At 52.6% G+C, this 115,343-nt stretch carries 93 protein-coding genes (2 of these 93 cut by a window edge); 38 read left to right on the top strand and 55 right to left on the bottom strand.

The window, feature by feature from the left end; genetic code table 11:
* A protein-coding gene (locus tag FH871_RS23620) for a carbohydrate-binding protein (protein WP_138993893.1) crosses the window boundary here: on the top strand, positions 1-2,017 show its 3' portion. It extends 1,805 nt beyond the left edge of the window; 2,017 of the gene's 3,822 nt are visible here — the last part of the coding sequence; the start codon falls outside the window, past its left edge; its stop codon occupies positions 2,015-2,017.
* A gap of 107 nt (positions 2,018-2,124) precedes the next feature.
* Here FH871_RS23620 and FH871_RS23615 read toward each other — a convergent pair whose 3' ends face one another.
* The 10 genes from FH871_RS23615 to FH871_RS23570 form a co-directional block, all read right to left on the bottom strand.
* Entirely contained in the window at positions 2,125-3,249 is a 1,125-nt protein-coding gene (locus tag FH871_RS23615) for a hypothetical protein (RefSeq protein ID WP_138993892.1), read from the bottom strand.
* 131 nt (positions 3,250-3,380) lie between these two features.
* Positions 3,381-4,157, bottom strand: coding sequence for a glycosyltransferase (locus FH871_RS23610; RefSeq protein ID WP_138993891.1), 777 nt, complete (start codon positions 4,155-4,157; stop codon positions 3,381-3,383).
* A gap of 50 nt (positions 4,158-4,207) precedes the next feature.
* Positions 4,208-4,993, bottom strand: coding sequence for a glycosyltransferase (locus tag FH871_RS23605; RefSeq protein WP_138993890.1), 786 nt, complete (start codon positions 4,991-4,993; stop codon positions 4,208-4,210).
* A gap of 50 nt (positions 4,994-5,043) precedes the next feature.
* Positions 5,044-6,351 carry a gliding motility-associated C-terminal domain-containing protein gene (locus FH871_RS23600; RefSeq protein ID WP_138993889.1) on the bottom strand — a complete coding sequence of 436 codons (1,308 nt, stop codon included), beginning with the start codon at positions 6,349-6,351 and terminating at the stop codon, positions 5,044-5,046.
* A 15-nt stretch (positions 6,352-6,366) separates the two neighbouring features.
* The gene (locus tag FH871_RS23595; RefSeq protein WP_138993888.1) at positions 6,367-7,272 is read right to left on the bottom strand and encodes a glycosyltransferase family 2 protein; all 906 of its coding nucleotides are present in this window, start codon (positions 7,270-7,272) and stop codon (positions 6,367-6,369) included.
* A 24-nt stretch (positions 7,273-7,296) separates the two neighbouring features.
* Positions 7,297-8,133, bottom strand: coding sequence for a PKD domain-containing protein (locus FH871_RS23590; protein WP_138993887.1), 837 nt, complete (start codon positions 8,131-8,133; stop codon positions 7,297-7,299).
* Between the two features lie 41 nt (positions 8,134-8,174).
* Positions 8,175-9,299 (bottom strand): acyltransferase, encoded by a 1,125-nt coding sequence (locus FH871_RS23585; protein WP_138993886.1) that lies wholly within the window; start codon positions 9,297-9,299, stop codon positions 8,175-8,177.
* A 19-nt stretch (positions 9,300-9,318) separates the two neighbouring features.
* Positions 9,319-10,755, bottom strand: a complete 1,437-nt coding sequence (locus FH871_RS23580; protein WP_138993885.1) for an MOP flippase family protein — start codon at positions 10,753-10,755, stop codon at positions 9,319-9,321.
* A gap of 17 nt (positions 10,756-10,772) precedes the next feature.
* A complete protein-coding gene (locus tag FH871_RS23575) occupies positions 10,773-13,001 on the bottom strand; it encodes a lipopolysaccharide biosynthesis protein (RefSeq protein ID WP_138993884.1) in 2,229 nt (742 codons plus the stop codon).
* A gap of 14 nt (positions 13,002-13,015) precedes the next feature.
* Positions 13,016-13,747: a TolC family protein gene (locus tag FH871_RS23570; RefSeq protein ID WP_229317526.1), complete on the bottom strand. Its 732-nt coding sequence runs from the start codon at positions 13,745-13,747 to the stop codon at positions 13,016-13,018.
* Positions 13,748-14,213: 466 nt separating this feature from the next.
* Between FH871_RS23570 and FH871_RS23565 the strand changes: the two genes are divergently transcribed.
* Positions 14,214-15,437 carry a glycosyltransferase gene (locus tag FH871_RS23565; protein WP_138993882.1) on the top strand — a complete coding sequence of 408 codons (1,224 nt, stop codon included), beginning with the start codon at positions 14,214-14,216 and terminating at the stop codon, positions 15,435-15,437.
* An 18-nt stretch (positions 15,438-15,455) separates the two neighbouring features.
* Positions 15,456-16,076 carry a DapH/DapD/GlmU-related protein gene (locus tag FH871_RS23560; protein ID WP_138993881.1) on the top strand — a complete coding sequence of 207 codons (621 nt, stop codon included), beginning with the start codon at positions 15,456-15,458 and terminating at the stop codon, positions 16,074-16,076.
* Positions 16,077-16,081: 5 nt separating this feature from the next.
* On the opposite strand, the gene FH871_RS23555 is transcribed toward FH871_RS23560, so the two are convergent.
* The 5 genes from FH871_RS23555 to FH871_RS23535 form a co-directional block, all read right to left on the bottom strand.
* On the bottom strand, positions 16,082-16,948 hold the full coding sequence (locus tag FH871_RS23555) for a beta-1,6-N-acetylglucosaminyltransferase (RefSeq protein ID WP_229317524.1): 867 nt from the start codon (positions 16,946-16,948) through the stop codon (positions 16,082-16,084).
* The gene (locus tag FH871_RS23550) at positions 16,949-18,664 is read right to left on the bottom strand and encodes a GMC oxidoreductase (protein ID WP_138993880.1); all 1,716 of its coding nucleotides are present in this window, start codon (positions 18,662-18,664) and stop codon (positions 16,949-16,951) included.
* A 13-nt stretch (positions 18,665-18,677) separates the two neighbouring features.
* The gene (locus tag FH871_RS23545) at positions 18,678-19,250 is read right to left on the bottom strand and encodes a gluconate 2-dehydrogenase subunit 3 family protein (RefSeq protein WP_138993879.1); all 573 of its coding nucleotides are present in this window, start codon (positions 19,248-19,250) and stop codon (positions 18,678-18,680) included.
* A 159-nt stretch (positions 19,251-19,409) separates the two neighbouring features.
* Positions 19,410-20,843, bottom strand: coding sequence for an O-antigen ligase (locus FH871_RS23540; RefSeq protein WP_138993878.1), 1,434 nt, complete (start codon positions 20,841-20,843; stop codon positions 19,410-19,412).
* A 41-nt stretch (positions 20,844-20,884) separates the two neighbouring features.
* On the bottom strand, positions 20,885-22,063 hold the full coding sequence (locus tag FH871_RS23535) for an acyltransferase (protein WP_138993877.1): 1,179 nt from the start codon (positions 22,061-22,063) through the stop codon (positions 20,885-20,887).
* 536 nt (positions 22,064-22,599) lie between these two features.
* On the opposite strand from FH871_RS23535, the gene FH871_RS23530 reads away from it, so the two are divergent.
* A complete protein-coding gene (locus FH871_RS23530; RefSeq protein WP_138993876.1) occupies positions 22,600-23,049 on the top strand; it encodes a response regulator transcription factor in 450 nt (149 codons plus the stop codon).
* 274 nt (positions 23,050-23,323) lie between these two features.
* Positions 23,324-24,511, top strand: a complete 1,188-nt coding sequence (locus tag FH871_RS23525; protein ID WP_138993875.1) for a glycosyltransferase family 2 protein — start codon at positions 23,324-23,326, stop codon at positions 24,509-24,511.
* A gap of 109 nt (positions 24,512-24,620) precedes the next feature.
* On the opposite strand, the gene FH871_RS23520 is transcribed toward FH871_RS23525, so the two are convergent.
* From FH871_RS23520 to FH871_RS23510, 3 genes are all read right to left on the bottom strand, one after another.
* Positions 24,621-26,333 (bottom strand): GMC oxidoreductase, encoded by a 1,713-nt coding sequence (locus FH871_RS23520; RefSeq protein ID WP_138993874.1) that lies wholly within the window; start codon positions 26,331-26,333, stop codon positions 24,621-24,623.
* Positions 26,334-26,346: 13 nt separating this feature from the next.
* Positions 26,347-26,901, bottom strand: a complete 555-nt coding sequence (locus FH871_RS23515) for a gluconate 2-dehydrogenase subunit 3 family protein (protein WP_306439250.1) — start codon at positions 26,899-26,901, stop codon at positions 26,347-26,349.
* Positions 26,902-27,072: 171 nt separating this feature from the next.
* Positions 27,073-27,945, bottom strand: a complete 873-nt coding sequence (locus FH871_RS23510) for an AraC family transcriptional regulator (protein ID WP_138993873.1) — start codon at positions 27,943-27,945, stop codon at positions 27,073-27,075.
* Positions 27,946-28,213: 268 nt separating this feature from the next.
* On the opposite strand from FH871_RS23510, the gene FH871_RS23505 reads away from it, so the two are divergent.
* The 13 genes from FH871_RS23505 to FH871_RS23445 all read left to right on the top strand — a co-directional run bounded on the left by FH871_RS23505 (position 28,214) and on the right by FH871_RS23445 (position 49,107).
* The gene (locus FH871_RS23505) at positions 28,214-30,091 is read left to right on the top strand and encodes a sodium:solute symporter family protein (RefSeq protein ID WP_138993872.1); all 1,878 of its coding nucleotides are present in this window, start codon (positions 28,214-28,216) and stop codon (positions 30,089-30,091) included.
* A gap of 345 nt (positions 30,092-30,436) precedes the next feature.
* Complete coding sequence (locus FH871_RS23500; RefSeq protein ID WP_138993871.1) at positions 30,437-31,657, top strand: glycosidase; 1,221 nt, start codon at positions 30,437-30,439, stop codon at positions 31,655-31,657.
* Positions 31,658-31,833: 176 nt separating this feature from the next.
* Positions 31,834-34,902: a SusC/RagA family TonB-linked outer membrane protein gene (locus tag FH871_RS23495; protein ID WP_138993870.1), complete on the top strand. Its 3,069-nt coding sequence runs from the start codon at positions 31,834-31,836 to the stop codon at positions 34,900-34,902.
* 33 nt (positions 34,903-34,935) lie between these two features.
* Positions 34,936-36,459, top strand: coding sequence for a SusD/RagB family nutrient-binding outer membrane lipoprotein (locus tag FH871_RS23490; RefSeq protein WP_138993869.1), 1,524 nt, complete (start codon positions 34,936-34,938; stop codon positions 36,457-36,459).
* A 211-nt stretch (positions 36,460-36,670) separates the two neighbouring features.
* Positions 36,671-36,883, top strand: a complete 213-nt coding sequence (locus FH871_RS23485) for a DUF2892 domain-containing protein (RefSeq protein WP_138993868.1) — start codon at positions 36,671-36,673, stop codon at positions 36,881-36,883.
* A gap of 49 nt (positions 36,884-36,932) precedes the next feature.
* Positions 36,933-37,568, top strand: coding sequence for a Crp/Fnr family transcriptional regulator (locus FH871_RS23480; RefSeq protein WP_138993867.1), 636 nt, complete (start codon positions 36,933-36,935; stop codon positions 37,566-37,568).
* A 71-nt stretch (positions 37,569-37,639) separates the two neighbouring features.
* The gene (locus tag FH871_RS23475) at positions 37,640-38,437 is read left to right on the top strand and encodes a sulfite exporter TauE/SafE family protein (RefSeq protein ID WP_138993866.1); all 798 of its coding nucleotides are present in this window, start codon (positions 37,640-37,642) and stop codon (positions 38,435-38,437) included.
* Positions 38,438-38,555: 118 nt separating this feature from the next.
* Positions 38,556-39,974 carry a rhodanese-like domain-containing protein gene (locus tag FH871_RS23470; RefSeq protein ID WP_138993865.1) on the top strand — a complete coding sequence of 473 codons (1,419 nt, stop codon included), beginning with the start codon at positions 38,556-38,558 and terminating at the stop codon, positions 39,972-39,974.
* 43 nt (positions 39,975-40,017) lie between these two features.
* Positions 40,018-40,590 (top strand): YeeE/YedE family protein, encoded by a 573-nt coding sequence (locus FH871_RS23465; RefSeq protein WP_138993864.1) that lies wholly within the window; start codon positions 40,018-40,020, stop codon positions 40,588-40,590.
* Between the two features lie 17 nt (positions 40,591-40,607).
* Positions 40,608-41,087, top strand: a complete 480-nt coding sequence (locus FH871_RS23460) for a YeeE/YedE family protein (RefSeq protein ID WP_138993863.1) — start codon at positions 40,608-40,610, stop codon at positions 41,085-41,087.
* A 300-nt stretch (positions 41,088-41,387) separates the two neighbouring features.
* Entirely contained in the window at positions 41,388-43,814 is a 2,427-nt protein-coding gene (locus FH871_RS23455) for a glycoside hydrolase family 2 TIM barrel-domain containing protein (protein WP_138993862.1), read from the top strand.
* Positions 43,815-44,359: 545 nt separating this feature from the next.
* Positions 44,360-47,410 carry a TonB-dependent receptor gene (locus FH871_RS23450; protein WP_229317522.1) on the top strand — a complete coding sequence of 1,017 codons (3,051 nt, stop codon included), beginning with the start codon at positions 44,360-44,362 and terminating at the stop codon, positions 47,408-47,410.
* 11 nt (positions 47,411-47,421) lie between these two features.
* A complete protein-coding gene (locus tag FH871_RS23445; RefSeq protein ID WP_138993861.1) occupies positions 47,422-49,107 on the top strand; it encodes a RagB/SusD family nutrient uptake outer membrane protein in 1,686 nt (561 codons plus the stop codon).
* Positions 49,108-49,341: 234 nt separating this feature from the next.
* Here FH871_RS23445 and FH871_RS23440 read toward each other — a convergent pair whose 3' ends face one another.
* The 8 genes from FH871_RS23440 to FH871_RS23405 all read right to left on the bottom strand — a co-directional run bounded on the left by FH871_RS23440 (position 49,342) and on the right by FH871_RS23405 (position 59,182).
* Positions 49,342-50,346 carry a cytochrome c gene (locus tag FH871_RS23440; protein ID WP_138993860.1) on the bottom strand — a complete coding sequence of 335 codons (1,005 nt, stop codon included), beginning with the start codon at positions 50,344-50,346 and terminating at the stop codon, positions 49,342-49,344.
* A gap of 36 nt (positions 50,347-50,382) precedes the next feature.
* Positions 50,383-51,450: a PLP-dependent cysteine synthase family protein gene (locus tag FH871_RS23435; RefSeq protein WP_138993859.1), complete on the bottom strand. Its 1,068-nt coding sequence runs from the start codon at positions 51,448-51,450 to the stop codon at positions 50,383-50,385.
* Positions 51,451-51,497: 47 nt separating this feature from the next.
* Positions 51,498-51,749: a hypothetical protein gene (locus FH871_RS23430; RefSeq protein ID WP_138993858.1), complete on the bottom strand. Its 252-nt coding sequence runs from the start codon at positions 51,747-51,749 to the stop codon at positions 51,498-51,500.
* Positions 51,750-51,913: 164 nt separating this feature from the next.
* On the bottom strand, positions 51,914-55,870 hold the full coding sequence (locus FH871_RS23425; RefSeq protein ID WP_369008806.1) for an ATP-binding protein: 3,957 nt from the start codon (positions 55,868-55,870) through the stop codon (positions 51,914-51,916).
* Between the two features lie 358 nt (positions 55,871-56,228).
* A complete protein-coding gene (gene frr, locus FH871_RS23420; protein ID WP_114405972.1) occupies positions 56,229-56,789 on the bottom strand; it encodes a ribosome recycling factor in 561 nt (186 codons plus the stop codon).
* A 101-nt stretch (positions 56,790-56,890) separates the two neighbouring features.
* A complete protein-coding gene (gene pyrH / locus FH871_RS23415; protein ID WP_138993856.1) occupies positions 56,891-57,607 on the bottom strand; it encodes a UMP kinase in 717 nt (238 codons plus the stop codon).
* Between the two features lie 119 nt (positions 57,608-57,726).
* Positions 57,727-58,227 (bottom strand): acetyl-CoA carboxylase biotin carboxyl carrier protein subunit, encoded by a 501-nt coding sequence (locus tag FH871_RS23410; protein ID WP_138993855.1) that lies wholly within the window; start codon positions 58,225-58,227, stop codon positions 57,727-57,729.
* A 31-nt stretch (positions 58,228-58,258) separates the two neighbouring features.
* Complete coding sequence (locus tag FH871_RS23405) at positions 58,259-59,182, bottom strand: DMT family transporter (protein ID WP_138993854.1); 924 nt, start codon at positions 59,180-59,182, stop codon at positions 58,259-58,261.
* 266 nt (positions 59,183-59,448) lie between these two features.
* Here FH871_RS23405 and FH871_RS23400 point away from each other — a divergent pair, with 266 nt between their 5' ends.
* Together FH871_RS23400 and FH871_RS23395 are read left to right on the top strand one after the other, a co-directional pair.
* Positions 59,449-60,411, top strand: coding sequence for a glycosyltransferase (locus FH871_RS23400; protein WP_138993853.1), 963 nt, complete (start codon positions 59,449-59,451; stop codon positions 60,409-60,411).
* Positions 60,408-61,229, top strand: a complete 822-nt coding sequence (locus FH871_RS23395) for a glycosyltransferase family 2 protein (RefSeq protein ID WP_138993852.1) — start codon at positions 60,408-60,410, stop codon at positions 61,227-61,229. The genes FH871_RS23400 and FH871_RS23395 overlap by 4 nt, the downstream gene beginning before the upstream one ends.
* 12 nt (positions 61,230-61,241) lie before the next feature.
* Here the strand turns inward: FH871_RS23395 and dusB are convergent, their stop codons facing one another.
* The gene (gene dusB / locus FH871_RS23390) at positions 61,242-62,231 is read right to left on the bottom strand and encodes a tRNA dihydrouridine synthase DusB (protein ID WP_138993851.1); all 990 of its coding nucleotides are present in this window, start codon (positions 62,229-62,231) and stop codon (positions 61,242-61,244) included.
* A 138-nt stretch (positions 62,232-62,369) separates the two neighbouring features.
* On the opposite strand from dusB, the gene FH871_RS23385 reads away from it, so the two are divergent.
* Positions 62,370-63,326 (top strand): CPBP family intramembrane glutamic endopeptidase, encoded by a 957-nt coding sequence (locus tag FH871_RS23385; RefSeq protein ID WP_138993850.1) that lies wholly within the window; start codon positions 62,370-62,372, stop codon positions 63,324-63,326.
* Complete coding sequence (locus FH871_RS23380; protein ID WP_114405964.1) at positions 63,319-63,528, top strand: DUF2007 domain-containing protein; 210 nt, start codon at positions 63,319-63,321, stop codon at positions 63,526-63,528. The genes FH871_RS23385 and FH871_RS23380 overlap by 8 nt, the downstream gene beginning before the upstream one ends.
* A gap of 53 nt (positions 63,529-63,581) precedes the next feature.
* Here FH871_RS23380 and FH871_RS23375 read toward each other — a convergent pair whose 3' ends face one another.
* Positions 63,582-64,112, bottom strand: coding sequence for a hypothetical protein (locus FH871_RS23375; RefSeq protein WP_138993849.1), 531 nt, complete (start codon positions 64,110-64,112; stop codon positions 63,582-63,584).
* Positions 64,113-64,279: 167 nt separating this feature from the next.
* Between FH871_RS23375 and FH871_RS23370 the strand changes: the two genes are divergently transcribed.
* Positions 64,280-65,113 (top strand): phosphatidate cytidylyltransferase, encoded by an 834-nt coding sequence (locus FH871_RS23370; RefSeq protein WP_114405962.1) that lies wholly within the window; start codon positions 64,280-64,282, stop codon positions 65,111-65,113.
* Positions 65,114-65,203: 90 nt separating this feature from the next.
* On the top strand, positions 65,204-65,935 hold the full coding sequence (locus FH871_RS23365; protein ID WP_138993848.1) for a carboxypeptidase-like regulatory domain-containing protein: 732 nt from the start codon (positions 65,204-65,206) through the stop codon (positions 65,933-65,935).
* Between the two features lie 120 nt (positions 65,936-66,055).
* On the opposite strand, the gene FH871_RS23360 is transcribed toward FH871_RS23365, so the two are convergent.
* Positions 66,056-66,835, bottom strand: coding sequence for a UDP-2,3-diacylglucosamine diphosphatase (locus tag FH871_RS23360; protein WP_138993847.1), 780 nt, complete (start codon positions 66,833-66,835; stop codon positions 66,056-66,058).
* Positions 66,836-66,947: 112 nt separating this feature from the next.
* Here FH871_RS23360 and FH871_RS23355 point away from each other — a divergent pair, with 112 nt between their 5' ends.
* Positions 66,948-67,724, top strand: a complete 777-nt coding sequence (locus tag FH871_RS23355; RefSeq protein WP_138993846.1) for a hypothetical protein — start codon at positions 66,948-66,950, stop codon at positions 67,722-67,724.
* 11 nt (positions 67,725-67,735) lie between these two features.
* On the opposite strand, the gene FH871_RS23350 is transcribed toward FH871_RS23355, so the two are convergent.
* From FH871_RS23350 to rsfS, 3 genes are all read right to left on the bottom strand, one after another.
* On the bottom strand, positions 67,736-68,677 hold the full coding sequence (locus FH871_RS23350; RefSeq protein WP_255516961.1) for an acetylxylan esterase: 942 nt from the start codon (positions 68,675-68,677) through the stop codon (positions 67,736-67,738).
* Positions 68,678-68,922: 245 nt separating this feature from the next.
* On the bottom strand, positions 68,923-70,953 hold the full coding sequence (gene ftsH, locus FH871_RS23345; RefSeq protein WP_138993844.1) for an ATP-dependent zinc metalloprotease FtsH: 2,031 nt from the start codon (positions 70,951-70,953) through the stop codon (positions 68,923-68,925).
* Positions 70,954-71,120: 167 nt separating this feature from the next.
* On the bottom strand, positions 71,121-71,504 hold the full coding sequence (gene rsfS, locus FH871_RS23340) for a ribosome silencing factor (protein WP_138993843.1): 384 nt from the start codon (positions 71,502-71,504) through the stop codon (positions 71,121-71,123).
* 58 nt (positions 71,505-71,562) lie between these two features.
* On the opposite strand from rsfS, the gene FH871_RS23335 reads away from it, so the two are divergent.
* Positions 71,563-72,381, top strand: coding sequence for a biotin--[acetyl-CoA-carboxylase] ligase (locus FH871_RS23335; RefSeq protein WP_306439249.1), 819 nt, complete (start codon positions 71,563-71,565; stop codon positions 72,379-72,381).
* 43 nt (positions 72,382-72,424) lie between these two features.
* On the opposite strand, the gene FH871_RS23330 is transcribed toward FH871_RS23335, so the two are convergent.
* Together FH871_RS23330 and pgeF are read right to left on the bottom strand one after the other, a co-directional pair.
* The gene (locus FH871_RS23330) at positions 72,425-72,682 is read right to left on the bottom strand and encodes a GlsB/YeaQ/YmgE family stress response membrane protein (RefSeq protein WP_114406033.1); all 258 of its coding nucleotides are present in this window, start codon (positions 72,680-72,682) and stop codon (positions 72,425-72,427) included.
* Between the two features lie 80 nt (positions 72,683-72,762).
* On the bottom strand, positions 72,763-73,500 hold the full coding sequence (gene pgeF / locus FH871_RS23325; RefSeq protein ID WP_229317519.1) for a peptidoglycan editing factor PgeF: 738 nt from the start codon (positions 73,498-73,500) through the stop codon (positions 72,763-72,765).
* Between the two features lie 345 nt (positions 73,501-73,845).
* Here pgeF and FH871_RS23320 point away from each other — a divergent pair, with 345 nt between their 5' ends.
* Positions 73,846-74,232: a T9SS type A sorting domain-containing protein gene (locus FH871_RS23320; RefSeq protein WP_138993840.1), complete on the top strand. Its 387-nt coding sequence runs from the start codon at positions 73,846-73,848 to the stop codon at positions 74,230-74,232.
* A gap of 60 nt (positions 74,233-74,292) precedes the next feature.
* On the opposite strand, the gene FH871_RS23315 is transcribed toward FH871_RS23320, so the two are convergent.
* The 3 genes from FH871_RS23315 to radA all read right to left on the bottom strand — a co-directional run bounded on the left by FH871_RS23315 (position 74,293) and on the right by radA (position 77,635).
* A complete protein-coding gene (locus tag FH871_RS23315; protein WP_138993839.1) occupies positions 74,293-75,141 on the bottom strand; it encodes a sugar phosphate isomerase/epimerase in 849 nt (282 codons plus the stop codon).
* Between the two features lie 164 nt (positions 75,142-75,305).
* The gene (locus FH871_RS23310) at positions 75,306-76,256 is read right to left on the bottom strand and encodes a tryptophan 2,3-dioxygenase family protein (RefSeq protein WP_229317517.1); all 951 of its coding nucleotides are present in this window, start codon (positions 76,254-76,256) and stop codon (positions 75,306-75,308) included.
* Positions 76,257-76,261: 5 nt separating this feature from the next.
* Complete coding sequence (radA, locus tag FH871_RS23305; protein WP_138993838.1) at positions 76,262-77,635, bottom strand: DNA repair protein RadA; 1,374 nt, start codon at positions 77,633-77,635, stop codon at positions 76,262-76,264.
* Positions 77,636-77,832: 197 nt separating this feature from the next.
* On the opposite strand from radA, the gene FH871_RS23300 reads away from it, so the two are divergent.
* Positions 77,833-78,525: a porin family protein gene (locus tag FH871_RS23300; RefSeq protein WP_138993837.1), complete on the top strand. Its 693-nt coding sequence runs from the start codon at positions 77,833-77,835 to the stop codon at positions 78,523-78,525.
* Positions 78,526-78,773: 248 nt separating this feature from the next.
* Here FH871_RS23300 and FH871_RS23295 read toward each other — a convergent pair whose 3' ends face one another.
* Both FH871_RS23295 and FH871_RS23290 read right to left on the bottom strand, forming a co-directional pair.
* The gene (locus FH871_RS23295) at positions 78,774-79,187 is read right to left on the bottom strand and encodes a LytTR family DNA-binding domain-containing protein (RefSeq protein WP_170315687.1); all 414 of its coding nucleotides are present in this window, start codon (positions 79,185-79,187) and stop codon (positions 78,774-78,776) included.
* 255 nt (positions 79,188-79,442) lie between these two features.
* The gene (locus tag FH871_RS23290; RefSeq protein ID WP_138993836.1) at positions 79,443-79,874 is read right to left on the bottom strand and encodes a LytTR family DNA-binding domain-containing protein; all 432 of its coding nucleotides are present in this window, start codon (positions 79,872-79,874) and stop codon (positions 79,443-79,445) included.
* Between the two features lie 216 nt (positions 79,875-80,090).
* Here FH871_RS23290 and pheS point away from each other — a divergent pair, with 216 nt between their 5' ends.
* From pheS to FH871_RS23275, 3 genes are all read left to right on the top strand, one after another.
* Positions 80,091-81,143: a phenylalanine--tRNA ligase subunit alpha gene (gene pheS, locus FH871_RS23285; RefSeq protein WP_138993835.1), complete on the top strand. Its 1,053-nt coding sequence runs from the start codon at positions 80,091-80,093 to the stop codon at positions 81,141-81,143.
* A 269-nt stretch (positions 81,144-81,412) separates the two neighbouring features.
* Positions 81,413-82,690 (top strand): DUF937 domain-containing protein, encoded by a 1,278-nt coding sequence (locus FH871_RS23280; RefSeq protein WP_138993834.1) that lies wholly within the window; start codon positions 81,413-81,415, stop codon positions 82,688-82,690.
* A gap of 110 nt (positions 82,691-82,800) precedes the next feature.
* On the top strand, positions 82,801-83,718 hold the full coding sequence (locus tag FH871_RS23275; protein ID WP_138993833.1) for a tryptophan-rich sensory protein: 918 nt from the start codon (positions 82,801-82,803) through the stop codon (positions 83,716-83,718).
* 85 nt (positions 83,719-83,803) lie between these two features.
* On the opposite strand, the gene FH871_RS23270 is transcribed toward FH871_RS23275, so the two are convergent.
* On the bottom strand, positions 83,804-85,678 hold the full coding sequence (locus tag FH871_RS23270; protein WP_138993832.1) for a heparinase II/III family protein: 1,875 nt from the start codon (positions 85,676-85,678) through the stop codon (positions 83,804-83,806).
* Positions 85,679-85,879: 201 nt separating this feature from the next.
* Between FH871_RS23270 and FH871_RS23265 the strand changes: the two genes are divergently transcribed.
* The gene (locus FH871_RS23265) at positions 85,880-87,250 is read left to right on the top strand and encodes a Gfo/Idh/MocA family protein (protein WP_138993831.1); all 1,371 of its coding nucleotides are present in this window, start codon (positions 85,880-85,882) and stop codon (positions 87,248-87,250) included.
* Complete coding sequence (locus FH871_RS23260; RefSeq protein WP_138993830.1) at positions 87,251-88,966, top strand: hypothetical protein; 1,716 nt, start codon at positions 87,251-87,253, stop codon at positions 88,964-88,966. It begins immediately after the preceding gene.
* A gap of 39 nt (positions 88,967-89,005) precedes the next feature.
* Here the strand turns inward: FH871_RS23260 and FH871_RS23255 are convergent, their stop codons facing one another.
* On the bottom strand, positions 89,006-89,644 hold the full coding sequence (locus tag FH871_RS23255; protein WP_138993829.1) for a DUF1080 domain-containing protein: 639 nt from the start codon (positions 89,642-89,644) through the stop codon (positions 89,006-89,008).
* 143 nt (positions 89,645-89,787) lie between these two features.
* Entirely contained in the window at positions 89,788-90,720 is a 933-nt protein-coding gene (locus tag FH871_RS23250; protein WP_138993828.1) for a ThuA domain-containing protein, read from the bottom strand.
* 222 nt (positions 90,721-90,942) lie between these two features.
* Between FH871_RS23250 and FH871_RS23245 the strand changes: the two genes are divergently transcribed.
* Positions 90,943-91,314: a response regulator gene (locus tag FH871_RS23245; protein ID WP_138993827.1), complete on the top strand. Its 372-nt coding sequence runs from the start codon at positions 90,943-90,945 to the stop codon at positions 91,312-91,314.
* A 262-nt stretch (positions 91,315-91,576) separates the two neighbouring features.
* On the opposite strand, the gene FH871_RS23240 is transcribed toward FH871_RS23245, so the two are convergent.
* On the bottom strand, positions 91,577-91,765 hold the full coding sequence (locus FH871_RS23240) for a hypothetical protein (RefSeq protein ID WP_133299806.1): 189 nt from the start codon (positions 91,763-91,765) through the stop codon (positions 91,577-91,579).
* Positions 91,766-91,894: 129 nt separating this feature from the next.
* On the opposite strand from FH871_RS23240, the gene FH871_RS23235 reads away from it, so the two are divergent.
* From FH871_RS23235 to galU, 3 genes are all read left to right on the top strand, one after another.
* The gene (locus FH871_RS23235) at positions 91,895-94,477 is read left to right on the top strand and encodes a GH116 family glycosyl-hydrolase (RefSeq protein ID WP_138993826.1); all 2,583 of its coding nucleotides are present in this window, start codon (positions 91,895-91,897) and stop codon (positions 94,475-94,477) included.
* A gap of 148 nt (positions 94,478-94,625) precedes the next feature.
* Positions 94,626-95,621 (top strand): mevalonate kinase, encoded by a 996-nt coding sequence (locus FH871_RS23230; protein WP_138993825.1) that lies wholly within the window; start codon positions 94,626-94,628, stop codon positions 95,619-95,621.
* A 98-nt stretch (positions 95,622-95,719) separates the two neighbouring features.
* A complete protein-coding gene (gene galU / locus FH871_RS23225; RefSeq protein WP_114405935.1) occupies positions 95,720-96,589 on the top strand; it encodes a UTP--glucose-1-phosphate uridylyltransferase GalU in 870 nt (289 codons plus the stop codon).
* A 32-nt stretch (positions 96,590-96,621) separates the two neighbouring features.
* Here galU and FH871_RS23220 read toward each other — a convergent pair whose 3' ends face one another.
* The 11 genes from FH871_RS23220 to FH871_RS23170 form a co-directional block, all read right to left on the bottom strand.
* The gene (locus FH871_RS23220; RefSeq protein WP_138993824.1) at positions 96,622-97,134 is read right to left on the bottom strand and encodes a TlpA disulfide reductase family protein; all 513 of its coding nucleotides are present in this window, start codon (positions 97,132-97,134) and stop codon (positions 96,622-96,624) included.
* Between the two features lie 109 nt (positions 97,135-97,243).
* Positions 97,244-98,542 carry a DoxX family protein gene (locus tag FH871_RS23215; protein WP_138993823.1) on the bottom strand — a complete coding sequence of 433 codons (1,299 nt, stop codon included), beginning with the start codon at positions 98,540-98,542 and terminating at the stop codon, positions 97,244-97,246.
* 44 nt (positions 98,543-98,586) lie between these two features.
* The gene (gene kynU, locus FH871_RS23210; RefSeq protein ID WP_138993822.1) at positions 98,587-99,834 is read right to left on the bottom strand and encodes a kynureninase; all 1,248 of its coding nucleotides are present in this window, start codon (positions 99,832-99,834) and stop codon (positions 98,587-98,589) included.
* A gap of 81 nt (positions 99,835-99,915) precedes the next feature.
* Positions 99,916-100,269: a heavy-metal-associated domain-containing protein gene (locus FH871_RS23205; RefSeq protein ID WP_138993821.1), complete on the bottom strand. Its 354-nt coding sequence runs from the start codon at positions 100,267-100,269 to the stop codon at positions 99,916-99,918.
* Between the two features lie 35 nt (positions 100,270-100,304).
* Positions 100,305-101,783, bottom strand: a complete 1,479-nt coding sequence (locus FH871_RS23200; protein ID WP_229317516.1) for a hypothetical protein — start codon at positions 101,781-101,783, stop codon at positions 100,305-100,307.
* 28 nt (positions 101,784-101,811) lie between these two features.
* Positions 101,812-102,150 (bottom strand): four-helix bundle copper-binding protein, encoded by a 339-nt coding sequence (locus FH871_RS23195; RefSeq protein WP_138993820.1) that lies wholly within the window; start codon positions 102,148-102,150, stop codon positions 101,812-101,814.
* Between the two features lie 123 nt (positions 102,151-102,273).
* Positions 102,274-102,852 (bottom strand): AraC family transcriptional regulator, encoded by a 579-nt coding sequence (locus FH871_RS23190; RefSeq protein WP_138993819.1) that lies wholly within the window; start codon positions 102,850-102,852, stop codon positions 102,274-102,276.
* Positions 102,853-102,855: 3 nt separating this feature from the next.
* Positions 102,856-105,114 carry a TonB-dependent receptor gene (locus FH871_RS23185; protein ID WP_138993818.1) on the bottom strand — a complete coding sequence of 753 codons (2,259 nt, stop codon included), beginning with the start codon at positions 105,112-105,114 and terminating at the stop codon, positions 102,856-102,858.
* 79 nt (positions 105,115-105,193) lie between these two features.
* Positions 105,194-105,661 carry a hypothetical protein gene (locus FH871_RS23180; protein WP_138993817.1) on the bottom strand — a complete coding sequence of 156 codons (468 nt, stop codon included), beginning with the start codon at positions 105,659-105,661 and terminating at the stop codon, positions 105,194-105,196.
* A 166-nt stretch (positions 105,662-105,827) separates the two neighbouring features.
* A complete protein-coding gene (locus FH871_RS23175) occupies positions 105,828-107,567 on the bottom strand; it encodes a RagB/SusD family nutrient uptake outer membrane protein (protein ID WP_138993816.1) in 1,740 nt (579 codons plus the stop codon).
* Between the two features lie 30 nt (positions 107,568-107,597).
* Positions 107,598-110,855, bottom strand: coding sequence for a TonB-dependent receptor (locus tag FH871_RS23170; protein WP_138993815.1), 3,258 nt, complete (start codon positions 110,853-110,855; stop codon positions 107,598-107,600).
* Positions 110,856-111,240: 385 nt separating this feature from the next.
* Here FH871_RS23170 and FH871_RS23165 point away from each other — a divergent pair, with 385 nt between their 5' ends.
* On the top strand, positions 111,241-114,888 hold the full coding sequence (locus tag FH871_RS23165; protein WP_138993814.1) for an FG-GAP-like repeat-containing protein: 3,648 nt from the start codon (positions 111,241-111,243) through the stop codon (positions 114,886-114,888).
* Between the two features lie 97 nt (positions 114,889-114,985).
* Here the strand turns inward: FH871_RS23165 and FH871_RS23160 are convergent, their stop codons facing one another.
* Positions 114,986-115,343, bottom strand: the 3' portion of a protein-coding gene (locus tag FH871_RS23160; RefSeq protein ID WP_138993813.1) for a DUF4494 domain-containing protein. 125 nt of this gene lie beyond the right edge of the window; 358 of the gene's 483 nt are visible here — the last part of the coding sequence; its start codon lies off the right edge, out of view; its stop codon occupies positions 114,986-114,988.

The following is a 115,343-nucleotide window of genomic DNA, read 5'->3' as shown; positions in this document are numbered from 1 at the left end:
GACCTTTACGGGGCAGGAATACAACGGCTGGGTGGGGCCGTATCCGACCCGGCCAACAACCGGCGATGCTAAATTCAAGCTGGATGCACCCATCAGCAATGCCCGGTATCTGGTGCTGAATGCGTGGTGGGGCTATCCGACCGAAATGGAACTGTATGGCAGCTACACGCCGACGACGGTTCCGGTAACGCCGATTCCGCAGAAGTCCATTCAGTTGAAAAGCATGTTTGGCGCCAACGCTTTCGAGTGGGATTTTGAAGATGGACGCAACCCGGACATCATCGACGAGACGAAAATGAAAGCGGTCAAAACCTTCCGGGGTATTCGGCACTACATGGATTGGGAGAAACTGGAAGCCAACGAAGGCCAGTTTACCTACAACCCGACCCACAGCGGAGGCTGGAACTACGACGCCATTTATGAACGCTGCAAAGCCGAGGGCATCGAGGTGCTGGCGTGTCTGAAAACCCTGCCGGGCTGGATGCTGGCGACGTACCCGGAAGACCAGCGGGATTCGGAAAATGTGCCGCTGCGTTTCGGGAGTGACTTCACCAACCCGGCTTCGTACATCGATCAGGCCAAAGTCGCGTTTCAGTACATGGCCCGGTATGGCTCCAACCCGAATGTAAATCCGGCACTGGTCAGTGTGAACAGCACCCCGCGCTGGACCGGTGATCCCGTCAATACGGTGAAAATCGGGTTGGGATTGATCAAGTACATCGAGTGCGACAACGAACGCGACAAATGGTGGAAAGGCCGCAAAGGGTACCAGACCGCCCGTGAGTATGCCGCCAACCTGTCGGCTTTCTACGATGGTCACAAAAACACCATGGGACCGGGCGTTGGGGTGAAGAATGCCGATCCGAATGTGAAAGTGGTAATTGGCGGGATGGCTTCAGCCTATGCCGGACCCGACTACCTGCTGGGCATGATCGACTGGTGCAAGCAATACCGGGGCTACAAACCCGATGGCACCGTCAACCTGTGCTGGGATGTGATCAATTACCATTTGTATCCCGACAATTCCAATTCGTCACAAAGTGGAACCTCCTCGCGGGGCGCGGCTCCCGAGATTTCCTCAGCGGTGAATGTGGTACAGAAATTTGTGGAAGCCGCTCACAAGTATGCGTATGATATGCCGGTTTGGGTCACCGAAACGGGTTATGACGCCAACCAGGGCAGTCCGCTGAAAGCCATTCCGATCGGCAACAAAAACGAATACCAGACCCAGGCCGACTGGATTTTGCGGACGGCGTTGTTCTACGCCCGGTCGGGGGTGGAGCGGGTTTTCTTCTATCAGATGTACGATGATAACTTCCTGAATCCGACGCAGTTTGGTTCTTCCGGTCTGATCAACCAGGACTTCACGCGCAAACCGGCGGCTGACTTTATTTTCCAGGCCAACAAGCTGTTAGGGGAGTACACCTACAAACAGACGATCAGCACCAATCCGATTGTCGACCGGTATGAATACCAGGGCAAGTCGGCCTACGTGCTGGTGGTGCCGGATGAAGTGGGCCGGACGGCGTCGTATACGCTGGATCTGGGAACGGCGGGACATGCCAAAGTCTATACACCCCAAATGGGACGTGATACGGCTGACGTTCAGACGATTCCTACGGTTGCCGGTAAGGTGACATTAACGGTGACGGAAACGCCAATTTTCGTGATTGCCTCCGATCAGGTGGTGACGACGGCAACATCGACCACCGCAACGGCCCGGCTGGGCTCGGCGGAATTGACGGACAAGGCTTTGAGCCAGTCGGTTCGGGTATATCCCAATCCGTCCGTCGATGTTGTTACGGTCGATGTGGCCAATGAACAGGCCGGACCCGTCGAAATCAACGTGTTCAGCGGCAGCATGGGAACCCTGCACAAGCAGGTGAACGGGGTGAAATCGTCGGGTGGTTATTCGCGGGAAATCAACGTGTCGACCCTGCCGGTGGGGATGTACATTCTCGAAATCAAACAGGGCAACGAGCGGACCTTTCGGAAAGTATTGAAAGCAAACAAATAGGGCGGTTTTTGTGGAGAAACAGGCGGGGGCCGTTTCCTGCCTGATCATAAACTATGCATTTAGCGGTACCGGGATCACCCGGTACCGCTTCTTTTCATGCTGCCCGTTTAGTTCCAGCGGATGGTTGCTTTGCGGATACAGTGGTTGAACTTGTCGAGAATGAATACGTCGCCTTTCTGATTGACGGCCACTCCGAAGATGCCGTGTGAGAACCCGGGGCGGTTTTCGGCGTAATCGGTCGACACGGTGTTGTGGGAGAGGCTGTATACATAATCATCCGGCGTGACGACATCCAGTGATTCCCCCGTGTCGTCCACGATGAATAACTGCTTGCTGGCCGTGTCATAGTGGGTTCGGTACGGCTGGAAAACGGTTGCCTGGCTGCGCGGGCAATCCTTGCCGTAGCCAGACCCGAAATTGATGTACGTAGATACTGTTCCGTCGGGCGTAATTTTTCGCACCCGCCGGTTTCCCCAGTCAGGCACATAGACGTTGCCGGCTTCGTCGAGGGTCAGGTCTTCGAAGGTGCAGAATTCGGCCTGCTTCCCCTGCCCATCGCCGTAGTTGCAGAGGGCCGTATTGACCGGGGCTTTGCCGGCCAGCGTCGTCACGGTGCTGGTGCTCAGGTTTACTTTCCGGACGCAGTAGTTCAGCGCATCGGCGATGTAAAGATTTCCGGTTTTGTCCATGGCAATGCCTCTCGGTGAATAGAATTTTGCCGTAGCCAGCGGGCCATCTTCGTAGCCATTCAGGCCAGAACCACCATTCAGGCGGGTCGCCTTTCCGTCGGCACTAATGCGAAAAATGCCGCTGGGAATACCAAGTGCATCACCGCTTTCGATGGCGTACAGCGTCACCCCGTCCCTCGGATCGACACAGATGTCGGTGATGGAATACAACCCTTTGGTGAAGGTCGTGACGTTTCCGGCCGGGTCAATTCTGCGAATGACGCTGCCACCCGTGTAGCTATACCGCTGGTCGATAACGTAGAGATTTTCATTTTTGTCCATCGTCATTTGCGAGGGATAACTGAACCGGGCCGCTGTACCCTTTCCATCCAGATGTCCGGCTTTTGTGTCGCCCCCCACAACGGTGGTGATGGTAACGGAAGGACGGCGTTTCCCACCCGACGACGATTGGTCCGGCGCGGGATCATCGGTTTTCGGGGTCGTACAGGCCAAAGCCAGGCCCGTCAACAAGGTAAAGCTGAAGCGGTAAGTCGTTGATTTCATGTAGTTTGTTGTTTGCGGGGATTCGAAGCACCAAAGTTGCCCATCAATTCCCCGCTTCCCAACCTCGGATTCATTGAAACGAAAAAAGCCGCTGGTGAAGCGGCCGGATAGTTCAATGAAGAGGATAGCAGTCAGGAAAACAGCAAATCGTAATTGTACTTGACCTGACGATACAGGGCGCGCCCCCAGACGACGAAGAAATTGGTATTCTCGTGTTTCCAGTTGCTCCGCGTAACCGTACTGGGTTCATCGTCGGAATTCTTCTGTTCGAACATGGCGTTAAAATCCGTCAGGAAAACGCCTTTTCCTTTGTTTTTGATAAACGAAAGGCACATTCGGTACTCGGTTTTATCGGACTTGATGCCTTCCACATACCGGCCGAATTTATCCAGGAACGAGCTTCGTCGCAGGTGAGGATGGTCGCTGTAGTAGTAGATCTTCGTATAGTTGGTATACCACGGTTTGTAGTGCATGTGGGAGAAACCGTTTTTGAAAGGCGTCAGATACGGGTACGGATAATAGGCGTAGAACCGGACAATGTCCAGCTCCTTGTCCTGATTCATCATCGCCAGGGCGTCCTTGAAATAGGCCGCAAAGGTGGGCTTGGGAATAAAATCCTCCTGAACATACAGCGTATACGGCGTCTTGACGGCTTCCTGCCCTTTGTTGATGTTGTTGGCCAGTCCTTTGTTCTGCGGAGTGGTGATGAGTCGAAACGTATACTGTTTTTTCAGGTCACGAATGGCCTGTAAATGCTCTTTTTTACTGCCATCGTCGGAAACTACAATGTCATCAAACGAACAGTTTAACGCTTTAAATGTACGCAATAAACGCTCCAGCGAACCGCTGCGGTTGTAATGCGTGATCAATAGAGTGACGTCTGAAAAGTGCGTTGAGTGGGAATCCATAGGCTCAGTATTTACGGTGGGTAACTCGATTCGGTGTGGAAGAAAACGGCTCACTCTTTCAACAGGGCTAATTCGAACGTATTTTTAAGAAGCCGGTATTTTAAATACCACCAGCGGGCGAAAAGCAGGAACGGGTTGGTGCTTTCCCGCCAGCTTGCGCGGTAAAATGTGCTCGGCTCGCTGGCCGAGTTTTTCTGATCGAACACCGTCGTAAATTCGTTGAAAAACAGCCCTTTCCCCTTTTTCTGAATCACGGAAAGACACATCTGGAATTCGGTAACATTGACGTCTTTTCCTTCCACATACCGACCGAACTTTTGCAGGAAATTGCTCCGTCTTAAATGCGGGTGATCGCTGTATAGATAAAATTTCAGGTGGTTGGCATACCAGGGGCCGGGTTTGTAAACCATGCGTGAGAAGCCTTTGCCATACGGTTCGAGATAGGGGTAGGCGAAGTAGGCGTAAAACCGGACGAGGTCGAGGTCTTTCTCCTGATTCATGATGTCCAGCGCGTCCCTGAAGTGGGTTGCAAACGCGGCTTTCGGTACAAAATCTTCCTGCACATAGAGCGTATACGGCGTTTTGACGGCATCCTGCCCCTTGTTGATGTTATTGCCCAGGCCCCGGTTTTTCGGCGTGGTGACGAGCTGGAAATCGTATCGCTTCGTCAACTCGGTGAGGGCCTTGACGTGTTCCGGTTTGCTGCCGTCGTCCGAAACCACCACACCGTCGAAGGAACAGTTCAGGTCTTGAAAGGCCTTTAATAACCGCTCCAGCGAACCACTGCGGTTGTAATGAGTGACCAGTAAGGTTACGCCCGAAAAGTGATTTTCCATAGTTTTAAGTAATTTGAATCGTTGCGATCAACGGATGTAACAACCGGCTTTCAGCGCAACAGCAGCACCTGACCGGTTTTTATATAGGCACTGGTTTTCTGGTTAGGCTCAACCGACTGATACGTTATTTTCCAGGGATAAACGCCTTCCATACAAGGCTTTTCCTGGTACATTCCGTCCCATCGGATTCCGTTGGTGTCGGTTTTAAAAATGACACTTCCCCACCGGTTAAAAATTTGTAATTCAAACGATACATTGTCTTCGTGGTAAACAGCCAGGACATCATTAATCCCATCCTGATTGGGCGTAAAGGAATCAGGTACATAAATTTTAGGTCCCTGACATTCCGACGCCCGAATCGGCGTAATGCTGAGCGCATTGGATACGGTTTTGCAGGACGTATTCTGCTCCGTTATCGCATTCGGAAATTGCGTACACACCAGGCGGTAATACCGTTTGTCAGCGTACGTAACCGGAATCACATACGTTGAACCCGTTGCGCTGGGAATCGCTTCCCACTTCACACTATCCCTGCTTTCCTGCCACTGATACACCGGTTGGTCATAACCGGGTCCCAGTGAAGAGGTTACCAACTGCGTTGTATTCGCGCAGACATCCAGGTTTGAACCGGCATTGCCGCTGTGGCTAATCCGGAGCAGCGGGTGACAGGGCCGGAACTGAATATCGTCCAGTGCCAGGTCATTGCCGCAACCGCCCGGCCCGTTGTTGATCAGCTTCACCACCACCGTATTGCCATCCGCCGGCATCGTAAACAAAATCGAATACCGAATCCAGGTGGGCGTCATAGACCGCCCGATGGCGCCCGTGTTGATCACCTGAATGCTGCTGCCGTCGGCCCGTTCAATTTTCATGGTGATGTTCGGGTCCAGCGGTACCGGCTCGATTGGGTTGCAGCCATTGGCCCGAATCGGGTTCATTAAATTCAGAACCCAAACCGAAAATTCATACGTAATGCCCTGACAAAGAGCCGGAACCGGCTGACTGTAAAATTCACCGGCTTCATAGGACGCATTCACAATGGCCATCACCCCATTGCCGTCATCCGGCGTATGATCTTCTTCAACCGTGTGCCAGGTCGAACCGTAGCAGTGGGTTGAATTCGCCAGGATGTATTCCCCGTCACCCGGACAGCGATCGGCTACAAACTGATACGTCGTTTTGCCCGCTTCCAGGGGAATGACCACGCTGCTGCCAAACGTCTCGTTGATAATGGCTTCCCCTAAAACGCCGTTGCAGGACTGCGCAAAACCGGTTGTCAGAAAGCCCATACCCAGGAGCATCATCAGAATGGTTTTACGAAATAGACTCTGTCCTGCCGCCGTCCGATCAGTATCCATAAAATGGGATTCGGATCAGGACGGGGTGGTACCGGACGCCGAAAAGGGCAGTCTCAAATCGCGGAAAGCCTGCCGGACGCGGGTCGTAAAGGCTTTGGTGAGGCTGCCGTCGGCGATCAGCCGCCGGTCGCTCGTCCACACCCGCGCATTCGGATCGGTGACCCGAACCGTACGGCCTTTTCCCTGCTGTTGCAGCGACAGCGACATCCAGCCGTCTTCGCACTTCCCGGAGGGCGGGGGTTTGATCCCGGCGGCTACCAACTCGGCCACCGAGCCTTCGCGGCCACTGTCCAATGCAAAACCGCCGACCGCCAGGGCGTCGGCCCGGCGAAAGGCAAAGTTGAACCCGTAGACATTCATGAACACCTTGTCGCGGTTTCGAATGTTGTTGACGAGCTGCGCCGTTTTTTCGTAGCCCCACAAGGCGAGCCGCGACGATTTCTGACTGGGCAAAAACGAATACAGCCCGTACGTACAGGCAATGTCCGGATTGTGCAGGGGCGCCGTAATGGCCTCCGCCCAGCCCGAGGGATACAGACAATCCGCATCCGCATTGGCCATGTAGATTCCCCGGGCCGCTTCCAGACCGGCCTGCCGGGCAAACGCCACGCCGGGCCGGCGTTCGATAATGGAACGAACCCCGCACTTGTCGAGCAAATCCTGCGTGCGGTCGGATGAATTGTTGTTGACCACCAGCAGTTCTGCCGAATGGGAAAGTTTCTGATCGGCCAGCGACGATAGCGTGTGCAATAAGTTAGCTTCTTCGTTGTAAGCCGGAATGACAATGGAAATCTCCGGTTTATCGACGGTATATTGGGCCAGCCGGGAGCGTAACTCCTTGAGTTGTCCCGAAGTAACACTTTCCGGATAATAAACAAATGAATGTTTAGAAAGCCAGTCTGGTAAAAGTAGATTGCTCACGGGCTTACAGGTTGAAGTTCGGACTTATTGAGCTAACAGTTTCATGCGGCACTCGCCATTTTTAACCGTAATCACACCCGACCACGAACGGCTTTTCGACTGGGCATAAAAGCTGTAATTTCCGTCGGTATTCTGGAACGTAACATTGCCATCCAAACCGCAGGAGGTGGGGACGCCGGAGGTCTGAACGGTATTGATAACACCCTGCATGGCGTTCGCTACGTAGACTTCAATATCGGAGCCGTCGCCCCGGCCATTGGTATAGAACATCACACTACCCGAGGTCGGTATCCCGGTGATGGAAACGCTTTTGGAAACCTCATCGGTGCTGTTTCCATTCTTCGCAATTAAGCGCGCGGAAAAAATGCCGTTGGCTTTAAATTCGATGATCGGATTGGCATCGGTCGAGGCCTGTCCGTCGCCAAATTCCCATTGGTAACGGTCGGCATTCACGGATTTATTGGTGAACTGAATGCGGCTTGCCGAACCGCTAACCGGTGCAAAGTCAAAACCGGCCGTAACGTATTTTACCAAACCGCCGATCTCGATGCTGTTGGAAACCTGATCTTCTCCGACGTCGTTTTTGGCCGTCAACACAATTGTATACGTGCCGTCGGTTTTGTATTCGATTTCCGGTGCTTCATCCGTCGAAGCACGCCCATCGCCAAATAACCACTGATACCGTTTGGCGTTGAGTGACTTGTTGGTCAGCTTTATTTTCCCCGGCGAACCGGTCACTTTTTCAACCGAAAAATCAGCAACGGGTTGGGGCGTAATCGTGGGCTGACAACTGATCGTAACGAATACGAGGGTGATCAGATACACGACAGAGTTGATGATGGAATTTGACCTTATTTTCATGAATCCTTCTTTTTGACTTCTCTTTTTATAAAAACTTTCCGTTAACTTATTTTTGAAACCACTTTCTTTTTTCCAAACGAAACGAACTTTATGCCTTTGTTAAACCGCATTTCAATGTGGTGGTAAGTCCATTGTGACACGATATAGATGAGGTAATAATTCAAGAATACCAGATAGACATAGGCCGAAGGAGGGAGCTTGAGCAACCGGATAAAAATCACATTAAACAGACTCAATAACAGGGTATGGGTCATGTAAATGGAGTAACTGTAGGTTCCAATGTTTTTTAAGAGGTTCGATTTTTTTAATAAAACCGAAAGGATACCCCGTTCAAATGAAAAGGTCAGAATGGCTATAAAAAAAATAAGTTCATAGACGAATCCGATTGCTTTTAGTTCTTTTCCAAAATAAATCATGCTGGCCAGAACCAGCATCGACAGGATTTCGACTATTGAAAAGAGTCCTGATTTTATCGTGCTCAATACCGGATAAAATCGATTGAATACGTAGTACCCTAAAGACCCGGTAAAAAAACCGATAATGCCTCGTAAAAAACCGTAGTCAAAGCTATAATTGATTTCATACCGACCCGTTACTACGACCAGAATGAAGAGTGCCAGAATCGGTAATAAACTCAAAAAAAGGTATTTCAGTGCTTGCAAACCGGTTTTGAACAGCAACACCAGCACGGCACCGAAAAGCAGGTAGGAAACCATTTCTGCACTGATCGACCAACTCGGAATGTTCCAGCTTACGTCGTGGACACCCGGCATTTTTACCGAATTCAGCAGGAAGAGAGAGGTGAAAAAGGTAAAAACGTTGTTGCTTTCATTAAACGGCTGATTGATGTGGATATAGCTTGAAAAGTAGAGCTTGATATTCTCGATTATGACAAAACAGCCTAGTAAAATAAAATGCAGCGGATAGATCCGGAGCAGGCGTTTTTTGATAAATGTTCCGAACTCGGCTCCGGTCGCCATCGTGGGGTAACTATACGTAATGACAAAACCGCTTAATACAAAAAAGAAATCGACAAACATGTCCGAATTATCAACAAAAGGGTTGTTGAGCAAGGGCGTGTCGGCAAAGGGTGATGCGTGAAAAAAGACCACCATCGAAGCAAAAATGCCCCGGAATATATCGAGAACCTGGAATCGATGTTTCATGAATGGATTCTGGTCTGTTTTACAACGATTGTCGGAATGTCCTGATTTCCGGCAGGGTTACTTTATACCGCAACGTCAGGGTTAAATAAATCAACCCGCCAATGGCTACTTCCGCTACGGTATTGAGCACCCCGGCATAACCGACGAAATATTTATAGGCAAAGATCATCAACACCATCAAGGCACAGAAACTAAGCGGTTTGATGATGTTCGCTATGAATTCTTTTATAAAACTTCCAATGAGTGAATGAGCGATGTAAAAGTTCAGGATTAAACTGATGAAGGTGGTGGTCAGATAAGAGAAAGCAATGCCGGTAACGTGCCAGTATTTCCCGAAAAAATAAAGCAACGGAACCTTGATTACCAGGGTAGCCAGGTTTAAGTAGAACAGCAGGTTGGGCTTCCCTTTCGTGAAGGCCAGGGTAAACAACGGGTGGGCCAGACAGCCAAAAAAGCTTTGGAAAACAAAGATCTTGATCAGCGGAATGGTGTTGTCCCAGCCCGGCCCGTAAAACAGCGGAACAACGCTTTCGGCGGTGATGTATAAACCAGCCAATAGCGGCAGATTCAGGTAACTGATGATGTCCAGAATTTTCAAATACGAGTTTTTTAATTCCAGATCATTGCCCTTCATCTTCGCCAGCACCGGGTAGGCTACCTGCAAAATGATGGGATTCAGTTTATTGATGGGAAAAACCGCCAGTTGATAGGCGATGGTGTAATAGCCCAGCGACGTTACGCCCAGCAAACTACCGACGATGATGTTATCCGCATTCCCCTGAATAAAACCGATCAAACCGTCACCGACATTGAACAACCCAAACCGGAGGTGTTCTTTAATGATGCTGAGGTTGAAATAAAGAGAAGGAATAAAATACTTTAAACCGAGGATAATCGACAGGGCCGTTCGGACGACGTGCATGATCAGATACCCAATGATCAGGGACGTTTCGGCAAATCCATTATAGGCCATGGCGATGGCAATGGACGTACCGGTAAAAGTGCCAATGATTTCAATGATGGCGACCGATTTAAATTGCAGTTCTTTCTGGAGAATGAACAGATAAATCTGGCCTAAATAGTTAATAATGAAATAAAAGGAAGCCAGTTTAATGACTTTGTCCAGCCGGGGTTCGTGGTAAAACGATACGACGAGCGGTGAGCTGAAATAGACGATCAGGAAGACGGTTCCTCCCAGCAGTAAGCCCATAAAATACAGGGTTGAGAGCACCTTGGGGTCGCTTTCCTGCTTGGAAATGATGGAGTTGGAAAAGCCTAAATTGCTGAAAATGAAAAAGAAATTGATGATCAGCGTGCTCACGCTGACCACCCCAAAAATAGACGGTTCCAGAATTCGGGCCAGAATGGAAACCTGCAGAAACTGGAACACCGTCGAAATTACGGTGGAAATTGTGATCCATTTCCCGCCACTGATGGCCTGTTGTTTCGTACTCATGTTCCTTTAAAAATCGGCTACGATAGTTTTCCGTATTGAAGTGTCCGCTGGTTTTCCAATGAACGGAGGGTGCGTTGTACTTCCACCGAATGCTCGGGCTGAACCGGTCTTTGCTGGGCATCGGCCTTGCTGGGGGCGTCGATGTAACTGCCGTCGACCCGGTTCAAGACCGTTACGACCGTGTGGGTGGCAATTTTCAGGTACATCTCCAGCACTTTCCGCTCCGTTCGGGCCCAGATGCTGTTAACATCCGTCACCAGAATCGAAACTGTACTTTGATCGATCAGATAAACCGGGATCGGACTGCTGATGAGCGCTGGTATTTCCAGAATGATCCGGTCGTATTGGGAGGCATCGAATTTGGTTTCTTCGTCGAACAGGTAATCGATTTCCGTGACGTTCATCAGGTCCGAGCGCCGGGTGTAGGGGAAAAATGTAACGCCTTCCTGCTCGATTTTCTGCTGCTCGTCGTTCAGGCGCGGATAACAATAGGCGACCTGCTGGCCGGCTTCGGCATACATCCGGCCGAGGCTGTTGGCCACCCAGGTTTTCCCCTGTTTCGACCGCACGCTGAACAGCGTGATCAGGGGCGGATACGGTTTTGTCGCGGTGGTTTTGATGATCTCGAAATTGATCGCATTGCACAACTGCTCGAACATGCTCAGGGCCGTCCGTCCGGCTTTGGAGTCGATCGTAAACTTGCGAACTGTCGGGAAAACGGCGGCAACGGGTCGTCCGATCAGTGACTCGGCCTGTTCCGGCGAGCTGATCCGGCGGTCGATCCAGAACCGGATGGCGGTCAACAGCAGGGCAATGAACAAGCCCACGCCGAAGCCCAGCGCAATGAACAGCCACCGTTTCGATTGCGCATCATACGGAAAATTTGGGGCATCCAGCGTGGTCAAGGCCCCTTCGACAGAAATGTCCTGGCGGTGCGTAATGGCCTGATTCAGATAGTGTACCGAGGCTATGTGGTCTTTTTCGGCCTGTGTCAAATCCCGGTTTAACTGCCGAAGTTCGGACTCCAGCGGGCTGTATTCCTCGGTTTTGGCCTGGTATTCGCCCATGCGCGATTTGTAGACTTCGAGCCGGGCCGATGATTCTTCAAAGTCGATTACTTTCTCCAGCCACTCGTTCAACAGGGTGCGTTGCGGGATGGATTCGGGCGTACTTTCGGCAGCCGTATAATTGCGGGCCGTTACTTTCAGGGCTTCCGAGGCCTGTTCGACCCGGTTCTGCAACCGCGTAACGACGTTTTGCGGCTGTCCATACGCCTGGGCGTTGACCAACTGATTTTGTGCGTCTGTTAAATCGGCCTGTTTTGCTTTCAGATCTCCATTGGCCAGCAGCAGAGGCCCCAGTTGCCCCAGGCGTTTGTTCAACGCATCCATGGACGCCTTGGCGGCTTTGTTGGTCATCAGCTCCTTGTTGTAATCACCGGAAAACAGCTCCCGCGAAGCCGCGACGTTTTTCGATTCTTCCTCGAAATTCAGCAATTTATGTTGCACACTGAAAGCCCGGAGTTTGTTTTCGGCCTCATCCAGTCGCTGCTTTGTTGCCTTTGTCTGTTCTTCGTAATAACTGACCACCGAGTTGGTCTCGGCGGTTTTCAGGGTCGTATACCGTTTGTTCAGGATGGTAATGGCATAACTCAGGGTTTGCTGCGCCACCGCCGGATCATAGGATTCATACTCCAGATCGAGCATGTCGCTGGGGCTACGGCGCGTCGCTTTCAACTTTTTTCCAATCGTTGCGATCGAGCAATAGGCGTATGATTTCATGAGGACAAACTGAACGGGGTTGTCGGCAGTGGTGCGGGAGAGGCTGTCGATCCGGGCGTGCAGCGTGGCTTCGTCCGCGTTTTTGGTCAGCGAAAGCCGCAGATTTTCCGGAATGTACAGACGCAGTTCCTGGAAGGCCGGTTGTGACAGAATTTTACCCTCCGGCTTGTCGAGCGGCAGGTGTCGGGTCAGCAAATCCACCCCAATCTGACGCAGGGTTTCCTTGGAATTGAGGGTAGTCAGCAAGTTTTCAAAAGCAGCCGCCGAGTGGTCGATAAAACCGGCCTGCTGATCCGAAAGCAGCGAATAGCCGGAAGCCAGCCCCGTGTAGAGGGTTGCCTGGGATTTAAAAACCCGGGGGTCATCTTTCGTAAAAAAATAGACTGAACCCGCCGTCAGAGCAGGAATCAGAATAAACCAGAGCGCATGTTGTTTTAATAGACGCAGGAAAACCCGTGGTGTCATTGAAGAGATTGGAGTTATTTCCGTTTTAGTTGTTGAATCGGAACGCCCACCGTTGCTTCGAGGTAGAAGACGTTTTTCAGAAATTCACCGCGTGCCTGTTCGGCAATGGACTTTGTTTGGGCATAGCCATTGCTGGCTGTGGCCATACTTTTCGGATCGATGCGCCCCTGCTGGGAATCGGCTTCGGCAATCCGGTAAACCGCAAAAGCCGCCTGTTCGTCCTGAATTCGGATTTTTAACACCCGCTGCGAGGTCATCAAATCCTGATAAACAGTAACCAGATCTTTTTTTAACTGCAACTCGGCTATTTCTTTTTTAATTAATGATGTCTGATAATTGGCGCGGGCTTGCCGGATTTTATGCCCTCTGCCAAACAGGTCATACAGACTGATCTGAAGCCCGACGCCCGTCCGGTATCCATTGGCAATCTGCCCCAGCGCATCGGCTCCAAAAGAGGTGTTCGACAGAATCGCCTGGTTCCCGAAGGAGTAATTGGTAAAACCGGTCGCCGATTCCAGGATCTGAATTTTAGAAAGTTTGTAATCGGCATTTTGGGTTATAATCGATTCATTTTCCAGCCGGATCAGGGGAGACCGGGTGAGGGCGAGTTTGTAGATTTCTTCAAAAGGCAGAAGTTGTGTAGACAGATCCTGGGTAATGTCGAGGTAGAGCGTGTCATTGGGTGCCGAAGCCGCCTGAGCAGCGGGCGTTTGTGCAGTGGGAGCCGTCGTTTGACCGTAAAGCAAAGAGGTTATAAATAGACAACAGAAGGGCAATATGATACCCTTTCGATGTGTATTGAATACTAAATTTAATAATCTGGATGTCATCACGAAGGATCGGCCCGTTGAAGGTCGCATGGTATAATTAACAGAATACTGGTAGCAAAAACAGTACCATTCTGTGGTTGTGAGGTTTGTATGACATCCGCAGGGATAAAGTAGAGATTTCTCTTAACTAATTGTTTTTCTTTATATTGTAAGCGAATGAGTCTGCGTATAGATGCAGAGTGACCCCGGTAATATTTATTTCGAAAATGATTTGAGCCTGCTCCAATTTAAATTATCAGACAAATACTCAGATACGCTAGTCTCCCGAAAATTAAGCATACTATTTGCTCTGTCCTTCCTGGAAAGAGATTGGTGAAGATGTTGTTTATCAGACATAATTAAAAGATCGTCGAGAAAGTCTAATCAGGTATCATACGGAATCATGAATAAGTTGTCTGGCAGAACGAATTTTGTCATCACTTCCCGGCAGCCCTGGGAGGAAAAGCAGTTGGGCAGCAACATTCGGGACATGGCCCGAACCTTGTCCGAAAACCATCCGGTGCTGTTTGTCAACGAACCGCTGGACTGGTCGGCACGGCTTTCCAACAAATCGGGCCGGGCGCAGCGACGCGATGAATTTGTGGCCGAAAACCAGGGGAAGCATCTGTTTGAAGCCGAACCGAACCTCTGGGTGTTGTCGCCCCGATCGTTGTTAGGGTCCTTCAACTGGCTGCCCGACACGCCCCTGTATGATTGGGCCAACCGCTACAACGGGACGGTTTTGTCGAACGAAATCAAGCTGGCGGTGAAGGAGTTAGGTTGGAAATCCTTCGTACTGATCAATGACAATGACATGCTTCAGGGCTTTTACCTGAAAGAATTACTCAGACCGGCGTTGTATGTCTACTACCTGCGGGACAATTTTCTGGCGGTCGATTTCTGGAAACGGCACGGCGAACGGCTGGAACCGCTGCTGATGAGCAAGGTCGATCTGGTTGCCAGTAATTCGCTCTACCTCGCCAACCAGGCGGCCCGGTATAACCCGCGTTCGGTGTATGTGGGGCAGGGGTGCGATCTGAAAATGTTCGATCCGGCGGCTATCCACGAAATACCGGCCGACATGGCTGCGATTCCCCATCCCCGCATTGGCTATGCCGGCGCGCTCACCGGTTTGCGGCTGGATGGTGGTCTGATCGAAACCGTCGCCCGCCAACGACCTGACTGGCAGATGGTTCTGATTGGTGCCACCGACGACTCGTTCCCCACCGAACGATTAAACGCCTTGCCCAATGTGACGTTTCTGGGTCCCAAATCACCCCATCAGATCCCGGCCTATCTGGCGGCTATGGACGTATTGATCAATCCGCAGGTCCTGAACGAAGTGACCATCGGGAATTATCCGCGCAAAATTGACGAATACCTGGCGATGGGAAAACCGGTGGTTGCCGGTAAAACGGAAACGATGGCGTTGTTTGACCGACACGTTTACCTGGCCGAAAACGCAGAGCAATTTGTTGCCCGCATCGCCGATGTTCTGAATGGGAATATCCTGTCGTCGCCCGACGAACGGATTGCCTTTGCCTGGGAGCATACCTGGGCCAATTCGGTGGGGGCCTTAACCGATGCCATTGATCAACAGCTGGTCTCTCAGCCCCAAACCACCTGAATCGTTTCTGAAAACCGTATGAAAGCGTTCATTGACCGCAACCCCCGGCTAAAACACCTGATCCACTGGCTGTTGATTCCCCGGCATGAGGCCCGGCCCCGGCGATGGGTGAGCTGGTTCGTGAATCCGTTCATTCACAAACGGCACCGGACGTCGATGATCCGCTCGTCGGTGCGGCTCGATGTGCTGCCTTTCAGCCCCTTCGCGCTGGGTTCAAACAGTGTGATCGAAGCGTTCAGTGTGATCAACAACGGCGTGGGACCGGTTTTGATTGGGGATCGGTGTACGGTCGGTATTGGGTCGGTGGTGATTGGGCCGGTGACGATCGGGACGGATGTGATCATTGCCCAGCACGTCGTACTGTCGGGCCTGAACCATTCCTACGAAGACGTGAGCCGGTCGATTCGGGAGCAACCCGTCGTCACCCGGCCAATTGTGATTGAAGAAGAATGCTGGATTGGTGCCAATGCCGTCATTACGGCGGGGGTCACCATCGGGCGGCATTCGGTGGTGGCAGGGGGGAGTGTCGTGACGCGAAACGTTCCGCCGTATTCTGTCGTGGGCGGAAACCCGGCCCGTTTGCTGAAGCAGTATGACCCGGTCGAAAAAACGTGGACAAAACCGGCGGTTCAGGTCTGAAAATGTCAGCGTTTCAGGAACGAAGCGTCCAGAATGTCCATGATTTCGGGCTCCGTCGTGCTGTTGAATTTTCGCGCAAAGAGCTTCCCGGAGTCCCGCAAGGCGGTTTCATCCGCAACCGTCAGCGTTTTCGGGCTCGCGTTTCCTTCCGACCAGTCGATGTAGCGCAGGTTCTCGTTGCGCATCGCCGGTTTGAAAGCGGAATTATACAGAATGGTTTGAAAAATCAGTTCGTCGGCTCCCCAGGTCATTTTAAAAAAGCGGACGACCTGCGGATGCTCGCGGAGGTAGAGCAGAATGTAGCGAACCGCGCCTAACGTAATCGTAAACCATTGAGAACGACCCACAAAGGTTAGGTTTTCCGGTGCTTTCCGGTTGGGTAATACCGCATTCAGCAGCTTTTCGACCGCGTATTTTCCGGTAAAAGAATAATTGATGAGGTGGTATTTTTTCACCCGGGGCAAAGCCTCGTGCCATTCGTAATCCACCGACAAAAACTCCATGAACTGCGTTCCGGCGTTTTCTTTCAGGAAATCATGAATAAAACCGGGTGGTCTGAGCGGATAATCCTGGCCACTCAGCAGATTGATGTACGCATACGGAATGCCGGAAGCAACGATTTCTTCAAACCCGTTCAGCGTGGCCTGAACAATGCTGTAGGCGCCCCAAAACACCTTTTCCCGTTTTCGGATGAAGAAAACGTTCAGGTTTTTCCGCATTTTCAGGAACGGCGTCAGATCGGTTTTTTCGTCAATGTGAATGTAAAAATCCGCATTTGGGTGCTGCAATGACTGAATCAGGCGGCTGAGTTGCTCGGGTTGTCCGTGGGCCAGAATCAAATGGGCCAGTTTCAGACGGTCGTTCGCTATCATCTACAGATTTAATTTCTTCAGTTCAGAAACCGCATGGGCGCAGGCCCGGGCCGTCAGCGCCATGTAGGTCAGCGACGGATTCTGGCAGGCCGACGAGGTCATGCAACTGCCGTCGGTAATATACACATTTTTGACATCGTGCATCTGGTTGAAAGCGTTGAGCACCGACGTTTTGGGGTCGCGGCCCATCCGGGCGGTTCCCATTTCGTGAATGGCCGAACCCGGTGGCTGGTCGAAGTAGAATTTTTCCACCTTTTTGAAGCCGGCTTTTTCGAGCATTTCTGCCGCGCTGTTTTTAATGTCCGGGCGCATGTTGATCTCGTTTTCGCGGTACTTGAAATTGACCCGCACGAGTGGCAAACCCCATTGGTCGCGCTCTTCCGGGTCAATGGTCACCCGGTTGTCGTCGTAGGGGAGGGTCTCGCCCCAGGCCCCCATCACCACGTTCCAGGGGCCGGGTGCAGCGAGCGTGGCTTTCAGCGATTCACCAAAACCGCTGGTGCCCCGGTATAACTCACCCCACTCGGCCCGTTCGCCCCGGCCCTGGTACCCAAACCCGCGCAGGTAGTCTTTGCTCCGGGTTTCGGGGCTGATGTTGCGGAAGCGGGGAACGTAGAAACCAGTGGGCCGCCGACCGCTATAGTACTGATCCTGAAAGCCTTCAAACTCGCCCTGTGCTCCGCCCATCATGAAATGATCCATCAGATTCCGCCCGACCTGATCGCTCGAATTGCCCAGGCCGTTGGGAAACCGGCTGGAGACGGAGTTCAGCAAAATCGAGGATGTGGCAATCGTCGACGCATTCAGGAAGATAATCCGGGCAAAATAATCGGTCACTTCGTGCGTGTGGGCGTCGATCACCCGCACGCCGGTTGCCCGGTTTTTGCGTTCGTCGTACAGCACTTCGGCCACAATGGAATCCGGTCGTAACGTCAGGTTTCCCGTATGGGCTGCTGCGGGCAATGTGCCCGAATTGCTGCTGAAATACCCGCCGAACGGGCAACCCCGGTTGCACAGGTTCCGGTGCTGGCAGGGGCCACGCCCATTCCAGCCGCGCGTGAGGTTCGCAACCCGGCCAATGGTAAGAATCCGGTCTTTGTAGTGACGGCTAATCTGCTGTTTCAGGTGGGTTTCCACGCAGTTCAGCTCCATAGGGGGCAGAAACTGGCTGTCCGGTAAATGGGGGAGCCCTTCGGCCTGACCGCTGATGCCGACAAATTTCTCGACGTAATCGTACCAGGGTTCAATTTCCCTGTACCGGATGGGCCAGTCGACGGCAATGCCGTCTTTGGCGTTGGCTTCGAAATCCAGTTCGCCGAGCCGGTAGCATTGCCGTGCCCAGGTGAGCGAGCGTCCGCCCACCTGGTAGCCCCGGATCCACGAGAACGGCTTTTCCTGGACGTAGGGGTGTTCCTGGTCGTTGACAAAAAAATGTTTGGTGGCTTCGTTATACACCGGACAACTGCTTTGAACCGGACTTTGCCGTCGGTCCTGCAACACGGTGCTAAGCCGGTAGGGAAATTCCCAGGCGTTTTTCTCGGAGGTGGGGTAGTCGGTAATGTGCTCGACATTCCGGCCCCGTTCCAGCACCAGCGTTTTCAAGCCCTGCTCACAGAGTTCCTTGGCGGCCCAGCCACCACTGATGCCGGAGCCGACGACAATGGCATCGAAGGTATACAATTCTTTTCCGTTGTTTTTAACAGGAATGGGGGTCATGGAAAGGTCGTGGTTAGCGGATGGCCCAGGATTTTTGTCCGGCAAAAAGCGGAATACAACCGGTGTAGTGGCCTGGCGTAAAAACATAGGCCAGCCCCTGGGTTGCGCCGGTCATCGACGTGTAATACCCGACGCAGGTGTATTCTTTCAGGGTGGTAAAAAACGAATTGCCAATCAGTTTCCGCTCCACTTTTCCGGGAATTCCCTCAAACGGTTTTCCGTCTCTTTCGAAATGCCGCATCACCTCGTTCTGCTCCTGCCGGGAACAGTTTACGTACGGTTTTCCAAACCGGCTGATGCTGTAAGGATCGACGGCTTTCAGGCCTTCGATGAAGCGGTTTTGGGAAACCTTCAGCGTGTTTTCCAGCACCATTTTCAGGATGAAATCGGGTACCCCGGCGGCAATGGCACCCGGCGTGTCGGTTGCCGGAATAATCGTTTCAGCCAAAGCCGCCAGGAGTTCTTTCTGGCTGTGGATGAACACCAGATCGGGATTTTTGTACCAGGAAATCCACTTGAAGCCATTCACGATTACACTGCCAGTTCCCAAAAGGGCGATTCCCAGAATGGCTTGGCGACGTTTCATACGGGTTGAGGATAAAGATTAGACTATTATTAGTTTCTAAGTAGTTTATAGTATTCGGTTTACGGTATCCGGTGGCTGACGCCTGCTGGGTAGCGCAGTTACAAAACCGACAGATATCATGCGTCTGTTGCCGAATACCATAAACCGAATACGGTTCGCCTAACTCCGGTCCCACCGATTGCAGGTGGTAAACAGCAGTGCGTTGATGAACAGCATGGAACTGGTGGGGAACTGACCCAGAACCGGGTTGGAATACCCCATGACGGCAATGCCGACAAAAACCGCCACCAGGCCCCGCATTGTGGAGGTGAGCCACGGATCTTTCAGGTGCCAGACCCGGTAGACCCCAATCGAAATCAGCGCGATCAGCATCATAATGTACAGAACCATGCCCACCCGGCCGGTTTCGATCCACAGCTCGACATACCAGCTGTCCGGCGAAATCTGGGCGGCCCAGTGGTTGGGCGAAAAACGCTGGCCCGTATCGAGCGATGTTCCAATGCCTGCCCCGAATGGTAAGTCTTTCAGGTAGTTAGCCAGCTTTTGCTGGTTTTTCAACCGCAGCAGAAACGACGGATCTTCCAGCGGGTTGAGGGCCGTTCGCATGCGTTGAATCTGGTAATTACCGCTACCGGCGTTGGTGTATTTCAGAACAAAAAGCAGGGGAGCCGCCACGCAAATGCCAATGGCAATTTTAAATAGATCCCGTTTCATGAATAAGTAAAAGCCGTAGCCGGCAATCAGCACAAAAAGGGCACTCCGCGTTCCCGAAACGGCGTAGCCCCAGAAATAGACCAGCAACAGGAACAGGTACCCCAGCTTGCGCGGTAACGTTTCGGATTCAAAGCTCCAGATAAAACAAAGGAGCGAAACGGCGGCCATCTCGGCACCGAACTGCGAGGCATCAGTGTAAAACGAGAAACTGCGCAGGTGACCAAACAGGATGTGAGTCGAAGCCGCCCCCGAATTGAGCCAGATCATCTCGTTGGTTGTCAGACCAATGTATTGCTGTTTAAACGCCCAGAGGGCCGCCAGAAAGGACCAGACAAGCCAGGTTCGAAGAATAATCAGGATATCGCCCCGCGTCAGGTCGATGACCAGAATGGTGCAGGTGACGATGAAAAAGTGCAGGGAAAAGGAGCGGGCGTGAAAAAACCAGGCCGCCCGGTAGGGCGATTCCGGATTAAAGATTTCCAGCACCGTGTAAAAAAACCAGATTCCGACGAGGTAAAAAGCCGGATGATGCAACCGTTTCCACGACAATCGCCGGTTGTTCACGATCAGACTCAGCACGGTTAGTCCGAGAATGCCGTCGATGATCATCCCGAATGGAATGCTGACGGGCAGAAAACGGGCGAGGGCATTGACCAGAAAACTGAGCTGCACATAGACCAGAAAACCAAATTTGGGTTCGGCCAGCACACCTCCCACCAGAAGAAGCCCGAGCGGTAGGATGATAATGGCCGCCGATCCAAGAATTCCTAGTCTGGCAATTAGGAAACCGGAAGCCACGGCAATGAGCGTTCCAAGCAGGCTGAATAACCAGAAGTTCTTCTGTATAGCGTACGATAAGGAAGCGGTCTGATTGCCCATTTTTGCGAATTGGAACCCTCGGAAAGGCGTTCCCGGTACGGTTATTTGGTGTTGGTCAGGGTCGGTTGGATGGCGTCCGTAGCGCCGGGTGAATTGGCAACCGGCTCGGCAATATTGTCGCCACTGACGACTTTGGAATATTTGATTTTAGCCTTGATAAAACGACGTTCAAACCATTCGTAGGAGGCCGCAGCCAGTAGAATGGTCAGCAGAATGCTGGCACTGTAGAGCAGCCAGTTGTTGCCCGGAAAAACGGGTTGCAGCAGTTTGAAAGCGATTAAAATCGCGATCATGTGGTACATGTAAATGCCGAACGAAATCTTGCCGAGGTAATGTAAAACCGGGTGTTCGAGTTTGATGAGTGTCTGTTTATTGGCGGCCAGGTTGAGGATGATCACCGCAAACAGACAGGCATACGTTTCCTGGTGCAGATACGGGATTTCAACCCCCCGAACAATCATGAAAGCCGTTAGCAAGTAAACGGCGGCTTGCAACCAGCGGTTGAACAGAACGCGGAGGATGCCTTCCCGGCGGTAGAAAAGTGCCCAGGCAATCACACCGCCAATTGCCATGCAATCCACGTTAAAGCTGTTCCAGAATTTTGCTACAAAGCTGATTGCCTGATTGGTAATGCCACTGGAGGTTAGATAGACCAGGCCAAACTTGATCACCAGATAGACTACAATCGTACCCACAGCCACCCGCAGCGGATGGCCCACCTTTTTCATCAGCAAAGGCCAGAAGGCGTAGAATTGCTCCTCCACTCCAATCGACCAGGTTTGGTTGATGTGGGGTACGGGCGTGGCTACCAGGTTGGGCAGAATAACAATGAACAGGATGACTTTGACCAGGAAACTTCTGTGCAATAAATCAGAATAAATCGGAATGTCAAAAAACGGGATGTGGGGCAGCACGAACAAGCCTAAAACCACGATCAGGTAATACAGCGGCCAGATTCTGAGCACCCGTCGCAGGTAAAAATGGCGGATCGCAATCGTACCCGTAACTGCTCTTTCCTGCAAAAGCAGGTAGGTGATCAGAAAACCGCTCAAGACAAAAAACAGCACGACACCCAGCTTCCCGATCAGATCGACGAACGGCAAATGCCAGTAGTTATCGACTTTGAAAATGAGCTTGATTTGTTCGATGTGGTGAATGATCACCCAAAGAGCAGCGATGAATCGTAAGCCGTTTAAATTAGGAAAGTAGACTGCTCGCATTGTGCCGGTTGTGTTCACGGGCTACCGTTGAAAAACAGTCATAATCTGTCAGAAGTAGCCTTGAATACTAATCACATATCGTGCCAAGTGTGTCTGATAATTTGGGTATTCTGTATAATGGGTGATACCTAGAGTAGAAATACGGTAACATTTCCGGTCTATGGCCACACTTCGGTTTGTTTTCTGGTAATTCGAACATGAGTAGCACGATTAATTTCTCATATTGCAAAAATAATTACACATTTTGTTTTGACTTCAAATTAGGTACTCTATATTTGTCCCGGTGTTTGATAATATTCACTGGCGGAAGGGAAAAGGTTTAATGAAAAAATAATTTAATTGCCTAAAGAACAGGTTGTTAAATTGTGATATAGCCAAGTATGACTAGATTTCAAACTTCTGAAGATGCTGCTTTTATATCCGATATTTGCCCGTTAATTTGTAAAAAGTGAAGTGTATTGTGAGTGTTTTTACTTAGAATGGAAACATTGGCGTAATTTTTTATTATCTCGATTTGAACCAAACAACAACTTGCTATGAAAGTCCCAAAAATAAACCTGTTGATTGTAGAGAATAACCGTTTCCTGGTTCGTATCCTGCAGGAGACGCTTGCCGCCGAGTTCAATGTGATTGTGGTCTCCAACGGAAATGAAGCCATGAATCTGCTCGAAAAAGGCTTTTCTGCCGATTTTATTGTCACCGACCTGAAAGTGCCGAAGTTCGACGGTTTGGAATTGATCCAACTGGTACGGAAAAGCAGCCGCTACCATTCGCTTCCGATTCTGGCCCTGTCGGGGTCTGAAGACAGCAACTTTCGCATTCGGTGTCTGGAAAATGGCGCTGATGATTGCATGGCGAAACCGTTCAATCCGCTCGAATTGCAGGCGAAAATCCGGGCAATGCTCCGTCGGGCGTCGAATGCCTTTTCGCGGCCCGTGGTTGGTTCAGCCCCCATTTACGCACAGGCAGTACCCGTCCGGGCTTAACGCGTATTTTATTACCAGACATTGATTTCTCTGTCCTACTTATTGAACGTAGACCCCTGAAAAGTTCGCAACCCAAGCCCGATTGGAAATCTTTGGGTTGATAATACGCTTAACTGATTAAATGGTATATTATTTGCTGTCAGATCGGCATGAATCTGATGGTTAGAAAGAGGAAAACCGCCGTAAAAAAAAACGCCGTATCCTGGGTGAAACGAAAATTATCAGACAAATTGACAAACAGAATTGATTTGTACAGTGATAATTTTACCGGATCATGGATTTTGTAGGGTATCTGATTTTTCTGCCGATCGGTCTGTACCTCGGATTTAATATTCTTTATCTTCTAATTTGTGCCGTGGCAGGCTGGTTTGGCGGAGACGACAGCGAACCCGCAAGCAAAGCCACCACTCGCACCCGCCGAATTGCCGTTCTGATACCCGCCTACAAGGAGGATAAAGTCATTCTGGACTCGGTCCAGGCCAATCTTCAACAGACGTATCCCGCCGATTCCTACGATCTTTTCGTGATTGCCGACTCGTTTCGCGCCGAGACATTGCAGCAACTCGCCCAATTTCCAATCAAAGTGCTGGTGGTAAGTTTTGAAGAATCGACGGTTCAGAAATCGTTGACAAAAGCCCTCGAACTTCTTCCGGAACAGGTATACGACATTGTGCTCGTTTCCGATGCCGACAACCACATGGCACCCGATTTTCTGCACCGGATCAACCAGGCGTTCGATTGCGGCTGGCGGGCGGTTCAGGGCCATCGGGTGGCTAAAAACACCAATACCAGCGTGGCGGTTTTGGACGCCATGAATGAAGAAGTCAACAACCACCTGTTTCGGGGTGGGCAGCGGGCGCTGGGCTTCTCGGCATCGCTGATTGGGTCAGGCATGGCGTTCGAACCCGAAACGATGAAGCGGGCCATGGGCCAGATTCGGTCGGTGGGGGGCTACGACAAAGAGCTGGAAATGTTGCTGTTGACCGAAGACATTGAAATCGCGTACCTGAAACAGGCCCTGATTTACGACGAGAAGGTACAGAATCTGGAGGTGTTTGAGCGCCAGCGAACCCGCTGGATTGCCGCTCAGATTCACTTTGTGAAGCTGTATTTCGGCACCGGCATCCGGCAATTGATGAGGGGAAACTGGCATGCCTTCAACGGGTTGCTGAAGGCGCTGCTCATCCCACGCGTGCTGTTTCTCGCCCTCCTGTTTGTGGGGACACTGGTTGGCCTGGTGATTGGTAACCCCGTGGTTTGGGGCTATTTTGGCTTTATGCTGGGGACTTTGCTGTTTAGCCTCCTGATTTCGATTCCGGGTTACCTCTGGCAGAAAATCTCCATTCGGGATATCCTGACTTTTCCGCTGCTGGTCTTTCGCATGATGCGTTCCCTGCTGAAAATCAAAGCCGCCGGGAAGAAATTTCTGCACACGCCCCACGGGGAAACGAGCGTAAAATAGGTAAAAAGCTATATCGCGGAGATGAGCGGAGAAAAGGGAGTTGAGCAGAGAAAAAATAAACTCCGCTCAACTCCCTTTTCTCCGCTCATCTCCGCGACACAACTTAATTCTACAGATTCATCTTCTTCATCTCTTTCACCGCGTAATCCACCGCCCGGGCCGTCAGCGCCATGTAGGTCAGCGACGGGTTTTGGGTTGAGGTAGACGTCATCGAGGCACCGTCGGTTACGAACACATTTTTGACGTGGTGCATCTGGTTCCACTTGTTGAGAATCGACGTCTTGGGGTCTTTACCCATGCGAGCCCCACCCATTTCGTGAATGTCCAGTCCCGGATTGCGTTTGTCGTCGCGAACGCGAAGGTTCTTAAAACCGGCTGCGGTGAACATTTCCATCATCTGCTCCTGGTAATCCTTCACCATCTTGTCGTCGTTGTCGTCATACACAATCGACACTTTCAACTGCGGAATGCCAAACGGATCTTTCAGGGTTTTGTCCAGCGCCACGTAATTGCTCTCTTTCGGAATGGTTTCGCCCATCATGTGCGAACCCACACTCCAGCCGCCCAGCGTCGGATTGGCCAGGTTCGTTTTCAGATCGGCACCGAAACCCTCCTGATTCGACCGGGAAATGCGGTTGGCTGAAAAACCGGCTGCGTAACCCCGCAGGAAGTCGGTTTCCTGTTTGTGAACGTTCCTGAATCGCGGAATGTAGGGGCTGTTGGGGCGTCGGCCTTCGGTGGTCGATTCCAGATACCCGTCGTATTCCCCCGAAATGCCCGCCCGGTAGTTGTGGAAAGCGGCATATTTGCCCAATACGCCACTGTCGTTGCCCAGCCCGTTCGGAAACCGGTTCGAGGTGGAGTTCAGTAATACTAAGTTTGTGTTCAGGGCGGCCGCATTCACAAAAATGATCCTGGCATAAAACTCGATCATTTCCTTGGTGGTTGCGTCGATCACGCGTACGCCGGTGGCTTTGCCCTTTTTCTCGTCGTAAATGATCGAATGCACCACCGAATGGGGTCGCAACGTCAGCTTGCCGGTTTTGGCGGCCCAGGGCAGGGTCGACGCGTTGCTGCTGAAATACCCGCCAAACGGACAGCCGCGCTCACAAATGGTCCGGTGCTGGCATTGTGCCCGGCCCTGTTGCAGGTGAATCGGCTGTGGTTTAGTGATGTGAGCGGCCCGGCCCATGATGACCGGGCGGTCTTTGTACTTGGCCGCCATCTGCTGGCTAAAATATTTTTCAACGCAGTTCCACTCGTGGGGTGGCAGAAACTCGCCATCGGGCAAGGTGGCTAAACCGTCTTTATTTCCGGTAATACCGGCGAATTTTTCAACGTGGCTGTACCAGGGCGCGATGTCGGCGTACCGAATCGGCCAGTCGACCGCAAAACCGTCGCGGGCCGGACCCTGAAAGTCGAAGTCGCTCCAGCGCTGGGTCTGGCGCGCCCACAGCAGGGATTTGCCGCCTACCTGATAGCCCCGGATCCAGTCGAACGGTTTTTCCTGCACATACGGGTGTTCCGCATCCTTCACGAAAAAGTGCGCCGATCCTTCGTGGAAGGCATAACATTTGCCCACAATCGGATTCTCTTTCCGGATGCCGAGCGGCAACTGCCCCCGGTGTTCCATTTCCCAGGTGTTGAGCATGGTGGTGGGGTAGTCGACCACGTGTTTGACGTCGCGGCCCCGTTCCAGCACCAGTGTGCGCAAGCCTTTCTCCGTCAACTCTTTCGCAGCCCAGCCGCCACTGATCCCTGATCCGATCACGATGGCGTCATACGTGGTTGCTTTTACTGCATCGATTGCAAAATTTGCCATAGGGTTCGGGCTGCTATTTGTTTTGTTGCGTTTTAGGCGTTGTGTTTTTGGCCACCACCGGCACACAACCGTGGTACCGGCCGGGTACCATTTCGTAGTGGGTGATGTTGTTCATGACGTATTCGGAGGTCATGTAGCCCCGGATGGTCATGCCTTTTACCAGCGAAAAGAAGCCTTTTTCGTCGGCGTCCGACGACTGGCTTATGGTTTTCAGCACCTCGGCTTTCTGACCGGCATCGAGCGATGCAAACGATTTGCTGTAGGTTTTCTGGGCGAGGGCTTCCACGGCCATCAGTCCTTTGGTCAAACTGTCCTGCGCCGACGGCTCCATGCAATCCGTAACGATTTTCTGGATGAACGTGTGAACGCCCAGGGCTTTTGCGCCCGGGGTGTCGGTGGCGGGCAGGATGGTTTCTACGACTTCGGCTAAAACCGCATCGGCGCGGGGAGCCAGAAACGACGCTCCCGACGGGAGGTTCGCCGAATTCCAGCCGTTTGCCCAAGCCGGCATACTCACCAGTCCGCCCACGGCCACCGCCAAACTTTTAAGTGCTTTTCGTCTTTCCACGAGGTTATTTTTGGTTTACGGTATTCGGTTTATAGTTTTCGGTAGTTGATTTTCCATTTACCCCTATGTTCGAGGTTCGGTGTTCATTATTCAGTGTTCAATATTCCTTACTCGCTATTTTCAGGCATTTCCCATTCAACGAAAACCGTAAACGAAAACCGGCTACCGCCTTTAGACAAAAACCCGGATTCCCGAATAATTCTGCCGGAACTCGCGGGGGGTACAGCCGTTTTTTCGACGGAAGATACGGTTGAAATACGACATATTGTTAAAACCGCACTTGTAGGATATTTCGGTGATGGTGTGGGTCGTATCGATCAACAGCCGGGATGCGTGGCCGAGCCGGATTTCGTTCAGGCTATCGATGAAGGTCTTCCCGGTTCGTTTTTTGATAAACCGGCTGAACGACACTTCCGGCATGTTCACCACTTTGGACAAATCGGCCAGCGAAATGTCCTTGTCGTAATTCGCCTGCATAAACTCGAACGCTTTCTCGATCCGGCGGCTGTTGAAATGCAACGGATCGTTGGTGAACGACGCGTTCGAGAGCGTCCGCATGTTCCGCGAAATCGACAGATCGTGCAGAATCGACAGCAGTTCCAGCACCGAGTCAAAACCGCTTTTCTGAGCCAGGGCTTCAAGGCGGGGGCGCAGCGACTCAATGGTTTCACGCGAAAACGCAATGCCTTTGGCCGACCGTTCCAGCAGTACCCGGATGAAACTGAGCTGGTTACGCCGGAGCAATTTTTCGTCGAACAAATCACGGTGAAACTGAATCGTTACCTCATATACTTCCTGGCTCGGCCCCTGGTGATTAAACCACCCGTGTGGAAGATTGCTGCCCACCAGCACCAGTTCCAGGTCCTCGATCACGTCGGTGTGATCACCGATGATCCGTTTCGTACCGGCACCATTGGCAATGAAGTTCAGTTCAAACTCCTCGTGCGAATGCAGGGGAAAATCGAAATCTTTCTTGATCCGTGAAAAAAGCGTGTAACAGTCATTCTGGGTCAGGGGCGTAATTTCCCGGTAAATCGCACTCATCGGAATAGCTGGTGACAGGCAAGACAGAAACAAAGATAGGCAAAAAGTACCATACGTTGGGTGAGTATAGTATCAAATCTGTTTACGAATAACTTAGCTATTTATTGGTAAAAATTGTATTATAGAGGTGTAATTGGTCTAAAACAGGATAATTGGCAGAATTATCATTCACTTTATAATAGCATTTGTTCAAAAGAATGCTAAAAAAGTATTACTGTGTAGTCGTAAAAAGCGTATACTTTTGGAACATTGAACCAATCTCTATTTCATGAAACTTTCAGCTCTTGATCTCAGCATCATAGTCGGCTACCTGGTGGCCGTTATTTTGCTGGGATTGGGGTTGAAAAAACGAGCGGCCCAAAATAAGGAAGCATACATGCTGGGCGGTAAAACCCTGCCCTGGTATATGCTCGGATTGTCGAACGCATCCGATATGTTCGACATTTCGGGCACCATGTGGATGGTGGCACTGGCGTTCGTCTACGGCATGAAGAGCCTCTGGATCCCGTGGCTCTGGCCGGTTTTCAACCAGGTTTTTCTGATGATGTACCTGTCTGTCTGGCTGCGCCGGTCAAACGTGGCCACCGGTGCGGAATGGATCGGAACCCGCTTTGGCTCCGGGCGGGGCGTAACGGCTTCCCACACGGTTGTCGTCGTTTTCGCCCTGCTGAGCTGCCTCGGATTCATGGCCTACGGATTTGTCGGGCTGGGCAAGTTTGTCGAGATCTTTATTCCCATTTCCACCGTAGCGCCCTATCTACCTTTTACGGTTTCACCGGCTTACGTGGCCCCCTTCTACGGCATCATTTTTACTTCGTTTGCGGTTTTTTACGCCATTCTGGGCGGCATGACGAGCATCGTCATCGGCGACATTCTGAAGTATATTATCATGACCATTGCTGCATTCGTCATTGCGTCGATTGCGATGGACAACCTGGCGGTCAGTTCGTTGAGCGTACCGAAAGGCTGGTATACGCCTTTTTTTAGCTGGCAGCTCGACGATCTGAACTGGACGGGGAGGATCGAAGCCGTAAACGCCAAAATCAAATCCGACGGTTTTTCGCTGTTTGGCATTTTCTTCATGATGATGACATTCAAAGGCATTCTGGCGAGTCTGGCCGGCCCGGCCCCCAATTACGACATGCAGAAGGTGCTGTCGACCAAATCCCCTCAGGATGCGGCAAAAATGAGTGGTATTGTATCCATCGTGCTGCTACCGGTTCGCTACGCCATGATCATGGGCTTCACGGTTCTGGCCCTGCTGCATTTTGATCAGCTCAACCTGCAGGCCGCCAACGGCGCCATCGATTTTGAGAAAATTCTGCCCGCAGCCATCCTGCAATTCGTTCCGGCGGGGTTGATGGGGCTATTGCTGGCGGGTTTGCTGGCGGCTTTCATGGGTACGTTTGCCGGTACACTCAATGCCGCGCAGGCCTACATCGTCAATGATATTTTCCTGAAATACGTCAATCCGCACGCATCGAACCGGCGGATTGCCCGGATGAATTACGCGTCGGGGCTGGCAGTGGCCGGTTTTGGCATTCTGCTGGGCTTGTTTGTCCGGGATGTCAACAGCATTCTGCAGTGGATCGTGTCGGCCTTATACGGCGGCTACGTGGCCGCGAATGTGCTGAAATGGCACTGGTGGCGGTTTAACGCCAGCGGTTTTTTCTGGGGCATGCTGGCTGGGATCGTTCCGGCGCTGATTTTTCCCGCCCTGTTCAAAGAGACCCTGGAGTTGTATTATTTTCCGCTGTTGTTCGGGTTGTCGCTGGCCGGTTGCGTGGCCGGTTCCCTGCTGACCCCCCCGACGAAATCTGAAACGCTGAAGTCTTTTTACAGAACCGTTCGCCCCTGGGGGTTCTGGCAACCGATTCATGAGTTGGTCGTGGCCGATGATCCGTCGTTTGAAGCCAACAAAAACTTCAAACTGGATGCGTTCAACGTCGTGGTGGGCGTTGTGGCCCAATGCTGCCTGACAATGCTGCCGATGTATCTGATCGTCAGCATGTATGCCGAATTGTCGGTCACGCTGACGATCCTGGCGGTTTGTGCAATAATTCTCAAAAAAACGTGGTGGGACAAGCTGCGCGCGGAGGAACTGAAGCCGGTTTCGGTGGCAATTTCATCGGTATTCATGCATTAAAATATAGGTAGTTGGTGCATTGACGAATGGTTGTAATTGAGGTGTTATAAAACCCGGCCCTTGATCCCGTAGGGATGCAACAGCACAGCGTCGGTTTGGAGGTCGCGTGCCTCACGGCACGCGGGAAACACCTGGGTTCTGTCATCTACCGACGCTGCGCTGTTAAGCCCCATTCGGGGCAAATTATCCCGTAGGAGTGTAACAGCGCAGCGTCGGTAGAAATCGAGTGGTTAGTTCAGGCGCTGGCGTGCCGTGAGGTACGCGACCATTCGGGGCAAATTATTCCGTAAGCAGGCAACAGCGCAGCGTCGCCGGATCGATAGAAGAATTCATATAATGTAACCAATGAAAATTGCCTTTCAGGAACGATTGGAGACCTTGGAAGAGGGCCATTTTGAATTGATTTCGCGGCAGAACGAGAAACTCAAACCCGGCAACGGCCTCTTCGACCGCTACCAGTACCCGGTTCTGACGGCCCGGCACACGCCCTTGTTCTGGCGGTATGACCTGAACCCGGCCACAAACCCCTATCTGATGGAGCGGTTTGGAATCAATGCAACCTTTAACGCCGGAGCCATCCGGCTGGACGGGAAGTATCTGCTGGTGGTGCGGGTCGAAAGCAGCGACCGGAAGTCGTTTTTCGCCGTGGCCGAAAGCCCCAACGGAATCGACAACTTCCGGTTTTGGGACTACCCGATTACGATGCCCGAAACCGGCGAACCGGACATCAACGTCTACGACATGCGGCTGGTGCAACACGAAGACGGCTGGATTTACGGCCTGTTCTGCACCGAGCGCAAAGATCCGGCGGCCCGGAAAGGCGACGAATCCTCGGCATCGGCGCAGTGCGGCATGGCCCGGACGCGGGATCTGAAAACCTGGGAACGGCTGCCCGATCTGGTCTCGCCTTCACCACAGCAACGGAATGTGGTGTTGCACCCGGAATTTGTGAACGGAAAATACGCGCTCTACACCCGTCCGCAAGACGGTTTTATCGAAGCTGGAACCGGCGGAGGCATCGGTTTTGGTCTGACCGATTCGATGGAAAATCCGGTGATCGACCGGGAATACATCGTGGATGAGAAACGCTACCACACGGTGTATGAGGTGAAAAACGGGCAGGGACCGGCACCGATCAAAACCGCGAAAGGATGGCTGCACCTGGCCCACGGCGTTCGGAACACGGCGGCCGGGTTGCGTTACGTCCTGTACCTGTTTATGACGGATTTGGAGGACCTAACGAAAGTGATTTACAAACCGGCGGGGTATTTTATCGCCCCCGAAGGCGAGGAGCGCATTGGCGATGTGTCCAATGTCGTTTTTGCCAACGGCTGGATTCTGGACGATGACGGAACGGTTTTTATCTACTACGCATCGTCGGATACCCGCATGCACGTGGCGACGTCTACCCTTGGGCGTTTGCTCGACTATGTGGTTAACACCCCGGCCGACGGGCTGCGGTCGGCCACTTCAGTCGAGCGATTGAACGACTTGATTACGAAAAACCGGCTCTACCAGACCGGGCGGGAAAAAACCATGCCGACTGCCAACGGACAAGCGGCATGAAGGAACGGTAGGCGCGAATGACGCCTTGACAATGAGTTTATTAGGATCAATTATAGGTTGGTAGTCCGGACAAAGCCAGTGCCTTGAACTGGCTTTGTTTTCCGATTTGGCGACCAATCAAACCCCCAAACGACTTTAAAAACCATGTTCAATTCCACCTCAATTTTTCACCTACTATGAAAAGAAGTTTATTTTTTCTGAGGATTCTGGTCCTCTCCCTTTTGTCAACCTTCAGCTTTGCACAAACCGTCGAGGTCAAAGGCAAGGTGACGGAGGAGGGCAAAAGCGAAATAAACGGGGTCAACGTGCTCATCAAAGGCACGACCCGCGGAACGATCACCAACGACCGGGGTGAATACAGCATCCAGGTACAAAAAGGAGCGACCCTCAAATTCAGTTCCATCGGTTTTATACCGAAAGAAGTCGAAGTCGGTAATTCGACCACCATCGATGTGTCGCTGATGCCCGAAGAATCGACGCTGAGCGAGGTGGTAGTGACAGCCCTGGGGATCAAGAAAGAGAAAAAAGCCCTGGGGTATTCCGTTACCGAAGTAAAAGGGGAGGAGCTGACCCAGGCCCGAACCGTCAACATGGCGAACTCCCTGCAGGGGAAAGTGGCCGGTTTGAATGTGGCCAACACGGCGACAGGCCCTGGCGGTTCGAGCCGGATTGTCATTCGCGGGAATGGTTCCATTTCCGGCAATAACCAGCCGCTGATCGTGGTCGACGGAACGCCCATCAACAACGACAACCTGGGTTCGGCCGGGATGTGGGGCGGGGGCGACAGCGGAGACGGTATCTCCAGCCTGAACCCTGACGAAGTGGAAACGATCAGCGTTTTAAAGGGTGCCACGGCTTCGGCCTTGTACGGTTCCCGCGCTTCCAACGGCGTTATTCTGGTGACGACCAAAGGTGGGAAAGCCAACAAGGGCATCGGCGTTGAACTGAGCAGCAACTACGTAGCGGAGAATCTGTTACTGCCCACCTACAAAGATTACCAGTATGAATACGGCATGGGCAACAACGGCATCAAGCCGACCACCGTGGCCGAAGCCCTGACCTCGAATAGCTGGGGGGCTAAACTGGATGGTTCAAATACCATCAATTTCGACGGAAAATCACGGCCTTATTCCGCCTACAAAAACAACCAGACCGATTTCTACCGCATCGGAAGCACGTTTACCAATTCGGTGGCGCTGACGGGTGCAACCGAGAGCATTACGTACCGGTTGTCGATGAATGACCTCAACAACAAGGCCATCATTCCCAACAGCGGACTGCGCCGAAACAACTTTGCGCTGAACGTCAACGCCAATCTGGGGCCGAAACTGTCGATTGTGACCAACGTCAAGTACATTCTGGAGAAAACCAACAACCGGCCCCGCCTGTCCGACTCGCCGGGGAGTGCGACGTACGCGATCAATGCCATGCCGACCTCGCTGCCGCTCTCGGCCCTGAAAGAAAGCCAGCTCAATGACGACGGTTCCGAGAAAGTGTGGTCCGACAACATTTACATCCAGAACCCGTATGTGGCGGCCAACAACTGGCGGCAGGAAGATAAGAAAGGCCGGATCATCGGCGTTGTCGAGCCCCGCTTCAACTTCACCGACTGGCTCTTTCTGCGCGGTCGGCTGGGTTTCGACAATTTCAACTACCGCAACCTGACCATCACGCCTTACGGTACGCCATTTCAGCCGCGTGGGGGCATGAACGTCGGCAACCGGAATTTCACGGAAACCAACTCCGAGTTGCTGCTGGGCATAAACAAGAAGTTTGGCGACCGGTTTGGGATCAATGCGCTGTTCGGGGGCAACCTGATGAAACAGACCTACCAGAACTCGTCGTACGGCGGCAGTAACTTCAACATTCCGTATTTCTACGACATTTCGAACATCGATCCGGCCGCCCGGAACTCCAGCGAAAACTACATCGAGAAACGAATCAACTCCGTTTACGGTTCGGCGGAATTCTCGTACAACGGCTATCTGTTCGTGACGGCAACGGCCCGGAATGACTGGTTCTCGACCCTGGCCAAAGGCAACAACAGCATCTTGTATCCGTCGGTGGGGGGGAGCTTTGTGGTTTCGGAGGCTTTCAAATTGCCGACCGCCATCAATTACTTGAAAGTGAGAGCATCGTGGGCGCAGGCCGGTGGCGACACCGATCCGTATAACCTGTCGCTGTACTACGGGTTGTCGGGCGCACACCTGGGTGCTCCGCTGGCCCAGATCAACGGCGACCGCGTACCGAATTCGAACCTGCAACCGCTGACGTCGACCACCTCGGAAGCCGGTTTTGAAACCCGTCTGTTCAACAACAAACTGGGCGTCGACTTTGCCTTGTATACCCGGAAAACCACCAATGACATTGTGGCGGCTACGATTTCCAACACCTCCGGCTACGGCAGTGCGCTGTTCAACGTGGGCGAAATTGCCAACAAAGGACTCGAACTGTTGCTGACCTACCGACTGGCTTCGGCGAAGGATTTTTCGTGGGATGCGTCGTTCAACATGGGTTACAACCAAAGCGAAGTCGTGAGTCTGTATGGCAACCTGACTACGTTGCAGGTGGACGAAAACCGGACGCGGATTGCCTACATTCACCAGGTGGTGGGTCTGCCCTACAGCCAGGTGAAAGGATTTACCTACAAAAAAGATGCGTCAGGCAATGTCGTTTACGACTCGCAGGGCTATCCATTGCAGGGTAATCTGGTCAATTTCGGCACCGGCGTGGCACCCACCACCCTGGGTTTCACCAACTCATTCCGGTATAAAGGCATCGGCCTGAGCTTCCTGATCGACGGGAAATTTGGCGGGGTGATTTACTCCGGAACCAACGCCTACGCCAACCGCCGGGGCTTGCTGAAGTCGACGCTGGAAGGCCGCGAAACGGGCATTGTTGGCAAGGGCGTCAACGAAAAAGGCGAACCGAATACCGTGAGAGTACCGGCGCAGCAGTATTACGAGCGGCTGTTCAACATTGCCGATCCGTTTGTTTACAGTGCCGACTTCCTGAAACTCCGGCAGGTGATCATCGACTACACGATTCCGACGCGGGTGTTCGGCAAATCGCCGTTCAAAGGGGCGTCCATCTCGCTCGTGGGCCGGAACTTAGCCATTCTGATGAAGAAAACGCCGAACATCGATCCCGAATCGACCTACAACAATTCGAACGCCCAGGGACTGGAACTGGCCGGTGTGCCACCAACCCGGACGGTGGGGGTTAACCTGAATCTGAAATTCTAAGTCATGCGCTCATCTTCTAAAAGATACCACCATATGTTACGCAAAATACTGATAGTGACCACGCTTCTGTTTACGTTCGGGGCGTGTACGGAAGATTTTGAAAAGATCAACGTGAATCCCAACACGCCCTCGTCGGTGCCTTTGGACTACCTGTTGTCGGGGGCCACGCTGCACATTCCGGGGTCGGCGGGCGATCCGGGGTATAAATCCTGGCGGGCCAACTTCATCTACGCGTCGACCGTCATTCAGCAGATGTCGTCGGTGGAAGTCAATTTTTACCGGGGAACCGTGTATACCTACCAGGGCGATTTGAGCGAAGCTTATTTCGTGAACTCGTACCCGAATTCGATCAAAAATCTGGTCAATCTGATTGCACTGGCCAAAGCGGATGCGAAAAACGTGAACATTCTGTCGATGGCCCGGATTCTGCGGGTGGTCGAGATGGCCAACATCACGGACCTGTACGGCGATGTTCCGTACAAAGAAGCAGGTTTAGGCTACCTGAACGGGGTTTTCTCGCCGAAATACGATGCGCAGAAGGACATTTATGCCGACTTGCTGAAGGAGTTGGAAGAAGCCGGGAAAGCGTTCAGTGCCACGGCCTACATTCCGAAAACCGCCGATTTTGTGTATGCCGGTGATCTGGAAAAATGGAAGCGTGGCGCCAACTCACTGATGCTGCGGCTGGCCATGCGGATGCAGAAAGTGGATGCGGCCGGGGCGCAGGCCTGGGCCAAGAAAGCCATCGACGGCGGCATCATGGCCAGCAACGACGATAGCTTTTCGATCAAGTTCTCGAACACGGGGGCCGGAACCAATTCCAACGCCAATTCGTGGAACCTTGGCGCGGGACGCGGCATTGCCAACGGGAATAACATCCAGTGGGCCAGCACGTTCATCGATGCGCTGAAGGCTCGCAAAGACCCGCGCCTGACGGTGATTTCGGCGCTGAAAAACGGCGACAGGGCCCTGGCGAAACAACGCGGAATTCCGCCCGGAACCGATGCGACGACCCTGAAAACACTGCCGGAAACCAGTCTGGATAATTATTCGCGGGTGGCTCCGAACATGTACGCCCTGGAAAATCCGTACTTCATCATGACCCACGCCGAAGCGCGTTTGCTGAAAGCCGAAGCCATTGAGCGGGGGTGGGCTACCGGAACCGCCAAAACCGAGTTTGAAGCCGGTCAAAGCGCGGGTGTTCGGCAACTGGCGTCGTATGGTGGGGTGATTGCGGATGCCGACGTGGCGGCTTACGCGGCTGCCAACCCGTATTCGACCGGGTCGCTGGATGATAAAATGAATGCCATCCATACCGAAATGTGGGTGATTACGGGTTCGGTGCTGAATCACCTCGAGGGCTGGGCGAACTGGCGGAGAACGGGACTCCCCAAACTGACACCGGTCAATTATCCGGGGAACGAAACCAACGGTCAGATTCCGCGCCGGTTGCGGTATCCGCAGGGGGAACCGGGAATTAACCCGAATATTCAGGAAGCCATTACCCGCCAGGGTCCGGATCTGTTCACGACCCGAATCTGGTGGGACAAGCAATAAGTTTACCAACTAGCCTATTTTGAATAGTAAGGAGGCCTCTGAATACAGAGGCCTCTTTTTTTTAGAAAAGAGAGGATAGAAGGGTGACCGCAGATGATTCCGGGAAAGGATGAAAACCGGGCGGTTTTTGCCCGCGAAAGTCACGCCGGTCTGTGATATTTGTCACTGACAGCAGGCTGGGAATGCCGTTACTTCGTTACAAAAAACGGTCATGAAAAAAAACATTGGTTTTTCGGATAAGGTGGTTCGTTTGTTGATTGCCGCCACGTTAATAGGGCTTTACATTGCGGATGTGGTGACTGGCGTAGGGGCCGTGGTAGCCCTGGCAGGAGCCGGAATCATGATTGCCACCAGTTTGATGAATTTTTGCCCGATATACGCATTCTTTGGAATAGGCACCAAACGCCGAAAAAAAATGTCTTAAAGAAGATGAGCGGCCCGACGTTCGGGTGCGGTGAAAGACAGCGAGAGGAATGATCAACGACAGTCAGGTAGTCAATGCCGCGTTTCGGGGAAGTTTTGAACCGGCGCTAATCGAAGAAATAAACCGGATCGGGATTTATCAGGAAGTCGAGGAAGGTGAATATTTGATCCGGCCGGGGAGTTACATCCGCTCCGTACCGATCATTTTGAGTGGCTCCATCAAAATTATGCGCCCCGATGCGGCCGGTAATGAGGCCTTGCTCTACTACCTGAGCGGACTGGATTCCTGTGCCATTTCGATGACGGGAACGCCCGACAACAAGCCCAGCGAAATTACGGCGATTGCCGAAGAAAAAACCCGTCTGATTTTCATCCCGGTCGAGAAAGTCGATGAATGGATTTGCCGGTTTCCAACCTGGAAACAGTTCGTTTTCCGCACCTACCAGCGCCGGTTCGACGACATGATTGCCACCATCGACAGCATTGCGTTCCAGAAACTGGACGAGCGGTTGCTGACCTATTTAAAGAAGAAAACCCAGAGTTGCCAGTGTACGGTTTTGCAGATCACCCACGAAGAAATTGCCCGCGAAATGGCGACGTCGCGGGAGGTGATTTCCCGTCTGCTGAAGCAGTTGGAGCGCGTGGGCTACCTCCGGTTGTCGCGGAATAAAATCGAAATTTTGTAGAAATGGTCGCCCGTGTGACATATATCACGGAACCGCCCGTTTTTCATGGCGTGCTTTGTTGAAAAAAAAGCATGAGTTCGCATGAAATTCTGGGCTTTCTGGCGTCGATTCTGATTGGAATCACACTGGGCCTCATCGGTGGGGGTGGCAGCATCCTGACCCTGCCGGTGCTGGTGTATCTGCTCGGCATCAACCCGACGGTCTCCACCACCTATTCATTGTTCGTAGTCGGCACCACCTCGCTGGTCGGTGCAGTTCGCTATATGCAGCAGCGGCTGGTCAACTACCGGGCCGCGCTGGCCTTTTCACTGCCTTCGTTTGCCGCTATTTACCTGACCCGCACCTACCTCGTGCCGGCCATTCCGGATCCGGTTTTTTCAACCCCGGCCTTCTACCTGAGTAAAAACGTCGCCATCATGGTCGTGTTTGCGCTGGTCATGCTGGCGGCTTCCGGCTCGATGATCCGCGACCACCGAATTGAAACGGACGCTGCCCAGAACCGGATTAGCCCCAATTTACTGGCGACAGAAGGGGTTCTGGTCGGTATTCTGACGGGTGTTGTGGGCGCGGGGGGCGGTTTTCTGATCATTCCCTCACTGGTCTTGCTGGCTCGTTTGCCCATCAAAATGGCCGTCGGGACTTCGCTGCTGATCATTGCCGCCAACTCGTTGATCGGCTTTCTGAGCGGGCTGTCACTGACCACGATCGACTGGCGGTTTTTGCTGGTCTTTACGGCCCTGTCGATCCTGGGTATTTTGCTCGGAACCTACCTGACCCGGTTTGTTTCCGGCCCGAAACTCAAGAAAGCTTTCGGCTGGTTCGTGCTGGCGATGGGGGTCTACATTATTGTGAAAGAAACTTTTCTCTAATCAGTCCGGCGTGTAACAAAAGTCACTGAACGCCCGTTGCCGCCTTTTTACCTTTGTTAAGGTTGAATCTCAAACGCATCGACCTGAATTTTGTTAAACCAGAATCGAATTGAAAACCATGAAAATTGAACAGATTTATACGGGCTGTCTGGCCCAGGGTGCCTATTACATTGAAAGTGAAGGCCAGGTTGCCATTATTGACCCGTTGCGGGAAGTAAAACCGTATGTGGAACAAGCCGCCAAAGCGGGTGCCACCATCAAGTACGTACTGGAAACCCACTTTCACGCCGACTTCGTGTCCGGTCACCTCGACCTGGCCCGCCAAACCGGAGCCACCATTGTTTACGGACCATTGGCCAAACCAAATTTCGAAGCGCACATTGCGACCGATGGGGAAGAATTGCAACTCGGTTCCGTAAAAATCCGGGTGCTGCACACGCCCGGCCACACGATGGAATCGACCTGTTACCTGTTGCTGGATGAAACCGGCAAGGAAACCGCCCTGTTCAGTGGCGACACCCTGTTCATCGGCGACGTTGGCCGTCCGGATCTGGCCCAGAAAGCGGACCTGACGATGAACGATCTGGCGGGCTATCTCTACGAATCGCTGCGCACCAAAATCATGACGCTGCCGGACGATGTTATCGTGTATCCGGGTCACGGGGCGGGTTCGGCCTGCGGCAAAAACATGAGCAAAGAAACCACCGATACGCTGGGCAACCAGAAGCGGTTCAACTACGCGCTGAGGGCTTCGATGTCGAAAGAGGAGTTTATCAAGGAAGTAACCGACGGTTTGCTGGCTCCCCCGCAGTATTTTCCGCAGAACGTTGCACTCAACAAACAGGGTTACGAAAGCATCGATACGGTGTTGGAGCGGGGTGCGCACGCCTTGAGTCCGGATGCGTTTGAAGCGGCTGCCAACGAAACCGGTGCCCTGATTATCGACACCCGACCGGCGCAGGATTTCCGCCTGGGCTTTATTCCGAACTCGATCAACATCGGACTGGGCGGGCAGTTTGCTCCCTGGGTCGGCACGTTGGTTCCGGATGTAAAACACAACCTGCTGCTGGTTTGTGAGCCGGGTCAGGAGCAGGAAGCGTTAACGCGACTGGCGCGGGTGGGCTACGACCAGGTGCTGGGCTTTCTGGCGGGCGGATTCGGCGCGTGGAAAGCCAGCGGCAAGGAAAGCGACACCCTATTGTCGGTATCGGCGGAGTCGCTGGCAGACCGGATGACAGAAGGGGAACTGGAGATTATCGATGTGCGGAAACCCGGTGAATTTGCCGCCGAACACATTGCCGGGGTTCGCAACATTCCGCTGGAATACCTCAATGATCACATGGCTGAGTTACCCAAAAACAAAACCCTGTTCATTCATTGCGCAGGGGGGTATCGTTCGATGATGGCAGCCTCCATCCTGCGAGCAAGAGGGTACGAAAATCTGGTGGATGTGACGGGCGGTTTTGACGCCATCAAGAAAACCGGTCTTTTTGAAATCACGGATTATGTGTGTCCCACAAGCTTGAAAAAGGTGTAAAAAAATTGTAAATTAGCCAATTGAATAGAAAAATAGGAAATCTATGGAGTTATTAGAGTTTGTCCGTCAACCCTGGCCCTGGTATGTGGCCGGGCCGCTGATCGGACTAACGGTGCCAGCCTTGCTGTTGATTGGAAATAAATCGTTTGGAATTTCATCGTCGCTGCGGCACATCTGTGCGGCTTGTATACCGGCTAATATTCCGTTCTTTTCTTACGACTGGAAACACGAAATCTGGAACCTGGTTTTTGTGGCCGGTATTCTCATCGGCGGTTTTCTGGCGGGACATTTTCTGGCCAATCCGGAGGCAATTCAAATTTCACCCCAGACCGTTGCGGATCTGAAAGCCCTGGGCATCCGTGATTTCTCAGGTCTGATGCCCGGTGACATCTTCAACGTGGCTAATCTGTTCACCCTGAAAGGGCTGGTGTTTTTCGTGCTGGGCGGTTTTCTGGTTGGGTTCGGAACGCGCATGGCGGGTGGCTGTACGTCGGGGCATTCCATCATGGGAATTTCCAATCTGCAATGGCCGTCGCTGGTCGCCACCTGTTGTTTTATGGCGGGCGGTTTTGCAATGACGCACCTGATTTTACCCCACCTCATGAAGTTGTTTTAAAAACCGGAGATGTACGAATGGAAAAAATAGATGTAGAAGAGATGTTGGCGTGCGATGCACCCAACGACATGAAGCAGGAAGAAGGGTTTGTCGGGAACCTGAAATACGGGGTGGTTGGCATTCTGTTCGGCATTGTCTTTGTCAAAGCTGAAATTGTTTCCTGGTTTCGGATTCAGGAGATGTTCCGGTTGCAAAGTTTTCACATGTACGGTGTCATCGGCTCCGCGATTGTGGTCGGAATGCTGTCGATATGGCTGATCAAACGGTTTAAAATTAAAACAATAGCGGGTGATGAGGTGGTGTTTCATCCCAAGAAATTCAATTCCGGGCAAATCTACGGTGGCTTGTTATTCGGTTTGGGCTGGGCCATCACGGGAGCCTGTCCGGGTCCGTTGTTTGCCCAGATCGGCAGCGGTTTTGTGGTTGTGCTGGTCACGCTGCTGAGTGCCATTGCCGGAACCTGGGTGTACGGGTATTTCCGGCCCCGGCTGCCGTAGCGGAAGTTTCGTTTTTCGCTGAAAATAACTGGGTATATTTTGCCGGTTTTGCCGTCTTACTGATAAAAGCAGTCGATCAGGGTAGTGTTGGGCCGCATGGTCTGAAACCGCCTTTTGGAATGCCGACGACGAAGTCCTGTATACCACCAACATCGGCGCACGGTGGTTTTCTGGTCTATACATGAAGAAGTTATTTCGCAGCGTTGAGCGGAGGAAATCAGAGTTACGCAGCGTTTTTTCTCTGGTAAACTCTGATTTCCTTCGCTCAACGCTGCGAAACCATTTCTTCCCTTAACCAATATGAAAATACTCCTCCTCGCCTGTAGCTTTCTGGCTACGATCCACACTTTTGCCCAGACCCGAACCCGCCTTTTCAACTCGGATTGGCGGTTTTTGAAAGACAGCACCATCCAGGCCGAAGCGCGGGATTACAACGACGCCAACTGGCGCTCCCTCGATCTGCCGCACGACTGGAGCATCGAGGATTTGCCCAACCCGTCGCCGGATCAGGTGGCCGGGCCGTTTTCGAGAGCGAGTATCGGGGCTACGTCAACGGGCTACACCGTCGGCGGAACGGGTTGGTATCGCAAAACTTTTCAGCTCAAACCGACGGAAAAAGGCAAAACCGTATCGATCTATTTTGATGGGGTTCACATGGAAACCGACGTCTGGATCAACGGGCGTCACCTGGGTTTTCATGCGTACGGCTACACGCCTTTTCAGTATGACCTCACGCCCCATTTGTTGCCAGCCGGGCAGGAAAATGTCCTGGCGGTTCGGGTGAAAAACAACGGCAAAAACAGCCGCTGGTACACCGGTTCCGGAATTTACCGGCACGTCTGGCTCACCGTCGCCGAGCCGGTTCACGTGGCCCCCCTGGGTATTTCGATTACGACCCCGCAAGTGTCTGACAAAACCGCTCAGGTGCAGGTGCTGACCACCGTTGAAAACCAGTCCGGTAACGCGATGCCGGTTTCGATTCAGGTTACGGTGGTTGCTCCCAATGGAAAAACCGTGGGCAAAACACAACAGACCATTGCGGTAGCGGCTGAGGGGAAAGGGGAAGCCACACAACGGCTGACCATCCCGAATCCGCAACGCTGGTCGCCCGAAAAACCGGATTTGTACCGGGCCCGCGTGGTGCTTTTTTCGGGCAAAAAACGACTCGATAGCGTGACAACGGCGTTTGGCATTCGCTCGATCGGGTTCAGTGCCAAAACCGGCTTTGTGCTGAACGGGAAGCGGGTTCTGCTGAAAGGCGGTTGTGTTCACCACGACAACGGGCCGCTGGGCGCTGCTGCCATCGACCGGGCGGAGGAACGCAAAGTGGAACTCCTGAAAGCCAATGGTTTCAATGCCGTACGCGCCAGCCACAACCCACCGTCGACGGCTTTTCTGGATGCCTGCGACCGGTTGGGGCTGCTGGTGATCGACGAAACCTTCGACATGTGGCAACGACCCAAAAAACCGCAGGATTACCACCGGTTTTTCGATGAATGGTGGCAGCGGGATTTGCAGGCCATGATTCAGCGCGACCGCAACCATCCGTCGGTCATTCTCTGGAGCATCGGCAACGAAATCAACGAACGCGCCGAACCCTCGGGGCTGGCGATCACGAAAAAACTGGCGGATGAAACCCGTCGCCTGGACCCCACCCGCCCGGTGACAGAAGCCCTCTGTGTGTTTTGGGAACATCCCGGCAAGGTTTGGACGGACTCTGACCCTGCTTTTGCGTTGCTGGATGTGGGCGGGTATAATTACGAGTGGAAAAACTACGAATCGGATCACCAGCGGCACCCGGAGCGCATCATCCTGGGAACAGAAACCTTTGCCAAAGAAGCATTTCAGAACTGGCAGATGGTGGAAAAACACCCGTATGTGATCGGTGATTTTGTCTGGACGGCGATGGATTACATGGGAGAAACCGCTATCGGTCATTCGTTGCTGCAACCGAAAACCGCCAAAGACAGCACGATTGCGGTATTTCCCTGGCCGTGGTTCAACGCCTATTGCGGGGATCTGGATCTGATCGGGTTCAAAAAACCGCAGTCCTATTATCGCGATGTGGTCTGGCGAAACCGTCCGATCGAACTGGCCGTTCACAGCCCGATTCCGGCTGGCCTGAAAGAAACCGTAACGAACTGGGGCTGGCCGGATGAGCAGCCGAGCTGGACGTGGCCGGGTGCGGAAGGGAAATCGCTCCAGGTGCGGGTTTTTTCGCGCAGTCCGCTGGTGAAGCTGGAACTGAACGGGAAGCTGATTGGGGAACAAACCATGGCCGACACCACCATCACCGCGACGTTTACGGTTCCGTATGAGCCCGGAACCCTGAAGGCCACGAGTTTTGAAAAGGGCAAGCCGACGGGTTCGGTGGAATTGATTACCGCCGGAAAACCGCACCGCCTGCAACTTAAAGCCGACCGGTCAACGATCCGTGCCGATCGCAATGATCTGTCGTATGTGGCCGTCGAGGTGGTCGATGAAAAAGGAAATCTGGTTCCCACGGCGGCTGTTCCGGTTACGTTTCAGCTTGCTGGTGCGGGCGAACTGGCGGGTGTGGGAAACGCCAATCCGACGGATCTGAGTAGTTTTCAGAAACCGGAAAAAACGACGTTCCGGGGTCGCTGTCTGGCCATTCTTCGGCCCCTCACAAAACCGGGAAAGGTGACGCTGAAAGCCACGGCACCCGGTTTGCAAACGGGGGAACTCACCGTGACGGTGCGCTAAGTGTTCAACCGATCCGGGGTAATACTCAAGATAACGCGAAATATGGCATGATGCCCTTGCCTACTAGTTGTTTAAGTGCCAGCGGCACGTAAAGTTGATGGCAAATCGGTCGTGTGAGCATTTCAGGCGTACTATCAACGTTCGACCCCTCCGGGGTCAATAATCTCATCGTTTACGTTAAAAGATAACAAAATCGTAACCACAATAATTTTCGCAAGAATAGGTGGTTTGGCAAGCCATTTATTTTCAGAGCATTTATCGTTTTTTTTCGCTTCCCCTATTCCTGCATTTGTTCGTCTGAACGGTCGCAAAATTCGACCCTATATGGTAAAAACCGTGCTGATTAGCAGGAAATAGACAAAACTTCTTTTCGCATTGCGTATAGAGCCAGACGAACGCTGCATGTACCAGTGAGCATTTTTTTGGGGTAGCAGAATGAGAAATGGGGTGTCGCTAGATATATTAAATTATTTTTAAATATTTGGCGAAAGAATTGGAATTGCACAGATTCCGAGACCTTTGTCACCATTTAACTTTCTACCTATATGATGATTTTCTACACTTTTTCTCCTCCCTTTACGATGCATTGGAGGAGGCTTTGCTGTGTCCTGCTCGCCCTAACGCTACTGGCGTACGAGGGGAAAAGTCAGGCCCTGGCAACGATTAAAACGTCCAGCTCTCAGGTTGAACGACCGAGCGCCGATGTCACCATCAGCGGGCGGGTGACGGATGCCACAACGAACGAAGCCCTGGCGGGTTGCAGCGTCGTTTTGAAAGGAACGCAGCGCGGAACCACCACGGATGCCAACGGCGATTACCGGATTGCCGTGCCGGAAGGCAATGCCGTCCTGGTGTTTGGATTCATCGGTTTTGTTTCGCAGGAAATAGCGGTCGGCAACCAGAGCACGATCAATGTCGCTCTCAAGGCATCCGCGTCAGAACTGTCGCAGGTGGTGGTGATTGGCTACGGGAGTGCGGCCAAGAAAGACATGACCGGTTCGGTGAAGTCGATCAAAAGTGCCGATTTCAACAAAGGGATCATCAACTCGCCGGAGCAGCTTTTGCAGGGCAAAGTGGCCGGGGTGAATGTCACCTCAGCCAGTGGCGAACCGGGTGGAGCCCAGAATATTACGATCCGGGGGCCGGGTGGGGTTCGGACGGGCAGTACGCCCCTTTTTGTGCTGGATGGTATTGCGCTCGACAACTCCAGTACGGGTGGAACGTCCAACCCGCTGAATTTTCTGAACCCCCAGGATATCGAGTCTATCGACGTATTGAAAGATGCCTCGGCTACCGCCATTTATGGTTCGCGGGGTGCCAACGGCGTGGTGTTGATCACGACCAAGAAAGGCAAATCCGGTTTTTCGACCTTCAATGTGTCGTCCAGTCTGGGTATCTCCAACCTGACGCGGGCGTTGCCAGTGTATTCGGCGGATGAATACCGGCGGCAGGTTCCGGCCGTAGGCGGTGTGCTGGAAGATTTCAAAGCCTCGACCGACTGGCAGAAGGAAATTACGCAGACCGCCTATACCCAGAACCACAACGTGTCGTTTGGTGGTGGAGCCGAAAAGCTGACCTATTATGGTTCGTTCGGGATGCAGGATCAGGATGGTATTCTGAAAAACAGCGAATTCAAGCGGTATACAGGACGGATCAATGTGTCGCAGAAATTCATGGAAGACCGCCTGAATGTAGACGTCAACCTGAATGCGACGAGTACCTACAGCCGCCGTCCGCCGGTCGAAAGCCTGCTGGGCGGGGCGATTTCTGCCAATCCGACGCTGCCGGCTTACGATGCCAATGGCGAACCCTTCAAATACCAGAGTGGGGTGAACCCGCTGATTCCGCTGAAACTGGAAAAGGACGTAACCACCATCAACCGGGTAATCGGGAATATTTCGCCGTCATTCAAAATTACGAACGATCTGGTGTACAAACTCAACCTGGGGGTTGACAACTCCAGTTCGGTGCGGGATTTGCAGTCGCTGCCCAACGCGGTTCCCTTGCAGGATGGTCGGCTGGAAACCATTTACAAGACCAATCGTAATGTGCTGATCGAGAATTACTTCACCTATACGTTGTCGACCACGAAGCACAACCTCACGGCTTTGCTGGGCCATTCGTACCAGAAGATTTTTGTGCAGGAACGCAGCTCAAGCATCAACAAATTTCCGATTTCGCCCATCGAGCCGATCTACAACCCCGGTCTGGGGCAGGATCTGACGCTGGCGAATAACCGCCCCGGCGGATACGCCCTGGAAAACGAGCTTCAATCGTTCTTCTCCCGCGTCAATTACCAGTTTAACGACAAATACCTGATGACGGCCACGGTGCGGGCCGATGGCTCGTCCAAGTTCGGGTCTAACAACAAGTACGGTATTTTCCCGTCGTTCTCGGTGGGCTGGCGGTTGTCGGAAGAAGCGTTCCTGAAATCGGGGCCGTTTTCCGATCTGAAACTGCGGGCGGGCTGGGGACAAACCGGTAACCAGGAAATTCCGTCCAAGATTACGCAGGCGCTGTTTACCTCGCAGGTATCGGCCACAACGAGTTATCCGCTGGCTCCCACGGGACCGTATCCCGCCGGAACGTCGTATTCGCGGCTGGCCAACCCGGACATTCAGTGGGAGGTGTCTTCCCAAACCGACATCGGTCTGGATTTCGCCCTGTTCAAAGGCGCGCTGTCGGGCTCGGTCGATTATTTCCGGAAAGTTTCCAACAACATTCTGCTGGAAGTGATCCCGGCGGACCCCGTTCAACCGGCGGGTACGTTCTGGACCAACGTGCCGGACATGACCATCACCAACCAGGGCGTCGAACTGGATCTGAATTATCGTTACGCCAACCTGAACGGTTTCCGGTTCGACATCGGGGGGAACGTTACGTTCATCGACAACGAGGTGAAAAACTCGCCGTATACCGTCATTCCTTCCGGGTCGGCTTCGGGTTCCGGTTTGACGTCGGCCACCATCAACGGTTACGTGAACGGACAGCCCATCGGTACCTTCTTCCTGAAGGAATTTACCGGTTTTGACGACAAAGGCATCAGCACCTTCCGCGACGTGGACGGCGATGGCATTGTGACGGACAAAGACCGGGTGGCCGTGGGAAGCGCCCTGCCCACGAAACAGTTCAACTTCAACAGCAACGTGGCCTACAAAGGCTTCGATCTGGCGGTGAATTTCAACGGCGTTTCGGGGAACAAACTGTACGACAATACCGCCAACTCCAATTTCTACAAGCTACGGTTGTCGAAGGGGCTGAACACCACGCCCGAAGCCATTCAGTACGCCAAAGAGTCGATCAACAACTCGGCACCGGTTTCGTCGCGCTATCTGAAAAACGGGGCTTATCTGCGGCTCAACAACCTGTCGCTGGGCTACAACCTCAGCCCCAAGCTGCTCGGCATCAACCGCTGGGTTTCCGGCATCCGCTTGTCGGCCACGGGCCAGAATCTGTTTGTGATTACCAAGTACGACGGGTATGATCCCGAGGTAAATACGGACCGGACGGTCAACGGCATTTCCTCCTACGGCATCGACTACCTCAGCTACCCGAAAGCCAAAACCTTCGTTCTGGGCCTGAATCTTACTTTTTAATCTCCGAAATCATGATCAAGAAAATCATATTAATCGTCATGCTGGCGGGTGTGTATGTCCTCAATGGCTGTACGAATCTGTCTGAAAATGTGTTGGACGAAGCTTCGGCTTCGGGCCTTTCCGACCGGCAGGCTGCCGATGGAATCATTGCGCCGGTGTATGCGCGGCTGCCGGATATTTTCCTGCATACCAACTACTTCGCGCTTCAGGAAATCTCAACGGACGAGGCCATTCTGCCGTACCGGGGTGGTACGGATTGGGGTGATAACGGTATTTATCTGGCGATGCACCAGCACACGCACACCAGCACCGACCCCAACCTGCGCAATACCTGGAACCTGATTTTGCAGGGCGTTTCACGGTCCATTACCGCCATCAATACATTGCCGACTTTGAATGATCCGGTTACGAAAACGTACCTGGCAGAAGCGCGGGGTATGCGGGCGTATTACTCGCTGCTGACGCTGGACCTGTACGGGCTGGTGTTTGTCAAGGACGATCTGGGCGAAAATTCAACCATACTGCGGGGTGAGCAGGCAGTGGAGTACATCAAAAGCGAACTGCTGGCCGTCGAGCCAAATCTGGAGACGGCCGTTGGCCCCGGTCGGCTGACGAAAGGGGCGGTTTGGGGACTGCTGGCCCGGTTGTATCTGAATGCGGCCGTCTACCGGGATCGGTATGCGGCTCAGTTCACTTTCAAACCGGAAGACATGGATAAGGTCGTCGAATACACCGACAAGATCATCAATTCGGGGCAATACCAACTGTCACGGGATTACTTTTCGATTTTTAATTCGGACAACAACACCAACAAGGAGTTGATTTTTGCCGTCGATCAGCGGGCCGATCTGAACGGTCATAACCGCATGGCGTACTTCTCCCTGTCTGGCGATCAGTTTCCGCTGCCGGCCTATCCCAACGCCAACGGAACCGACGGGCCGGGCATCACGCCCGATTACTACCGAACCTGGGTGAACGCCTATGCGCCGAAAGACCCGTCGGTCGATCCGCGGTTTTACAAACAGAACCTGTCGATTTATACCAACCCGGCCGATTCGTGCGTAGCAGAAGCGAATTTTAACATCAACCGGGGGATTTTGCGCGGACAGCAGTACGGTTTGATTCGGCGGAACGGCGTGTTTTTGAAATGCGCGGATGGCAAATACAAGGTTGCCAAGTTGTTCCACGACACCCGGAACCGCCCAACCCAGGCCGTGGACTTCACGGAGCAAATCGACTTCACCGTGGCCGGCAGCAACTACAACACCGGCTACCGGGTTGAAAAATACGAGTTTAGCAAAAAATCGGTCAGTGGCCGGAATTTTGGCGAAGCCGACATCATCATCCTGCGGCTGGCCGATGTCTACATGATGCGGGCGGAAGCCAAACTTCGCAAGAGTGGTGATGCCGCCAGTGCGCTGGCCGATGTCAACCTGGTTCGGGCGGCCCGGACAGCCACCACACCGCCCCCGGCGTTGACCGCCATGTCGCTGGATCTGTTGTATCGGGAACGCGGTTTTGAATTCTATTGGGAAATGCTGCGCCGGACGGACATGGTCCGGTTTGGCAAGTACGAGGATAAGTGGACGGAAAAGACCAACAGCGATAGAATGAAGCGGATTTTCCCGATCCCGCAAACGGCTATTGATGGAGCGTCGAACCTGCCCGGTTATCTGAAGCAGAACGATAATTACTAAAATCGGTTCTCAAGATCATGTAAACGAAAAACCGCCCGCTGGTAATCAGGCTGGGCGGTTTTTTTACTGATCCGAGTCAAGCGAACGGCAGGCTTTGGTTGGAGTGGAATTTGGAAGTTGACCTGTCGGCAGCCCGGAAGGGTAGAGACAGAAATAGAACGTAGTTTTTTACGGCTTGATCCGTTTCATGGTCTGGGCTGTAAACCCGCAGCAGCCGGGCGGGCCTTTGGTCGTTTAGCGGGTCGCCACTTCATTACCTTTGGGTGTAAATTTCACCACCGCATTCTTCACCGGGCGGACGGTTTTTAAATACGAATACATCGCGCCCAGATCCTGTTCACTCATGCCGGAATACATGATCCAGGGCATGATGGTGTTGAATTCGGCATGTTCGAGTGTTAGCGGATGCTTGAAATTGGGTTGTGCGGCTGCCTGAAACCGGGCCATGAAAGCCGGTTTTGTCCAGGCGCCGATACCGGTTTCTGCATCCGGGGTCAGATTCGCAGCCCGAACCGTTCCGGCAGGCATCGGAAACGACCGCCCACCGGCGAAATCCATTCCCGGCAATTTTTGCCCTTTCTCATCGACCGGCGTGTGGCAGTCCCCACAACTGGCCAGCGTAACCAGATACTTTCCATAGGCGACCGAATCGGCGGGGTCGGGTCGTTTGCCGCCTTCCGTTTTGGTCGGAATGGTATTGATGATCAGGTTCATCGGGAAGTCCGACTCCGGTTCCGGGATCGTGTTATTCTCGATGGGCTTGAGCGATCGGACATAGGCGATGATGGCTTTGATGTCTTCCGGATCGGCCTGCCCGAAGTTGCCGTACGGCATGACCGGAAACAAGGCGCGTCCATCTTTGGAAACCCCAGCCGTAATGGCGCGGTAAATTTCGCCGTCAGTCCAGTCCTTCAAATGGGCGGGAGTGATGTTCCGGGCGAAGTAGAGTCCCGGAAAGCCCATTTCGCGGGTAAACGCTTCTCCGCCCTTGCCTTCTGTGCCAGCCACGACCGGGCCGCTGGAGATTTTCCAGTCCCGCTCGGAATGACAGTCGATGCAAACGGCCACATTGGTGGCCAGGTATTTTCCCCGGGCAATCTGGGCGGAGTCAATCTGAACGGTTAATTCAGGGGCCGGGCCTACATCGGGCAGGGCAAGTTTGACGTAACTGATGCCACCGAGTACCAGAAGAACAAGAATGCCGACGACGATGGCCAGGATGCGTACTACTTTTTTCATGCGATAAAATGTTGAAATGGAATAGAATACGTGCGGTTAGAGCACATTGGACAGGCTGACCGATAGGCGGCTGATGGACCGGTACTTCGTGAATTCGATACCGGGGGCGATATAGCCCGGTTTGACAGGTTCCAGCCGGACCAGATCCGTGCTGAGGTATTTTTTATTGCTATCACACAGAATCGTCACCACGCGGGCTTCGGGACCCATCTCCCGTTGCAAGGCGATGGCACCGATCACGTTGGCTCCCGACGAAATACCCACGGCCAGTCCCAGTTGCAAGGCCAGTTTCTGAGCTAAAAGGATCGAATCGCCATCGCTGGCCTGCACGACATGATCCAATTCGTTTAGTTTCAGGATTTCGGGAATGAACTCATCGAAAAAGCCCTGAATCCGGTGTGATCCCGTTTTATACCCCCTCGATAGCGTTGGTGATTCGGCGGCTTCGAGTGGATGAATACGAATCCCGGATTTGCGGGATTTAAGAAAACCCCCGACCCCCATAACCGTACCACCCGTCCCGACGCCTGCCACAAAAGCATCGGGGGTAACATCTACATTTTGTAACTGCAGCCAGATTTCCCGGCCTGTGGTCAGGCGGTGGGCATCTGCGTTGTATTGGTTGGCGAACTGGTGGGGCAAAAAAACGTGCGGGTCGCTGGCGGCCATTTCTTCCCCGCGTTGCAGAGCGCCCATGAAACCACCTTCTTCTTTGGTAACCAGCACAACGTCGGCCCCCATACTCCGAATGATATCAATGCGTTCCTGGCTAACGCCGGCCGGCATGATGATGGTGACGGGGTGTCCCAGTGCCCGACCTATGGCCGAAAAGGCGATGCCTGTACAGCCGCTGGTGGCTTCCACAATCCGGTCGCCCGGTCGAATCGTTCCTTCCCGATAGGCCTCATGCAGGATGTGAAGCGCCATGCGGTCTTTCATGCTGCCGGTCAGGTTGTAATGCTCGCATTTAACATAGAGCGAACGGGGCTTTCCGTGATCCGTATAGAATAACTCCAGCATGGGCGTGTTGCCGACCAAATTCCAGAGCTGTTCAAATTTTTCCTCAACAGCGGGTGTCAGGGTTGTTTCTGTTGATACTACCATAGGGGTTGAGATTTAGTCAGACGAGAGAGTGGAGGTAAACGGGATGCTCAGGCTCTGTTTTTCATACCGAGCAGGTCGTGATACTGCTTTGATAAATTTTGCAGACAACCGGTTATGGGTAAACCGTCAAACGCTTCGGGAGGTAAGTCAATGCGAATGCCATCATCATCCACCAGGTAAGCGGATAAAAGCTGGTTGCCGATGGCGACAAAGCCATTCAATAGTTCCAGGAGGGGCTCAAATTCTGCACTGCAAACACAGGGTGTGTCGGAATCTGCAAGGGAAAAATAAAGGGTCATGGCAGGAGAGGGTTAGGGTAGACGGTCGGTTACAAACCTACAGAACGACCCAGGAACAGGCGATAACGCCTGTTCCAAATACCATAACGCACGTTCCAATTCCGATGATAAAGCGGTAAAAGGGGGCAGAAAACCGTAAAAACCGGACGGAAGGGATGATTCGCTCAAGACTGGGCGGCAAACGCGCGGGGTGTGAGCTGGTAAAGCTCCCGGAAGCATTTGCTGAAGTAGGCCGGACTCTCGAAACCCACCTGATAGGCCGTTTGATTCACACTCTGGCCCGCCCGCAGCAATTGGGCGGCCCGTTTGAGCCGGTAATTACGCAGCAGATCATTCGCCGACAGATCGGTCAGGGCCTTGACTTTCCGAAACAAGGTGGTTCGGCTCACGCCCAGTTCCATCATCATCTGTTCAGTGCCGAAACCGGAATCGCTCAGGTTCGCGTCCAGCAGGGAATACAGTTGCGTCAGAAAAGGATCGTCGGGTTCGACGGCGGGTTGGGAGGGGGGCGGGTTCGGATCACTCAAACTTTTCCGCACCCACTCGCGCTGCCGCTGTTTGCTGGCTAGTTGGTTGCGAACCCGGAGTTGAAGTTCGGACACCTGAAAGGGTTTGGTCAGGTAATCATCGGCACCCAGTGCCAGACCAGCCAGCCGGTTTTCAACGGAGGCTTTGGCCGTCAGCAGAATAACCGGAATGTGACTGGTCCGCAGGTCGGACTTCAACTGACCGCACAGGGCAAAACCGTCCATACCAGGCATCATTACATCAGAAATAAGAAGGTCAGGCATGTATTCCAGTGCCTGTTCCAGGCCATCACGGCCGTTGACGGCCCGCCGGATGCGGTAGTGGTCCGGCAAACTGTCGGCAATAAACCGTGCTAACTCCTCATTATCTTCCACGATCAACACACGAGGTTCGACGGATGCGTCGTCGGCACGCCAGGCATCGGCCTCGATGGACTCCGACAGGGTGCTGTCCGGTGACGCGGTTGGCGGTTCTGCCGATCGATACGGCAACAGCACCGTAAACGTAGTGCCCTGATTGGGCTGGCTTTCGACGGAAACCTGACCACCCTGCAACTGAACCAATTCCTGAACCAGGGCCAGACCGATCCCCGTACCGGGCGTTGCCGCCGAATCATTAATCTGATAAAAGCGGTCAAAAATATGGGGCAGATGTTCGGCCGGAATGCCAATACCGGTATCGGCCACCGTGAGTCTGATTTGACCGGAAGCGGTTTCCAACAAAACGCCAATCGAACCGGTTTTTGTGTATTTCATCGCATTGGCCGTCAGGTTATAGACAATCCGTTCCAGCTTTTCGGCATCGAACCAGTATTCGCCCTCGACCTCCGAACGAAACGTCAGGTTCAGGCCCAGGCCCGTTGCCTGGTCGCTAAAGGGGTGCAACCACTGCCGGATGAATTCGGTGAGATTTCCCCTGGATTCGTGGACGGGCATAACGCTGGCTTCCAGCTTCGATAAATCCAGCAGTTGATTGATCAGCCTCAGGAGTTGATGGGCATTCTGCCCGATGGTTTGCAGTCGTCGGCGGTTTTTAGGTTCCGGATTCTCACTCACCATCTGTTCGGTCGGCCCCAGGATTAGCGTCAACGGTGTCCGAAACTCGTGGGTGATGTTGGTAAAGAAGTTGGTTTTGATCGCATTGACGGCCCGGAGCTGGTCGGCTTCTTTCTGCCTGAGTTCAATCGCCTGATTTAATCGCAGCCGATTCAGGTAGAGTTGCAGCAAGCCCCAGGCTACGCCCAAACCGATCAGAAAATACAGGCCAAAAGCCCACCAGGTGGCCCAAAAGGGTGGTTCGATCCGAATCGCCAGGACACGAACATGACGACTCCACTGCCCCGAGGTGTTCGATGCATTAATCATCAATACAAAATCACCCGATGGCAGATTAGTATAAATGGCTTCGGGCCGGTCCGTTAACTTCCAGTTGGGTTCCAGCCCTTTCAACCGGTAACGATACCGGTTTTTGTTCGGCTGATTGAATTGCAGGGCCGCAAACTGAACCGTCAGGTAGTTCTGGTTATAATCCAGGGAAAGTTGATTCGTGGCCTGAATGGGCAGCGTACCCAGGATGGATCGGTTGGTAGAAGAGGTGGTATCCGATCCGAAGGCTCCCGGACTATCCGGCTGGATGACCTGGTTGTTGACTTCCAGTTTAGTCAGTTCAACGACAGGTTCAAAGGCATCCTGACCGATCTGCCGGGGATCAAAACCGGTGAAGCCTTCCAGTCCGCCCATCAGGATTTTCCCGTCCGGAAACTGGACGTAGTGCGCCCGGTTAAACTCGTCGGCCATGATGCCGTCATCCCGCGTAAAGGTCTGCGTCGTGAACGTCCGGCGATTCATCCGGCAAAGCCCTTTATTGGTTCCCATCCACAAATGCCCGTATCGATCCGGTTTTACCGAGTATATCACATTGTTGGGCAGGCCATTGGTCCTGGTAAACCGGCGAAAAAGCCCCGTTCGTTTATCAAATAAACATAGCCCACTGCCAAAGGTGCCCAGCCACAACACATGGGGGTCGGCTGGATCGGACGACAGGCAGTAGAGCGAATTGCTGCTCAACGAGCTTGCGTCGCCAGGGCGGTTGACAAACTGCCGGATTTGACCCGTCCGGCGGTCAACCTGATATAATCCATTGGTCTGACTGGCCAGCCAAAGGGCCTGCTCATCGGCCACTACTTCGGTAATTCTATTGTCAAGCTGAACCGCGATCGGGTATTGGAACCGGGTCCATTGCTCCCTGCTCTCATCAAACCAGAAAGCGGAGGAGCCGTTGATCGCCCAAACGCGACCCTGTGAATCGGTCGTCATCGGACAGGGAATGGAAACCGGTGTTTCCCAGCGAAAGGCAATCGGCAGCGGAAAATGCTCCGTCTGGCCTGTTTTCCGATCCAGCCGGTAGAGATCCGAAGATCCTACATTAAACCAGAAGCGCCCCGACCGATCAAAGGTCGATCGAAAATTATAGCTGCTCAAACCGTTCAAGGTGGCTAGTGCCGCCGGAGAAACCGGGGGCAGTCCCAGTGAGTCGTTGGTAAGCAGATCCTGATAAAAACTCTGGCGGTAGGGTCGTTTCTGAAAGGGGTTGGGCTCTAGATCGTAGGTACGGATACCCGCCCCAACGGTGCCCACCCATAAAACGTTGGTTCGATCGATGATCAGCGTGCGACACGCATCATTGGGCTGCTCCCAGCGGGTCAGGACCTGGACGCCCTGCTGGTCCGTAAACCGAAATAAAATGTTATTCTGTTGGAAGTAAACCGTTCCTTCCTGGTTGATGGCGACGTGCACAACAAGCAGTTCGGTTCCCTGAACCGGCAACCGGTAGGAACGGATCTGGCCCGTACGGGGTTGTCGCAGGGTAAGGTAGTGCTGGGAAAAGAGCACGAGTTCTCCGGTTGTTGGCCGGCAACGTACGGCGGTAAACCCATTCTCAGGCATTGACTGGGGATTACCCGGCTGGTGCCGCAGGTGCGTAAAACCAAGCGTGCCTTCCTCAAAGCGATCCAGGCCGTTCGCCGTAGCCAGCCAGATGGTTCCATCCGCTCCTTCCGACACGTCATACACGGCATCGCTGCTGATCGATGCGGCCTGCAGGGGCTGGTGACGAAACCAGTGACCCTGGTTTTTGGCAATGTCCCAGCAAATGACGCCCTTACCATTTCTTAGCCAGAGCCGATCCTTTCGGTCAATGAATAAAGTAAACCCCATACCAGGTTTGACCAGTCGGCGAAAAGCGGCTTGCCGGGAAAAATTGGTAAAGGTTTCGGTGCGTGGGTCGAATATATCGATATCCTTGCGCTCGGAAACAACCCAGATGCGCCCGTGCCGGTCCAGTTCGATTTGATCCAGCCCGACAAAGGAGAGTGAGGGGCGTCCGTCGGGGTCGGGTTGAAAGACCTTAAATCGCTGGCCATCGTAGCGGCAGAGTCCGTCGCGCGTAGCGGCCCAGATAAAGCCCTGCCTGTCCTGAACAATCGATGGCACAAAGGCCTGGGGTAATCCCTGACGGTCCGTAATGAGGCCGGGTTGAGGAAGGCGAAAAGGCTGCGCCCATAACCCAGCGGATATGGTCAGCAGGCTTAACAAAAAGAAGGTAAGTCGGACAGGGAACGATCTACAGAAACGCAAAACAGATGTCAGGGTCAGGCTTATTTTTTCAAAATATACGCATTCATTTATTTACTGATTTGAATGAACAGTAACTTTTATGTAACTATTTTGAAATAGTTATGGCTTTAATTCCTAAAGAAAAAAGCGTAAATGCATACCCCGACTGGTTTGGGTGGAAAGTGGAGGGGGAGAAGGTGCAACTAAAGCATTGACTTTGAGCACAAAAAACGCAACGTGAAGATACCATCCCTTAAAACACAAAAGGGACCGGCGGCCCCTTTTGTGTTAAAAATGAATCATTTGACGTGCTGGAGTTAGCGCACGTACGGCGGACCTAAACCACCATGATATCCTTTTCCTTCGCGGCAAAAATATCGTCGATTTTGGCAATGTGGCTGTCGGTGAGTTTCTGAACTTTCTCTTCCCCTTTCTTCACCTCATCTTCCGAAACGCCTTCTTTTGTCAGTTTGCGAATGCCTTCGTTGGTGTCTTTCCGGATGTTGCGGATGTTGACCTTGGCTACTTCGATTTCGGCCTTAACCTTTTTCACCAGATCCCGGCGACGTTCTTCGGTCAGGGCGGGGATGTTCAGCCGGATGTTTTCACCGTCGTTGGTCGGTGACAGGCCGAGGTTACTATTCCGGATGGCTTTCTCGATTTCGCCGATCATCTTTTTTTCAAACGGCTTGATGGCGATGGTCCGGGCGTCGGGCGTGGTGACGGAAGCGACGTTGTGGATGGGAGAATTCATGCCGTAATACTCCACCTGAAGGCCGTCCAGCATCGAGGGCGACGCTTTGCCCGCCCGTATTTTGGATAATTCGATATTCAAGTGTTTCAACGCCTTTTCCATCGTATCCCGGGCGTCTTCGAGATATAGCTCAATCTCTTCCATTGTTTTATAAAAATGATGAATTATGGACGATGAATGATGAATGCATCGTTTTGTACATTCCTTGTTCAACGTTCATAATACATCGTTCATAATTCATCGTTCTATCCGGTAATCAGTGTCCCGATGTCATCTCCTTCGACCAGCCGGATCAGGTTGCCGGCTCCATTCATGTCGAAAACGATGATGGGGAGGTTATTTTCTTTGCATAACGTAAAAGCCGTCAGGTCCATTACGTTCAATTTCTTTTCGTAAACATCCTGAAACGAAATGGTGGTATACCGGGTGGCGGTTTTGTCCTTGAACGGATCGGCGGTGTAGACCCCGTCTACTTTGGTGCCTTTCAAGACCACATCCGCTTCCACTTCGATGGCCCGCAGGCTGGCGGTGGTGTCGGTGGTGAAGTAGGGATTGCCCGTTCCGGCACCGAAGATGACGATGCGGCCTTTTTCAAGGTGACGGACGGCCCGGCGACGCACATACGGTTCGCAAACCTGTTCCATCTTGATGGCCGACATCACGCGCGTATACAAACCGTGTTGTTCGAGCGAACTCTGAATGGCCATGGCGTTGATGACGGTGGCCAGCATGCCCATGTAGTCGCCCTGAACCCGGTCCATCCCGCTACGTTCGCCCTGGATTCCCCGGAAAATATTGCCTCCGCCAATGACGATGGCAACCTGAACGCCCATTTCAACTACTTGCTTGATTTCCAGACTGTAGGCATCCAAAACCGTTGGGTCGATGCCGTACCCTTTGTCTCCGCTTAAAGCTTCTCCGCTAAGCTTGAGCAGAATGCGTTTATATTTTAGTTGAGTCATGAAGGAAAGTTTGGCGACAAATATAGCAAAAGTTAAGAGTGAAGAGTGAAGAGTGATGAGTTAAAAAGGTTCCTGTGACAGAATGCGTCAGCCAATTCTTAACTCATCACTCATCACTCTTAACTGAATTCAACCAGAACCTGATTTTTCTCAACGGTTTGACCCCGGCTGATCCGGACGGTTTTGATGGTGCCGTCGGTGGGGGACTTGATGACGTTTTCCATCTTCATGGCTTCCAGAATCAGCACCGTATCACCTTTGTGCACCGTGTCGCCGGGTTGAACGCTGAGGCTCAGAATCAGGCCGGGCATGGGCGCTTTGATGTCGTTTATTTTGGTCAGGCTGGCCGTGCTCATGCCCATTTGTTCCAGAAGCAGGTCGAAACGGTCTTTCAGGGCAATCTGGTGAATCGACTGGTTGATTTTTATCGTAGCGGTTTTTTCTGTCGGGTTCAGATCAAGAACTTCAGCCGTATACGAACGATTCTGGTACAGAATGTGAAACATCCGGTCGTTCAGCCGGGCCAGATCCCACGTCAGGGGTTGGCCATTTAAAACCGGTTGGTCGCCGGAAAAATCGATTTCAAACGGGGCTTGATCGTTGACGGAAGCACGAAACATAGATGGAAGGAATTAAGAATTGGGGTAACGCTCACTTTTTGTTGATCAAATATACACCCAACAGGCAAATTCCCATACCGGCCACCTGCGGCCAGTGGAGCGGTTCGCCGTCGAAAAGCCCCCAAAGTACGGCTACTACCGGAATGAGGTAGGTTACGGTGGAAGCAAAAACGCCGGAAGTTAACTGAATAATCCGATTAAACAGGATGGTAGCAAAACCGGAACCAACCATGCCGAGTGTAAGCAGCATCAACAGGGCGGGCGTTGACCCGGGAGCCGCCACCCGCGTCGGAAAGTCGGTGGTGGCCAGCCCGAGCAGGGCAATGGGACCCACCATGGCAAAGGTCGATGCGGTCGAGAGCAGGGCGGGCAAGTCACTCAGATACCGGGAAACAATGTTGATGTTGAAACCGTAGCAAAGCGTGGCCAGGACAATCAGAAACGCATAGCCATTGAAGGAAAAGGAACCCGTGGCGCTGAAAAAGACCAGAAAGACCGATCCGGCAAACCCCAGCAGAATACCGCCGACCTGGAGGAGTTTGGCCCGTCCGCGAAACAGAATGACCCCGATCAGAAACGTAAACAGCGGGCTGAGGGCGTTTAGTGTGCCGGCCAGCGAACTGTTCAGGTGTGCCCCGGCGGTGGCAAAGAGGACGGCGGGAATCAGGTAGCCGAGCATCCCCGAACCCAGCAACGGGAGCCAGCGATCACGCGGAAACTTTTTCCCCAGAATGATCAGATAGGGCAGAAAAAAAAGAAAAGCCAGAAAAATCCGCCCCGTTCCGACCTGCATTGGCGAGAAAACGCCCAAACTGTGTTTTATCAGAATAAAAGATGTTCCCCAGATCAGGGCAACCAGCATGAGCAACAGCCAGGCCAGGAGCCGGCGATTGGCTGGAGGAGTGGGAAGGGGTTCACTGGCAGAAGATGGGCTTGCGGTAAATGGTTTCGTCATGGTTTAAAAACCACTGTTCAAGGCCGTTTGGTTCTGTCAGGGAATAAAAAGTTGCGCGGGCAAATGGCTGGAAAAGAAACCATTATGAATTGATTGAGGTTGTTGGAAATACAACTGCCGGTAAGCCGCAACGCTGTTCAACTATTTTGCGTAGTAGAATGCAACGCTACCTGACCGATTCCTGTCCTCAACGGTAGTGCCCCGTCTCTAAAAAAATCGTAAAACCGGTAACATGAAGTTACCATCCTATCGCCACCGGATTGGGTATGAAACTGTCGGTTATTATTCTGAATTATAACTCCAGCGGTTACACGCTGGACTGTGTCAATTCCATTCGAAAATATACACAGCTTGTTGATTATGAGATTGTTGTTGTTGATAATGGCTCACAGGAGACTGACTTTGACCGATTGTATTCCCTCAATCAACAACCCTTTCTGAAACTGATCCGGAGTCGGGTCAACCTGGGTTTTGCGGGCGGGCTCTTGCTGGGTTTGCAGGTTGTCGATCCATCATCCACTTATTATTTCTTTCTGAACAACGATTGCCAACTGCTCGACGATGTTTGCAGCCGTTTGTATGCGTTCATGGAAGACCACAAAGCGGTGGGCGTCTGTACGGGGCAGGCCGTCAACCGGGCCGATGAACATGAACCCTCTTTCAATTATTACCCCTCGTTGAGCGGAAACCTGCTGGGCCACGGTTTGATGCGCTGGTTTCATCCGGCGGACTACCTGCCACGCCGGCAGAAATACCAGGAACCGGTGCCCGTACCGGTGGTGACAGGCAGTGCGCTTTTTGTTCGGGCCACGGCGTTCTGGCAGGTGGGTGGTTTTGATCCGGCGTTTTTCCTGTATTGCGAAGAAGAAGATTTGTGCCGGCGGTTGCGGCAACGGGAGTGGAAGGCGATGCTGATTCCGGATGTCCGGTTTAGGCACCTGGGGGGCGGTAGCACGCGCCGGAATCTGCTGATTGAAAAAGAATACTACATTTCTCTTTTCTATTATTTCCGTAAAAACGAGAATGTCCTGAAACAACTCCTGCTTCAGCTTTTTTATACGCTGAAAGTGGGCAGGAAGGCTTTTCGAAGTACGCATTTTGCGCAACTGGCCTGGTTCATTCTGCGGGGAGCACCCGGTCGGGAGAGCCTTCGGTATCGCCAGGGCCTACCGGTTATTGCCAGTCCAGCCACGGATCATCAGCCAACCTCTTCACTGCTATCCCAATGAAAATTCTGGTCAAAGCCCCGCTTTCTGTTGTCATCATTACCCTGAACGCCGAAAGAACCTTGAAACAGGCGCTGGAGTCGGTTGTGGAGTGGGTTGATGAGGTCATTGTGGTCGATTCGGGCAGTACCGACGCCACCCTGACCATCGCCAGCGATTTTAATTGCCGGGTTACCTACCGGAAGTTCAACGGTTTTGGACCGCAAAAGCAATACGCGATCGATCAGGCCAAAAATGACTGGGTGCTGGTGCTCGATGCGGATGAAATTGTGACGGAGCAGCTTGCCAACGAAATAGCCGCCTTGTTTGTCGGCGGGCCGATCCATGCGGGGTATACGTTGCCCCGTAACCTGATTTTCCTGGGCCGGGTGTTGCGGCACAGCGGCCAAAATCGCCAGCCGGTTTTGCGGCTGTTCAACCGGCACCACGGTCGCATGACGCCCGTTCCGGTTCATGAGTCTGTTCAGGTGGAAGGCTCCATTGGACAGCTCTCGGGGATACTGATTCACTACAGCTATGGATCATTACACGATTATGTGCTGAAAATGAACCACTATACGACGCTCAGTGCCGAGGAAATGGCGCTAAGGCACAAAAAGGCTAACATCCCGCTTCAGGGCTTGCGCTTTCTGTTTACGTTTCTGAAAATCTATTTTTTGAAAGGTGGATTACTCGATGGATACCCCGGTTTTGTGTGGGCGTTGTTGTCGGCGGTTTATCCCGTGATCAAGTATTCAAAATTGCAGGAACTGCACGATAACGACGAAAAGCCCAAAACGAAACCGGTTCTGGCTTTTAACCAGGCACCCGGATTTCGTTAAAACCGCAAAACGTCAGACCGTTTCGACTTCGTAGATGTCCGTAATTTCGTCCAGGATACCGGCAATTTCTCCGTACGTATCGGCCTGCACAAGCCGGAGCCGGAACGGTTTGAAATTCTCCAGCCCCTTGAAATAATTGGTATAGTGTCGGCGCATTTCGAAAATGCCGGTTTTCTCTCCTTTCCAGCGAATCGAAAAGTCAAGGTGCTGCTTACAAATAGCCACCCGGTCGGCGAGTGTCGGAGCCGCCAGGTGTTCGCCGGTCCGGAGGAAGTGCTTGATTTCGTTAAAAATCCAGGGGTAGCCAATGCTGGCCCGCCCAATCATAATACCGTCGACACCGTACTGATTTTTATACGCCAGGGCTTTCTCGGGACTATCGATGTCGCCGTTGCCGAAAATCGGAATCGTAATGCGGGGGTTTTCTTTCACCCGCCCAATCAACGTCCAGTCGGCCTCGCCCTTGTACATTTGCACCCGGGTCCGACCGTGAACCGTAAGCGCCTGAATGCCAATATCCTGCAATCGTTCGGCAACTTCCATGATGTTCCGGGTATTGTCGTCCCAGCCCAGGCGGGTTTTTACCGTCACGGGCAAGTGCGTGGCTTTCACGACGGCTTCGGTCATTTTTACCATCTTCGGAATATCCTGCAGCAAAGCCGCCCCGGCACCCCGACACGCTACGTTTTTGACCGGACAACCGTAGTTGATGTCGATCAGATCCGGGTTGGCGCGGCTGGCAATTTCGGCGCAGGCCCGCATTGTTTCGATATCCGACCCGAACAACTGAATCCCGATCGGGCGTTCGTATTCAAAAATATCCAGTTTCCGGACGCTTTTGGCCGCGTCGCGAATGAGCCCTTCCGACGAAATGAACTCCGTATACATCAAATCCGCTCCATTGGCCTTGCAAACCGCCCGGAACGGCGGATCGCTTACGTCCTCCATCGGAGCCAGCAGCAGGGGAAATTCGCCCAGTTCGATTGTGCCGATTTTAACCATATATCGCTAACAACGCGTTTTCGAAAGATGTTCGCCAACCAAGCAGGAATTCAAAACATGACTGCTGTGAGCCGATTCCATAAAAAACCGGCACGGTTTTGAATTCCTGACTAGTTTGGGCGTAAATTTACAGCAATTATGGAAGACTTCCGCCTGACGCCTTCGTCCAATCCCCCCCTGCATCCGTTTCGTAGCCTGTTGGTTCTGCTGGGGTTTGTTTTGCTGGGCATGTCACTGGGCGGTTTACTGGCCGGGGTGTTCCTGACGGCCTGGGCATCGGCCAGTGGCAACACGTCCGTTACGGATATTACCGGTATTTTAACGAATCCGGCCGATTATCCGGGGAGCTGGCATTTGCTGATGCTGATTCAGGCGGTGAGCCACCTGTGTTCGTTTCTGCTTCCCTGCGTTCTGTACCTCCGCTGGATCGAGCGTAAATCGTGGTCGGAGTTTAACGCCCGCCCGCTGACGGTGGTGCAATCGGTGGGTTTGGTGGCCCTGCTAACCATCACTTTCATGCCGTTTAACGGGCTGATCATCGAGTGGAATCAGAACCTTGATTTACCGGACAGTCTGGCCGGGCTGGAAGCCTGGATGAAACAGAAAGAAGACCAGATTTCGGGCCTGACGACGTTCCTGACCGATTTTAACTCCCCCCTCGACCTGGTGATTGCGTTGGTGGTGATTGGCGTCATCCCCGGTATTGGTGAAGAGGTGTTGTTCCGGGGCATGGTACAGCGAAAACTGGCGCAGTGGACGGGCAACGTACACGTTGCGATCTGGGTATCGGCGCTCATTTTCAGTGCAATTCACGTCCAGTTTTACGGTTTTGTGCCGCGCGCCTTGCTGGGTGCGCTGTTTGGGTATGTGTACGTCTGGTCGGGGAATATCTGGGTTCCCATCCTGGCACATGCGGTCAATAACGGGTTTACGGTATTAATGGTGTGGTTGTATCACCGGCAGATGATTTCGGTCGATATTGAAAATACGAATTCGGTTCCTTTGACCGGCGCGTTAATTTCACTACTTTTAACCATAGGTTTTTTAGCCTTTTTTCGAAAAACGAATCAATCGTCGTCTCAACCTTATGTCTGATCAGTGGGAGAAAGTACTGGTGACACCTACCACCTACCGCGCCGAACTGGCAAAAGTGTTGTTAGCCGAACACGAAATCAATGCCGTCGTTGTCAATAAAAAAGATAGCAATTATCTCCTGGGGAACTGCGAAGTGTATGTGCAAACCGAGGATGCGGCCATGGCAAAGATTTACCTGATTTCGGCCGATTTGGAATATTGAAAAGCGAATGACCAATTAACCGAACCGGCGCAAACCTGTTCGTGATTGGTCATTTATTTTTTGTCGTCATTTTTTTTCGCGTACGAAATCACGGTATAGATGCCCTCTTTGGGTTTGCCGGACATTTCGAGGGTCACCACGGTGCGGGCCGTTTCCCAGATGCTCGAACGGCTCAGATGACTTAGCAGGACGGCATCGCCGTAGCGCTCGGGACGGTTTTTGTACAGGGGATAGTTCCACGACCAGTAGTCGCCGGAAGGAGGGCCGTAGCGATCCGATAGGGTTTTGAGCAGGGTTTGATACTCGTCCCAGTGCTGTTGGGCGCGGACATGACGATCGGTGAAAATGTACAGGGCGCCAGCGAGTTGATCGTTGACAAAGGCGAATTTTACCGAAGCCGGGAAGTTATAAAACCAACGCTGCCGATAGTGAAGCGTCGTGTCCGTAATCCGAAAGGGAACCGTTTGTTCAACCGCCTGAACCTCTTTTCGGCTCATGCCCCAATGCAATGAGCGAAGGTCGTTTTCGGGTTGCAGTGTGTTTCCTGTCAATTGAAAAAACAGGCATAGCAGAACGAGAAGCATACAGGGCGGAGGTCGGTGAGTAGAACGCTGGTAAATTCAACTCTAATGATTGAGAACTGTAAATAAAGTTAAAAATAGACGGAAAGAGAAACCAGGGTAGGAACGAGGTGTTCGTATTTTGTTATTTTCGCCGGATAAACCACCCTGATTTGTAGTTAACTTTCTACATGAAAGAACGTTTAAATCGGATGACGAATCTGCAACAGCGCGTAATTGCTGCGGCTGTCGGCGTCATCATCATCTTATTTGGAATCTGGTACAGTGACTGGACGTTTGCGTTATTGTTCTGTGCCATCAGTGCGTTGACGCAACTGGAATTTTATAAATTACTGGGTCTCGATGGCAACCAACCGCTGACCTATTACGGTACGGCGGTAGGGTGTTTGATTTGTATACTGACTTATTTGATTGAAAAACAGATTGTTGACTACGATAGCTATTTCCTGATCTGTCCGGCAGCATCCATGATTTTTTTAATCAAATTGTATAAAAAGCGGGATTTAAAACCGTTTACCAATATCGGGTTTACCTTTCTGGGACTGATTTATGTCGCCGTTCCGTTCGCGCTGCTGAATGTGCTGGCGTTGCGGGGCGGTACCTACCATCCGGGTTTGATGCTGGGTTGCCTCGTGTTGTTGTGGGCGAGCGATATTGGGGCGTATTTTGCCGGGACAAAATTTGGCCGACGGAAATTATTTGAACGCGTATCGCCCAAGAAATCGTGGGAAGGGGCGGTTGGCGGAGCCCTGGCGGCTGCGGTTATCGCCTTTTTTCTGACTATTTTTGTCGATGATCTGCGGCCGTGGGAGTGGTACTGTGTGGGTGCCATCATTGTCGTAACGGGAACCTACGGGGATTTGGTCGAGTCGCTGTTCAAGCGCAGCATTGCCATCAAGGACTCCGGCTCCACGATTCCGGGTCATGGCGGTTTTTTAGACCGGTTCGACGGGTTGCTGCTGGCGGCACCGTTTATTATTACTTTTTTGAAACTGTTTGCGTGACACTGACGCGGGTTGGCACTGCCAATGCCCTGTCATGGAGCCCTAAACCTGGACCATGCGCCGATGAGACCGGCGTTTTACGATTGAGACATGAAGACTTCATTCATACAACTTGTTGCTATTCTGACCCTGGCGTCGGGATTAATGCTGACCAACAGCCACTTGGTGCGGGCGCAGGGGCAGGAAAAACTGATCATGTTTACCGGGATTATTACGGCCGGAAAGACGTCTGAGCCGTTGCCGGAAGCCTATATTTCCATCCCGCGCGCGGGCCGGGGCGTATTGTCCAACAGCATCGGGTATTTTGCCATCCCGGTTTTACCGGGCGACAGCATTGTGTTTAGTTACCTCGGTTTTAAGAAACAATACCACATCATTCCACGTCGGTTAACGGAGCAGTCGTATTCGGCCGTGGTAGCGATGCAGGAAGATGTGCAGATGCTGACCGAAGTAAAAGTTTATCCGTATCCAACGGAAGAGCTCTTCAAGCAGGCTTTTGTCAACCTGAAATTGCCGGATGAAAAAGAACGGGAGAACATGGCGCGAAACCTCAGTGCTGAATCAATGCAGCGACTGGCGGCTTTGACGCCCATGAGTGCCGCCGGGAATTACCGGTATTACCTGAACCAGCAGTGGTTTGGCCGGGAATCGATAACGGGCCGGTCGCAACTGACCACCATTCCGTTCCTGAATCCGTTTGCCTGGGCGAGCTTTATCAAATCGGTTAAAAACGGCGATTTGAAGAAAAAGGACTTCCGGCAGGAACTCAACGCCACCCCACCGGAAGGCCTGTCCCGGCAGGATATTCTGAAGAATAATTAGGTTTACGGTATACCGTTTTCGGCGGGCTGTTGTTCCTGTGGCTGACGCCTTCAATGTTCGTTGTTCAATATTCGATATTGAGCATATGCATTAACCACCGTAACGAAGGCTCACCGAAAATTACTTCCCTTCGAACGTCAACAGCCTTGTGGTTTGTCCGTCAAACCGGGCGTAGGTGTTGAGATTGATCCATTCTCCGAGATTGATATACCGGCTGTTTTCAGTTACTTTCAAATCCAGCGACAGGTGGCGGTGGCCGAAGATGTAGTAATCGTGGTGCTGGTGAGCCTCCATTTCTTTGCAATACTGCCAGAGCCATTCCTGTTCATTGCCCCTGAAAACATCGGTTTTATGCTGCTCGGCGGCTTTGCGGCTGCGCGACCAGCCATTGCCGAAAAGCACACCAATATCGGGATGAAGCCAGCGGAAAAACCACCGGGCCAGTCCATTCTCAAATATTTTTTTGAGCTGTTTGTACTTGAAATCACCGGGCCCCAGGCCGTCACCGTGACCCACCAGGAAGTGTTGATCACCAATCTGGTACGATTTCGGTAACCGGTAAACCGGAATCCCCATCTCTTCGGTAAAATAGTCCGCCATCCACATATCGTGATTTCCGGAGAAGAGTTTTATTGCAATACCATTGTCTGATAATTCGGCCAGTTTTCCCTGAAGGCGGGTGAAGCCTTTCGGAATCACGTGTTTGTATTCAAACCAGAAATCGAAGACGTCACCGACCAGGAAAATGGCTTCGGCATCGTTGCTGACCAGGTCGAGCCAGCGGATAACCCGGCGTTCCCGTTCCCGGCTGAGGGTGGGCGTAGGCATTCCTAAATGGAAGTCGGAAGCAAAGTAAACGGCTCGATCCGGTGGGAGCGGTAGGTGTTCAATCGATGGCATGAATATTTTTTCAGGAATACAAAGGTAACACATTGCTTCTTTACCTCCGAAACTCGGATATTGCATTCTCAACGACGAAACCGTCGATTAACCCACAGTTTGCAGAGATGATATGAAAAAACGGTTTATTGCCTTGGTCGGTTTGGTCGGATTTATGGGCGTAGGAAAGGAGGGAGGTCAACCGGTAAAGGCTCAGTCGCCCCTGGCGATGGTAGCTGTAACAAAAAATCCACCGGCGGTGGTCGAGAAGTTGGTGTTTGATCGGGTGCTGGTGTATGAACAAACCGATTACAATGGTTCGGTGGTGCGGTATCAGGTTTTATTAAATTCCAAAACCGGTCAGTTCGGATTCGACCGGAAGCTGGCGAATCTGAGTTTTCCGGGTGTGGTAGGTGGCTATACGTTCGTTACGGGTCAGCCCGATGGCAGCTACCGGGTTTACGTGGCCGACAAGTATGAAGGCAAAATTATCATGCGTTACAACGTTGGGAGCGCCTATTATGCCCCCAATCGGGCCGCTGCCTGCCGGAATCGTTTTCAGAAGCGGTATCACCCGACCGGTCGGGAAGGAAGCCAGTATGGCTTGACGGCGGCCGAATACAAGGCCAGTCTGGGCCGTTCGGACACCGAATGGCTGTGGGTGGCTGAAGTGCCCTTTAATTCATACCCGCTGTATTTGTTCAACGAGCTGGCGCTGGAGGCCAAACTTCCGGATGCCCACAGCATTAATTTCTCGTCGTCGCTGGCACCCAACGAATTGCTGGTTCAGTCCAAGAAAGAATATTATTCGGAGAAGGTGAACGGAAAACCGGCTACCAGTACTTTGAAACTCATCTTTTTCGGTCCTGCCAACCACACCTTCGATGTAACGGGGTATAAATTCAAGTAGCGGTCACGTTTCTACAACTGGCTATCCAGCCATTTCCAGCTCCGGTTATAAAAATCCAGGCAGGTGGTATGGGGTAAATTCGGGTAGGTTTTGAGCTGTTTTTGGGCTTTCACGCGCTTGAAAAACGATTGGATTGTTGCTTCGGGACATGTCGTATCTTTACCGCCGGCACTGAGTAAAACCGGTTTATGAAACCGGTACGCTAACTGATAAGGATCGAAATAATCCAGGGTTGCTAACGTCTGTTCGTTATTTTTACCGGCCTTATCAAGGAGCGACTTGACAAGTGAACCCTGGAGGGTAGCGGCAAGGCGAAAGTTGCACAGAAATGGTACGTGGGCTACCACCACTTTCACTCTGGCGTCTAAAGCGCCTACTGCCAGGGCTATTCCGCCCCCCTGACTCGTTCCTGCCAGGGCGATCCGGCTGGTATCGATTTCCGGTCTGGATATGGCAAAGTCAATGGCACGCATGACATCCGCATAACATCCCTGGTAGTACATCCCCTCGGGTTGTTCGGTGTTCATGGTCAGTTTGTCATCCTGGTTTAGCTTCATGAAGGGGGCGGATTCTCCCTGGCCGCGCGGGAAAACCTGTAAAATCGCATACCCACGCTGGCATTCGCTTAACATAATCCCCTGCTGTGATCCGCCGTAGCCGGGAACGGTAATAATAACCGGCCATCGTTTCGTTTTGTCGAGTGACTCGCCTTCGATCGGAAGTGATAACAGGGCTCGTATTCGAACACCGCCTAGGCTGGTCAGCGTTATGGCGGACACTTTATAGGGGAGAGCATCACGCCGGGCTTCAACCAAACTAGTCATCGGTTCAAGTTTGAGTTGCCGTTTCGTATCCTGCCAGAAGCGGTCAATCTTGCCGGAAAGGGAATCGTCCGTTTTCTGTATTGACCGGTTTTTGTTCTGATGGGTGAGCGTTGAACAAGTTAGCACCATATACAACCATACTGGAAGTGTATGCAGAGACAGTACTCCTAACGGCGCGCGCATGGCAGTGATTTGACGGATGTTTGGTATTCAAAAATAGGAAAGTGATGCCTCCACTTTTAATACGATTTTATCGGTTTTTAGTGTTATTCTACATTTGTCCTTGATCGTTATTTGCCTAAACCCGACTGACATGCAAAAAGCCGACACATGTGTCGGCTTTTTGCATGATAAGGAGTCTTCTGTTAGCGTTGTTACGACAAAGCTGGCAGATCTGGTGTCGGCAGCGGTTTGGTCTGTTCCGGTTTGCTGTCGGTACCAATCTCCTCTTCCACTACTTCGCTGTTGTTCTTGTAAGCCTGGTAGGTCGTTTCTTTCTGGAAAGGACGTTTGCCCAGAATCCGGACGAGGTCTTTCTGGAACAGAATCTCTTTCTCCAGCAGCTCTTTCGCTACGGCTTCCAGACCGGCCCGGTTTTCAGCCAGCAAGGCTTTGGTCCGGATGTAGGCCTGATCGATAATCTTGCGAACTTCATCGTCGATGGCTTCAGCCGTTGCTTCCGAATACGGTTTGTTGAACTGGTATTCGCTCTGTTTCGAATCGTAGAACGAAACGTTACCAATTTTGTCATTCATCCCGTACATGGTTACCATGCTGTAGGCCAGCTTCGTAATCCGTTCGAGGTCACTGAGGGCACCGGTCGAAATTTTACCGAAGACGTTATCTTCCGCAGCCCGCCCACCGAGCGTCATACACATCTCATCGATGAGCTGTTCCGTGCGGTATAGATACTGTTCGCGGGGCAGATACTGCGCATAACCCAATGCGGCTACGCCACGGGGTACAATCGTGACCTTCACCAGCGGATCGGCGTGTTCCAGGAACCAGCCCGTAACAGCGTGGCCGGCTTCGTGGTAGGCAACAATTTCTTTCTCCTCCGGTGCAATGAGTTTATTTTTCTTCTCCAAACCGCCAATGACGCGGTCCATGGCATACTGAAAATCCTGCATATCGACCGATTCCTTGTTCCGACGGGCGGCAATCAGAGCCGCTTCGTTACAAACATTGGCAATATCAGCCCCCGCAAAACCCGGCGTTTGAGCCGCCAGCTCCCGCGGATCGACGTCGGTATCCAGTTTGATAGGCTTCAAGTGGACTTTGAAAATCGCTTCCCGGCCTACAATGTCCGGTTTGTCGATGCTGATCTGGCGGTCGAACCGGCCGGGACGCAGCAGCGCCGAATCCAGTACATCGGGGCGGTTGGTAGCGGCCAGAATAATGATTCCGGAGTCGGTCGCAAAACCGTCCATCTCAACCAGCAGCGAGTTCAGCGTATTTTCGCGTTCGTCGTTCGCACCGGGCATAGATCCCCGTCCGCGTGACCGGCCAACGGCGTCAATTTCGTCAATGAAGATAATACAGGGTGCTTTTTCTTTGGCTTGTTTAAACAAGTCACGAACCCGGGCTGCTCCGACACCGACAAACATTTCGACAAAGTCGGAACCCGACAGCGAGAAGAACGGAACACCGGCTTCACCCGCTACGGCTTTCGCCAGCAGGGTTTTACCTGTACCCGGAGGACCCACCAGCAACGCACCTTTCGGAATCTTGGCACCGAGTTTGGTAAATTTGGTAGGATTTTTCAGGTAATCGACAATTTCCTTGATTTCTTCTTTGGCTTCATCCAGACCCGCCACGTCGTTAAACGTGATCTTCACCCGGTTTTCAGCGTCGAACAAAGCGGCTTTTGATTTTCCAATGTTGAAAATCTGACCACCCGGCCCGGCACCGCCCGACATCCGGCCCAGCAGAAAATACATGGCCAGAATCATGACGATAAAGAAACCCCAGGTTTGCAGAAAACCGCTCCAGTCGCTTCGCTGTTCGATTTTATAGTCGATCTTCTCGTTATCGGGAATGCCTTCCTGGATGCGATCCAGGTCTTTTTTGAAAGACTCGGCCGACGAAACCCGGAAACTGAAATGCGGGCCGGATTCGGAGTTAAAATACGATTTGTCCTGAAATTGCGTCCGGTATTTTTGTTGCAGTGCCTGTTGGGTCAGGGTAATTTCTACAACCTCATTGTTCACAATGACTACCTTGTCAACTTCCTTATTCTTAACCATCTTTTCAAATCCGCGGATGGTCGTCTCACGGACAGCACTGCTGCGGTTGAAAAAGGTTATCCCGAGGATCGCTGCAATCAGGATCGCTACAATCCAGCCCTGGAAGTTTGGCCGACGGGGAGTTCTGGGTGAAAGTGGATTTCTATTATTATCAGGCATTTTTGCAACAGAATTACGGCTAAATACACAAAAAAGGAAACACCATTTGGTAATGGATTGTTTCTACTGGGTTTGGGATTCGATAAACGGGGAGTTGCCGGGGTAGATGGTCGTATGAGCGGATAAACACTCGTTCTGTTACCTGTTTCCGGGTCAGGCCGTATCGATCAGGCAAAGGTTTCTTCCACGTGGTGGATTTCAGCGTCACCCCAAAGTTGCTCGAGGTCATAAAACACCCGGCGTTCTTTTTTGAAAACATGAACGACAACATCCACATAGTCGAGCAGAATCCATTCCCGATTCATTTTGCCTTCCTCATGCCAGGGATTGATTTTGCTGGCTTTGAATACTTCTTCTTCAACGGAATCGGCGATGGCGTCGATCTGCGTGTCGGATGTTCCGGAGCAGATGACGAAGTAGTCAGAAATGGCATTTTTAACGTCGCGAAGATCCATGACAACAATGTCAACAGCCTTCTTTTCCTGCATTCCCTTCACGACGAGTTTGCACAATTCTTCGGATGATAAGTCCTTCGGTTTATTTATTCTCATGCTACTGGTTTAAATTGCAAAGACCGAAACCAGCGGGTACGTTTACTATAACTAGAATTTGTACCATAATTTCGGTATTCATCCAACTAAATGTATTAAAAATTTGTACAAGTTTCGACCCAAAACGCTATTTATTGGACAAAAAATTAATTATCTGCCAACTTGTCAGTCTACAAACGATGTTGCAGCCGAATTAATTACATCCGAAACCGCTTTGGATGGAACCGTCGTCATAACCGGTAACCAAACCGCCGGACGAGGGCAGCGCGGGAATCAGTGGGAAGCGCAGGCCAACCACAACCTGACCTTTTCGGTTCTTCTGCAGCCCACCTTTCTGCAAGCTTCAGAACAGTTCTGGCTGAACATTGCCGTTTCACTGGGAATCAGCGACTGGCTGAGCACTTACGTGGGTGACCGATTGAAAATCAAGTGGCCCAACGATCTCTACGTTTTACAGCGTAAAATTGGTGGAATATTAATTGAAAATACGCTGTATGGCTATACAATTGCGTGGTCGGTAGTTGGAATTGGCTTAAACATCAATCAAACCCGCTTTCAAACCCCAACTGCGACCTCCCTTAGCAATGAAACACCAAACGACCTGGATTTCGTTCTGCCGGAATTATTTCCGGCCTTACTGGAGTCGCTCGAGCGCCGGTATCTGGCCTTACGGGCCGGTCAACGCGATGTATTGAAAACGAATTACCTTCAGCGATTATTCCGCTATCAGGAAGAAAGCGTTTTCAAAGCGGATGGCGAACATTTCCGGGGAATCATCGTCGGCGTTGAAGAAACCGGTCGGCTGGCTATACAGGTGGGTGAAAAGCTTCGGAGTTTTGCTTTTAAGGAGGTGGAGTTTGTGATTGATGGCGATTGAATATCGAATAGCGAACATCGAACATCGAAGTGAAGGGAGCAGGTTAGGTGGTTTTGCGGGAACCCTTGATGAGGGCCGCGATGCCCAGGATGATAACGGCACCCACAAAAGCGGTCAAAACGCGGTCGAGAACACCACCGGCTCCCGTTGCGAAGGTGTTGCCGAAAATCCAGCCACCAACAAAGGCACCGGCAATGCCCAACAAAATCTCGGTGAATAAAGAGAACGAGAAGCGTTTAAAAAGAAGATCGGCCAGCCAGCCAGCAATGGCTCCAACCAGAATGGTCATCAATAGTCCCATGGCGTTCAAGACGTTTAGTTTGTAGGCAATAGAACTCAGGCTGAGTCGGTTTGTTTTACAAACTTCGCCGGAACCAGCGGTTATTCTGCCGGACGGAAACCGATCACCGCAACCATCCGCCCCGTATTGCCCTTTTCGATTCGGTAGGAAAAGAAATCCCGGTTGTGGGTGACCGTCGAATAGGGAGAAACGCCAACCTGGCTGGCCGGAATACCGGCGTTGATCAGTTGAGCCACATTGGCAGCTTTTAAGTCGATCAAAAACTTCTGACGTTCAGAATCAAATGCCTTATGGGCTTCGTCAAATTGTTCGGCGACCTCATTTCCAACCTCGAATGAATCCTGGTCGATGCAGGTACCGACATAGGCGAAACACGCAGCGGGCTGAGATCCAAACTGGTCGTTCATGGCCTGAATGGTTTTCTCGACAATTCGGGCCACCGTGCCGCGCCAGCCGGCGTGGATAGCCGCCACGGCCTGTTGGCCGGCATCATAAATCAAAATGGGTGTACAGTCAGCCACTGTAACCGTCAGGAAATGATCGGGCAGATTGGTGATCAGCGCATCATACCCTGCAAACCGGCCCGCTTGCTGAACGGTCAGAATCCGGTCGCCATGAACCTGGTGCGAAGAGGCCACCTGCTCCGGCCTAATGCCGAGACTGGAAAAAAAGCGACGGCGGTTTTCCTCCACGTGTTCGGGCAAGTCGCTGGTATTCAAACCAACATTGAGAGAGGAAAAGGGAAAAGGGCTGATGCCGCCGTGGCGGGTGCTTTCGGCGGCAACCACCGATTGAAAAGGTTGAAATACCGTTGGCATTCGATGAAGTGAGTCTAACGCAATCATTCGACGTGCTGGGTTATAACAAATTCTGTGCTATCGATTTTTGGGTCATGAAAATTTTGAAACAATCCACTGAATTACCCTTATTTATTCTTGCAAACAGGCATAATTCAAAATTATTTATATTTATAACTTGCTGATAATCTGAATGTTATCTGTATTTTTATGGGTTGCCGTTCGATCATTCATCCAGAAAACAAACCGTTCGTCGGTGTACATCAACCGCTGGCGTACTATCTGTCGTCCGGTGTGAAGGGGAGCTGCTATATTTGAATCGTCAATCAGACATAAACAACAAATAAGAACAACTGTAAACACACCATGAAAACGTTCATTTCTTCCGTACTCGTCGCGCTGGCCGTAAGCGCATCAACCGTAACATTGGCAAATTCTGACAACGAAAAAGTGGCCGGCACCTACCAGGTGGGCTTGTACCCCTCCGCGCAAAATGCCAAGGTCAACGTAATGGTTGCCAAAGAAAAAGGATCTTCACTGAACGTACAACTGCTGGATGGCAGCGGTGCGGTGCTGGCTACCCAGCAACTGGACAAGAACGAAACGACCACCCGCACCCGGTTTGACCTGAGTCAACTGGAAGACGGAAAATATAAAGTGGTCGTCACGGACGGGACTTCTAAAATTGTGAAAGAAGTTAACCTCCAAACCAAAACACCGGTTCAACCTGAGCGCTCCGTTTCTCTGCGCTGATAATCCGGCATTTCCACACCAAAAAAGAGCCCCAATCGCAGGATGGGGGCTCTTTTTGGTTTATTTCGATTGGCTGTAGGCACTTCGGAAGTATTTCACGCTTTCGGCAATTTCGGGGCCGTTGTTTTCCCAATGGTATTCATATTCAACGGAGATCGGACCTTTGAACTTTTGGCGTTTGAGTTCCGCAATCACGGCATCCACCTTGCAATCGCCGGTTCCCCAGATCACATCGTGGTATTTGCCGTCGGGCGTGTCTTTCTTCACGTCTTTGAAGTGCATACCCAGAATGTGGCCCTGCAATTTTTTCAGACAGTCGACCGGGTCCAGGCCCGAACGTACCCAGTGGCCGATGTCGGCGCAGGAACCCACGTATTTGCTCGTGCCAATCACGGCCAGAACCGAGTCGGGATGCCAGTAATGCGACGGTTTGGGGTGGTTGTGGAGGGCCACATTGATTTTGTACTCATCGGCCAGCCGCCCAATGTACGGCATCTGCTCCACTTTGGGTTCGGTATTGATGTTCAGAACACCCATGTCTTTGGCAAATTCGAACAACGCTTTCCAATCAGCCTCCGTCGGCGCATTGACCACACCAAAGGCAACAATGGTTAATCCTTTGTCTTTCACCAGTTTTTTAACGGCCTGACGCGTAGCCGCATCCATTTTGTAATCCATTTTGCCTTCGATGCCGCCCCCGATGGTCTGACCCGGAAAAGCCTCCACGTATTTCAGTCCGCAGCTATCGATCTTGCGAAGGGCTTCGGCAAAGGTAAACAGCCGGAAGGAATACGACTGTGAGCCAAGCTTCCAGCCGGCTTTGTCTTCAGGATTGCGTTGAGCAAACGATGTGAGGGTGCTGAAAGCCAGAAAGCAGGCCACCAGCAGACAATGTTTCATGCGGTTCATTCGATACGGATTTAGTAGATCGGAGCAAAAGTAAAAAAAAACGGTGGTTAGATCAGGTTGAATGGTTAAAGATGGTTGAATGGTTTTAATGGTTTGTCAAAAAATCTTACCATCCAACCGTTTAACCATTCAACCATTTTTAACCATCTAACCATTAAAACCGCTTACCCATCTATTTTACTCACTTTCCCCCATTCCTGTCGTTCGGCTTCATTCCACAGATCGGGATAAAACAGGCGTTTCTGCTGCCGGGGAGGGAGGTACTTCTGCCAGTTGGTACCGCCGGTGGCTTTAATATCGTCGGGGTTCTGGTGCAAATACCGCATTGCCGAACGCAGATGCATGGATTTCCAGCGTACGTTGATCCGATGATCGTATTCACGCAGTTGCTGAATCAGTTCGTCTGTCGGTTCGTTCTGACTTTGCAATGTCAGATACCGCTGCCACAAATTGCGGCTCCGGTATTCGTCGGCCAGCCGCAGAAGCCGGTCGGCGTAGTGGCTTTCAAACTGCCGGAGTGTCAGGGTTTTTTGTTGAGTGGCCAGTTCGGTAGCGCCCTGTTTCCAGTACAGAAAGGGATAGAGGCTTTCCAGCGACGGAGTGGGGTCGAAATCCGTCGGAAAATCACCGGAAAGCAGGTTGACAAAATCCGTGGAAACGATTTCAATTTCCCGAAACTGCACCGATTGAAAACCGCTCGAGGGCAGCAAGGCCATCCGGAATTTCAGAAACTGCTCCTTTTCCATCCCGTCGACCATCACTGACCAGGAATGCTCCAGAATGTCAAAATACCGGTTGATGCGCTGCATACGTTCGGTGAAAAACCGGGCGGTCAGGGCAGCATGTTGGGCAATCTGGCTGATTTCGTGCAGGATGAGTTTGAAATACAGTTCCGTACTTTGGTGGTAAGTAATGAAAATCAACTCGTCGGGATATGCTGTTCGCGGATTTTGAAGCGACAGCAGGGTTTCCAGATGAATGTAATCCCAATACGTCAGGTAATCGGCCTGAAGCAAACCTTCCAGGTGCGAAGCAACATCCTGCCCCATGGCCGCGTATTTTTCAGCAAGCTGGCGGAGTTTGTCGGAGAGATCGGAGGGAATCGGCTCGTTCATGCAGTCTACATCAAAACGCCCTGAAAAACTTCGTCCAGTTTGCTGACGGGTTTGATTTTGATTTTGTAACTGTCAAAATCCAGCCCCTTTATGTTGTATTTCGAAATGAAGATCTGCTTGAAACCCAGTTTTTCGGCTTCTGAAATCCGGGATTCAACACGATGAACGGCGCGAACTTCGCCCCCCAGACCTACTTCGGCCGCAAACGCCACCGACGACGGGATGGCAATATCCTCGTAACTCGAAACGATGGCGGCACAAACCGACAGATCAATCGCCGGATCTTCCACTTTGAGTCCGCCGGCCACGTTCAGGAAGACGTCCTGCTGACCCAGCCGAAAACCGCCCCGTTTTTCGAGAACCGCCAGCAACATCTGCAAACGTTTGTTATCGAAACCGGTGCTGCTCCGTTGGGGCGTTCCGTAGTTGGCAATGCTCACCAGGGCCTGAATTTCAATCAGTAACGGGCGGTTGCCTTCCACCATCGAACCGATGGCAATGCCGCTGAGGGCTTCGTCGCGCTGCGAAATCAGAATTTCGGAGGGGTTGGTCACCTGCCGCAGACCCGTTCCCTGCATTTCGTAGATGCCCAGTTCGGAGGTACTGCCAAAGCGGTTTTTGGTCGTCCGCAGAAGGCGGTAGGTCGTATGACGGTCGCCTTCGAAGGTCAAAACCGTATCCACCATGTGTTCCAGCACTTTGGGGCCCGCCAGCGAACCGTCTTTGGTGATGTGACCGACCAGGAACACCGGTGTGCCGCTTTCCTTGGCGTATTTCATGAATTCGGCGGTGCACTCGCGGACCTGCGAAACACTGCCTGCTCCCGACTCGACCAGCGACGAGTGCATGGTCTGGATGGAGTCGATGATGAGCACTTCGGGCTCAAAATGTTCGACGGTTCGGAAAATATTCTGCGTCGAGGTTTCGGTCATGATGTAGCAGTCGCTGACCGGAACCGGCAGCCGCTCGGCGCGCATTTTGATCTGCTGTTCACTTTCCTCCCCCGATACGTATAAGACCCGCGTGTCGTTCAAACCGAGCGCAATCTGTAAAAGCAGGGTCGATTTGCCGATGCCCGGTTCGCCACCAATCAGCACCAGCGATCCCGGAACAATACCGCCCCCGAGCACCCGGTTTAGCTCGTCATCGGGCGTCAACGTCCGTTCCTGTTCTTCGTAATTGATCGCGTGGATGGCTTTTGGCTTGGCGGTTGTTTTGGTTGCGGTGGAAGGCCGCCAGTTACCGGCCACGGGTTCTTCCTTCGTAATCACCTCTTCCACAAAGGTGTTCCACTCGCCACACGCCGGACAGCGGCCCAGCCATTTGGGTGCCTGGGTGCCACAATTCTGACAGAAAAATGTTGTTTTTGTTTTTGCCATTAAACCTTTGGTTACAATTGCACTTCTAAGCAGGGTGCTGTGACAGAATAGGGGGAAAAGGTCCGTTGCGTGTCCTGATTGAAATTCGCTTCTGCAAAGAACGCGATGCGCTCGTTCAGTAACAATATACTAAAAAAAACTGGTTTGGCATAGCACATTTGCCATCGTTCTCGTTATTCACTCAAACATCTTTTCAAATGAAAAAAATCCTGTTTTTGGGACTGGTTATGATCCTGCCTTCCCTGACGTTTGCCCAATTCAGTATTGGTATCAAGGGCGGGGTAAACCTGTCCCAGTTCACCATGGGCGACTTTGTGACCACGCGCCTGAATGCCAACGGCACTCCCCAGGTGAATGTCAGCGGTCAGGTCATTCGCGATAATTTGAAAGAAAGTTTCAACAGCAGAACCGGCTGGGCTTACGGAATCTACACCCGGTTTGGAAAAAACATTTACATCCAGCCCGAACTGATGGTTTCGTCAAAAGGCGGCTCATTCGACATTGTGCGCGACATCAACGGCCAGCCAACCACGGAGACGGTTTCGATCCAAACGACCAATTTTGACGTGCCGATTTTACTGGGTTTAAAAGGTGGTCCGATCCGGGTCGTGGCGGGGCCGATCGTATCGTTCCGCATCAGCGATGATCAGAAATTGCGTGACGCCCTGGAGGATTATACGTCGGGCAGTCTGAACAATGCGCTGGCCAAAGCGACGTACGGTTATCAGCTTGGACTTGGCCTGGATTTGGGACGGTTTGGGATCGACGTCCGGCGGGAGGGAAGCCTCTCCGATGTAGCCTCCGTGAATCTGGGGGGCGATGCCAATTCGGCTCAATTCAGCCAGCGGCTGAAATCGTGGCAGGTTACCCTGGCGATGCGGCTCTTCTAAAATTCAGGCCAATCAGATTATTTTATGGCGTAGTGGTCTTATTGAAAGAACCGCTGCGCTTTTTTATTGACTGATTGGCTTCAAAAAGTGTCCGGTCTCGCTCGATGATGAGGATCATTTCGGGAGACAAAAAACCGGAAGGGGGTAAAAAAAACATGCCGTTGTCCCGTCCCGAAGGAGCCGACAACGGCTGTTCTGCTCAACTAACCCAAAATAAACCGTAATAGTATTATCTGTATGGAAAGCAATCAGTTGAATAACGATTGCATGAAACCATTCAACCGCTGGCTGATTTCCTTCATCCGGCGCCGGGAGATGGCTACTTCCTGGCCGTCGGTCAACCGAACGATGCGCTCGGTGGCGAAAACGCTGAACTGAACGTAGGCCAGGTTGATGATGGTCGATTTATGAATCCGCAGAAACATCGACTGATCGAGCATATGTTCGAATGCTTTCAGGGTCTTGGAAACCAGATACCGCTTTTTGTCGCGCGTCGTGATGAACGTATAATTACCTTCTCCGTGCAGACTAACAATGTCATCCACCGAGATCATGATGTTGCGATTCAGGTAAGGCAGCGCAATGCGAGTAGCGTTACGCTGATACATCCGGGGAAACAACGGTTGCAGTGTCGTAGAGGAGGGATATGCGAGCGATTCCATAGCGATTGACGATTAGAGTTTTGTTTATGTTTTTTGTTGTTACTGACATGACAAAACTAGCTCAAATTGCCGTTCACTAAAAAGGAAGGCTTGACATTTAGCGACTTGCCTGAGTAGGTAAGTGGTTAAATGTCAAGCCTTTATCTTGTAGAATGGGCGGTTACATTCCGTATATCCCCTTGACCGATTACGTATTTCTACGTAGTGACGGTTTGCGTATACTACACATAACCTGCGGGAATTTAGCGGTCTGAATTACCGTACAATACTCGGTGAAAAATTGCGAATTCGGTCCATGAAGTTCTGGGCCCGGCGCCGGGAAATTTTTACCTGTTGTCCGTCATTCAATTCCAGTTCGCCTTCTTTTTTAACGTAGAAACGGCGAACATAACAGAGGTTGACAATACAGGATTTATGAACCCTTACAAACGCTTCGCCATCCAGGAGGTCTTCGTACTCTTTTAAGGTCCGCGATACCAACATGCGGGTACCATCTTTCAGGAAGAAATTCGTGTAGTTGCCGGAACCCTCCAGACGGACAATTTCTTCGAGTGATATTGTTCGTTTACGATCGTAAAAAGGAATGAGAAGTTTTTGGGCGACTGAGGGGGTGGACTTTTTTTCCACACTTTTGGGGAATTTTGTGGACACTTGGTCGAAAAGATTTTCCTTCAGGATGGATTCCATAATGGATCGAGTAAGATTGTGTAACAAAAGATTTGTATTGATTTTGAACAGGTTATCTCTGATTGTGCGGTATTTTCAATGATGTACCTCATCCGCCTGTTGTCAATACACCGCCCAACAACCGTACCGTGTCATGTGATGAACGGTCAAGATCTATTTTTAACGGTGCCCGGAAAATGGTTATCTTTGCCACAACCCGGATAGAATACAAAGCGCATGCTGGATAAAGTCAAAGAAATTTATCAGGAGATTGAACTCGTTCAAATTCAATCCAAGGATCAGTTGGAACAATTTCGTCTTCGGTATATCGGGCGGAAAGGCGTCGTAACGGATCTGTTCGAGAAACTGAAGCAGGTGCCGCAGGAAGACCGGCGGGCCGTTGGTCAGGAATTAAATTCGCTGAAAGATTATGCCCAGCAGCGGTTCAAAGAGTTCAGTACATCGCTGGAAAACAGCCAGCCAGACGACGTAACCGCCCCCGCCGATCTGAGCCTCCCTGTGGTTCCGAATCAGTATGGTACCCAGCACCCGCTCATGATTGTGCGTCAGCAAATCATCCGCATTTTTGGCCGGATCGGTTTCAGTGTGGCGGATGGCCCCGAAATCGAAACCGACTGGTATAACTTCGGTGCCCTGAACTTTCCGGATAACCACCCGGCCCGCGACATGCAGGATACGTTTTTCGTGGAAAAAAAGAGCAGTGGTGCCCCCGCCGACCTGTTGTTGCGGACGCATACGTCGAACGTGCAGATCCGGCTGATGGAACACCAGAAATACAATACGACCTTCCAGCCCATCCGTGCCATTATGCCGGGGCGCGTGTATCGCAACGAAGCCATTTCGGCGCGGGCGCATTGCATGTTTCACCAGGTCGAAGGTTTATACGTCGATAAGAACGTCGGGTTCAAGGACCTGAAAGATACACTCTACCATTTTGTGAAGGAGATGTTTGCCAAAGACGTGAAGATTCGGTTCCGGCCTTCCTATTTTCCATTCACCGAACCCAGCGCCGAAATCGACATCTCGTGCCAGATCTGCCATGGAAAAGGCTGTAACATTTGCAAATACAGCGGCTGGGTCGAAATCGCCGGTTCCGGAATGGTTGATCCGAACGTTCTGCTGAATTGTGGCATCGATCCGGAAGAATATACCGGGTATGCGTTCGGGATGGGTGTCGAGCGCATTACGCAGCTTCGCTACGGAGTGAACGACCTGCGGCTGTACACCGAAAATGACGTCCGGTTTCTCCGGCAGTTTCAGGGTGCCTGAACGGGTGGGAGGGTGCTGTAAAAGAAAAGAGGAATAAAGGGTTTGGCGGTTTCTGCCTTCAAATTTCTTTTCTCCTATTTATTACCTCTTTTCTCTTACTTCGATCCTCTCACTTCTTTTTTTTGTCTAAAATGCAGCCCGGATTTTCACTTCCCGCATCTGGCTCCTTTTTTTTGTCTAACTTTATCCTTCATATTGTATTCGTCAGCCTCGTGTATGCGGATGTGGTCTTTGTGTTGATGTGTTAGTTCCCATGCAATATCGTCTTTATGAATTTATTAGTCGAACTGAAAGAAAACCTGACTGATTCGGTTGTTTCCCGGGCGGCCTATTACGTTGATGAAAATCCGGAAAAAACCCGGGTCGCCCTGGAAGGGCTGCTTCATACCGTAGTAGCGGGCCTGATGAAACGGACAACGACCGAAATCGGGGTTAATCAATTATATAATGCCATTCAAAAAGGAAAGTTCGACGCCAATCTCGTCGCTACCTTTCCCGAACTCCTCCGCGATCCCGAGCAAATTAACCGGCTGGCCGACCAGGGTAGCAACAGCATCAGCCACCTGCTGCCCGCGATGAAAAGCGCCATTGGGCTGGCCATCTCCGGCTATGCCAACATCAAGAATTCGGCGGCTATCACCCTGCTGGGACTGGTGACACCCCTGGTGTTGGGAACACTGAATAAACTGGTGGTGGAAAAAAAGCTGGACGCTGATAGCCTGGCCGCCCTGCTCGCCGATCAACGCGATCATCTGATTGAACTGACACCCGAACGGCTGCTTGACCGGATTGCCGAAGGATTGAATATCCAGCAACTGCTGGCGGTGGGCGTAACGCCGGCCAAACGAACCGGTCTGGCCGACCGTTCTCCCGTTCAGGAGCGTCAGCGGTTTACGCCCGAACCTGAGGAGGAAGGCAACGGCTCGCTCGTGAAATGGGGTGTCGGGGCCTTGGCACTGCTGGCGCTGGCCGGTGCCGCATATTACATCTGGAACAATACCCAGTCGTATTCATCGGCCAATGAGGAAGAAGCAACCTCCACCGAATTTGTTGATTCAGCCGCCATTGCACCGGTTGACTCCGCCAAAATCCGTCCGGCCCTTACCGCCCGAACCGATTCGACGACCCTGCCCGTTTCCGGAACCGCCACCAGCCCGATTATGACCGCCATGGCGGCTTACCTGACCAATCCACAGGCACCGGCGGGGCGGAGCTTTAGAGTGCCGACCCTGGATTTCGAACCGGGGACCGATCAGCTAAAACCCGCCGGAATCGCAACCGTTGGCGAATTGTCGACCTTGTTGAAAAACAACCCGGTTGTGCAAATCCGGTTGGTGGGGTATGCCAACGACGCCATTCCGCCGATGGGCAACAAAGCCCTGTCCGTAACACGGGTGTTGAACATCAAGAACCAACTGATCAAATCGGGCATCAACTACATTCGAATCGATGCCATTGGCCTCGGAACCGGCATCAGACCAGGCGACTCCACCGCCATCGGCAAACCGCGCCTGAAGCAGATCGATGTGAAGGTGGTTATCAAATAAGCCGAAAACTTTCCAACATCTCCCGTTTCTGATTGTTAGCCAACAAGAGGCCCATCCCTGACGCTATAGCGTCAGGGATGGGCCGTACTACCGTTTAACAGTCAGATCGTATGAAAAACAACTCATTTTTGTGGCGTCTGGGAACCGCCGTTTTGGTGGTTGGCAGTATTCTCTACACGGCAACCGCCAACCGACCGGCAACGTCGGCAACCAAAAGAAAAGAAGACGAGGAACCCGATGCGGTTTTGCCCGAATACCGTCAGGTTTTCGATGCCAACCCGATCATTCCCGATGGCTGGACGTTTGGCGTCGTCTGGTCGACCATCTACGCTGGAACGGCAGCCTATGCTGTTCATCAGGCTTTTCCTTCCCAGTTACACAACCGCCGGTATCGGAATGCGGCTCCCTGGCTGGCCATCAGCTATGGGCTGAATGCGGTTTTTGGGCGGTTATTTTCCGACCCGCGCATGGAAAGTATGATTGGCTCCGATCTGGTTACAAAAGCCAGTTTGCCGGTGGCACTGGCCCTCCACCACCAACTCGAAATTGGCAAAACCAAAGTCAAAAGCCCGGAGAAATACCTGCGGATTCCATTTAGCCTGTATGCGGGCTGGCTCACCACGGCCTCGGTCGTCGGCACACCGAACCTGTTATTAAATCTGAAAATCTGGAAACCGAACCCTGATCGAGATACGCCCGTATTTATTGGTGTACTGGGAGCCACTACCGGTGTGGCGTATACCGCGGCCCGGTGGCTCAATGATCCCTGGTATCTGCTGCCTTTCGTCGCGGGTTTAGCCGGTATTGCCACGAAGCAATACGGAAAAAATAACGCCATTGCGCTGTCAGCCGCAGCGTTTTCAATGGTTCTCACGGGTGTTCTGGTGAAGTGGTTGCCGCGCGGAAAGTTCGAACCCCTGCAACGCAGAATGGAAGACATCGACGTTACACTGGAGTCGGAAGAACTGTGGCTGGATGACGAAGATCCGAACGAAGAAGCCGAATCGTATTCGTATACGTCAATTTAGTATACGGTATTCGGTTTACGGTTTACGGTGGCTGACGCATGAAGCGCGCGTCAGCCACCGTAAACCGTAAACCGAATACCGTAAACTATTCTTTCGGCCACTTCTCCAGGGCCTGAACCTTTGAACCAGCGGATTTGACAGCTTTTTCGGGGACGAGTAAAACCGTCAGGGCGGTTTTTGAACTGGCGGGTACCTGGACTTCGAAACCGACCCGAATGGTGCCGGGGTTGGCCGCGTCGTAATCGTGGGTCGGCTCGGTCGACCAGGTTTTTAACACCACTTTCGCGGGTTCGCGCACCTCCAGAATCAGTTTTTTTCCGTCTTTGGTCAGTTCGGCCTTGTTCTTTCCGAGCAGTTTGACGTCGGCCGGGGTCAGCATCGTCCAGCGGACGGTTGCTTCGGCCGCCGGGGTTTCGAGTTCATCCCGAACTACGACGTAGGCTTTATTGACCAGCGCAACTCCCCGCGTGGCTTTGGACAGACCGCCTTTGTAGAGGTCTTTCAAATCCATCACCGCATTCATGAACAAGGGCGTTTTGGAGAGCGAGGTGATGGGGGCTTTCTCAAAAACACGTTGCAGCTCGTTGTTGACCGTCAGCGTATTGTGTACGAAGTTGTTGTAGCGGAACACCTGCCAGCGTTGCGAGTCCTGGGCGCGGTTCCATAAATCCACGCCTTTCGATTCCAGCGATTCGTAATCCTGCATCCCGAAATCCATGGCCCAGCGCACCCCGTCGGCTTCCATAATGAACGATCCTACATCCATGTGCGCGTGGCTGTTGGAGGGGCTGCCGCCTTTGACACCGACATAGATCGCTGCGGGGTCGCTCCACGACGTCCGCATCATGGCCACCGGGTTTTTCCCGTTTCCGCTCCACATCAGTTCTTTGGGCTCGGCCATGGAAGCAATTCCAATACCGCCACTCCAGAGCATGGTGGCGGGTAACAAACGGTCTCTGACCAGCTTTTTCGGATCTTCATTCATCAGGTTATTTCGTTCGACCCACAGCAGCGAAGGGTCTTTCAGGCGGTTGGCAAACCAGAACATCGCCGGTTCCAGTCCCCCACCCAGCCCTGAATCGGAATAATTATAGGCATTCCCGGATGGCCCCGTCATGTTTTGCAGATAAGCTGCCGTCTTTAGAAAACCGGGCTGGCCCACCAACCCGAAATCTTTGCCGAATGCTTTTTCCAACGCACTGATCAACATGACGTTAAAGCTCGTTCCGTAGCCCCAGTAGCTGTATCCTTCGGGATAGGCTCCATCCGGAATGTAGTCGGCCATGGGCAACACCACCGCATCGACGGCCCGGTTGACGATGCTTTTCGCCAGTTCCGGCTGTTCTTCAAAAATAGCGAGCGCGCCGTAGACCATGCCGGCGTTGCAAACCTGGTTCCAGTTGTTGCTCGATTTGAGCCAGCTATTGTATTTGGGATTTAAGGACGGTTCAATGCCTTTTTTTAAAATGGCCTCCTTGATGCGGGCGCGGGATTGTTCCGACAAACCGTAATACAGCCAGTCGTAACCAATGGCCACCGCCATCGTCATTTCGCCGACATCCAGAAAGTGTGACGGATTCCAGTCGCTGAAGGCCGAAATGGCGAGCAATTCTTTTTCGGCCCGTCGCAGGTAATTTTCCTGCTGGGTCATCCGCCAGGCGTAGGACAGGTAAAAAATCCGGCGCAGCCCTTCCCGCGATTTACCGAGCAACCGCCGGCCGATCTGAATCCGTTCGATGGGGGCTTCATTCAGCAACGCGTCGCATTCGGCCAGGATGACATGGTGCATTTTCTCCCAGGTTTTGTCGGAACCGATGGTTTGTTTGATCGGCTCTTCTTCGCCTTTCAGCATCAGAATCCGCGGGTGATTGGGCAGGGAAGCCTGCGTCCCAATGTGGTCGGTTTGAGCCATTGCTGAGGTGGAGATCAGCAGCAAGATAGCAAGGAAGGCGGTTTTCATGAGCGGAATTCGAATTAGATTTCGTTTGCAATCCAATAAGCGTCAGGTAAGGGCGAGTTTACCCATCCGGATGCCACCCAATCAAAAATTACTTTTTCTAATATAATTTAGTAGCTTTCCAGAGTTTTAAACTTTGTGTAAAAAGTACATATTCACCGAATCTAACAACCCCGGCGATAACCGTCCGAAACCTTCAAGTAAATGGATCTTTTTAACATCAATCGACGTCGTTTTCTACAGGGCGCCACGGCGTCGCTCGCTCTTTCTACGCTGGGTGCCTACGGGATGGATGTACTCCATCAGGGAAAAACCTGGCGTGTTGCCCTGATCGGAACCGGCTGGTATGGTAAAAGTGACCTGTTCCGGTTGATTCAGGTGGCTCCCGTGGAGGTCATTGCGCTTTGCGATGTCGACAAAAACCAACTGGCAGCCGCAGGAAAACTGGTTAGCCAGCGGCAGAAATCCGGCAAAACGCCCAAACTATACGGTGATTACCGGAAATTACTGGCAGAAAACGAACTGGATATTGTTCTGGTCGGAACGCCGGATCATTGGCACTCGCTACAAATGATCGATGCCGTCAAAGCCGGTGCACACGTCTACGTGCAAAAACCGATCAGCGTCGATGTTATGGAAGGTGAAGCCATGGTGGCAGCCGCCCGGAAATACAAAAAAGTAGTGCAGGTCGGAACGCAGCGCAAAAGCACTCCGCACCTCATCGAAGCCAAAAAGAACATTGTCGATGCCGGTTTGCTCGGTAAAATATCGCACGTTGAAATGACCTGCCACCTGCACATGCGGGCCAACGGCAATCCACCGGTGACGGCGGTTCCTGATTTTCTGGATTACGAAATGTGGACGGGACCAGCTCCCCTGCGCCCCTACGACGGGCTGCCCCACATCCGGTGGTGGCGGACCTTCAAAGAATACGGCAACGGCATCATGGGCGATATGTGCATCCACATGTTCGACACCGTTCGCTGGATGCTGAAACTCGGCTGGCCAACCCGCATCAGTTCGCAAGGTGGCATTTTTGTGCAGAAAGAAGGAAAATCCAATATTCCCGACACCCAATCGGCGGTTTTCGAATATCCCGAACTGAACTGCGTCTGGTCGCAGCGGAGCTGGGGGACGGCCACCAACCCCGATTATCCGTGGTCATTTACGCTCTATGGCGAAAAAGGTACCTTGTGGGCCAGCACCATGCAGTACGATTTTATCCCGCAGGAAAAGGGCGGACAAAAAATCCACAAGGACGTTATCTACGAAAAAGAGAAATATCCTGAAGATCTGACGGAAGAACGCATCGAGTTGAATGCCGCCCCGGCCACCCGGCTGCACATGATCGACTTTCTGGCCGCCATCGAAAAAAGCGGACGTCCGGTTGCCGACATCGAAGAGGGGCACATTTCGACCGCAAGTTGTATTCTGGCCAACATTTCCATGCAAACCGGTCGCCCGATCGTCTACGATCCGGTGAAACGGGAGGTGGTCGGCGACCGTGAAGCGACGGGGCTGCTGACGCGTCCGTACCGCAAACCGTGGATTCACCCCGATCCTAAAAAAGTATAGATGGATCGACGAACATTCGTACGCATAGGAACGGCTTCGGTTTGCAGTCTGCCCACTTTGACGACGGCCACGTTGGCCCGTCCCTATGCTGCTGCGCCCGACACCAAACCGTCGTGGCTGCTTGAGGTCATTAAAGCCAACGACCAGCAAATCGGCCAGATCCGGGCCTATCGCGTCAAGGAATCAGCCAATCCGGCTTTTGGGGGCGTCAAAGATGGGGAGGACATTCCGAATCCACAGTCTACCGCCGACTTTGTCCGGCGGAATGCCTGTGCCATTTCCTGTCCGGAATCGACGTTTTACCGGTCGAAAGAACTCCTGGCCGAAACCGGTCAGGCCGTGCAGTATCTGCTGAAGATCCAGCATTCGGATGGGACCATCGACCTGCCCGCGACCAACTTTCATTCCACACCCGATACCGGTTTTATCGTCAAACGGCTTACCACGGCGTATACCCTGTTGAACCGGTCCGGGACGCCGGGGCTGGAGACGGTTTTGCCCAATCTGAAAACCTTCCTGCAAAAAGCGGGTGAAGCCCTGACGGTGGGCGGCATTCACACGCCGAATCACCGCTGGGTGGTGTCGGCCGCTTTGACCAAACTGAACACGCTCTGGCCCGATGCCCGCTACGTAAACCGCATCGAGCAATGGCTGGGCGAACACATCGACATGGATGAGGATGGGCAGTTCAATGAGCGAAGTACGCTGATTTATTCGCCCCTGACCGACCGTTTGCTGATCACGATTGCCAAAGGGATGAACAAACCGGAACTGCTGGCGTATGTGCGGAGAAACCTGACGATGACGCTTTACTACATTCACCCGAACGGCGAAGTGGTTTCCGAAGCGTCGGGTCGACAGGACAAAGCACTCGTCGGTACGCTGGAAGGCTATTATTACCCGGCCCGGTTTATGGCGTTGCGGGACAAAAACGGCGAACTGGCGGCCCTGTGTCGGCAAATTGAGAAAACCGTACTGCTGAAAGGCGTTTATTTTCTGGATTATTACCTGGAAGATCCGGCTTTCTGGAACGAGCTTCCCGCCAGCAAACCCTTGCCGACCAACTACGTGAAAGCCTTTCCCCATTCGGGTTTGGTACGGGTTCGTCGCGGGAATTGGGATGCTACCATTTTAAAAACCAGCCCGGTTTTTCTGACCTTTTCGAAAGGGGAAGCCATTTTGCAGGGCCTTCGGGTATCGGCTTCGTTTTTTGGGAAAGGGCAGTTTCAATCGGAAAAAATTGAGAAGCAGGGCGATAGCTGGGTGTTGAGCCAGTCGTTGGACGGCCCGTATTATCAACCGATTGCCAGGGAAAATATTGATCCGGCTGGCGATTGGGTGAAAATGCCGCAAGCCAGCCGCAGGAAAACCGAAGTTCAGCACTATGAAGCGAAAGTGACCATTCGGGAAACCGGCAATGGGATGGAAGCTGCTATTGAGATTACCGGAACCGAAAACGTCCCGGTTTCGGTCGAGTTGATCTTTCGGGCGGGTGGCACCTTGTCTGGTGTTACCAAGCACCCAACCCGATCGAATGCGCATCTTCTGTCGGCCGATTCGGGTTCGTATACGGTTCAGAGTGATACGATTACGTTTGGGCCGGGCAAGGCCTTGCACAAAGGCGTTGTACTGCGTGGCGCTCTGCCGCCGATGGATGCTCCCACGGTTTATCTGACCGGTTTTACGCCGTTTCAGCATACCATCAAACTGTCGTAAAGCAGACGGCCCCCAAATCGAACGATTTGGGGGCTTATCTCAGCGTAATTCCTCCAGAAAAAGATCTTTGAAATGCACCTCCGCCTTGCCACCGCCGTGGATTTGTAAACCGATCAGCCCTTCCTGCGGAATGGTTTGGTCCGGTTCCGTATAGTCTACCGTTTGTGTGCCGTTCAGGTACAGCCGGATCCGGCGGTTTTCGGCCCGGATTTCGTAGTCGTTCCAGTCGTTGGGTTTCAGGATTTTTTTAACCAGCATTGAATCCGGCGCAATCAGCGTTTTGTTCCGGCGCGATTCGTCGTACAAACTGGCCCAATAGCCTTTTCCCAGATCGGCCTGATAGCCTGTCATTTCGTAGGCTGGGTTGGTGAGTCGTTTGCTGCGGAACTGTACACCCGTGTTGATAAAACCGTCAGTTCCGAGCAGTTTGAATTTTACCCGCAGAATGAAGTTGGCGTACGGGCGCGTAGTGCATAAAAAATCGTTGTGCGGCACGGTTTCGGTGAGCGAACCACCCACCAGGGCACCGTCCCGTATGCGCCAGGTTTTGAGTGTGTCGCCTTCCCAGCCCCGGAACGTCTTGCCATCGAAAATTCGGACTGCCTTCTGGGGATACCGCGCTATGAACCCCGCCAGGAGGGCACAGCCGATGAGGGTGAAAAAAAGTGAAACTTTCATGGGATCAGCAGAGTGAGTATAAGGTTTAGAAACACAGGTTCAAAAAAGTACGGCGAATACCATCAGGAAGAAATCCGTTTAAAACGCCCGGCGTAGCAAGCCAAAGCCATCGGTTGAACGGTTTTCGCCGTAAACGGTTCGTCTCAATGCGGACATTGATTCAGCCCCATTTCTTCTTTGGAAGGCGTTGCGGAGGAAACGCCCCCGGCGGGTACGTCCACTTTCGCGACCCAGGCAATGGCGTTTAGCACCAGTTTACGAAAATTATCATCGGCCCAGACCCGGTGGTAATGGCCCCCGGTGATTCCGAAACCGCGCCCGCCGTTGGGTCGTTCGCGGCACCAGGCGGTGTGTTGGGGTCGGCCGGCTTCGGCCCGAACCGCCGGATTGTTCTCGTGCGGGCCGTCTTTCCGTTCCAGCGTCGAAGCGGGTGGCACCGTCGTGAGCAGGGGCGTTACGCCGTCCAGATTCGGGCGGAAACGCATGTGGTAATACCACTCATCGTTGATTGTAAACGGTTGTACGCCCGTCGTAATGACGTGTTTGGGCAGGCTTTTGTAGCTGGCGGTCCAAACCGGGTTCACCGACCAGAACGTTTCGAAATAGCCCCCGATCCAATCCAGAAAATAGGTACCGGCGGTTCCTTTGGGAACTTCCACGGCGTAGTGAATGCAGGCCAGTCCAACGCCCTTTTTCATCAGGGTATTCACCGATTCCAGGTGTCGGTTGATCATGTGCCCTTCTCCACCGTCGCCGTAAATGACAATCGCAGCCGCGTTGGCAAACGCCGACGGATCGGAGGGCCAGCCATCTGAATAAACGACGGCCTCGACGGTGGGCATCGTTGTGTTCAATCGTTGGGCCAGCAGCAGGCACCCGGCTTTGTGTTCGTGCTCGCCGGCTCCGTGGCTACAGGCACCCGCAATGAACACGATCCGCTTTTTGGCGGGGGCGGTTGTCAGACTGCTGGACGGACGAAGAGAAGCGGGTAAGAAAGGGTCATCCGGGCATATAACCGACAACAGATTTCCGAGACTGGATGCACTAAAAAATAAAACGACTAAAAAAGCGCGCATATCATTTTCCGGATGGGTTTGTGGACAAAAGGAATATACGTCATTTCCCTACTGAAAACCCGGTTTGATTGGCACAGATTTGGAGGACCGGGCGGTTTTCAGGCCCAATACCGCAAACAAACTTTCTTGAACATTGGTCTGGTATTTGCCTGATAAAAGAGCGTAGGTAATCGTTGCCCAAATACGGTTTATAGAACTTGTTCGTATTCCCATCTTTGTCGAATGAAGAAGTCGGTATTGGTAGTTGAAGACCAATCTTCTCAACGAAAACTCATGGTAGATGCCCTGCAACGGGCGGGTTATGCTACTTTTCAGGCCGGCGATATTCAGCAGGCTACTCAAATTATGCACCAGCACAAGCTGGATGTGGTGGTTGCCGACATGCATTTGCCGTCCGGCGATGGGAGTGACGTGATCCGGGAAGTCCGGAAACTCCGGGCTTCGACCACGGCGGTTGTGGCGGTTTCGATCGATCTGGCGATCCTAAACCAAAATATTACCTCCCTGTTTCCGGCCGATGCCTACCTGTCTAAACCGTTTCATCCCCGCGAACTTCTGAAGATCGTGGAGGAACTGGTGGGCGTTTCACTTTGATTCGCTGGAATCCCAGGTTGATCAATTGTTTCCCTACATCGTCCGAAACCACCCAGTACTGACGCTCGTCATTGGTAATAACCCATAGGTTATCTTTCTCAAGACCATTGAGTTGTATCCAGGTCTGGGCCTGTTCTGGATTGTCAAATATAACAAGAGGGGTATCAATGGCTGTGGGTAAGGCTTGTAATACGGTAAATAAGGTATCTTCAATCATAGGGGTGGGCACGGAAAAATCAGAATGGTGATGAAGGTGGGTACGCTATCGAAAAAATTCATAGGACATCCAGCCCAGCAAAATCGCTCCAAAGCCGAAAGCCAGCGCTGCCAGCAAGCGCCGGCGAACTTTATCAGGGGATTTGGAGGAGTTGTGAATTGCCGAGTAGGCGTAATAGCCAGCGATCAAACTGTACAGGAATACTGAAACTCCAATCGGGTAGATGGATTTCATGGGAAAAGAAAATCGTTAAGTGAACTTTGAATAACCAATGGACTAAGCTGACGGGTAAATTCTATCAAAAGACATGCCATTCCGGTTCGCATCCTCTTTCGTACCTTTACAGGATTAACCCCAGACCCGATGACTTTTTCCCGTATTTTCGTTCTGCTGCTGCTTGGCACCCGGACGGTTTTTGCCCAGTGGCAACCCGCGCCCTGGCCGGTGTTAAAACACTACGACACACATCACCTCTACAACCTTGCGCTGCCCCTGGGCGGCATCGGCACCGGCACCGTTTCGCTGGGTGGTCGGGGCGAATTGCGTGATTGGGAAATCATGAACAAACCCGCCAAAGGTTTCAGTACCGTTACGGTCGGAAACAATGCGCCCTTTTTTGCCATCAACGTGTTGCCCGTCGGCGGAAAGCCGTTGACCAAAGCCCTGATTGGTCCGCTCGATCCGGCCGAGTACCTGCACTACGAAGGCCGACCGGTCAATCAGCACGGTTTTCCCCGGTTTTCGGAAGCGTCATTCGATGCGGCTTATCCCTTTGGGCAGGTTCATTTGTCGGACGCCAAAATGCCGGTAAAGGTGACGGTTAAGGGCTTCAATCCGTTTATTCCCGGCAATGCCGATTCGAGTGGTATTCCCATTGCCGTGCTGGCCTACGAAGTGACCAATACCGGTAAAGAACCACTAACGGTGTCGGTTTGTGGTTCGATGCGCAATTTTGTCGGAAAAGATGGCAGTCAATCCCACAAAGACTGGAAAGGCGATGTGGTGCCAACCGGCGCGAAAAAGAATACCAATGTCTACAAAACCGGCGCGGGATTTCAGGGGATCTACCTGTTTTCAGACAGCGTCAGTCGGCAGGACCCGGCCTGGGGAACCATCGCGCTGACGACCAACAGCCCGGCGGGGGTGAGCTACCGCACCTCGTCGCGCTCGAACGACTGGGAAAATGCCATGCTCGATTTCTGGGACGATTTCAGCGCGGACGGGCAACTAACGGAGAAGGCGAAACTGGTGGACGACGATCCGCTGGCGTCGCTGGCCGTGCAGAAAACCATTGCGCCGGGCCAAACGCAGACCTACACGTTCTTCATCACCTGGAACTTTCCGAACCGACAGGCCTGGTCGTCGTTTTCGTCAAAGGCGGGGCAGGATGCCATCGGCAATTATTATTCGACGCAGTATGCCGATGCCTGGGAGGTGATGACAAAGACGTTGCCCCGTCTGCCGGTTCTGGAACAGAAAACACTTCAGTTTGTACAGGCTTTTTTATCCAGTTCGTACCCCGATGTGATCAAGGAAGCGGCCCTGTTCAACCTGGCTACGCTGCGCTCCCAAACCGTGTTCCGGATTCCGAGCGGACACATGATGGGCTGGGAGGGCGTTTTTGACGAGTTTGGCTCCTGTTTCGGCTCGTGTACGCACGTCTGGAATTACGAGCAGGCGACGGCTTTTCTCTTCGCCGATCTCTCGCAGTCGATGCGGGATATTGAATTTAACTACGCGACCAATCCGGAAGGCAAAATGAGTTTTCGGGTGATGTTGCCGCTGTCGAAAGCCCAGGATTGGAAAAACGTGGCCGCCGACGGTCAAATGGGGACCATTCTGAAGTTTTACCGCGACTGGCAACTGTCGGGCAATCCCGAATTTCTGCGGAAAAACTGGGAGCAGGTCAAAAGGGTGATGAGCTACGCCTGGATTCAGGGCGGTTGGGATGGCAATCAGGACGGGGTGATGGAAGGTCGGCAGCACAACACGATGGACGTGGATTATTTTGGCCCTAATCCGCAGATGGGTTTCTGGTATCTGGGCGCCTTGAAAGCCACCTCCGAAATGGCAACGGCCATGAAAGACCCGGCGCTGGCCCAAAAATGTGCGGATTTGTACCGGAAAGGCAGTGCCTGGATGGACCAGAATCTGTTCAACGGCGAGTATTACGAACACAAAATCACCGACCCGAAAACGTTTGCCTTTCTGAATTGGGAGGGGAACCCGGACGTCCAGGTTCCGGATTACCAGTTGGGAAAAGGCTGTCTGGTCGATCAGTTGGTGGGGCAGATGATGGCGCATATGCTGGGGCTGGGCTACCTGGCCAAACCGGAACATATTCAGAAATCGCTGCAAAGCATCATGAAATACAATTACCTGGACAACTTTTCCGACCATTTCAACAACATGCGGTCGTACGTACTGGGCGACGAATCGGGGCTGCTGATGGCCAGTTGGCCCAAAGGCCGGCTGAAAGTGCCTTTTCCGTATTTTGCCGAATCCATGACCGGTTTTGAGTACACAGCCGCCGTGGGAATGCTGTATGAAGGGCAAACGGACAACGCATTGAAATGCCTTAAAAGCATCCGCGACCGGTTCGATGGCCGCAAGCGCAATCCGTTTAACGAGCCGGAATGCGGTCACCACTACGCCCGTTCGATGACCAGTTGGAATACGGTTCTGGCCTGGAGCGGTTTTCTGTATTCCGGGGTGACCGAAACGATGACCTTTACCGCCAAACCCGGAACCTATTTCTGGTCGAACGGTTCGGCCTGGGGAACCTGCACGATCCGTTCGGAGGGGACAGGGAACCGGGTAAGTCTGGCGGTGCTGGACGGCAAAATCCGGCTTCGGGAGTTTGCCCTGCAAGGGGGCGGGAAACAGGTTTTTAAGCAGCGTCAGGAAGTGACGGAAGGGAAACCGCTGGCGTTTACGGTCAAGTAAGTGTTTGCCGGGATGGGCCCTGTCAGGGTCTTCGACCGCTGACAGGGCCGCGTATACGCAGAATCCCGAGTCCGATCTCTCAGTTTTCATTGTTCATTAGTCATTTATCTCCTAACTTGCCGCCAAACGGTACCAATTAAGAAAACTCTTGATTATTGAAACTCGCGCCTACGCCCGCGCCGGGCTGTTAGGCAATCCATCCGACGGTTTTTTTGGCAAAACGATCTCGATTTCCGTACGAAACTTCGGCGCGTCAGTGTCGCTCTATGAGTCACCGGAACTGAATATCGAGCCCCAGGAACAGGACACCAACTCGTTTCGGAGTATTTACCACCTGCGTGACGCCGTTGCCTCGCTGGGCTACCACGGCGGGGTGCCGCTCATCAAAGCGGCTCTCAAGCGGTTTTGTGAATACTGCGATCAGCACGGTTTTCGGCTTCCCAACAAAAACTTCACCATCCGCTACAGCACGTCGATTCCGCGCCAGGTGGGGCTTTCGGGCTCCAGTGCCATCATTGTGGCGACGTTTCGGGCACTGATGAAATTCTATCAGGTTGAAATTCCGCTGCCGCATTTACCAACGCTGGTGTTGAAAACCGAGTCGGAAGAGCTGGGTATCACCGCCGGCTTGCAGGACCGCGTAATTCAGTGTTACGAAGGCTGCGTTTACATGAATTTTGACCGGGAACTGCTGGAAAAAACCGGTCATGGTGACTACGAACCCATCGAGCCGCGGTTGTTGCCCAAACTGTATATTGCTTATAAAACGTCGCTCGGCAAGCAGTCGGGGCGGATTCACAACGACGTTCGGTCGCGCTGGGACAAGGGGGAGGAACTGGTGGTCAAGACGTTGCAGGACATCGCCGACGTGGCTCGTCAGGGTCGGGAGGCCATTCTGAACAACGAAACCAGTCAGTTGCACGCCCTGGTGAACGAAAATTTCGACCTGCGCCGACGCATCTATACCATCAGCGAGAGCAACCTGGAAATGATTTCGGCCGCCCGCCGAATCGGAGCCTCGGCCTCGTTTGCCGGTTCGGGCGGGGCGATTGTCGGTATTTACAAGGACGACGACATGCTCAACCGCCTGTTTGTCGAGATGAAACACCTCAACGCCCGTGTCATCAAACCTTATGTAGTTTAATTTAGAATGATAGAATGAGTGACCGGGTCGCCGGTGCGATAATTGAATAGCTGCGGCCATTTTTTATTCACTCATTCCTCATTCACTCATTCAAAATTATGATCAAGAAAGCCGTAATTCCTGCTGCCGGATTGGGAACCCGATTTTTGCCGGCCACCAAAGCACAACCGAAAGAAATGCTGCCGATTATCGACACGCCCACGATTCAGTACGTCGTGCAGGAAGCCGTCGATTCGGGCATTGAAGATATTCTGATTATTACCGGAAAAGGCAAACGCTCCATCGAAGACCATTTCGACCGGAATTACGAGTTGGAAACCCGGCTGGAGGAGAAAGAAGACGAAGCGTTGTTGCTGGAAATGCGCCGGTTGTCGGACATGGCGGATATTCATTTTGTCCGGCAAAAAGAACTGAACGGGTTGGGCGATGCGATTTATTACGCCCGGCATCACGTAGGCAACGAGCCGTTTGCGGTGTTGCTGGGGGATACGATCATGGATTCGGTGATTCCGGTGACCCAGCAGTTGATCGATACGTATGACCAGTACCGGGGAACGGTCATCGCCGTGGAAGAAGTACCGGCCGACAAGGTAAACCGCTACGGAATTGTGGGCGGCACGGCCCTGAGTGACAGCATCATGGAGTTGAATACGCTGATTGAAAAACCGTCCATCAAAGCCGCTCCGTCGAATCTGGCCATCGCGGGCCGGTATATCCTGACGCCCGACATTTTTGCCGCCATCGAGCAAACCGCCAAAGGAAAAAACAACGAAATCCAGTTGACGGATGCGATGTTGCTGCTGCTCAAACGCGAAAACATCTATTCGCACCGCATCGAGGGCAAACGCCACGACATCGGCAACAAACTGGATTTCCTGAAAACCACCGTTGAATTTGCGCTGAAACGCAAGGAATTCTCCGCCCCGTTCCTGGCCTTTTTAAAGGAAATCGTAGCCGCCCATTCCTGAGTACCGACGAAACCAGGACGTCCGTCGCTGCATTATGGCGTGTTAAAGACCAGCGCGAGTTGCCGATCCAGTTCGGTGCCGTGTAATCCTTTTCGAAGCACATATCCATTCTTATCGATCAGCAGATTGATGGGAATGGAATTCGTGCCATATTGAGGGCCAATGATGTTTCGGGAGCCTACCCGATCGGTGAGCTGCGTCCAGGGCAATTCCGCTTTTTGAAGGGCTTTTCGCCAGGCTTTCGGATTTTTATCGATGGAAATACTGACGATCTGAAGGCCCCGGTCTTTGTATTGATCATAAAGGGCTTTCAGTCGAACGTGTTCCTGACGGCAGTGATCGCACCAGCTTGCCCAGAAATCAACCAGAACCACATTGCCTGTGTAAGAAAGAAGCCGAACCGGTCTGTTCTGCTTATCGGACAAAACCAGGTCAGGGGCTTGTTGTCCGGATTCAGGTTTGCCTTCAACTTCCCGGCCAGCTTGTACCTGACCAAATGCATTGCTGACAAGCAGAAGGGACAAAATAGGAACGAGCCGGTTCATAAGGGTTTCTGTTAAAATCCGGTAGTAATTTCAGAAAAAGTACTTAAAAATACAACTACTTTTTTAGGAGTAATAATTGTACGGTTTTATTCCAAAAAATCAGGCATACTCAGCGGTTCATCGGGTATTCGTTGATCCAGTGAAAACCCCGGTTTACCAACAGAAACTGCCGAATGTCCTGTTTTTTCAGCCGGACATAAATAGAGTCGATTTGGTTGAATCCTTTCAGAATGAGGGAGTTCGTGTCTGGTTGCTGGTAGGTTAGCCGGTATTTGTGAGCCGTGTCGGAACGGGCATATAAGACGGCTTGTAATTTTGCAGTATCCGGCTCAAAGGCATAGTTTCGCAGTGAATCATTCATATACCGAATCGTCAGAGTCGGATAGCTTATATACCCTCCAACCATTACCTGCCGCCAGCGCGTCGTGTCTGTCAGCATGGGTGCCAGCGTATCGCCATTCAGTGCGAAGGTTTCGACCTGATACAGGCCGTAAAGCGGAGGCTTGGGAGCTTGGTCACCGTATTGCTTTGCAGTGATAAAACCGCCGTAAGTCTGGCCGTACAGAACAAAGCTGATTGCCAGCGTCTTGAAAATAATTCGGCCTGTCCGCCACCGGCGGGATGTTCGGAAAGGCGTCAGATTGAGAGCGGGTGCCGGGCGGTTTAACAAAAGGACATTCATCAATCGTCGGCCGTCGGTGGTCAGGATAAACAGCGCCATCAGGAGCAGATTCGACGAATACAGCTTCACCGGGACATCAAAGCAGAAGTTGATGGCGACGATATTGCCGATAACCGCCACCAGAATAATAGCGCCCAAAGCCGTCGTTTTTCGGAACAAAAGCAAGGCACCCCCGATGATCTCGCCCAGACCGGTAAACCAGTTGTAGGCCGTCGAATACCCCATGAACGTCCAGGCCAGTCCCATGGGCGACGATTGGCCGTAGGGTTCCATGAGCCGCGTGATACTGGGAAACGGAAATTGGGTCTTGAACACTTTGGCAAAACCGTAGGTGAACATCGTAATGGCCAGATAATACCGGAGCAAAACCAGCAGCCCGTACAGCATCGTATTGTAGTTGGCCCGGTTTCGGTCGAGCACCGACCACACCAGGGTGGCCGCAAACGCCAGAACGACAAAACAAAAAAGCTGAACGTAGTTGAACGTCGTATCTCCGCTTCCGTTCGGAAAAACCGTGATTTCATTGGGCAGTTGCAAAATCGTTCGGCCTACCCACGGCACCAGCGCATGCCAGACGTCGTTGTAGGAACTGGTCAGGAAGTAGGAGCCGGGCACATTGGAGAGCGGAAACGGAAAGACATAGAGCAGAAAATAGGCAAAGAAAAAACGGAAGGCCAGCTTTTGAGCCGGGTTCCACTGCAAAGGATACGAAATGAACTGGGACATGACAGGTTGTGACGGGGAGGAATCAGCCACAAAATACAAAAACCTCAGCAGGACGCAAACGCCTGACCAACCCGCCAGACCTCTTCAAACGAGTTGTACAAAGGTGTAGGGGCCAGCCGAATGCAATCCGGTTCGCGCCAGTCGCCGATGATGCCCTGTTCGGTGAGTCGGTTGAAGACGGTTTTTCCGTCGTGCTGAACCAATAACGACAACTGGCAACCGCGTTCGGCTGCATTGGTGGGGGTAATCATCTGTAAACCTGCCGTTTCACGAAGAACGAATTCCAGAAAACCGGTCAGCAATTCGCTTTTTCGGCGCAACGCTTCCAGGCCCGCTTCGGCGGTGAGCTGCAAAGCCGCGTGGTGAACCGCCATCGCCAGAACCGTCGGGGTGCTAAGCTGCCAGCCGTCGGCCCCCGGCATGGGCACAAATCCTTTGGTCATTTCAAACCGCCGGGCTTCGTCGTATCCCCACCAGCCGGCCAGCCGGGGCAAGGCAGCCGCGTGGTGTTTTTCATGAACAAAGATCCCGGAAACCCCGCCCGGCCCGGAATTGAGGTATTTATACGAACACCAGACCGCAAAATCTACGCCCCAGTCGTGCAGTTTAAGGGGGATATTCCCAATGGCATGGGCCAGATCGAATCCGATGGGAACGCCAATCTGACGGGCTTTTTGCGCAATTGCCGCCATGTCGAACACCTGCCCGGTATAGTAGTGCAAACCGCTCATCAGCACGAGCGCCAGCGAATCCCGGTGCCGCTCAATGGCATCCAGGATATCCGCCGTTTGCCAGGTATGTTCATTGGTGCGGGGAAAAACTTCGACCAGCGTTTCATCCGGTTTCAGACCGCGCGTCCGGAGGTGTGTTTCGAGTGCGTATTGATCCGAAGGAAAATCACCGCCGATGGTCAAAATTTTCGTGCGGTTTCCGGTGGGTTGGTAAAAAGACGTCAGCAGCAGGTGCAGGTTGACCGTCAGGTTATTCATCGGACACACTTCCGACGGGTCGGCTCCAACGATTTGCGCCAGCGGTTCCTTGCAACGCTGATGAATCGTCAGCCAGGGATTCTTGCCCTCAAACCAGCCTTCGACGCCGTGTTGTTGCCAGATCGCTAACTCGTGATCCAGTGCCTGCCGGGCGGTTTTGGGTTGCAGGCCCAGCGAATTACCGCAGAAATAGATCAGCGGTTTTCCATTGCGTTCGGGGATGTAAAACCGGTCGCGGTAGGAGCGGAGCGGGTCGGCCTGATCGAGTTGCCGGGCAAAGGCCAGGGAATTTTCAAAAAGCATAGCTTTTTTTAGTTAAGAATTATGAGTTAAGAGTTATGGGTTGCGTGCGTCAGCCAACTCATAACTCTTAACTCATAACTCTCAATTGTGCTTCATGCCGCCTTTTTTGCAGCAGGAAGGCAATTTGGCGTAGCCTTTTTCATCCGCCGTCACCTCATCGGCGTCGTATCCCGATTTCGAAATATTGGCTTTGATCTTGTTGATGTCGGTTTTCTTCGGATTGTATTTCACCGTGACGACCTTATCCTTCAAGTCCAGATTGGACTCCTTGATGCCTTTTTCAAAAGCCAGGTTGCGTTCGATGCGTTCCTTACACATTTCGCAAATGGCCGAGGTCTTGATTTTGACCTCTTTTTCTTTATCGTCAACAGCCTGGGCCGTAATGCCGATGGCCAGAAACAGAATCGTCAGGAGTCCTATTAAGTGCTTTTTCATGGTAAAGAGAGTTTACGTTTTGAAGTTCAGACAAGTTAATGGTGGTTCATGGATTTGCCCGGCATGGATTTGCCCGGCATCATCATGGGCATCAGCGATGGGGTAATTCGTAAATATAGCTGCCCTGATAACGGATTTTTGCCATAAATCGGTTCCAGAGCCCGGTCCGGGAACGAACCCGTCAACTGGGCACCGACGACCAGATCGGTTTGGGCCAGTTGCAACAGACGGTAATTCAGGCCGAGTGTTAAACTGTTGATGTTCACCAGTTTTGTGTCATCGCTCGGGGCCGTGAAAAAGTAATCTCTCAGCCCCAGTTCGTCAACGGACTTTGTGATGTTCTCATACCGTCCAAACAAGGCGGTTTTGCCCAGTTGCAGGCTGCTTTCGGCCAGATACGCGTTTTCGTTGACGCCATCGTGCGCGTTCAGCCCCCAGACCAGCGCCGACGAAACGTAGCGACCGGGTTGCCCCAACGGTTTGCTGTGCAAAAGCGATGCCGTAGTTCGGGTAACGTTATGATCGGCCTCCAGGGCCTCCGGACTCTTGATAAACCCCTGCGAAAACTGCAACGCGAGCGTTGGAGACGGGTTTACCGAAAGCCGGTACGAATAACTGTCGAAACGCGGGCGGTCGAAGCCATACCGGTTTTCGTTCGGTTCGCGACCCGTAAAATTCGACACTTCCAATTTAGCAATTTTATACCGAAAACCGGCGGTGGCCACCCCAAAGGTAATGTGGGTCGCATCGGTCCAGTGGTGGCCTAAGGGCGAATCCGGGTTGTTGAACGACGACAGCCGGTGCATAAACGCCGGTGGCCCCAGGGCCGGTTCGCCCGGATACCCGACGTAGCCGAACACATCCGCATTGGGTGACAGCGCGTAGGAATAACCGACCGAAAGTTCAGAAAACAGATCGTGCTGATGCTGGCGGTCGATCAGCCGCTGGCCTTGATAGGTTTCACCCGACTGAAACAGAAGCGGATAGCCATTGTTACCCACCGTCAGCGGATCAAGCGAAATCATGGCTTTGAACGCCAGCAAGCCCCGTTGTCCGATCTGCCGTTGGGCCATTCCCATGATGTAATTGGGGGCATCGAACTGCGTCGCGCGGCCCCGTTTGCCCGGATTGTTGAAATTCTGGTTGGTATGCCGCAGGAAAACGCTGTAATGCAGCATCGTCATCCACGGGTTTCCCATCGACTGCGACGGGTGAAACATATACATGTACATCGGCGTCTGGTCGGGGTGCCAGGCCGTGCCGGAAGCATTCCGGTTCATGGGCAGGTTCCGCGAATAGAGGTGCGACATCATGGCCATGCCTTGCTGCATCTGCATCATGTCGTGCATCGCGTGACCCATCGCAGCGTGGTCCAGGCTGTCCTGCTTCATCATTTTTTTGGCCGGTGGCATTCTGGTTTTCCGGCTGGTGTCAGCCGGAAAACCGTCGGCCCAGGCGATTCCCGAAGTGCTGATAAAAAAGACAACGAGAAACCATTTTTGTATTGAAATCATAAGGATAAACTTGTCTGGTAAAGTGGGTTTACGCGCTCGCCGACATCCGCCGACAATCGTCAGCGCAACGGCGGCAGGCTTCGGCGCAGGCCCGGCAATGGTCATGATCGTGTTTACTGCATTCGTTGGCACAGGCATCGCACACATCGGCACAGAGTACCATAAATTGCCTCATGAATTCGGAATCGCGGGCGGTAAGACTCGCGCACATTTTACAAAAATCGGCGCAATCGCGGCAAAGCCGGATGCAGTCGCGCATCATCTGAACGTGGTCTTCCTGCAAACAGGCCGTAGCGCAGTGTTCGCAGGCGGCAGCACAATCAAAACAAATCTGAACATGCCCTTCGTGTTGTTGCATCGTTTCCATACCGTAATTAGTTGGTTTATAGATTGATTTAATTAAACTCGATTTCACGTTACGGTAGGTGGTAGGGCAAAGGTAGCGGCTTTGCCTGAGCCCGGCTTTACAGAACTCTGGCGCGTTTGTGCATCATTTTGGCGGCCCCACTTTGTCGATTTCGGTTCGGTAAGCCAGGCCGTTTCGTTTAAAGTCGCCCGGTGTCAGACCCATCACCTGTTTAAACTGGTTCGACAGGTGCTGGGTACTGCTGTAGCCCAGCCGCCAGGCGATCTCACTCAGGGTTAACTCGCCGTAGAGCAAATACTCTTTCACTTTTTCGATTTTCTGAGCGATGACGTATTTCTCGATGGTCATTCCTTCTATAGCCGAGAATAAATGACTGAGGTAAGAATACTCGTAACCGATTTTCCGGGTCAGAAAGTCCGACAAGTTCTGGTGTTCCGGCCGTTCGCGCTGGTCGTGATGAACCTCATTGACAATGAGCGCTTTGATCTGTTCGACCACCACCGCTTTCCGGTCTTCCAGCAGTTCAAAATCATTGTCGGCCAGCACCTGCCGGATTTGCTCCAACGAAACCGCAGTCGGCAATTCGCCCGTTTCCACCTCGCCCAGCTCCACCCGCAGCACCTCGATGCCGAGTTCTTCCAGAATATCCCGAACGACGCGCTTGCACCGTCCGCAAACCATGTGTTTGATGTAGAGTTTCATGGTTTAGATTTTAAGTTTATACCGGAAACCGCCGTAAATCATCCGCCCTGTGATGGGTCCCCACACCCGCGCGGCTGCGTCGAAATCCCGGCCGTAGGGGTCGCTGGCGCCCACAATCGGATTGGCTTGCCGGAAGTTGCCGAGGTTTTCGCCCCCCAGATAGACATCCCAAGTCCGGAACGACTTGGTCACCTGCGCATTGATGTTGTAAAAACCGGGGGCATTTTCGCGGGGCATGTTCTGGTAACTCGTGTGTTCGTAGCCTTCGCGGAGGTACGGAATCCGTTTCGGTCCGTTCCATTGTACCGTGAAATCAAACTTCCATTTGTCGAACGGCAACGCATATGCCGCATTGAACAGAACCCGGTCGCGGCTCACCATCATGCGCGGCAGGAGGAGACTTTCCCCGAAGGTCATGCCCATCGTCTGGCGAACATCGAAAAGCCGGTAGGCCAGTTTGACCTCCATGCGACGGAGGGGCTGGTAGTTCAGTTCGGCCTGAAAACTGTTGGAAAACGAGCGTGCTTTCAAACCGGGCGTCGACCGACTCGACAGGTAATAGAAATGAAGTTCGCGCGGGTGCTCCAGATCGGCAATCAACTGATTCTGAAAGTTCGTGCGGTAGTAATCCAGCACCAGCGACGCCTTTTTGCCGAACAGATTGAACTCCTGCGTCAGACTGGTTCCGTAATTCCACGAGATTTCCGGCTGAAGTTTGGCATCGAAATACACGGTTCGGGAACTCACCAGATAGCCGTAGTTTTCGGCCAGCGCATTCGGTGTCCGGAAGCCCCGCCCCGCCGAGGCTCGGAGGATCAGGTTGTCGGTCAGGTCGTATTTGGCGTGAAAACGGGGCGTAAACTGCGTGCCGAACCGGTTGTGAAAATCCAGCCGTGCACCCGCCACCAGCGTGAGTTTATCGAGGTACTTGTAGGTGTATTCCCCAAAAACACCCGGCACGGATTCGGTGCGGGTCAACAGTGTGTCGCGGTATTTTTCGCGGTAATCGTCGAGCAGATAACTCAGCCCGACTTTGAACGAATGGTTGGTGTTGTCGATGATCGACTGATAGATCAGGTTGCCATAGAGCGTTTTCTGCTGACCGTTGTAGGGAATAAAACCGAAAGAGGAGTTCTGTTCGTGGTTGACGGCATTCAGGATCAGGCCCAGCCCCCGGTACGGTTTTTCGGGATAAAGCCGGGCGGTTTTGGAAAACACCTCAACCCGTTTGGTGGTGTTCGTAAACTGGTAAGTGGGGCTACCGCTGCGGGTTGCCGCCATCTGTCCGCCGGTCCGGTCTTCGTAGAGTGACTTGATGCCAAACTGGGTCATAAACCGCTCCGTTCCGTATTTGGCGCGAACAATCCCGTTATATTGCGTGTACAAAGGCAAATCCAGAAAGTTATCGCCATTCTGATCGATCCGGTTTTGCAGCGTGCTGGCGTGTCCCAGAAAACCGACACTCCATTTGTCCGACAGCGGTTTCGACAGATTCAGGTTGCCTTCGACCCGTCCGAAACTGTTGACGTAGGCGTTGGCAAAAATCCGTTCCCGGGCATCCGGTTTCTGCAATTCGACGTTCATCGCACCCGACATGCCTTCGTACCCGTTGACGACCGAACCGGCTCCTTTGCCAATGTCGATGGACGAAATCCAGGTGCCCGGCACATAATTCAGGCCGAAAGTAGACGCCAGCCCGCGGATCGTCGGGATGTTTTCAACGTTGGTTTGCACGTAATTTCCGCTTAATCCCAGCATCTGAATCTGCTTGGCGCCGGTGACGGCATCGCTGTAGGACACATTGACGGATGCGTTGGTTTCAAACGATTCGGACAGGTTGCAGCAGGCGGCTTTGGCCAGTGTCCGCGTGGTCAGGATTTCGTTTTGGATGGGCGAAAACCGGTCCGTTTGCGACGACGCCCCCTGAACCGTCACTTCCTGGAGCGTGTTCTGGCTGGTGAGAATGACGGTCAGACTGGTTTGATCGGAAACCGAAATTGTATCGGTTTTAAAGCCCACATAGCTGAAAACGAGTCGGTTGAGTGAGTCAGATTTCGGAATGGTGAAAAAGCCGGTGTCGGTAGAGGTGGTCGAAATCGAGGTGCCCGCCCAATAGATGGTGACGCCGACCAGCGGGACGGTTTTGGTGTTGACGCGCTCTGAAACCGTGCCGGTCAGAATTTGCGCGGGAGCGTGAACAACGCTGAGGAGAGCCAGCCATAGGGTGGTCAATCCTGCTTTATAGGTGGAATGTGGACGCATAAAGAGTCGTGATGTGGTTGAAATAAAAAGGAACCGATGCTTTTTCAGCATGGACTTCATTTTAGCACAAGACGACTTCCTATAGCAAAAAGCTCTGAACAAACGAGAGCAGACTGCGCCCGTACTGGAGAGGAGGGGAATCAAAAACCGCCAGCATCGACGCAGTATCGGCTACAGCCAGACTGGTGAACAGCCAGGTCACGAGTGCCGTCACCCCGGCGAGTACCGTATCGGCCATCGACTTGATGAACTTGGCGACGAGTTGCGTGATGGACGACGAAAAATCGACGTTTTCATACCGCTGTGCTTCCTGGCAGCAATCCGTTCGTTTGAAAACGGGAGATGAGGTGTCGTTTTCCGGGGAAGAAACCGCCTTCTGGCGGTGAATCGGGCAACTTTGGTTCGCTTTGGCAGACTGGGTCATCGCTAACGACACTTTCTTCCCGCGCATCCGGCACGTGTGTTCAATCAGACCAAAACCGGTACTGCTCAGCAGTACGATGCAGGTCATCAGGAGGTTGAACAGTTGGAAGATTGTGCGTTTCATGACGGATCAAAAGTAGAGGATGACCACTATAAAAGCAAGTACATCATTTTGGGAATAGGTGCAGGATTTTGTTATTTGGCTCCGACCACTACCAAACAGATGAGGTGGGACCATTGGCCCCACCTCATCATAAAAGGAAATAAACGGTATTGGTTCCGGCAGAAAATTAATAACCGGGGTTTTGTTTCAATATGGCCGTACCCTGCAAGTCGATCTGCGTTTGGGGCAGTGGCATGTATTCGTTTTTGTTGGGCGTAAACTTGGCACCACCCAGACCGTTGGTCAGTTTGGCCCCTTCGTAGGTCAGGTAAGCATTCAGCACCGGACCCGCAATTCCCCAACGCACCAGGTCAAAGAAGCGGTGACCTTCACCCGAAAGTTCCAGCTTGCGTTCGAACTGAACGGCGGTGCGGGCGGCAGCTTTGTCGGTCCAGGGGGCCGTGTAGTTGCTGATGACATACTTGGCCGCTGGTGCCGTTCCTTTCATCACGTAACCCGCCGGATTGGCCGCCCGGGTCCGGATCTGGTTGACCAGCGCGCGGGCGCGCTCCAGGCTACCCACTTCAACTTCACATTCTGCCGCCATCAGCAACACATCGGCATAGCGGATCAGGATCACGTTAATACCGGTCCAGCCTTTGGTCCAGTTCGAAACGTCAGCAATGCGGGCTTCCTGGGCCTTGGTATAGATGTATTTTTTCGGAGCATAAGGGCCGCCGAAAGCTTGGTCGCGAATCCAGTCCTGGCCCGGAAAATCCTGCCAGTCCAGATAAGGGATACCACGACGACCGATGGAGTGGTCGAGACGGGGGTCCAAATTGCCAGCATCGGGCGTAAAGGCCGCCGACGACGCGAGTCCCTGATCCGTTTTAAGCTGGTTTGCGCCGGTATTATACGAACCGTCCAGCAGAGGCAGTCCGGTAGCATCCGTACGGAACGAATTCCCTAACTCGAAGCTGGGCTGAAAGAAACCGCAGCAACCTACCGGACCCGCCGGGCCGGTGTTGTAAGGCCAGTTCAGGTTCAGGTCACCCGAAGCGGCATCGGAGCTACCAGCGTTGGCTACGTTTTGTGTAGCGAAAACGATTTCGTCATTTTTCTCATTGTCGGCGCTGAACACCAGTCCATACTGCGGATAGAGGCTGTATTTGTTGCCCGAAGACGTTTTACCACTCGCAATCACCAGATCGAAAAGGGTTTTGGCTTCGGCATACTTCTTCTGGTACAAATAGGTTTTGGCCAAATAGGTGGCAGCAGCCCATTTGTTGGCGCGACCGGCTGCGGTCTGTACTTCCGGCAGCACATCGTAGGCAGCTTTGAAGTCGGCTTCGATTTTTGGCCAGATGTCGGTGCTGTTCGCAATTTCCGTAATACCGGCGGCATAATCGACACTTTCGTCAACATAAGGCACCATGTTGAACGTCCGTTTCAGCTCGAAATAATAGTGCGCCCGCAGGAATTTGGCTTCGGCACCAATGCGGGCCTGATCTGCCGCACTCACCGTTGCATCCGCCGTTTTCAATTGCCGCAGGACGGAATTAGCCCGGCTGATGCCTTCGTACATCAGGTTCCAGCGGGCATTGAGTTCACCACTGGCCGCCAGCATTTCGTAGCGCTGAAACGGCGTAATGGCGTTGAAGTCACCGGCGTTGGAGCCTTTGTTGGCTTCTCCCCCCATGATGCTTCCATACATCCAGTTGGTCGAGCTGGCGGTTTGGCTGAAACCCCGGCCATTCAGCTCGGTGTAGGCACTGATCAGCAAACCTTCCAGACCATTTTTCGTGCTCAACTGCGCACTGGTCAGTGTACCGGTTGGCTGCACCACTAAAAAGCTATCCTTACAGGCCAGCGTGCTAAACGTTAAAGCGAGCGCCAGCAGGGTTCCTTTTGTGACTATATCTTTCATTTTCTGAATTTCTTAATCGGTTGGTTCAAATTAGAAGGTAACGCTCAGGCCGGCATTGTAGCTTCGGGTCAGCGGATAGTTTCCGACGTCGATCCCGAAGTTCTGGTCAGCCGCTCCACCGACACCGGGGTCCAGACCTTCATACTTCGTGATGGTGAAGATGTTGTTGGCTGATGCGGAAATCCGTACGCGGCCTAACTTGAGTTTGCTCAACAGGGCCGAAGGCAGTGTATACCCGAGGGTAATGTTCTGCATCCGCAGGTATGAACCATCTTCCACATAGAAGGAATTCGGCTGGGTGTTGGTGCTGAAGTTGGAAACATCTTCGAAAATGGGCTGGTTCGTATTCGTATTCGTCGTCGACCACGAATTCTTTACCCGCTCGCTAACAGCCGCTCCGGGGAACGACGGATAGAAATCGGTATACCATTTCGACAGGTTGAAGATTTTGTTGCCCAGTGACGAATACAAATACGTAGCGGCATCGAATCCCTTGTAGTTGATCTGGAAGTTGATCCCACCCGTAAATTTCGGAACCGGGCTGCCGATGAACGTCCGGTCGGTGTTGTCGATTTTGCCATCCCCGTTGATGTCGGCGAAACGGAAACGACCCACACCGGCACCCGTTTGGGTAGGAGCGGCTCTAACTTCTTCCTGGTTCTGGAACAGGCCTACCACCTGGAAACCGTAGAAGGAAGCAATGGACTGACCGGGTTGGTTCCGGGTAGCGGGCAAGCCCAGGCGGTTGGAAGCCGGGGAGACATCGAAATACGGAACGCCCGGGGCCAGTTGCTGAATCCGGTTTTTAAGAACGCTACCCGTCAGGTTGATTTCATACGAAACATCGCTGCTCAGTTTTCCGCGGGTGCCGATCAGCAGGTCAATCCCTTCGTTCCGCATCCCGGCAATGTTGACCGAAGGTGCCGTGGCCCGAACCCCAACAACGCCGGCAATCGGCACTTGATAGAGCAGGTCTTTGGTATCTTTCCGCCAGATGTCGAAAACGATATCCAGTTTGCCGTTCAGGAACGTAGCGTCGATCCCTACGTTGGTCGTCGTACTGGTTTCCCATTTGGCATTCGGGTTACCGATCCGGCTCCGGAAAAACCCGGGGTTCAGCGTGCTGTTGGTGGCACCAATGTCGTAGGAGTTGGCCACGTTGGTGGCGAACAGGCTATACTGGTTGTTGGGGTCTACGTTGTTGGAGTTCCCCATCTGGCCCCAGCCCCCCCGAATCTTCAGATCCGTAATGAACGTTGCGTCCTTCATGAAGTTCTCACCGGAAATCCGCCAGGCAGCCGAGAAGGCCGGGAAAACCCCGAACCGATTGGCCGCTCCAAACCGCGATGAACCGTCACGACGGATCACCCCCGTCAGGATATACTTGTCGTTGTAGATGTAGTTCAACCGTCCGAATACGGAGTAGAAATTGACCCCGTTCTGGATGTTGCTGTTCACTACCCGACCCACCGAAGAGGTCGTACTCAGCGTTACATAGTTGACATCGGTACTGAATGGGTTTGAACCCGTACCGCTGATGTTCCGTCCACGTCCGTCGTTCAGGGCTTCGATACCGGCCAGAACATCGACGCTGTGGAGACCGAATTTCTGTTTGTATTGTGCGGTGTTCGTAAACGTCCAGGCCAGGAAGTACCCACCGCCTTCGCTGATGGACAGGCCGCGACCGTTTCCTTCGGCGTTCCAGTAGGTATTCTGCGAAGTCGTTTTGTTGTAGAAATTGAAGAACTGACCGCCGAGGCTGCTGCGCAGGGTCAGGGCCGGAATCGGATCATATTCCAGATACACATTTCCGAACAGACCAACGCCAAAGTTATTGTTGTCCTTGGCACCATCCCGGCTCGCTACCGGGTTAGCCGGGTTGTTGAACCCTTTGGCCGATGTACCGGCCCAGCCACCGAACTCGTCGTAAATCGGGATGATGGGAGCCATCCGGAATGCGCTCAGGATTTCGCTTTCTTCCTGCGACAGGTTTTGCCCGGCATTGCCACCCACCTGGCCGGAGGTGTTGGCGTAGGTCAACTGGATATTTTCACCAAACCGCAGGTTTTTGACGATGTCAAACTCCGTGTTGGCCCGCAGGTCATACCGCGCAAAGTTGTTGTGGTTCAGAATACCGTTCTGGTTTTGCTGGCCCAGGCTGAAGAAATACCGGCTGCTTTCGGTACCGCCCGAAAAGCCCAGCGTCTGGCGCAGAATGGGAGCCGTCCGCGTGATGGCATCATACCAGTCCGTACCGGCTTTGTTGGCCCGAACGACCTGATAAACGGCTCCGGCGTCGGTATTGATGTTGTATTTGGGGCGCTCAGCCGCCAGATCAACCGACCCGATCACCCCATACCGGGTTCCTACCATCAGATAATCCGGCAAAACCGGCGTCGATCCGGTGCCATACTGACCATTGGCAATGCCCGTAAAATCATCGGGAAGACCCAGGGAAGCCTGGCGGTTGCGAACCGCGTTCCAGGTCCAGTTGGCTTGCTCCTGCGGATTCAGGATGGCCTGCGATTTACCGGGATCGGTAAAACCGTACAGACCATCGTACGTAACGGTCAGTTTTTGCGCCCGGCGGTTTCCTTTTTTCGTCGTATAAACGATAACCCCGTTGGCGGCCCGTGCTCCGTAAATGGAAGCGGCTGCGGCATCTTTCAGAACCGTGGTGGTTTCAATATCATCCGGGTTCAGAAAGTTGGTTGTCCCGATGGGTACCCCATCCACGACATACAGAGGCTGGTTCCCGCCAAAGGCCCCGAAGCCCCGCACCCGAACGGTGTTGTTGGCACCCGGCTGACCACTGGCAATGACCGTAACCCCGGCAACGCGACCCTGCAACTGGGTTTCGACGTTGGCCGAAGGCGTAACCTTTAAGTCGCGGGATTTTACGGTTGAAATAGCCCCGGCATTGTCGCGCTTGCTGTCCGTCGTATACCCGGTTACAACGACCTCCGTCAAGGCCGTAACGTCGTCTTCCACCGAAACATCGACGGTCGAACGATTGCCAACCGTTACTTCCTGGGATTTGAAACCGATGGCCGAAATGACCAGCACCGGATTGGCACCCCGAATGTTCAGGGTGTAATTTCCCTCGGCATCCGAGGACGTCCCGGTCGTGGTGCCTTTGAGAACGATGTTCGCGCCCGGAACCGGCCCGTCTTTCCCTGTTACTTTTCCGCTAACCCGGCGATCCTGGGCCATGACATTACTGCTCACAAAAAGCAGAAATGCACCCAAAATCGCAGATTGGAACAATCTGTAGAATTGTGCTTTCATGATAGGTTTTGTAATAATTGGTTTTATTTTCGTACTAAATTAAGAGTACTTTAAACATACTTCAAAATTTTATAAAAAATATTATAAATATTCCCGTTGCTACCTGTGATGATAAGTTGGTAATGTTTTGTTGTAGTCTATTGATTGTTAATAATTTAACCTTGAAATAATCCTCCCTCCATTCGGGTGATTTTTTTTTGATACGATTTGATTATTAGCCCACTAGCGGTTTTGTATGGGTGATTTTACGTACTTTGTCCGGTAATGGGAAGGTTCTCATCACCGCAGATCCGACCGAAAAAGAAGGGTGGAGTCGGTCAAATGAATTTGGTGCCGATTTTTAACTTTTTTGTACTTTAGTAATTTGGTTTATTATTCTTCAGTCATGTTCCGACAATCGTTTCGTTGTTTAGTACTACTTCTTCTGGGCGGGTCGATCAGTTCCTGTCAGTTTTCCAATCAACCGCTCTTCAGTTTGCTGCCCGCTGATGAAACCGGCATTACGTTTTCAAACCAGATGACCGAAAGTGACACCCTGAGTATTCTGAATGTCGATTACTTTTACAATGGTGGGGGGGCCGCCATCGGCGATTTCAACAACGATGGATTACAGGACGTCTTCTTCACCGGAAACCTGGTGGCCAATAAATTGTATCTGAACCAGGGAGACTTCAAATTTACGGATGTTACCGGGCCGGCCGGAGTCGGTGGAAACGGCAAATGGTGCTCGGGCGTCGCGCTGGTCGATATCAACAACGACGGTTTGATGGATATCTACGTGACCGCAACCATCCGAAAAAACGCCCGCGACCGGGAGAATCTGCTGTATGTGAATCAGGGAACCGGCGGGAAAGACGGCGTACCGGTTTTTAAGGAAATGGCCAAAGAATACGGAATCAATGACGACAGCTACACGACAAATGCGGCCTTTTTCGATTATGACAACGATGGCGACCTGGATCTGTTTGTGCTGACCAACATGGCGGAGCGGTTTCCGAATGCCTATCACCAGAAACTGGTGGATGGCTCTTCGCCCACAACCGACCGTCTCTACCGCAACGATTTCGACGCCAAACGCGGGCATCCGGTTTTTACGGACGTCTCCAAAGAAGCCGGTATTCAACTGGAAGGCTACGGGCTGGGGCTGAACATCTGTGACATCAACCGCGACGGCTGGAAAGACATTTACATCACCAACGACTTTCTGTCGGAAGACCATTTTTTTATCAATAACCAGAAGGGCAGTTTTGGAAAACCGGCGTTTACGGACCAGGCCGGGACGTTTTTCAAACACACCAGCCAGACGGCGATGGGCAACGATGTGACCGATCTGAACAACGACGGCTGGATGGACATTGTCGCGCTGGACATGCTGCCGAATGACAATTTCCGCAAGAAAATGTTCATTCCGCCGAACAACTACCAGACCTATCTGAACAACGAAGAATTCAAGTTCTCCTACCAGTATATGCGGAATACCCTGCAACTCAACCAGGGATTTCGGCCCGGCACGCGTGAGCCGGTTTTCAGTGAAATCAGCCTTCTGTCCGGCATGGCTGCCACCGACTGGAGCTGGACACCGCTGGTGGTCGACTTCGATCACGACGGCTACCGTGACATCGTGGTCACCAACGGCTTTCCCAAAGACGTGACCGACCGGGATTTCATGCAGTACTATGCCGACAATTCGTCGGTGGCCACCCGCGATTTCATGCTGGGCCAGATTCCCGTCATCAAAATCAACAACTATGCTTTCAAAAACAGCGGTGCCGACCTGACGTTCGCGGATGTTTCGAGCCACTGGGGGCTGACCACCCCGGCTTTTTCGGGCGGGGCCGCTTACGGCGATCTGGACAATGACGGCGATCTGGACATGGTGATCAACAACATCGATGACCCGGCATTCGTCTACCGCAACAACCTGGTGGAGCAAAAACCGGAGCAGTCCAACTACCTCCGGGTCAAGTTCAAAGGCAGTGAGCAAAACCGCATGGGCCTGGGCGCTTTTGTGGAGTTGCGCTACGGAAAAGGCCAGCAACAGATTTACGAGCATACGATTTACCGGGGTTATCTGTCGACGATGGAAAACGCGGCTCACTTTGGCCTGGGTGCTGCTAAAACCATTGATGAGGTGCGCATCACCTGGCCAGCACAAAACGGAAACCCCGGAAAAACCCAGACGCTGCGAAATGTAAACGCCAATCAGGTGCTGACGGTGGACGTGAAAAATGCGACGGAAACCGCCGTGTTGCCGCCCACAGCGCCTGCCGGAAGGCTGTTTCGGGATGTTACCGATTCGCTGAAAATCCAGTTCGTGCATCAGGAACCGGAATACATTGATTATAACCAGCAAAAGTTGTTGCCGCATAAACTGTCCCAATACGGCCCGGCCCTTTCGGCGGGGGATGTCAACGGCGATGGGCTGGACGACCTGTTCATCGGTGGTTCGCGGACCCAGAAAGGATCGTTCCTGTTGCAAACCGCTGCCGGAAAACTGGTTCCGCAGGATTTGTTACCCGGAACGCCGGGGGCCGGAAAACCGGAAGAGGATATGGGAACGCTGCTTTTCGATGCCGACGGCGATGGCGACCTGGATCTGTATGTAGCCAGCGGAGGTTTCGAAGAGGAAGCCAACACGGTTTCGTATCAGGACCGGTTTTATGTGAACGACGGGAAGGGAAGGTTTACACTGACACCGCAGGCATTGCCGCAGAACCGGATCAGCAAATCGTGCGTCAAAGCCGCTGATTTTGACCGCGATGGCGATCTGGATTTGTTCGTAGGCGGCCGCGTTGTACCGAACCAATATCCCAGACCAGTTTCAAGCTTCATTCTCCGAAACGATTCCAAACCCGGTTTTCCGAAGTTTACGGATGTAACGAAAACCGTGGCACCCGACCTGCAAAACATTGGTCTGGTGTGCGATGCCCTGTGGACCGACACCGACAACGATGGCTGGCCCGACCTGATGCTGGCGGGCGAGTGGATGCCGCTGACCATCCTGAAAAACGTTCAGGGGAAAAAACTGAGCACCACGTCAGGCACTCAACCGCTAAACCACTCCATCGCTCAATGGAAAGGCTGGTGGAATTCCCTCGTGGCGGCAGACTTCGACCGGGATGGCGACATGGACTACATCGCCGGCAATCTGGGGTTGAACACGCTGGCGCAGGCCAGCCCGGAAGAACCGTGGCGGGTATATGCCAAGGATTTTGACAACAACGGTTTTTACGACGCCATTCCGACGGTATTTTTTACCGATGAGAACGGCGAACGCCGGGAGTATCCGTTCAATGGCCGGGAGGATTTGATCAAGCAAATCATTTCGATGCGGGCGCGGTTTCCGCTGCACAAGGATTTTGCCGTAGCCTCCATCGACAAAGTCTTCAAGGAAGAAGAATTGAAAGACGCGATTGTGCTGGAAGCCAACTACATGAAGTCCGCTTACGTGGAAAACAAAGGCGACGGAACGTTCGAATTGCACGCGTTGCCGATTCAGGCGCAAACGGCCCCGCTGTTCGGGATGATCGCCGATGACTTCGATCAGGATGGTTTTCCGGACGTGTTGCTGGTTGGAAATGATTTCAGCAACGAACTGCTCGTCGGGCGTCTCGATGCGTTGAATGGTCTGCTGCTGAAAGGCGACGGAAAAGGCGGTTTTACGGCCCTGAATCCCGGGGCCAGCGGTTTTTACGTTCCCGGAAATGCCAAAGGACTGGTTCGTTTATCGGGTGCCGGCCGCAATGGCGAAGCGGGGAAAGCGCTGATCGTAGCGACGCAAAACCGGGGGCCGCTGAAAGTTTTCCACGCCGAACAACCCACGCAAACCGTTCCGTTAAAACCGACGGACGTGAGCGCGAACCTGGAGTTTGCAGGCGGGAAAAAACAGAAGGTGGAGTTTTATTACGGCCAGTCTTTCCTCTCACAGTCGGCGCGGGAATTGACCATCGGCAAGGCCGTAAAATCCCTGGAAATCATCGATTCCAAAGGCAACAAACGGCGGGTGTCGTTGGAGACGCTGGCAGGGAAATGAGTTTACGGTTTACGGTTTTCAGTTTACGGTGTGACTGACGCATTGATAAGCACGCGTCAGCCCCGGCGGAGAGCCGCACCGTAAACCGTAACTCGTTTTAATCTTCCTGCCCTACCACCTCGCTCAGGGGACGCAGGTTGGACGGGATGCGTTCTTCTTCGATGTAGGGGTAAATGTCCAGAATCTTGGTGGTGTTGACGTCCGTGGTTTCGAACGGAATCAGCATCGAATGCAGGCTGATCTCGATTCGTTCGTAGGCCTGCTTGACGTTTTCGGCGTTGACAAGCATCTGATTCACAATGCGTTTTTCCCGGCCTTTGTCGTCTTCCGTGATGTACACCACCTTGCATTTGTACCAGGTTTCACCGCTTTCTTCAAAGTGAAATAGGTCGGCCAGGCGCATGCGCGTGATGGCAGTGACCGAAAAGTCGGGTGTGTTGGCGGCTGCTTCCTTA

Origin of the sequence: Larkinella sp. C7 (assembly GCF_006149005.1) — a bacterium.
In the GTDB taxonomy this organism is placed as follows: domain Bacteria; phylum Bacteroidota; class Bacteroidia; order Cytophagales; family Spirosomataceae; genus Larkinella.
The sequence above is the reverse complement of the archived record's forward strand: the minus strand, read 5'-3'. Positions and strand labels throughout refer to the sequence as shown.

Excerpts from the sequence above, each read along its gene's own strand:
- FH871_RS23255 (WP_138993829.1), bottom strand. The coding sequence starts at position 89,644 with ATGAAAGTTTCACTTTTTTTCACCCTCATCGGCTGTGCCCTCCTGGCG.
- FH871_RS23550 (WP_138993880.1), bottom strand. The coding sequence starts at position 18,664 with ATGACCCCCATTCCTGTTAAAAACAACGGAAAAGAATTGTATACCTTC.
- FH871_RS23535 (WP_138993877.1), bottom strand. The coding sequence starts at position 22,063 with ATGCGAGCAGTCTACTTTCCTAATTTAAACGGCTTACGATTCATCGCT.
- FH871_RS23565 (WP_138993882.1), top strand. The coding sequence starts at position 14,214 with ATGAATAAGTTGTCTGGCAGAACGAATTTTGTCATCACTTCCCGGCAG.
- FH871_RS23165 (WP_138993814.1), top strand. The coding sequence starts at position 111,241 with ATGTTCCGACAATCGTTTCGTTGTTTAGTACTACTTCTTCTGGGCGGG.
- FH871_RS23385 (WP_138993850.1), top strand. The coding sequence starts at position 62,370 with ATGGAAGACTTCCGCCTGACGCCTTCGTCCAATCCCCCCCTGCATCCG.
- frr (WP_114405972.1), bottom strand. The coding sequence starts at position 56,789 with ATGGAAGAGATTGAGCTATATCTCGAAGACGCCCGGGATACGATGGAA.
- FH871_RS23580 (WP_138993885.1), bottom strand. The coding sequence starts at position 10,755 with ATGAGTACGAAACAACAGGCCATCAGTGGCGGGAAATGGATCACAATT.
- FH871_RS23290 (WP_138993836.1), bottom strand. The coding sequence starts at position 79,874 with ATGGAATCCATCCTGAAGGAAAATCTTTTCGACCAAGTGTCCACAAAA.
- FH871_RS23450 (WP_229317522.1), top strand. The coding sequence starts at position 44,360 with ATGATGATTTTCTACACTTTTTCTCCTCCCTTTACGATGCATTGGAGG.
- radA (WP_138993838.1), bottom strand. The coding sequence starts at position 77,635 with ATGGCAAAAACAAAAACAACATTTTTCTGTCAGAATTGTGGCACCCAG.
- FH871_RS23265 (WP_138993831.1), top strand. The coding sequence starts at position 85,880 with ATGGATCTTTTTAACATCAATCGACGTCGTTTTCTACAGGGCGCCACG.
- FH871_RS23435 (WP_138993859.1), bottom strand. The coding sequence starts at position 51,450 with ATGGTAGTATCAACAGAAACAACCCTGACACCCGCTGTTGAGGAAAAA.
- FH871_RS23220 (WP_138993824.1), bottom strand. The coding sequence starts at position 97,134 with ATGAACCGGCTCGTTCCTATTTTGTCCCTTCTGCTTGTCAGCAATGCA.
- FH871_RS23610 (WP_138993891.1), bottom strand. The coding sequence starts at position 4,157 with ATGGATTCCCACTCAACGCACTTTTCAGACGTCACTCTATTGATCACG.
- FH871_RS23275 (WP_138993833.1), top strand. The coding sequence starts at position 82,801 with ATGAAAAACAACTCATTTTTGTGGCGTCTGGGAACCGCCGTTTTGGTG.
- FH871_RS23260 (WP_138993830.1), top strand. The coding sequence starts at position 87,251 with ATGGATCGACGAACATTCGTACGCATAGGAACGGCTTCGGTTTGCAGT.
- FH871_RS23560 (WP_138993881.1), top strand. The coding sequence starts at position 15,456 with ATGAAAGCGTTCATTGACCGCAACCCCCGGCTAAAACACCTGATCCAC.
- FH871_RS23520 (WP_138993874.1), bottom strand. The coding sequence starts at position 26,333 with ATGGCAAATTTTGCAATCGATGCAGTAAAAGCAACCACGTATGACGCC.
- FH871_RS23350 (WP_255516961.1), bottom strand. The coding sequence starts at position 68,677 with ATGGTGCTAACTTGTTCAACGCTCACCCATCAGAACAAAAACCGGTCA.
- FH871_RS23490 (WP_138993869.1), top strand. The coding sequence starts at position 34,936 with ATGTTACGCAAAATACTGATAGTGACCACGCTTCTGTTTACGTTCGGG.
- FH871_RS23175 (WP_138993816.1), bottom strand. The coding sequence starts at position 107,567 with ATGAAAGATATAGTCACAAAAGGAACCCTGCTGGCGCTCGCTTTAACG.
- FH871_RS23190 (WP_138993819.1), bottom strand. The coding sequence starts at position 102,852 with ATGAAACTCTACATCAAACACATGGTTTGCGGACGGTGCAAGCGCGTC.
- FH871_RS23280 (WP_138993834.1), top strand. The coding sequence starts at position 81,413 with ATGAATTTATTAGTCGAACTGAAAGAAAACCTGACTGATTCGGTTGTT.
- FH871_RS23375 (WP_138993849.1), bottom strand. The coding sequence starts at position 64,112 with ATGCTTCTCGTTCTGCTATGCCTGTTTTTTCAATTGACAGGAAACACA.
- FH871_RS23360 (WP_138993847.1), bottom strand. The coding sequence starts at position 66,835 with ATGCCATCGATTGAACACCTACCGCTCCCACCGGATCGAGCCGTTTAC.
- FH871_RS23545 (WP_138993879.1), bottom strand. The coding sequence starts at position 19,250 with ATGAAACGTCGCCAAGCCATTCTGGGAATCGCCCTTTTGGGAACTGGC.
- FH871_RS23540 (WP_138993878.1), bottom strand. The coding sequence starts at position 20,843 with ATGGGCAATCAGACCGCTTCCTTATCGTACGCTATACAGAAGAACTTC.
- FH871_RS23240 (WP_133299806.1), bottom strand. The coding sequence starts at position 91,765 with ATGAAATCCATCTACCCGATTGGAGTTTCAGTATTCCTGTACAGTTTG.
- FH871_RS23495 (WP_138993870.1), top strand. The coding sequence starts at position 31,834 with ATGAAAAGAAGTTTATTTTTTCTGAGGATTCTGGTCCTCTCCCTTTTG.
- FH871_RS23445 (WP_138993861.1), top strand. The coding sequence starts at position 47,422 with ATGATCAAGAAAATCATATTAATCGTCATGCTGGCGGGTGTGTATGTC.
- FH871_RS23215 (WP_138993823.1), bottom strand. The coding sequence starts at position 98,542 with ATGTCCCAGTTCATTTCGTATCCTTTGCAGTGGAACCCGGCTCAAAAG.
- galU (WP_114405935.1), top strand. The coding sequence starts at position 95,720 with ATGATCAAGAAAGCCGTAATTCCTGCTGCCGGATTGGGAACCCGATTT.
- ftsH (WP_138993844.1), bottom strand. The coding sequence starts at position 70,953 with ATGCCTGATAATAATAGAAATCCACTTTCACCCAGAACTCCCCGTCGG.
- FH871_RS23205 (WP_138993821.1), bottom strand. The coding sequence starts at position 100,269 with ATGAAAAAGCACTTAATAGGACTCCTGACGATTCTGTTTCTGGCCATC.
- kynU (WP_138993822.1), bottom strand. The coding sequence starts at position 99,834 with ATGCTTTTTGAAAATTCCCTGGCCTTTGCCCGGCAACTCGATCAGGCC.
- FH871_RS23475 (WP_138993866.1), top strand. The coding sequence starts at position 37,640 with ATGAGTTCGCATGAAATTCTGGGCTTTCTGGCGTCGATTCTGATTGGA.
- FH871_RS23430 (WP_138993858.1), bottom strand. The coding sequence starts at position 51,749 with ATGACCCTTTATTTTTCCCTTGCAGATTCCGACACACCCTGTGTTTGC.
- FH871_RS23585 (WP_138993886.1), bottom strand. The coding sequence starts at position 9,299 with ATGAAACATCGATTCCAGGTTCTCGATATATTCCGGGGCATTTTTGCT.
- FH871_RS23395 (WP_138993852.1), top strand. The coding sequence starts at position 60,408 with ATGAAAATTCTGGTCAAAGCCCCGCTTTCTGTTGTCATCATTACCCTG.
- pyrH (WP_138993856.1), bottom strand. The coding sequence starts at position 57,607 with ATGACTCAACTAAAATATAAACGCATTCTGCTCAAGCTTAGCGGAGAA.
- FH871_RS23295 (WP_170315687.1), bottom strand. The coding sequence starts at position 79,187 with ATGGAATCGCTCGCATATCCCTCCTCTACGACACTGCAACCGTTGTTT.
- FH871_RS23270 (WP_138993832.1), bottom strand. The coding sequence starts at position 85,678 with ATGAAAACCGCCTTCCTTGCTATCTTGCTGCTGATCTCCACCTCAGCA.
- FH871_RS23315 (WP_138993839.1), bottom strand. The coding sequence starts at position 75,141 with ATGAACCGCATGAAACATTGTCTGCTGGTGGCCTGCTTTCTGGCTTTC.
- pheS (WP_138993835.1), top strand. The coding sequence starts at position 80,091 with ATGCTGGATAAAGTCAAAGAAATTTATCAGGAGATTGAACTCGTTCAA.
- FH871_RS23505 (WP_138993872.1), top strand. The coding sequence starts at position 28,214 with ATGAAACTTTCAGCTCTTGATCTCAGCATCATAGTCGGCTACCTGGTG.
- FH871_RS23355 (WP_138993846.1), top strand. The coding sequence starts at position 66,948 with ATGAAAAAACGGTTTATTGCCTTGGTCGGTTTGGTCGGATTTATGGGC.
- FH871_RS23180 (WP_138993817.1), bottom strand. The coding sequence starts at position 105,661 with ATGAAACGCACAATCTTCCAACTGTTCAACCTCCTGATGACCTGCATC.
- FH871_RS23300 (WP_138993837.1), top strand. The coding sequence starts at position 77,833 with ATGAAAAAAATCCTGTTTTTGGGACTGGTTATGATCCTGCCTTCCCTG.
- FH871_RS23500 (WP_138993871.1), top strand. The coding sequence starts at position 30,437 with ATGAAAATTGCCTTTCAGGAACGATTGGAGACCTTGGAAGAGGGCCAT.
- FH871_RS23400 (WP_138993853.1), top strand. The coding sequence starts at position 59,449 with ATGAAACTGTCGGTTATTATTCTGAATTATAACTCCAGCGGTTACACG.
- FH871_RS23600 (WP_138993889.1), bottom strand. The coding sequence starts at position 6,351 with ATGGATACTGATCGGACGGCGGCAGGACAGAGTCTATTTCGTAAAACC.
- FH871_RS23480 (WP_138993867.1), top strand. The coding sequence starts at position 36,933 with ATGATCAACGACAGTCAGGTAGTCAATGCCGCGTTTCGGGGAAGTTTT.
- FH871_RS23365 (WP_138993848.1), top strand. The coding sequence starts at position 65,204 with ATGAAGACTTCATTCATACAACTTGTTGCTATTCTGACCCTGGCGTCG.
- FH871_RS23250 (WP_138993828.1), bottom strand. The coding sequence starts at position 90,720 with ATGCGCGCTTTTTTAGTCGTTTTATTTTTTAGTGCATCCAGTCTCGGA.
- FH871_RS23530 (WP_138993876.1), top strand. The coding sequence starts at position 22,600 with ATGAAAGTCCCAAAAATAAACCTGTTGATTGTAGAGAATAACCGTTTC.
- FH871_RS23440 (WP_138993860.1), bottom strand. The coding sequence starts at position 50,346 with ATGAAAAAAGTAGTACGCATCCTGGCCATCGTCGTCGGCATTCTTGTT.
- FH871_RS23460 (WP_138993863.1), top strand. The coding sequence starts at position 40,608 with ATGGAAAAAATAGATGTAGAAGAGATGTTGGCGTGCGATGCACCCAAC.
- FH871_RS23485 (WP_138993868.1), top strand. The coding sequence starts at position 36,671 with ATGAAAAAAAACATTGGTTTTTCGGATAAGGTGGTTCGTTTGTTGATT.
- FH871_RS23380 (WP_114405964.1), top strand. The coding sequence starts at position 63,319 with ATGTCTGATCAGTGGGAGAAAGTACTGGTGACACCTACCACCTACCGC.
- FH871_RS23330 (WP_114406033.1), bottom strand. The coding sequence starts at position 72,682 with ATGGGACTATTGATGACCATTCTGGTTGGAGCCATTGCTGGCTGGCTG.
- FH871_RS23185 (WP_138993818.1), bottom strand. The coding sequence starts at position 105,114 with ATGCGTCCACATTCCACCTATAAAGCAGGATTGACCACCCTATGGCTG.
- FH871_RS23465 (WP_138993864.1), top strand. The coding sequence starts at position 40,018 with ATGGAGTTATTAGAGTTTGTCCGTCAACCCTGGCCCTGGTATGTGGCC.
- FH871_RS23320 (WP_138993840.1), top strand. The coding sequence starts at position 73,846 with ATGAAAACGTTCATTTCTTCCGTACTCGTCGCGCTGGCCGTAAGCGCA.
- FH871_RS23370 (WP_114405962.1), top strand. The coding sequence starts at position 64,280 with ATGAAAGAACGTTTAAATCGGATGACGAATCTGCAACAGCGCGTAATT.
- FH871_RS23575 (WP_138993884.1), bottom strand. The coding sequence starts at position 13,001 with ATGACACCACGGGTTTTCCTGCGTCTATTAAAACAACATGCGCTCTGG.
- FH871_RS23200 (WP_229317516.1), bottom strand. The coding sequence starts at position 101,783 with ATGATTTCAATACAAAAATGGTTTCTCGTTGTCTTTTTTATCAGCACT.
- FH871_RS23405 (WP_138993854.1), bottom strand. The coding sequence starts at position 59,182 with ATGACGAAACCATTTACCGCAAGCCCATCTTCTGCCAGTGAACCCCTT.
- FH871_RS23590 (WP_138993887.1), bottom strand. The coding sequence starts at position 8,133 with ATGAAAATAAGGTCAAATTCCATCATCAACTCTGTCGTGTATCTGATC.
- FH871_RS23555 (WP_229317524.1), bottom strand. The coding sequence starts at position 16,948 with ATGATAGCGAACGACCGTCTGAAACTGGCCCATTTGATTCTGGCCCAC.
- FH871_RS23410 (WP_138993855.1), bottom strand. The coding sequence starts at position 58,227 with ATGTTTCGTGCTTCCGTCAACGATCAAGCCCCGTTTGAAATCGATTTT.
- FH871_RS23310 (WP_229317517.1), bottom strand. The coding sequence starts at position 76,256 with ATGAACGAGCCGATTCCCTCCGATCTCTCCGACAAACTCCGCCAGCTT.
- FH871_RS23455 (WP_138993862.1), top strand. The coding sequence starts at position 41,388 with ATGAAAATACTCCTCCTCGCCTGTAGCTTTCTGGCTACGATCCACACT.
- FH871_RS23235 (WP_138993826.1), top strand. The coding sequence starts at position 91,895 with ATGACTTTTTCCCGTATTTTCGTTCTGCTGCTGCTTGGCACCCGGACG.
- FH871_RS23525 (WP_138993875.1), top strand. The coding sequence starts at position 23,324 with ATGGATTTTGTAGGGTATCTGATTTTTCTGCCGATCGGTCTGTACCTC.
- pgeF (WP_229317519.1), bottom strand. The coding sequence starts at position 73,500 with ATGCCAACGGTATTTCAACCTTTTCAATCGGTGGTTGCCGCCGAAAGC.
- FH871_RS23170 (WP_138993815.1), bottom strand. The coding sequence starts at position 110,855 with ATGAAAGCACAATTCTACAGATTGTTCCAATCTGCGATTTTGGGTGCA.
- FH871_RS23195 (WP_138993820.1), bottom strand. The coding sequence starts at position 102,150 with ATGGAAACGATGCAACAACACGAAGGGCATGTTCAGATTTGTTTTGAT.
- FH871_RS23510 (WP_138993873.1), bottom strand. The coding sequence starts at position 27,945 with ATGAGTGCGATTTACCGGGAAATTACGCCCCTGACCCAGAATGACTGT.
- rsfS (WP_138993843.1), bottom strand. The coding sequence starts at position 71,504 with ATGAGAATAAATAAACCGAAGGACTTATCATCCGAAGAATTGTGCAAA.
- FH871_RS23470 (WP_138993865.1), top strand. The coding sequence starts at position 38,556 with ATGAAAATTGAACAGATTTATACGGGCTGTCTGGCCCAGGGTGCCTAT.
- FH871_RS23605 (WP_138993890.1), bottom strand. The coding sequence starts at position 4,993 with ATGGAAAATCACTTTTCGGGCGTAACCTTACTGGTCACTCATTACAAC.
- FH871_RS23615 (WP_138993892.1), bottom strand. The coding sequence starts at position 3,249 with ATGAAATCAACGACTTACCGCTTCAGCTTTACCTTGTTGACGGGCCTG.
- dusB (WP_138993851.1), bottom strand. The coding sequence starts at position 62,231 with ATGGTTAAAATCGGCACAATCGAACTGGGCGAATTTCCCCTGCTGCTG.
- FH871_RS23245 (WP_138993827.1), top strand. The coding sequence starts at position 90,943 with ATGAAGAAGTCGGTATTGGTAGTTGAAGACCAATCTTCTCAACGAAAA.